Raw genomic sequence first — 113,253 nt, forward strand, 5'->3', positions numbered from 1 at the left:
ATGCCTTCTTCAAGGCGCTGCTGTTCCTGGGCTCCGGCTCGGTCATCCATGCCGTCTCCGACGAGCAGGACATGCGCAAGATGGGTGGCCTGCGGAAGCTCATTCCGAAGACCTACTGGATGATGGTGATCGGCACGCTGGCGCTGACCGGCGTCGGCATTCCGGTGACCGTCATCGGCACCGCCGGCTTCTTCTCCAAGGATGCCATCATCGAGGCTGCCTTTGCCGACCACAATTCGGTCGCCGGCCTCGCTTTTGTCCTGCTGGTCATCGCCGCCTGCTTCACGTCCTTCTACTCCTGGCGGCTGATCTTCATGACCTTCCACGGCGAGCCGCGGGCGAGCCACGACGTCATGCACCATGTCCATGAATCGCCGCCGGTGATGCTGGTGCCGCTGTTCATCCTGGCCGCGGGCGCGCTGTTTGCCGGCGTTATCTTCCATGGTGCCTTCATCGGCGAAGCCTATGCCGAATTCTGGAAGGCCTCGCTGTTCACGCTGCCGGACAACCACATCCTGCACGATATCCACGAATTGCCGCTGTGGGTCGAGCTGGCACCGTTCGTCGCCATGATCATCGGCTTTGCCGTCGCCTGGAAGTTCTACATCCGCTCGCCGGAACTGCCCCGGAGCGTCGCCGCCAACCATCGGCTGCTCTATGCCTTCCTGCTCAACAAATGGTACTTCGACGAGCTCTACGACGTCCTGTTCGTGCGGCCGGCAAAGGCGCTGGGCAGGTTCTTGTGGAAGACCGGCGACGGCACCATCATCGACGGGCTCGGCCCTGACGGCATTTCGGCGCGCGTCGTCGATGTCACCGACCGCGTCGTCAAGCTGCAGACCGGCTATCTCTATCACTATGCCTTCGCCATGCTGATCGGCGTGGCCGCACTCGTCACCTGGATGATGCTCTGATGACCGCCTGGCCAATCCTCTCGCTGGTCACCTTCCTGCCGCTCGTAGGTGTGCTGATGATCCTGTTCATCAGGGATGACAGCCCGAATGCGCGTCGCAACATCCGCGCCATCGCGTTCACGACGACGGCGGCCACCTTCATCATCTCGCTGTTCATCTGGACCGGCTTCGACAATTCGCAGGCCGGCTTCCAGTTCGTCGAGAAGTTTGCCTGGCTGGATTCCGGCATCTCCTACCATATGGGCGTCGACGGCATTTCGATGCTGTTCGTCATCCTGACGACGTTCCTGATGCCGCTCTGCATCCTGGCGTCGTGGGAAGCGATCGACAAGCGCGTCAAGGCCTACATGATCGCCTTCCTGCTCTTGGAAACGCTGATGATCGGCGTGTTCTGCGCGCTCGACATCGTGCTGTTCTACGTCTTCTTCGAGGCCGGCCTGATCCCGATGTTCATCATCATCGGCGTCTGGGGCGGCAAGCGCCGCGTCTATGCCTCGTTCAAGTTCTTCCTCTACACGTTGGCCGGCTCGGTGCTGATGCTGCTCGCCATCATGGCGATGTTCTTCCAGGCGGGCACCACCGACATCCCGACGCTGCTGACCCACAACTTCCCGGCCCACATGCAGACATGGCTATTTCTGGCCTTCTTCGCCTCCTTCGCGGTGAAGATGCCGATGTGGCCGGTGCACACCTGGCTGCCCGACGCCCACGTCGAAGCGCCGACGGCGGGCTCGGTGATCCTGGCCGGCATCCTGTTGAAAATGGGCGGGTACGGCTTCCTGCGCTTTTCCCTGCCGATGTTCCCGCTGGCCTCGGAAATGTTCGCGCCGCTGGTGTTTACGCTGTCGGTCGTCGCCATCATCTACACCTCCCTGGTGGCGCTGATGCAGGAGGACATGAAGAAGCTGATCGCCTATTCCTCCGTCGCGCATATGGGCTTCGTCACCATGGGCATCTTCGCCATGAACCAGGAAGGCGTGCAGGGCGCGATCTTCCAGATGCTGAGCCACGGCCTCGTCTCGGGCGCGCTGTTCCTGTGCGTCGGCGTCATCTACGACCGCATGCACACGCGCGAGATCGACGCCTATGGCGGCTTGGTCAACAACATGCCGAAATACGCCACGGTGTTCCTGATCTTCACCATGGCCAATGTCGGCTTGCCGGGCACGTCAGGCTTCGTCGGCGAGTTCCTGACCATGCTCGGCGTGTTCCGGGTCAACACCTGGGTGGCTTTCTTCGCCGCCACCGGCGTCATCCTGTCGGCGGCCTACGCGCTCTGGCTCTACCGCCGGGTGATCTTCGGCGCGCTGACCAAGGAAAGCCTGAAGGGCCTGCTCGATCTGTCGACGCGCGAGAAGGCGATCATCTACCCGCTGGTCGTGCTAGTCATCTTCTTCGGCGTCTATCCCGCTCCCGTCTTCGATGCCACGGCCCAGTCGGTCAAGGCGCTCGTCACCAATGTCACCGCATCCATCGGCGCCGCGCAGACCGCGGCGGCGAACTGACCAGAGGTTTTGCGAACCATGACGCCGGACCTTTATTCCAGCCTTTCGCTCTCGACGCCGGAGCTGATCCTCGCCATCGGCGCGCTGGCGCTGTTGATGGTCGGCGCCTATTCGCGCGCCAACACTGCCATTCTGGTGACCGGCCTTGCCGTCGCCGTGCTGGTGATCGCAGGCCTATGGCTGATCTTTCCCACGGGGCAGGGGAGCGCCTACGGCAACGCCTTCATCCAGGATCCGTTCTCCCGCTTCATGAAGGTGCTGTCGCTGATCGGTTCGGCGGTGACGCTGGTGATGTCGATGCGCTTCGCCAGGCAGGAGCATTTCGACAAGTTCGAATACCCGGTGCTGATCCTGCTCTGCACGCTCGGTATGATGCTGATGATCTCGGCCAACGGCATGATCGGGCTCTATCTCGGCCTCGAGCTGCAGTCGCTGGCGATTTACGTGCTGGCGGCGATCAATCGCGACAATCTGCGTTCGACCGAGGCCGGTTTGAAGTATTTTGTGCTCGGCGCGCTATCGTCGGGCATGCTGCTTTACGGAATCAGCCTCATTTACGGCTACACCGGCAATGTAGGCTTCCAGGAAATTTCCTCCGCGCTGGGCAGCGGCGAGCGCCAGCTCGGCCTGGTCGTCGGCCTGGTCTTCGTTTTGGCCGGCCTTGCCTTCAAGATTTCCGCGGTGCCGTTCCATATGTGGACGCCCGATGTCTACGAGGGCGCGCCGACGCCGGTCACCGCTTTCCTGGCGGCTGCCCCCAAAATGGCGGCGATGGCGCTGATCGTGCGCGTCACCATGGGCGCCTTCAAGCCGATCGCTTCCGACTGGCAGCAGATCATCGTCTTCATCTCGATCGCCTCGATGGCGCTCGGCTCCTTTGCCGCCATCGGCCAGACCAACATCAAGCGGCTGATGGCGTACTCCTCGATCGGCCATATGGGCTACGCGCTGGTCGGCCTTGCCGCCAACAGCCAGGCCGGCGTGCGCGGCGTCGCCATCTACATGCTGATCTATCTCGTCATGACGCTCGGCACCTTCGCCTTCATCCTCGCCATGCGGCGCAAGGAAGGCAATGTCGAGCAGATCAGCGATCTCGCCGGTCTGTCGTCGACCAACCCGATCATGGCGACGATCCTGACCATCCTGATGTTCTCGCTGGCCGGCATCCCGCCGCTCGCCGGCTTCTGGGGGAAATGGTACGTGTTCCTCGCCGCCATCAACGCCAACCTCTATGCGCTGGCGATCATCGGCGTGCTGGCCTCCGTCGTGGGCGCTTTCTACTATCTGCGTATCATCAAGATCATGTGGTTCGACGAACCGGCCGGCGGCTTCGTTCCGATGGCGGTTGAGCTGCGCCTCGTGCTTGGTGTCTCCGGCGCTTTCGTGCTGTTCTATGTGCTGATCGGCGGTCCGATCGCGACCTACGCCGAAGCCGCCGCCAAGACATTTTTCTGACCGGATGGCATTTCGGCTGGCTCCGACCTCTGAGACGGAAGGGTTCCGGCTCGAGGCGCATGACAGCGTGGGTTCCACCAACACGCTGGCGCTGGACCATGCAAGGGCAGGCGATCCCGGCAAATTGTGGGTCGTTTCCAAGAAGCAGGAAAGCGGCCGTGGCCGCCGCGGCAGGGCCTGGGTATCGCCCGAGGGCAATCTGGCGGCGACATTGCTGGTCATCGCCGGCGGTGAGTTGCGTCTGGCGGCGACGCTGGGCTTCGTCGCCGGCCTGTCGCTGGCCGACGCGCTCGACGCCGTGGTGCCGAAGGGCAGGATCGCTATCGGCCTCGACGGCGCCAGCCAGGGGCAGAACCGCTTCGAGCTGAAATGGCCGAACGATGTGCTGGCCTCCGGCGCCAAGCTGGCCGGCATCCTGCTGGAATCGGCCATTCTCGATGGCGGCCGTTTCGCGGTGGCGGTGGGCATCGGCGTCAATGTGGTGGCGCATCCGCCGGATTTGCCGTATCCGGCGACATCGCTTCAGGCACTGGGCGCGACATGCGACGCCGAAACGCTGTTCTTGGCGCTGTCCGATGCCTGGACCGACAATGCCCGGCTGTGGGACGACGGACGCGGGCTCGACGCCATCCGGCGTCGCTGGCTGGCGCGCGCGGCGGGGCTTGGCGGCGAGGTTGCTGTCAGGATTGACGGGAATGTGGTGCGCGGTACCTTCGAGACCATTGACGCGGACTGCCGTTTCGTGATCCGCGATGATGAGGGGTCGGTCGTGACGGTAGCCGCCGGCGACGTGCATTTCGGCGCCGTCGCGTCGGCAAAGATTTAGGGCTGGTCGCAAGGGCCGGGAAGGGAAATTTGATGGCGAAAGCGCAAAACGCCGAACTCGTCTTCGTGCCGCTCGGCGGCGTCGGCGAGATCGGCATGAACTTCGCCCTTTACGGCTATGGGCCGCCTAGCGCGCGCGAGTGGATCGTCGTCGATGTCGGCGTGACCTTTCCCGACGCGGCGCATCCGGGCGTCGACCTGATCCTGCCCGATACGCGCTTCATCGAGGAGAACCTCGCCGGCCTGCGCGGCATCATCATCACCCATGCGCATGAAGACCATTACGGGGCGCTGCTCGACATCTGGCCAAAGCTGAAGGCGCCGGTGTGGATGACACCGTTCAGCGCCGGCCTGTTGGACGCCAAGCGCCAAGGCGAGCAGGGCGCGCCGAAGAAAATTCCGGTGACGATCTACCGGGCAGGCGAGACATTCACCGTCGGCCCGTTCTCGATCGAGGCCATTCCGGTGGCGCACTCCATCCCTGAGCCGATGTCGCTGGCGATCACCTCGCCGGCTGGTACCGTCATCCATACCGGCGACTGGAAGATCGATCCGGAACCGACGATCGGTCCGAAAACCGACGAGGCGCGGTTTCGCGCCTATGGCGACAAGGGCGTGCTGGCGCTGGTCTGCGATTCCACCAATGCGCTACGCGAAGGCGAATCGCCGTCGGAAGTGGCGGTGGGCGAAGGCCTCAGGGGCGTCATCCAGAGCGCTGTCGGCCGTGTCGCCGTCACTACCTTCTCTTCCAATGTCGGGCGCATCGTCTCGATCGCCAAGGCGGCGCGCGATGCCGGCCGCCAGTGTCTGGTGCTCGGCCGCTCGCTGAAGCGGGTCATCGATGTCGCCGGCGAGCTCGGCTACATGGACGGGCTGCCGGAGTTCATCGCCGAGGAGGATTTCGGCTTCATCCCGCGCGAGAACCTGGTCATCATCTGCACCGGCAGCCAGGGCGAGTCGCTGGCGGCGCTGGCAAAACTTTCGCGCGACGAGATGAAGTCGGTGTCGCTTACGGCCGGCGACACGGTGGTGTTTTCCTCACGCACCATTCCCGGCAACGAGAAGGCGATCCTCGAGATCAAGAACCGCCTCATCGACCTCGGCATCAAGATCATCGAGGACGGCGACGCGCTTGTGCATGTCTCCGGCCATCCCCGCCGCAGCGAATTGCGCAGGATGTATGAATGGGTGCGGCCGCAGATCGGCGTTCCCGTGCACGGCGAAGCCGCGCATCTAGTGGCGCAGGAGTCGCTGATGTCGACGTCGGGCATCGGCCAGGTGGCGCAAGTGCGCGACGGCGACATGCTGCGGCTGGCGCCGGGTCCGGCCACGATCATCGACCAGGTGCCGTTCGGCCGCATCTACAAGGACGGCAGGCTGATCGGCACCGACCAGGCGATGGGCATACGCGACCGGCGCAAGCTATCCTTTGCCGGCCATGTCGCGGTCAATGTCGTGCTCGACGACAAATATGAGCTCGCCGGCGATCCCGATCTGGTCGCCATCGGCGTCGCCGAGGCCGATGCCCGTGGCGAAAACATGGAAGATCTGATGCTCGACGCGGCCGTCGGCGCGGTCGACTCGATCCCTCGCCAGCGCCGCAAGGACCTCGATCTGGTGCAGGAAGCGGTGCGCCGCGCCGGGGGCGGCGCCGCCAACGAAGCCTGGGGCAAGAAGCCGCTGGTGACGGTGTTTGTGACGAGGTGAGGGAATAGGCAGTAGGCGGTAGGCAGTGGAGAAAAATGCGGATGTATCACTACTGCCTGCTGCCTATTCCCTACTCCCTTAACTTGTGGAGCACTTCATGCTGGGACGCCTGAACCATGTAGCACTTGCCGTACCGGACCTGGCCGCGGCGATTGCGGCCTATCGCGATACACTTGGCGCGCGGGTGACTGCGCCGCAGGCTTTGCCCGAGCATGGCGTGACGGTGGTGTTCGTCGATGTCGGCAACACCAAGATCGAACTCCTGGAGCCGCTGGGCGAACGGTCGCCGATCGCGGCCTTTCTGGCGAAGAACCCCTCGGGTGGCATGCATCATGTCTGCTACGAGGTCGACGACATCCTTGTCGCGCGCGATCACCTCAAAGCGAGCGGCGCCCGCGTGCTGGGCGACGGCAATCCCAAAACCGGCGCCCACGGCAAGCCGGTGCTGTTCCTGCATCCCAAGGATTTCTTCGGCACGCTGGTCGAACTGGAGCAGGCATGAGCTGGATTTCGTTTGCCGCGCTGTTCTTCATCACCTGGTGGCTGATGCTGTTCATCGTGCTGCCGTTCAGCGTCAAGACGCAGGATGACGACCATGACGTGACGCTGGGCACGGTTGCGAGCGCGCCGCGCGGACCGCATATGCTGCGCGCCGTGATCCGCACCACTATCGTCACGGCTGTCGTCATGGGGGTTTTCTACAGCCTGACGCACGGGCTGGGCTACAGCCTCGACGAAGTCCCGCACATCATCCCCGAAGCCAGCCAGGCACCGGCTAACTAAACACTTTCCGCCGACAGATCGGCTTGGATGTTTGTGCCTGTTTCGGAGCGCCAAACTCGGGTTTTGGCTCACCAGCTTGCGATGCGCAATCGGCGGCCAGGCATGGCCCACCCGCATTAGAATCACGGCTGGGTATCAGGCTGACGCAAGCTCACGTGATTTGGGAACAGGTTGATCTAACCAGATGATCGGGCAAAAAAAATGCAAGGCACAAGGCCTTGCAATTTAAACGCGTTCCGATCTGTTTTCCGGTTTCCGGCGGCAGCGGTTAACCGCGCCTAGATCGCATCCTCCCAAGACTTTGACCGCGTAGGAGAGCAGATTTTTCTCCACCCTCTCGGTTATCGGGGCACACTAGCCTAACCCTGATGAAATTGTCACGCAGAATTTTGCCCGCAATCGGGCAATCTGTGCTGCAGTGCACAATAGTGCGGCAGGCTTTGCTTGCGAAACGAACAACACCGGGCTGCCGCCTTAATCTGGTCAGGTGTGCCGCGTCGCCCGGACGCGCAAAGCGTGTGTGAGCACTTCGGAGTCAGGTCATCATTTTTGTATCAAAAGCATTATCGTTTTCGGTGCGAAGGTCTTTGGAAGAAGAATCGATTTTTGCGATTTCCGGCCGATGCGGCCGGTCGGGTTTCCATTCCGTCACGAAATAGCTATGAAGCCGGGGCAAACAAGCCAGCCGCGCCGATTCCGGCGCAGCCTCCTCTCTCACGGACCTGTCCATGCGTTTGTCGCAGTTTTTCCTGCCCATCCTGAAAGAAAATCCGCGCGAGGCCGAGATCGTCTCGCACCGGCTGATGCTGCGTGCCGGCATGATCCGCCAGCAGGGGCAGGGCAGCTTTTCCTGGCTGCCGCTGGGCAAGCTGGTGCTCGACAAGGTCTGCCGCATCATCCGCGAGGAGCAGAACCGCGCCGGCGCGCTGGAAATCCTGATGCCGACCATCCAGTCGGCCGATCTGTGGCGCGAAAGCGGCCGCTATGACGACTATGGCAAGGAGATGCTGCGCATCAAGGACCGGCAGGACCGCGACATGCTCTACGGTCCGACCAATGAGGAAGTGGTCACCGAGATCGTGCGCGCCTACGTCAAGTCGTACAAGGATTTGCCGCTCAACCTCTACCACATCCAGTGGAAGTTCCGCGACGAGGTGCGTCCGCGCTTCGGCGTCATGCGTTCACGCGAATTCCTGATGAAGGACGCCTATTCCTTCGACCTCGATTTCGAGGGCGCGAAGGCCGCCTACAACCGCATGTTCGTATCCTATCTCCGAACGTTCACGCGCATGGGGCTGCAGGCCATTCCGATGCGGGCCGACACCGGGCCGATCGGCGGCGATCTCAGCCATGAATTCATCATCCTGGCCGACACCGGCGAGAGCCAGGTCTATTGCGACCGCGAATATCTGTCGCTCCAGGTGCCCGGCGAGAAAACCGACTTCGGCAATGACGGCGAGATCGCCGACATCGTCAAAACGTGGACGACGCCTTACGCCGCCACCGACGAGATGCATGACGAGGCGGCCTGGGACAAGCTTGGCGAAGCCGACCGGGTCTCGGCACGCGGCATCGAGGTCGGCCACATCTTTCATTTCGGCGACAAATATTCCAAGCCCATGGGCGCCAAGGTGACCGGGCCCGACGGCAAGGATCATTTCGTTTCCGGCGGCTCCTACGGTATCGGTCCGTCGCGGCTGGTGGCAGCGATCATCGAGGCCAGCCATGACGATAACGGCATCATCTGGCCGGAAGCGGTGACGCCGTTCGACATCGGCCTGATCAACATGAAGGCCGGCGACGCCGAGTGCGACCGCGTCTGCGGCGAGCTCTACGCCGCCTTCACCAGCGCCGGCAAGGATGTGCTTTACGACGACACCGACCAGCGGCCGGGCGGCAAGTTCGCCACCGCAGACCTGATCGGCCTGCCCTGGCAGGTGATCGTCGGGCCGCGCGGCGTGGCCGCCGGCGAGATCGAGATCAAGAACCGCCGGACCGGCGAGCGCGAGACGCTGCCGGTCGCGGAGGCCAGGAAACGCTTCGGTGCAACCGCATGAGCGAAGCCGCGGCAGCGAAGTCTTCGGTAGCCCAGTCTCCGGTTGGCAAGTCTCCGGTCGCCAAGTCTCCGGTCACCAAGTCTCCGGTCGCCGGCCCGTTCTCCATGTTCGAACGCATGGTCGCCTGGCGTTATTTGCGGTCGCGCCGCAAGGAGACGGTGATCTCGGTCATCGCCTCGATCTCCTTCCTAGGCATCATGCTGGGCGTCGCCACGCTGATCGTCGTCATGGCTGTCATGAACGGGTTTCGAGCCGAACTTCTGACCCGCATCCTCGGCGTCAACGGCCATCTGATCGTGCAGCCGCTGGATTCGCCGCTTGAGGATTATGCGCAGGTCGCAGCCCGCATCAACGGCGTGGCCGGCGTCAAATACGCGATCCCGCTGATCGACGGCCAGGTGCTGGCGCAGGGCAATGTCGGCGGCGGCATGGGCGCGCTGGTGCGCGGTATCAGGGCCGAAGACCTCGGCAAGATCGCCATCGTCGCCCAAAACGTCAAGCAAGGCACGCTTGACGGCTTCGACTCCGGCGAGGGCGTCGCTATCGGCAAGCGCATGGCGGAGAATCTCGGCCTTGTGCTCGGCGACACCATCACGCTGATCTCGCCGGACGGCGATGTGACGCCGATGGGCACGACGCCGCGGCTGAAGGGCTACAAGGTGGCGGCGATCTTCGAGGTCGGCATGTCGGAGTATGACAGCTCCATCGTCTACATGCCGTTTTCCGAAGCGCAGCTCTATTTCAACATGGACGGCAGGGCGCAGACGATCGAGATCTATGTCGACAATCCCGATAATGTCGACGCGCTGAAACCGCTGGTCGATGCGGCGGCGCAACGGCCGATCGACATGGTCGACTGGCGCCAGCGCAACGAGACGTTCTTTTCAGCACTGCAGGTCGAGCGCAACGTCATGTTCATGATCCTGACGCTGATCGTGCTGGTGGCGGCGCTCAACATCATCTCCGGCCTGATCATGCTGGTGAAGGACAAGGGCCACGATATCGCCATCCTGCGCACAATGGGCGCCTCGCGCGGCGCCATCCTGCGCATCTTCCTGATGACGGGCGCTGCGATCGGCGTAACCGGCACGCTCGCCGGCGTGCTGCTCGGGGTGCTCATCTGCACCAACATCGAATCGATCCGCCAGTTCTTCTCCTGGATGACCGGCAAGGTGCTGTTCAATCCGGAACTCTATTTCCTCAGCCAGCTGCCGGCAAAGATGGACCCACGCGAGACCACCTATGTCATCCTGATGGCGCTCGGCCTGTCCTTCCTGGCAACAGTGTTTCCGGCATGGCGCGCCGCACGGCTCGATCCGGTCGAGGCCTTGAGATACGAATGAAGTCCGAGATCATTATCGAGCTGAAGAGCGTCGAGCGGCACTATGTCCAGGGGCCGCGCAAGCTCACCATTTTGAACGGCGCCGACTTTTCGCTGAAGCGCGGCGAGATGGTGGCGCTGGTGGCGCCGTCGGGCACCGGCAAGTCGACGCTGCTCCATACGGCGGGCCTGCTCGAGCGCCCCGACGCCGGTGACGTCATTCTGGCCGGCCGCGCCTGCGGACGGCTCTCCGACGACGAACGCACGGCGATCCGCCGCAACGATGTCGGCTTCGTCTATCAGTTCCATCATCTGCTGCCGGAGTTTTCGGCACTGGAAAACATCATGATGCCGCAGCTGATCAAAGGGCTTTCGCGCAAGGAGGCGTCGGAGCGCGCAGCACAGCTGCTCGACTATATGCAGATCGGCAAGCGCGCGTCGCACCGGCCGTCGGAACTGTCCGGCGGCGAGCAGCAGCGCGTCGCCATTGCCCGCGCGGTCGCCAACGCGCCCTTGCTGCTGCTCGCCGACGAGCCGACCGGCAATCTCGACCCGGTCACCGCGTCCTATGTGTTCGAGGCGCTCGGCGCGCTGGTCAAGCAGTCCGGCCTTGCCGCGCTGATCGCCACCCACAATCACGAACTCGCCTCGCGCATGGACCGGCGGGTGACGCTGGCGGACGGCAAGGTCGTTCCGTTGTAGGCCCCAACTTCGTCATCCTAGCGTCTGCGCCGCGTCGCTGCGCTCCTTGCTCCGCCCTAGGATGACGAATTGATTGGTGCGTCTCGGCCGATCGCAAAGGCATGCGATGCGCCCTGCGTCAGCACTGCCGTCACCCCGTCAACCTTTCCTTAACCCTGCCCAAACCGGCTGTCAGGATTCGTCGGCATGCCGCTTTCCGCTCATTGACTTTCGAACAAAGTTAGAACAAAATACGAACATATCAACAACAGGAGAGAGTTATGAGCGATCTTGTTCAGGACGTCGTTTCGTTGGTGTGCATGAGTGCGTTTCTGGTTTCCATGGCTGTCTGGATCGGCGCCATGTGATGCAACTGCGGTTCGCCGCACTGTTTTAGGCGGGCAGGAAGGCGCTGTGCCGTTAAGCCTTTCTTGCCGCCATGACGCTAGGCTGCCCCGCCAAGACAGGGAGCAAAAACCTCAGGTGTCGCCGATCGTGACGGCCCTTCTCGTGGCCGGTAATCTCGGATTGATTTTCCTTCTGATGACCGCGCCGCTCGGTTTGCGCACGGTGCGGCTGAGCCGCGTGGTTGCCGTGGACCGGCAGCGCCTCTGGCAGGCGCTGTGGCCGCTCGGCAGTGATGCCGGCTGGTCCGGCGAGATACTGAAGGCCCAGCCGCTGGACGGGCAGGGCACGACCCGCATCCTGCTGTCCTGGGAAGGCCGCGACGGCCAGCCGATCGAGCGCGGGTCGCGCTTCGAGGACGTCGTCGAAGGCAGTCGTTTTTCGATGCGGGTCATCGAGGATACCGCGCTCGACGCGTCGTTCTGGAAGGATTTTTATGAGACCACTGAACTCACCTCGGAAGGTGCCGGCACGCGGGTGACGCTCAGCCAGACCGATCGCTATCGCGGCGTCGCCTTCCTGGTGTTCCGCTACTTCGCCATGCGCCGCGAGCTCGGCAAGCTGGAGGTCTGGGCGAGGACCGGACAATATCGCAAGGGCGGCTGGTTCGAGCATCCGCTGAGCCAGGTCGGTTTCGCCGTTCTTTCGGCTTTCATCCTGTGGCCGTTCTTCGGGCTCAATCTCGGCGGCCTGGCGCTGGCCGCGATCCTGACCTCGGTGGTCGCCCTGCATGAGTTCGGCCACATGGCGGCCTTTCGGCTGACCGGTCATCGCAAGGCGCGGATGATTTTTATTCCGCTGCTCGGCGGCCTCGCCATTGGCGGCCGGCCTTATGACAGCCGCTTCGAGGTCGCCTTCGTGGCGCTGATGGGCGCTGGTTTTTCCGCGTTCCTGGTACCGCTGCTGATCGTCGCCAGCGGGCTCGCATCCGGCGAGGGACATCGGCTCGCCGCCGCCCTTCTGGCGACGCTTGCCGGCTTTGCCGCGCTGTTCAACATCGCCAATCTGGTGCCGGTGTGGAAATTCGACGGCGGTCAGGTGCTGCGCCAGATCTGCCCGGGGCCGGTCGCCCTGGCGCTCGCCTCGTTTTCCCTGCTCTCGGCCTTGCTGTGGCTTGGCTGGCTGGCCGGCTTTTCCCAAAGCTTTCTGCTGGTGGCGGGCGCCGTCTTTGCCATCCTCAGCCTGATGACAGTGGGTAGCGGGGTAAAACCGCGCCACGAATTGAAGCCGATCCGCATCTTCGACCGTTTCGCCATGGCCGGCGCGCTGCTGGCCGTCTTCGCCATTCACGGTTTCGGGCTGTTGTGGGCCTCGGCGCGGTTGCTTTGAGCGTTGGTCGAGGCGAGACTCAGCCGGCCTTGCGGACCGGCTCTGCAGAAGTTGACTTCGCTGCCCCGAAAACATCCTCGAAGGCGGATTTCAGCGCCAGGTCGAAATCGGCCATGGTCACGGGCAAGCCGAGGTCGACCAGGCTGGTGACGCCGTGGTCCGGCACGCCGCATGGCACGATGCCGCTGAAATGGCTGAGATCCGGCTCGACATTGACGGCAATGCCATGAAAGCTCACCCAGCGCCGCAGCCGGATGCCGATGGCCGCGATCTTGTCTTCAGCCGGCGAGCCGTCGGGCAGGGACGGGCGCTCGGGCCGCACCACCCAGACGCCGACGCGGTCCTCGCGGCGTTCGCCGCGCACATTGAAGGCGGCAAGCGTGCCGATGATCCACTGCTCGAGCGCGGCGACGAAGGCGCGCACATCCTCACGCCGGCGCTTCAGGTCAAGCATGACATAGGCAACCCGCTGCCCCGGCCCGTGATAGGTGTATTCGCCGCCGCGTCCGGCGGCAAAGACCGGGAAACGGTCGGGGTCGATTAGGTCCTCGATGCGGGCGCTGGTGCCGGCGGTGTAAAGCGGCGGATGCTCGACCAGCCAGACCATCTCGGCGGCTGCACCCGCGCGGATCGCCTCGGCGCGCGCTTCCATCAGGGCCAGCGCATCGGTGTAGCCGGTCAGGCCGGGCTCGATGCGCCATTCGACCGGCGTCGAACCCGGCAAGGGCAGGAACGACGTGGCGATCTGGCTGCGTTCGGTCATGGCTTTTTCGTTTTTCGCGTGATGCACGCCGCTTGGCGAAACCGCCTTGCGCTCTGGGGCCAAATGCATTTGCCCTTCATATGGCGGTATCCGGCTGAAACGTCCAGTTCGCCACGCATTTCGGCCTTCGCGCACGACCCCGAAGATAGGAACGATCTTCGGAAAGGATCATGCGCCAAATCAAAGTGCTGCAGCGTCCTTTGCGCGTCTCACAGGACGCGCGGCGCTGTAGAGGCCGATATGCCAATTCGCGGCGATTATTGCGCGCCGCGCCCTTGTTTCGCCGGAAACGATTTGCTACACGCCGCGAGCCGGTTCGTTCCGGCTCCTACCACGGGCGGTCGTGGCGGAATTGGTAGACGCGCAGCGTTGAGGTCGCTGTGGGGCAACCCGTGGAAGTTCGAGTCTTCTCGACCGCACCATAATTTTTCGGCCATTGAAATCATTGCGGCTTCTCAGGCCGTCGACGCCAAATCATCGCCTTTGGCGCTTGAACCGGCCGCAGCAGAGTTGCAACAAGAGGTCGCAGAGCCGCACGCGAACGCCGCTTGGCTCGCACCGGCCAGCCTCCTGCACCCGAGTCCCCGGCTTTGCCGGTGGCGGGGCAGGGGATGTGGGTGACCTAAGCGGCGCGTCGTTGCGGGAAATGGAGACCCGGACGGGCTCGACGAGGGTCAACGGCCGTCACGACGGTGTGGTGGTGATCGCAGTAGACGCGATCCGGCGACGTCGGCCCGGCACAAAAACGGTAACCACCGGGTACCAACCGGTCTTCGCTCACCGGGAAGCGGCACTGGTTGAGGCCTAGCTGAATGAGGGGGACGTCTCTCGACGCTGGTCTGATATTTTCACGCATGATGGTTTTCAATTTCCTGGTTCATAGCCATTGCCGGCTGACGGCCGCGGTGCGACCCGCCGGAGCGAGCTTCTCTCGTTTTGGAGGGCTGTGGACCACATGTGGTGCTTATCGCACCGTCAAAGAAGCCCGGCGCCCCGCTTCTGCAGCCAAATCGTTTGCGACTTAAGGCCACACCCGCGAGCGCCCGAAGCACCTGTCCGGCCGGGATTTGCCGGCGCGCCGTTGCATAGCCTCAGTCCGTCGCCGCCGATCGCTTGAAGACGATGGTGACCCTGGTTCCCTCGCCGGCACTCGACTTGACGTCGAATTGCGCCTTGGCATTTTCGGTCAGCGACCGCGCGATCAAAGAGCCGAGCTTGCCTGGCCTGGGCCAGGTCTCACCCGTCGGCAGACCGATCCCATCATCGGCGACAGTCACCCGGCAACCATCGCCGCTGACGACGCTGTGCAGCGTGATCGTGCCGCCATCGCGCCCGACGAATGCATGTTTGAGAGCGTTGGTCAGCAACTCATTGACGACCAGGCCTGTCGGCATGGCAACGTTGATGGATACCGGATAGGTATCCACCTTAAGGTCGAGGCGGATACCTTCGACTGCGTGCGACGCCATGACGGCGGACGCGATCTGGCTAAGATACACGCCAAGATCCACCTCATCCTTCTGCTGGTCAGCCGACAATGTCTGGTAGAGGATTGCCAATGCGTCTACCCGGCCGGCAAGCCTTTCGAAACGCTTCTGGTCCGGTTCGGTGGCGTTGCGGGTTTCCATCCGGATCAAAGCGGTGATCATCTGCAGATTGTTTTTCACCCGGTGCTGCAGTTCGCGCAACAGGGTGTCCTTCTCCCGGATGAGCTCCTCCGCGGGTCGCGCGTCCTCGGTCTCACCGTGTGCCGTGACGTCGACAAGCGCCACCAGCCGGAAGCAGAGCTTGCCGTTGTCGTCCTCGATAACGTTGGAATAAACGTCGACGATTGCCGGCTTGTCCTCGCCGCGCTCGAGGCGAAATGTGCCGACGAAATCGGTGTCTTCAACGACAGCCTCGGCGAGCGGCCTGTCCTTCTGCCGATGAAGCCCCCTGCCGGAAAGGGCCGCCCAGTTTTCCCGCGCAAGCTTCGGCGCCTTGAGGTCCGAGAGCTTCTCGAATTCGGGATTGGCGTAGACGACACGTTCCTTCGCGATCAATTCCGAGACGGCGATCGCGATCGGCATCTGATCGAGAAATTTCTTGAACTGGTCGCTTTCCAGCGCGGTGGCGAGGTCAGGCGTATCGAGCAATTGCTCGACAGCGTCAGCCTTATCGGAGTCTGTCATCTCGGCGCCTGCGTGATGCGTGGAAGCCATCAATATCAGGCATGCAATTCACCCGCCATCTCCAATATCGAAGGGATACGACAGCGTCACTACTGGTGCGGGCCGCGTCGCGCAGGGCTCCACCGCCTGCTGCTCACGAGCGAACTGAACAGAAGGCATTTTTCTCAGGGCCGCCGAACTTTGAAAAGAAATGTCTATGGAATTTGTAGAATTACGCTTTGAATGGGATCTCGGTACTGCTCGCCAGCCTTGGCGGCCCTTCGCCTCCTGAGTTGAGATCAGTGCTCTCGTTACCAAGCAAGTCGGCTCCCGATGAGGGAGTTGCTCCGCCGATCGCTATGCGGCGGCAGACGGCGGAGCATTGCCACCAGCCCGCGGCTTTAGAGGAAGAGGTTCCCATGACCAGACTTACCCCCGTAGAGCAGATCATCCCGGTTTCCGATATTATCCCGCTTACCGGACGCGTCGGCGCAGAGATCAGGAACATTCGGCTCTCCGGCGACCTGCCGCAGCAGACGGTCGCGGCGATCAACCAGATCCTGTTGCGGCACAAGGTGGTGTTCTTCCGCGACCAGGCGCATCTCGACGATGCCGGGCAGGAGCGCTTTGCCCAGCGTCTCGGCGACCTCGTCCCGCATCCGACCCAAGGTCCCGTCAAGGGAACGGCGTCCATTCTCGAACTCGATTCCAGCCGTGGCGGCGGTCGCGCCGACCAATGGCATACCGATGTCACCTTCGTCGACGCCTATCCGAAATTCTCCGTTCTTCGCGGCATCGTCATACCGCCGGCCGGCGGCGACACCATCTGGTCGAACACCGCGGCCGCCTATCAGGACCTGCCCGAGCCGTTGAAGCTGCTGGCCGACAATCTCTAGGCGGTGCACAGCAACGCCTACGATTACGCCGCGGTGCGGCCGCGTGCGAGTGCTGCGGAAAAGAAGCACTTCGAGGAAATCTTCACCTCGACGATCTACGAGACCGAGCATCCCGTCGTCCGCGTCCATCCCGAAACAGGCGAGCGCACGCTGCTGCTCGGCAATTTCGTGCAACGGCTGATCGGTCTTTCCAAAAGCGATTCGGCGAAGCTTTACGAGGTTTTCCAGTCCTATGTCACCGCGCCGGAGAACACCGTGCGCTGGCGCTGGAAGGCCGGCGATGTGGCGATCTGGGACAACCGCGCGACGCAGCACTACGCCGTCAACGACTATGGCGACCAGCACCGGGTGGTGCGTCGCGCCACGGTCGACGGCGACGTTCCGGTCAGCGTCGACGGCCGCCGCAGCGCCACCCGCACCAAGGTCGCGAAGCCGGCAGCCGACAAGGCGGCATGAGGCGCGGTCGAACGCGAAGGCCGCTGTTCAGGCGGCCTTCTTCATACGTGACAGCGTCTCTGCAACCACCTCACCAAACGACGACGGCGTCGGCACGATGATCACCCCGGCGTCCTTGAGGATCTCCACCTTTTCCTGCGCGGACTCGCCGAAGGCCGAGATGATGGCGCCGGCGTGGCCCATGCGGCGGCCTTTGGGGGCGGAGAGGCCGGCGATGTAGGCGATGAGCGGCTTCCTCATATTGTCGCGCGCCCAAATGGCCGCTTCGGCTTCCTGCGGTCCGCCGATCTCGCCGATCATCACCACGGCGTCGGTGTCGTCATCCTGTTCGAACAGTTTCAGCATGTCCTTGAAGGACGAGCCGTTGATCGGGTCGCCGCCAATGCCGACGCTGGTCGAGACGCCGATGCCGAGCGACTTCATCTGCGACGCCGCCTCGTAGCCGAGCGTTCCGGAGCGGCCGACAATGCCAACGCGGCCGGGGAGGTAGATGCTGCCGGGCATGATGCCCATCAACGCCTGTCCGGGCGTGATGACGCCGGCGCAGTTCGGCCCGATCAGCCGCATGCGGTCCTCGTAGCGGTAGCGCAGCATGTAGCGCTTGACCTGCATCATGTCCTGCGACGGGATGCCGTCGGTGATGCAGACGCAGAGTTTTATCCCGGCGTCGGCCGCTTCCATGATCGAATCGGCGGCAAAAGGCGGCGGCACGAAGACGATGCTGGCCTCCGCGCGGGTCTCGCGCACCGCGCCCTTGACCGTGTTGAAGACGGGCAGGCCAAGATGCTTCTGGCCGCCTTTGCCGGGCGTAACGCCGCCGACCAGCTTGGTGCCGTAGCGCTTCATGTCCTCGGCATGGAAGCTGCCGATCTTGCCGGTGAACCCCTGGACGATGACGCGGGTGCTGCGGTTGAGCAGGATTGCCATTTTCTCGACCTCCCTAGAGCATGATGCCGAAAAGTGTGAAGCGGTTTTCGGACGACATCATGCTCCATCTGTTTGATTTTAGAGACGGATTCAGATTTCAGGTCGATTCGACCTGAAATCATCCGGCTCTAGGCTGCTTTTTTCTTGGTGGCCGCGCGCCAGGCAGCGACGGCTTTTTCGGCGGCTTCGGCCAGCGTGTCGGCAACGATTACCGCCTCGCCGGAATCGGCCAGGATGCGGCGGCCTTCCTCGGCCTTGGTGCCGGAGAGACGGACCACCAGCGGCACGTTGACGCCGACCTCGCGTATCGCCTTGATGATGCCTTCGGCGACCCAGTCGCAGCGGTTGATGCCGGCGAAGATGTTGACCAGGATGGTCTCGACATTCTTGTCGCCGAGCACGGCGCGGAAGGATTTCGCCACCCGCTCCGGCGAGGCGCCGCCACCGATGTCGAGGAAGTTGGCCGGTTCGCCGCCGGCGATCTTGATCATGTCCATGGTCGCCATGGCGAGCCCTGCGCCATTGATGATGCAGCCGATGTTGCCGTCGAGGCCGACATAGGAGAGGCCACGGTCGCTGGCAAAAGTTTCGCGCGGATCTTCCTGGCTTTTGTCGCGCAGCTCGGAGATTTCCGGCCGGCGGAACAACGCGTTCTCGTCGAACGACATTTTGGCGTCGAGCGCGATCAGATTGCCGTCGCGGGTCACCACCAGCGGATTGATCTCCAGCATCGAGGCGTCGTAGTCGCGGAACACCTGATAGCAGGCGAAGATGGTTTCGGTCGCCTTGCCGATCAGATTGTGGTCGAGGCCGAGCCCGAAGGCGATCTCGCGCGCCTGGAAACGCTGCATGCCGACGCCGGGATCGACCGATGTGCGCAGGATGGAGTTCGGTGCCTTCTCGACGATGTCCTCGATCTCCATGCCGCCGGCAGCGGACGCCACGATCATGACGCGCTCTTCCTTGCGGTCGAGCACGAAGCCGACATAGAGCTCCTGCGCGATATCGACGGCTTCCTCGAGATACAGGCGCGAAATCAGCTTGCCGCGCGGGTCGGTCTGCTGTGTCACCAGCTTGCGGCCGAGCATGCCCTCGGCCGCGCTGGAAATCTCCTCGTCATTGGCGCACAGTTTGATGCCGCCGGCCTTGCCGCGGGCGCCGGAATGCACCTGCGCCTTCAGCACCCATTTGGCGCCGCCGATCTCGCGGGCCCTGTAGGTCGCCTGCTCGGGGCTGTAGGCCAGCCCGCCGCGCGGCACATGCACGCCGTGGCGTGCCAGCAGTTCCTTGGCCTGATATTCGTGGATGTCCATTTTGTCCTCCCTGAACAGTCAATGCGTGGCGACGCGCGGCTCGCTAGAGAATTGGCTGGCCCGTTCGATTGCCTCGTTGACCACCAGAACATTGCGCGCCATGCGTTCCGACGCTGCGTCGATCATCTTGCCGTCGAGTGCGGCCGCTCCCTTGCCCTGCGCCTCCGCCTCCTTCAGCACTTCGAGGATGCGCCGGGCGCGGGTGACCTCTTTTTCCGGTGGAGAGAAGACGTCGTTGGCAAGCGCGATCTGCGAGGGGTGGATCGCCCACTTGCCTTCGATGCCCAGCGCCGCCGCGCGCCTGGCGCCAGCGATGTAGCCCTCCGGATCGGAGAAGTCGCCGAACGGCCCGTCAATGGCGCGCAAGCCATAGGCGCGGCAGGCGACGGTCATGCGCGACAGAGCGAAATGCCACTGATCGCCGGGATAGTCGGGGTTGAGGCCGCCAATGTTGACCGTGCGCGCCTTGCAGCTTGCCGCATAGTCGGCGACGCCGAAATGCATGGCTTCCAGCCGGCCGGGTGTCGCGGCAATCGCCTCGACATTGGCCATGCCGAGCGCGGTCTCGATCAGCGCTTCGAGGCCGACGCGGGTCCTGAAACCCTTTGCCATCTCGATCTGGTTGACCATGGCCTCGACCATGTAGAGGTCGGCCGGCACGCCGACCTTCGGCACCAAAATGGTGTCCAGCCGGTCACCGGCCTGCTCCATGACGTCAACCACGTCGCGGTACATGTAGTGCGTGTCGAGGCCGTTGATGCGCACCGAGACGGTCTTGCCCTTGGCGCGCCAGTCGATGTCGTTGAGCGCCTGGATGATGTTCTTGCGGGCGCGTTCCTTGTCGGGCGGGGCGACCGCATCCTCGATGTCGAGGAAGATGAAGTCGGCGGCGCTGTTGGCCGCCTTGTCGATCATTTCCGGGCTGGAGCCTGGAACCGCCAGCTCGCTGCGCTGCAGCCGTAATTTCTTGAGGTGGTTGATGGTGTGGCTCATTGTCGGCTCCTCAGGCGGCTTCGGCGACCGGCACGGCGGCCGAGGCGCGGAAGTGCTGGATGGCGGCGCCGACGCCGGAGCCGGGCGCCAGCCGTACGCCGCAGTCGAGCAGCGCCATTTCGGCGGCCGAGAGCGAGGCCAGCACCATCACCTCGTTCAGCCAGCCGAGATGGCCGATGCGGAAGACCTTGCCGATCACCTTGTTGAGGCCGCCGCCGAGCGCGGTCTGGTATTTCTGGTAGGCGCGCTTGACCACATCGCCGCTGTCGACGCCGTCCGGCACCAGGATGGCGCTGACGGTGTCGGAGTGCCATTTAGGCGTCTTGGCGCAGAGCTTCAGGCCCCAGGCGTCGACCGCCTTGCGCACGCCTTCGGCGAGGCGATGGTGACGGGCGAAGATGTTTTCCAGCCCTTCCTCGGCGATCAGGTCGAGCGAGGCGCGCAGGCCGCGCAGCAGCTGAGTAGCCGGCGTATAAGGGAAATAGCCGGCGTCGTTGGCGCGGATCATATCTTCGAAGGAGAAGAAGCAGCGGCGGTGGGTGGCGCTCCGCGAGGCCACCAGCGCCTTCTTGCTGACGGAGAGGAAACCGAGGCCGGCGGGCAGCATGAAACCCTTCTGCGAGCCGCTGACCGCGCAATCGACGCCCCATTCCTCCTGGCGAAAGTCGATCGAGCCGATCGACGAGACGCCGTCGACGAAGAGCAAAGCAGGGTGGTTGGCGTCATCGAGCGCGGCGCGGCAGCCGGCGACGTCGCTGGTCACGCCGGTCGCGGTCTCGTTTTGGGTGCAGAAGACTGCCTTGATGCGGTGCGCCTTGTCGGCCCTGAGCCGCTCGGCATAGAGCTCGAGCGGCACGCCGGTTCCCCATTCGCAGTCGATGACATCGACCTCGAAGCCGAGCCGTTCGGCCATGTCGACCCACAGATGCGAGAACTGGCCGAAGCGCGACATCAGCACGCGGTCACCGGGGCTGAGCACATTGGTCATCGCCGCTTCCCAGGCGCCGGTGCCGGAGGAGGGATAGATGAAGACGCGGCCGGTCTCGTTCTTGAACACCGTCTTGATGTCTTCGAACAGCGGTAGCGTGAGATCGGGGAAGGATGCTGCACGCATGTCCTCCATCGGCAGGTTCATCGCCTGGCGGACCTGTTCGGGAATGTTGGTCGGTCCGGGAATGAAAAGATGGGTGAAACCGGCCATGTCGCGAACTCCTCCTGATCCAGCAAAGCGGTGATGGGGAGTTTCGTTTCGACGGCTAATGGCAACAACACCTCAAGAGGTAACATCTTGCCGCGCGCGGGTGGGGGTTGCCTACCCGGGTGACCTACCCGCGGCTCATCGCTTTCCTACCCGAACGGCTGCTTCTGGGTACGCCGCTCGCGCGCATAGAGCGCGACGGCCATCGCCCGGTTGCGGACGTCGAGCTTGTCGTAGAGATTCTTGAGGTGATACTTCACCGTGTTCTCGGAAATCCCCGTACGCGTCGCGATCTGCAAATTGGTCCAGCCGTCGGACAGCACGGCCAGCAGTTCGCGCTCGCGCACGGTGAGCAGCGACAAGGGCGTGTCGTTGACCTTATTGATGTCGATGTAGGGGATGCAGATGCGTCCATGCGCGACGGCCAGGATGGTCTCGAAGATGATCGCTGGATCGTCGAACTGGAAGCAGTAGCCCTGGGCGCCGAGGCGCACGCACTGCTTCAGGATGCCGATGTCGTGGTCGTTGGAAAACACCGCGATGCGCACGCCGAGCTTGCGGCTGTGAACCTCGGCCAGCACATCGGCGCCGTCCATGTCGGCAAGCTTCCACCCGATGATTGCGACGTCGAATTCGCCTTCCGCTGCCAACTCAAGAAAATGCCTGCCGCTTTGCACGCAGGCCAGGAGCTCGAAGCGCCCGTCGCAGTCCAGCATGTCGCGCAGCGCCGATATCACGAGCGGATTGCGTTCGGCCACGACCACGCGCACGCGCCGTTCCTCGATTGCTTTCTGCGTCTGCGACCTGATCTTCAAGGGCTTCCGGCTGTTCTGGTTGTCGCCTGGGCGGGTCCGGCCTTTGCCTGAACCTGCATCATGACAATTCTGCCCCAACCGTGCTGGGGTGCTCTTTCCCCAGCGACATGCGCTGTCGCGCCGCCTGAATCCTGGGCGGCGTCATATCCTGATGAAATCGCTCTCGCCCATATGCAGGGCGGGGCGCATTTCGTTTGATATTACCGTGCGTTGCGCGCTAGACCTGACAGGCACCTTTTCCGAAATTCCCATGGCGGGAGCCGCTGGTGGAACGCCAGGACGACCACACGACCGGCGCCAAAGCCGCTGACGATGCCCACGCCGACATCTATGGCGAGGACGGCGCCGTTCTGTCATCATTCCTCGCCCAGATCGGGGCGGCGATCGCCGATCGCGATACGCTGACGCTGAAGCGCGAAGTCGACGACCTGCACCAGTCGGAACTTGGCGATCTGCTCGAGGCCCTGCACCCCGAACAGCGTCGCGCCCTTGTCGAACTGCTCGGCGCCGACTTCGACTTCTCGTCGCTGACCGAGGTCGACGAGGCGATCCGCCGCGATATCGTCGACAATATGCCCAATGAGCAAATTGCCCAGGGCATGCAGGACCTCGATTCCGACGACGCGGTCTACATTCTCGAAGATCTTGAAAAGGAAGACCAGGACGAGATCCTGTCGCAGCTGCCGTTCACCGAGCGGATCAGGCTGCGCCGCTCGCTCGACTACCCGGAAGAGACCGCCGGCCGCCGCATGCAGACCGAGTTCGTCGCCGTGCCGCCGTTCTGGACCATAGGCCAGACCATCGACTACATGCGCGAAGACAAGAACCTGCCCGAGCGGTTCAGCCAGATCTTCGTCATCGATCCAAGCTTCAAGTTGCTCGGCGCCATCGACCTCGACCAGATCCTGCGCACCAAGCGCACGACCAAGGTCGGAGACGTGATGCACGAGACGAGGCACGCCATTCCGGCCACCATGGACCAGGAAGAGGCGGCGCGGGACTTCGAGCAATACGATCTTCTGTCCGCCGCCGTCGTCGACGAGAACGAGCGGCTGGTCGGCGTGCTGACCATCGACGACGTCGTCGACGTCATCCAGCAGGAGGCCGAGGAAGATCTGCTGCGCATGGGCGGCGTCGGCGACGAAGAGTTGTCCGACAGCATTCTTTCGACCTCGCGCTCGCGCGTTCCCTGGCTGCTGGTCAACCTGTTGACGGCGTTCCTGGCGGCGTCGGTGATCGGCCTGTTCGACCGCACCATCGAGCACATCGTGGCACTGGCCGTGCTGATGCCGATCGTGGCCGGCATGGGCGGCAATGCCGGTTCGCAGACCATGACCGTCACGGTACGCGCGCTGGCGACCAGGGATCTCGACATCTACAATGCCGGCCGCATCATCCGCCGCGAAATGGGCGTGGGTTCCATCAACGGCATCATCTTCGCCGTGCTGATCGGCATCGTCGCGGCCGTCTGGTTCCGCGATGCCAATCTGGGCGGCATCATAGCGGCGGCGATGATCATCAACATGTTCGTGGCAGCCCTTGCCGGTATCCTGATCCCGCTATTGCTCGACCGGTTCAAGATCGATCCGGCGGTGGCGTCGGCGGTTTTCGTCACCACCGTCACCGACGTCGTTGGCTTCTTTGCCTTCCTGGGGCTGGCCACCTGGTGGTTCGCTATCCCTTGAGAAAGAGGCGTTGCGGGCTCAATTGACTTTTACGTAAATGTGGTGCGAGGCTTGCGCGGGGTTTCATGCCGAGTCCGGCTTGGAACGGGGTTGATCGGAATGCGTTGGAAATCCCGGGCGACCGGGCGTTTTCCGATGTTCCGACATTTGGAGCAAAGATGCGGGAATATTATTCGATCACCGAACTGACCCGCGAATTCGACGTGTCGACGCGGACGCTGCGCTTCTACGAGGATGAGGGGCTGGTGCAACCGGTCCGGCGGGGCCGCACAAGGCTGTTTCGCCCATCTGACCGGCATCTGATCCGCCAGATCATGCGCGGGAAACGGCTCGGCTTCTCGATCAACGAGATCCGCGAAATCATCCAGATGTATAAGGAACCGCCCGGCGAGGTCGGTCAACTCAAGCTGATGATCAAGCGCATCGAGGAAAAGCGCGAGGATCTCAGGCAGAAGCGCCGCGATCTCGAGGAGACGCTGGCGGAGCTCGACCAGGCTGAGGAGTCTTGCGTCGAGCGGCTGGTGGAGCTGGGGGTTAATACCTGAGCGGACCGTCGAGCGTTTGCGCGCCCGTCGCAAACGTTCGCGATTAGCGGAGGCCTTCCACACTTCGTCATTCTAGGGCGAAGCAGGAGCGAAGCTCCGTCGCGGAGACCCTAGAATCCATTCCGTGACATCGGTCGTGGAGTGCAGCGGTAGCGAATTCTGGACCATAGCAACGCTCTGGAGTCGCGGCATGGATCCTCGGGTCTGTGCTGCGTCGCTACGCTCCTTGCTCCGCTCGTGGATGACGAAGAAACGGATGCGCCAGCTAATCGCCAAGGTATACACCCCTGCCACGCCGCCTCAGATCCAGCGCCTGACCCGCTTCGCATAGTCGCGGTACTTCTTGCCGAATTTGGCGAACAGCACCTTCTCCTCGCTCTCGATGGCGACCTTCTGCGTTGCAAATGCCGCGATCAAAGCCAGCGGCAGGAACCATACGATCCCCGAGACGAAGGCGACGCCGATCAAAAGCAGCGTGTTGGCCAGATACATCGGGTTGCGCGTCACGCCGAACGGGCCGGACGTCACCAGATGATCCGGCGCGCCATTGGGGTTCATCGTCGTTTTGGCCCCGATCATGGTGCGGATAGCGGTGAACCAGAGGGCTGCGACGGCAAACAGCACCACAAAGCCGGCGGCAAACAAAAGGTCGCCCAAGAGGTCGCCGATCCAGGGCAGGGGATAGAACAGGCCGAGCGCGATGCTGATGGCAATGGCGGCGATGTAGATCAGCGGCGGCCATGGGATCAGCCGTGGTCTCGGTAGATCGGGTTTTGCCAGCCCGGGTTTTGTGAGCTTGTCGGTCATTGTTGCCCTCCCTGCGTCATCGGACTCTCCTCCGTCCTTGCGGTGCAGATGCCGGCGAGTTCACCGAGATGCGCTTTGAACTCCGGGGTCTGGTCGCCATTGTAGAGCCGGTCGAATGCCGCTTCGCTTTGCAGCGTGTCCAGCATGCACACACAATAGCTGGTGCAGAACTCCGTGTCGCGCTGCTGTTCGCAGGATACCTGGCATTCCTTGAGGAAGATCACTTCCCTTGTTTCGACGGGCGCCGGCGCAATCTGCGAGAACAGCCAGACGCAGCCGAACAGCAGCGGCTGGTGAATCAGGTAGAAAGCCAGGCTGTGGCGGCCGATGAAGGTGAGCGGCCTGGTCCAGCTTCCCGATCCCAGCGTGGCCAGCCGCGCCAGCAGGCCGGTGGTGGACGCAAACTTTGCCGCGGCGATGCCGAGAAGCACGGCGCCGAACCAGGGAAACAGCGGCACGTAATCGTTGGAGCGCGGGTTGATCGCCGACAGGCCGACCCACCACAGCGCCGGATGATCGAAGGCTTCGGATCGGAAATAGATCGGCCCGGCGATCACCACCGCCGCCACGACAAGCGTCAGCAAGGACGGCAGCCGCAAGAACAAAAGGCCGAGCAGGCTGGCCAGCGCGATCTGATGCAGGATGCCGAAGAAGATGAAGCTGTCCGGCGTGATGAAGTACGTGACCGCCGATATGGCGGCGGCCGCGACGGCGACCATGGCAAAACGTTTCCAGAAGCCGGTCCAGCGGATCTGCCTGCCATGAGCGAGAAACAGGCTGACGCCGACCAGGAACAGGAAGGTCGAGGCGATGCAGCGCGCATAGATCTTCCACCAGCCGACGGCGGTGAGGCCGGGGTCGGTGTAGTGGAAATTTTCGAGATCCCAGGTGAAGTGGTAGCTCGCCATGGCGATCAGCGCGATACCGCGTACGACATCGATGGCGACGATACGCTTCGGTTGATCTCGCTTCAGTTGATCTCCAGGGGGTGCGGTATGGATGCTCATGGTCTCGCGATCTGATTCAGCCCCAAAGACGACTATCACGGTTGCACCGGACAAAAGAAGGCCGCCCTCTACGCTCCGGGTCGCGCCGTGCGGCTGCATCGGGCGGCGCTTTAGGCCAGAGCCGGAAAGCCTTTGGCCGAATTCGCTTTTTGCCAGGAAGGGGTCGGTTTCCTGTTACCGGCGGAGGAAGCGCCAGCGCAGATTTGGGCTGCGAGCCTGATTTGGGGATCAAATGTCCACCCATGTGCGCCATCCGATCTGGCTGCCAGCCCTGCGTCCGGCGGATGCGCGCACCTTTGCCTCGCTCTATGCGGTCGAATCCTTCGCCCGTGCCACGGTGTCGAGCGTCATCCCGATCCAGGCTTATGAGATTCTGCACAACGAGCAGATCGTCTCGATCCTCTACACCATCGTGGCGCTGCTCGGCCTGTCGGTGACCTTGTTCATGCCGATGCTGATCCGCAGGTTTGACCGGTGCTGGGTCTATACCGCCGGCGCCTGCCTGCTGGCGATGGGCTCGCTGTTCTTCGTCACCCACACGCTTGCCGGGCAACTGGCAGGCATGCTGTGCCGCGTGATGGGGGCGAGCGCCCTGTCGATCACGCTCAACCTCTACATCATGGACCACATCCGCAAGACCGATTTCATGCAGGCCGAATCGCTGCGCATGGCGTGGTCGATGCTGGCCTGGACCGGCGGGCCGACACTCGGCATCTTCCTCTACACACGCTACGGCATCTATGCCGCGCATGGCGCGGTCGCGGTGTTTGCGTTGGCCTTGCTGGCGCTGTTCTGGACCTACAGGCTGGGCGACAACCGGTCGATCCGGCCGGGCAAGACACGGCCGGCCAATCCGCTGGCCAATATCGGCCGCTTCGTAGCACAACCCAGGCTCAGGCTGGCCTGGCTGATCGCCTTCGGCCGCTCCTGCTTCTGGACGACGTTCTTCGTCTACGGGCCGCTGTTCATGGTGATTACCGGCGAGGGCAAGCTTGCCGGCGGCCTGCTGGTTTCGGCCGGCAATGCGCTGTTGTTCATGGCGATCTTCTGGGGCAAAGCGGGAAAACGCTTCGGCGGCCGGCGCACCATGACCTTCGCCTATTTCGCGATGTCGGCGACGCTGCTTGCGGCGGGCGCGGTCGGCACTACCGCGCCGCTGCTTACGGGCTTTTTCCTGCTCTGCGGCGCCTTCTTCACCATCGCGCTCGATGCACTGGGCTCGACCGCCTTCATGCGCTCGGTGCGGTCCTATGAGCGGGCGCAGATGGCCGCGGTCTACCGCACCTATCTCGACTTTTCCGAGCTGACGCCGCCGCTGGTCTATTCGGTGGTGCTGGCGTTTTTCGGCCTCGGCTCGGTGTTCGTGACGCTGGGCATTCTGGCCGCTGTTTGCGGCTTTATCACCTGGCGCTATCTGCCGAAGTCGCTTTAGTCGCCGATCAGGCGGTTGCCTCAAGCGCTGCATGCCGCTCGCGCACCCAGTTGTGGAAGCGGTGCAGATCGTACTCCTCCGGCATCAGCACGCCGGCCGCGTGACGCATGGAGCGCAGGCCTTTCTGGTTGATCTCGCAGATCGCGGCATCCTCCTCCAGCACCTGGGTGCCGAAGGCGACGACATTGTCGATGTCCGTCTCAGCCAGCGCCTCGGGCGCGAACAGCCATTCGGCGGTGAGTTCGGTCTGTTCGGGACCGAGCGGCATCAGTCGCACCGTCCTGACATAATCGACATGGCCGACGATGAACATCGAGGGCAGGCTGGTGGCATAGGTCTGTCCGGCCGCACGCTCGGCTGGCGTCAGGCCCGGGAAGACCGGGCCATGGGCATGTCCGTCGCGCGACCAGGTCTCGGCGCCGGCGCGCAGGCCACCCGAAAACTCCGGTGCGTCATTGTCGGCATGGCGGACCCAGTCGGGGTCGTCGTGCCGGCTCATCAGGCCGCGGCCGTATATCGGCACCAGCCGAGACAGGTCCTTGTGGACGCCTGGGCAATGCAGGCACTCGTTGAAGTTCTCCCAGAAGATTTTCCAGTTGCAGTTCATCACCTTGCGCAGGACATGGCCTGATACCAGCGTTTCCAGCGGCCAGTTGGCGAGGTCGCCGGATGCGGGATCGAAGGAGGTCTCGGCGGAGCCGGCCGTCGCCTGCTGAAGGTTCACAAAGACAAAGCCGCGCCACACCGACAGCGCCACCCGGTAGAGCGGATGATCTGCCTTGTCGAAACCATCTGGCAGCGATTTCGAGGGAACGCGCACGAGATCGCCGCGCAGCGAGTAGGACCAGGCATGGTAGGGGCAAGTGATGAGCCGCGCTTTCAGCCGGCCCTCGCTTTCCTGGCAAAGCTGCGAGCCGCGATGCCGGCAGGTGTTGTGGAAGGCGCGCAACTCGCCGGTGTCGTCGCGCAGCACGACGATTTCCTGCGTGCCGGCGCGGAATGTCCTGAATGCCAAAGGCTGGGCAAGATCGGCCTCGCGGCAGACGAGCAGCCAGCTTTTGTACCAGATGGCCTCGAGATCGCGCTGGTAAGCCTCGCTATCCCAATAGGCCGATGACGGTAGCGTCGGTTCGGCCCGGCTCAGGCCGTTATAGGGGTCGCGCTCGCTCGGGTTGGGATGCATGGCTGGCTTCCTATGAAGCGTCAGCCGACACCCCGGCAAATCGTTTGTCAATCAGAGTGCCGCATTGCCGGTTGCAGGCGCGGCGCATAATCATGTCGTGGACATGGGACATTCGGAATTGGGGGGATTCGGACGTGGCCGCACGACAGATGTCGCTTACGCCGGAGCTGGTCGCGCGCTGCTGGCGCGAGATCAGGGACCCCGGGCCTGATCCGGACGCGATGCATCTCGATGAAGCCGACTATGACGCGCTTCTGGATGAATTGCAGGTCGAACTCCCGGATAGCGAACCGCTATGGCTGTTCGGCTATGGATCGCTGATCTGGAAACCGGAAATAGATTATGTCGAGGACCGCGTTGCGCTGGCGCGCGGCTGGCATCGGTCCTTTTGCATGAACATGACGCGCTGGCGCGGCACCAAGGTCAGCCCCGGCCTGATGATGGCGCTGGACCGTGGCGGACAATGCAAGGGCGTCGCCTTTCGGCTGACCGACAATAACCGGCGCGAGCAGTTGGGCCGGCTTTTCCGGCGCGAAGTCACGCTGAAGCCGACAAGCTACCGGCCGCGCATGCTGAAGCTTGCAAGCGAGGCCGGACCGCTCAGGGCATTGGCCTTCGTGATCAACCGCAACGGCCTGACCTATTCCGGCCCGCTCGACGAAGGCAAGATCGTCGAAAGGCTGGCCACGTCCTGCGGGCACTGGGGATCGGGCGCCGACTATCTCTACAACACGGTGAAAAACCTTGAAGAGCGCGGCATTCACGATCGCCATCTGTGGCGGCTGCAGCGGCTGGTTGCCGAGCGGATCACCGCGTTGAACCCGTAACGCCGCATGGCGCATTCGCGCTGTTGGCCGGCGGAATTTGGTTTGCCGGATGCGGCCGTTTCAGCCTATAGTCATGCATGTCGTCGGTTCCGTTAGGGACCAAGAGGGAATGCGGTGAGGGCTGACTTGTTGCCCAATGCCGTGGCTGCCCCCGCAACTGTGTGCGGTAGTCCTCTCCAAGCCACTGAGGATTTTTCCTCGGGAAGGTGGGGAAGGGCGCTGATCCGCGAGCCAGGAGACCTGCCGGCGACAGGGAACTGACTTCGATGCCCTCGGGTGGAGGGCGAAAGGACAAGATATGAATACCGCTTCCGTCTCCCTCGGCGCATCCGTCTCCTCGCAGTCGCGCTTCATGCAGCTCGTGCTTAGCGCGTTTCTGGGCATTTTCGTCGTCGGCGTTGTCGGTTTCTCGCATATCGATGCGGTCCACAATGCGGCGCACGACTATCGCCATTCGATGGCGTTTCCCTGCCACTGACGAGGATCTGACATCATGAACCTGTTTCGCAACGTCGTGTTCATCGCGGCGATCGCAGGGCTCGTGGCGGGTGTCGCTCTCGCCTGCATGCAGGCCTACGCCACCGTGCCGCTGATCCTCAAGGCGGAGGTCTACGAAAAGGCTGGTGGCGGCCATGAGCATCAGCATGCCGCGGCGCCCGCCGCCAACGCTGCGGACACCGATGCCATGAGCACCGCCGCGCCGGCGGAAAATGCGGTGAGCAGCGCAGCACCGGCTGAAGCAGCCGCGCCGGCGGAGGACGAAGGCTGGGCGCCGGCCGACGGCTTCGAGCGTTTCGCCTTCAGTGTCGTCGCCAATATCGTCACCGGCATCGGCTTCGCGCTGGTCCTGGTGGCGGTTTCCGAGTTCGCCGGCGGCATCGGCAGCTGGCGCCAGGGCGTGTTCTGGGGCTTGGCCGGCTTTGCCGTGTTCACGCTGGCGCCGGGCCTCGGCCTGCCGCCGGAACTGCCGGCAATGCCGGCGGCCGATCTCATACAGCGCCAGATCTGGTGGTGGGCAACGGTGATGGCAACCGCGATCGGTCTTGCCCTTATCACCTTCCGCACGTCGGCGCCCCTGACCGTGCTCGCCGTCGTCCTGATCGTCGCCCCGCATATTGTCGGCGCGCCGCAGCCTGACAGTTTCGTAACGCCGATCCCGGAGGGCCTGCATCATCAGTTCGTGGTGGCGGTGACGCTGACCAATCTGGTGTTCTGGCTGGTGCTCGGCGCAGTTGTCGGCATAGTGCGCGCGCGCTTCACCGGCACCGCGACCAGCCTGCGCGACAGCTTTGCCTGATCGCAGTTTGACCTTCATCATCGGCGGTGCGCGCTCCGGCAAGAGCGCGCATGCCGAAACTTTGGCAACGGCGTTGCCGCCCCCATGGGCCTATATCGCCACCGCGCAAGCCTATGACGGCGAAATGCGCGAGCGCATCGCGCAGCACCGCTCGCGCCGCGGCGAGGGATGGGCGACCATCGATGCCCCGCTTGATCTTGCCGGTGCGCTCGAGGCATTGCCGGACAACCAGCCGGTGCTTGTCGACTGCCTGACGCTTTGGCTAACCAATCATATGCTGGCCGATCATGATCTGGAGGGGGAGTGCCGGCGGCTGGCCGATGTGCTTTCGCGGCCGCGCGGACCGTGGTTCGTGGTCTCCAACGAAGTCGGACAAGGCATCGTGCCCGACAATGCGCTGGCACGCCGGTTCCGCGATGCCGCCGGCCGGCTCAACCAGCAGATCGCGGTCGTAGCTGATATGGTGCTTCTGATGGTGGCGGGGCTGCCGCTCAAGGTGAAATGAGATGACCGATATCGACACAAAAGACGAAGAGCGCCATCGCGCCAAGATGGCCAAGCGCAAGGCGGTGCAGGACGCCGAGGTCGCGGAAAAGACGGTCGAGAAGGGGCTGCTGATCGTCAACACCGGACCCGGCAAGGGCAAGACCACGGCTGCCTTCGGGCTGGCGCTGCGCATGCTCGGCTATGGCAAGCGCGTCGGAATGGTCCAGTTCATCAAGGGCAAATGGCACACCGGCGAGAAGGATGCCTTCGCGGCGTTTGGCGACCGCGTCGTCTGGCACACGATGGGCGAGGGTTTCACCTGGGAGACGCAGGATCTGAAGCGCGACATTAAGGCGGCCGAAGCCGCCTGGGCCAAGGCGCTGGAACTGATCGCCGATCCCTCGATCAGCCTCGTCGTCCTCGATGAGCTCAACATTGCGCTGCGCTACGACTATCTCGATCTCGACAAGGTGGTCGCGGCGCTGAAGGCGCGGCGCGAAGGCCTGCATGTCGTCGTCACCGGCCGCAATGCCAAGCCGGCGCTGGTCGAGGCGGCCGACCTCGTCACCGAGATGGGCGTGACCAAACACCATTTTTCCGCAGGCGTTAAGGCGCAGCAGGGAATCGAGTTTTGAGGGTCTAACTTCGGGAGATGACCGTTGGAACAAGCGGTAATTGTCTATCTTCTTCTGAGCGGCGGTCAGTTCGGGGCGCCGGAAGAGCGGCAATCGGTCCAAGTTCTGGAGGATCGGTTGGAACAAGCTGTTTCGAATGCGCATGTCGGCGAATTTGATGGCGACGAGTTTGGCGAGGGCAAATGCACCCTCTATCTGTACGGGCCAGACGCCGAGAAGCTTTTCCTTGTGATTGAGCCTGTGCTGAAATCCTCGGCAGTGGCCGCCGGCGGTTACGCGATCAAAAGATTTGGCGCGGCGGTGGATTCAAACGCCAAGGAAGTCCGTGTCTCTTGGTGAGTCAGGCGGCGCATCTACTGCGAGATCAAAACATCCAGGTAGATGACGACCGCGGAGAGCAATCCAAACAGCGCGATCAGCAGATAGTCTGCTATCTGGTAAAGTTTCAGCGCCCGCCGGATGTCGGTGCTGTCGGCCTCGCGGCGGCCGCCTTCGCCCATATAGGCGTCCTCGATGATGACGCCGCCATAGCTGCGCGGGCCGGCGAGCGACAGGCCGAGTGCGCCGGCCATTGCCGCTTCCGGCCAGCCGGCATTGGACGAGCGGTGCTTTTTGGCGTCGCGCCGCACTGCTTGCCAGGCGTTGCGGGGATCGGCGCCGTCAACGAGAAAGGCGGCGGCAACGATCAGCAACGCGGTCAGCCGGGACGCCGGCAGGTTGATCCAGTCGTCGAAGAGTGCTGCCGCGCGGCCGAAGGCCTCGTGGTGCGGGGTGCGGTGGCCGATCATCGAATCGGCGGTGTTGGCGGCCTTGTAGGCCACGCCGCCGGCCAGACCGCAGACACCTGTCCAGAAGGCGGGCGCAACGATGCCGTCGGAGAAATTCTCGGCCAGGCTTTCGATGGCGGCGCGGCTGACGCCGGCATGGTCGAGCTTCTCTGGATCGCGACCGACGATGCGCGCAACCGCAATGCGGCCGAGCGCCAGCCCGCCGGTATCCAGCGAATCGGCCACCGCCTCGACATGTTCGGTAAGGCTCTTTTGCGACAGCAGCGACGAGGCCAGGATTGCCGTGATGATCATGCCGGCAGGAAAGACCTGCCAGAGCAGGATTTGCACGATGAAGGCGATTGCCGCCGGCACCAGCACGATCACCAGCAGCGCCTGCACGCCGCGGCGGCGACGCAGCGCGTCGGAATCAGTGTCGCGGTTGAGCCTGAGGTCGAGAAAGGCTATCAGCCTGCCGAACCAGGTGACGGGATGGCCGACGGCACGGAACAGCCAGTCCGGGTAACCCAGGATGCGTTCGATGGCCAGCGACAGGAAAGCGATCAGGATCGACATGAAGCTTTCTGATGGAGCGATTACTGTGGTGGATCACGGTGGATCCCTTGGCCGGGCGAAGGCGCTCTTCCCTCACGCGCCACAACCTTTCGTCGATCTCTCGACAGGTATCAATCCGCACTCCTACCCGCTTTTCGAGCTGCCCGCCACCGCCCTGTCACGATTGCCGGAGGCCGCGCGCCTGTGTGAGCTGGCCAGGGTCGCGGCCGGCGCCTATGGCGCGCCTTCGGCCGAGAATGTGGCGGTCGCCCCGGGCACGCAGATCCTGCTGCCGCGCGTCGCCTCGCTGGTCAGCCCCGGCAAGGCGCTGGTGCTCGGGCCGACCTATGCCGAGCATGCCAGGGCCGCCGCGATTGCCGGCCATGCGGTGGCGGAGGTCGACGATTTCGAGGCGCTTGCGGGAGCCGAAATTGCCATCGTCGTCAATCCCAACAATCCCGACGGGCGCGTCGTGTCGCGGGAGAGGCTGCTTCGGCTTGCCGAGACATTGCGCGCCATAGGCGGTCTGCTGGTCGTCGACGAAGCCTTCATGGATGTCGGCCCGCACGCGGAAAGCCTGGCCGGCGATGTCGGGCGGGGCGGCATCGTCGTGCTGCGCTCGTTTGGCAAGTTCTTCGGTCTCGCCGGCCTGCGGCTCGGCTTCGCACTTTCCGATGCGGTGACGGTCGAAAGGCTTGAAACGCAATTCGGCCCTTGGGCGGTCGCCGGCCCAGCGCTCGAATACGGCATCCGCGCGCTTGCCGACAGCGGCTGGCAGGCCGACATGCGGCGGCGGCTGGCGCAGGATGCGGCGCGGCTCGATGCGCTGCTTTCGCGCTTTGGCGTTGCTGTCGCCGGCGGCACGACGCTGTTTCGCTATCTCCGGCTTGCCGATGCACCGGGGCTGTTTTCGACGCTCGGTGAGCGCGGCATATTGCTCAGGCATTTTTCCGAGCGTCCCCAGGTGCTCCGCGCGGGGCTGCCTGGAAGTCAGGAGGAATGGCAGCGGCTCGAATCGGCGCTTGCCGACTGGCACGCACGGCGCGACGATGGGTCGAAGGAGATCGCGCCATGATCCATATCTGTTCGCTGGCAAAGCTTGAGGAGACGGTGGCCAAAAGCGGCGCCGAGCGCGTGCTGTCGCTGCTCGCTGCCGGCACCGAGGTGACGCGGCCGGCCTCAATCGTGAGGGAAAACCACCTGCATCTGGTCATGCACGACATCGCGGTGGCGCAGGACGGCATGACCATGCCCGGCGAAGGCCATGTGCGCAATCTGCTCGATTTCGCCCGGAAATGGGACCGCGCCAAACCCATGGTCGTCCATTGCTATGCCGGCATCAGCCGCTCGACCGCCTCGGCCTATATCATTGCGGCGGCGCTCGCCCCGAAGCGCGACGAAGTCGAACTTGCGCAGACATTGCGGAAGCTTTCGCCCTCGGCGACACCCAATCCACGGTTGATCGCCGTCGCGGATGCTCTTCTCTCACGACAAGGCCGCATGATCGAAGCGATCGAGGCGATCGGACGCGGCGCCGATGCTTTTGAGGGTACGCCTTTCGTGTTGAAGATCGACGGCTAAGGCGGCCCGCTATGCCAGCCAGTCGGCAAGCTTCGCCTTGCGCACATCCTTCAACAGGGTGATGAAGCCGTCGGCCTGATGCTCCGCCGTCAGTCGGCCTTTCTCGGCCGTGGCAATGCTGGCATCGCCGACCACGCCGTTGGGGTTGAGATCCCCAGCGATCCAGGCGAAAGCGTGCGTTCCGGTGTGGCGCAGCAGCGCAAATTCGGTTTCGGCGCGGGCGACCTTGGAGGCGAAATTGTCGGCCTTGGCCATGTCGACTAACTCCGGGCGAAAATGCAGCATCAACGAGGTCTCGACGTCGCCGCCATGGATGCCATGGCGGTCTTCCAGCTCGGTGTACATGCCGGCGGGGCGGCCGAAGCGCTGCCAGCTGGTCTTCACCGCCAGCATCCTCTCACGCACGCGCAGCTCGCGCGTGACGATGCCCATGATCTCTTCATTGCCGCCATGCGAGTTGACGACGATCAGTTTCCTTACGCCTGCGCGGGCAACGGACAGGCCAAGCTCGGTCCAGGCATCGACCAGGGTGGCCGCCGGCAGGGTGAGCGTGCCCGGCGCCTGCAGATGCTCGTTCGACTTGCCGACCGTTTGGACCGGCAGGATGCGGATGTCGAGATCGCCGGGCAGGCGGGCGATGACCGTCTCCAGCATGCCGTTCATGATCGAGGTATCGGTTGATACAGGCAGATGCGGGCCGTGCTGCTCGATCGCCGCCACCGGCAGCACGGCAATCGTCGCCTCCGGATCGATCGCGGCGTATTCGGTGGTCCGGTAGTCGCCCCACCAAACGCGTCTGTTTGCAACGGTCATGTCATGCCTCTTGACTGTGAGGGAGACCTAGCGCGCCAAACGTCGCCTGTCGATCACCCGGCAGCAATCGCCTCGACCTCGACCTTGAATTCCGGCCGCGCAAAGCCTGACACGATCATCAGCGTCGAGGCGGGCGCGGGGCTGGCAAACAAGCGGTCGCGGACGTCCATATAGGGCCGCAGAAAGGCGCGGTCGGTGACATAGGCGTTGATGCGCACGATGTCGCCTAGCCCCAGCCCGGCTTCAGCCAGAATCGCCGCTATGTTTTGAAAGCAGAGCTCGGCCTGCGCGCCGGCATCCTCGGGGATCTGGTCGTCCGCCGTGATGGCGACCTGACCGGAGCACAGAACCAGCCGCTTGCCTGGCGGCACCTCGACGCCGTGGCTGTAGCGGGCGAAAGGCGGCTTGATCGACTTCGGCGCGAGGTATCTGAACATGGCAATCTCCTGTCTGCGAGACCAGCCTAAGACGTGACCGATAGTACGTTCAAGATGTGGTGCATGGCACAAGGGCGATTGTGGACAGGCGTCCAAAAAATAGGCACGATGCCTCCCGCACAGCATGACCCGTCCGGTGTTGGCAGTGACTGCCGCGCAAGCAGGCGGCCCGGGCGGTGGCATGTGTCTTGCTTCTTGGATCAATGGTGTCGAGCCCGGCGCGTGACGCTCCGGAGCCAACAAAGGGTGGTGTCGATGTACGGAAAACAGAAGATTTCAGCGCTTGCGGTCGCGCTGCTTGGAGCCGGCACGTACGGCGCGGCAGCAAACGAGAAGGTCACCTTCGGCACCAACTGGCTGGCCGAGCCCGAGCATGGCGGCTACTACCAGGCCGTCGCCGACGGCACCTACGCTGCATGTGGCCTCGACGTGACGATTTCGCAGGGAGGTCCGCAGGTCAGCGGGCGGCCGCTGCTGCTGGCCGGCAAGCTCGATTTCTACATGGGCGGCAATCTGCTGTCGGCCTTCGACGCCGTCCAGCAGGGCATCCCGATGCGCGTCGTCGCCGCCGATTTCCAGAAGGACCCTCAGGTCATCATGTCCCACCCGGGGCAGGGGCTGGACAAGTGGGAGGATTTGAAGAACGCCGACCAGTACATTCTCGGCGACGAGGGCGTCCAGACCTTCTTCCAGTGGATGGTCATCGAACTCGGTTTCGATGCCGCCAAGCGCGTGCCCTACACCTACAACACCGCTCCATTCCTGGCCAACAAGAAGTCGATCCAGCAGGGTTACGTCACCTCGGAGCCTTTTGCGGTCAAGAAGGAAGGCGGCTTCGTGCCCAACCAGTTCCTGCTCGCCGACTATGGCTGGGACACCTATTCGACGACGATCGAGGTGATGCAGGACACGATCGACAAGCGGCCGGAGGTGGTCCAGTGCTTCGTCGATGGCTCGGCCAAGGGCTGGTACAACTACCTCTACGGCGACAACAAGGCCGCCAACGAGATGATCAAGAAAGACAACCCCGACATGAGCGACGAGCAGATTGCCTTCTCGATCGAGCAGATGAAGAAGTTCGGCCTGGCCGATTCCGGCGACACCGAAAAGCTCGGCATCGGCGCCATGAACGAAGACCGGATCAAGAGCTTTTATGACAAGATGGTCAAGGCCAAGGTCACGCCCGAGGGCATCGACATCAAGAAGGCCTATACGCTGGCCTTCATCAACAAAGGTGTCGGAATCGAGCTGAAGAAGTAATCGTGAAGCTGGAAAAGATGGCGCAGGCGCCCATGACGGCATCGGGTGAAGGCCCGATGCTGCTGACGCTGCGCCATGTCGGCAAGGTGTTTTCCAATGGCGTGACTGCATTGAGCGACGTCGATCTCGCCATCCGCGAGGGCGATTTTGTCAGCCTGCTCGGGCCGTCCGGCTGCGGCAAGTCGACGGCGTTGAGGCTGATCGCGGGCCTGTCGACGCCGACATCCGGTCAACTCGACTGGGGCGGTTCGATCGACCGCGCCAATATCGGCTTCGTCTTCCAGGAACCGACGCTGCTGCCCTGGGCCGATGTCTTCGACAATGTCTGGTTGCCGCTCAGGCTGAAAGGCGTGTCGCGCGCCAAGGCGGCGCCGGTGGTGACGGAGATGCTGGAGCGGGTGCACCTGACCGGTTTCGAAAACGCCGTGCCGCGCGAGCTTTCCGGCGGCATGAAGATGCGCGTCTCGATCGCACGCGCCATGGTGACGAAGCCGCGCATTCTGTTGATGGACGAGCCGTTCGCGGCACTCGACGAGATCACCCGCTTCAAGCTCAACAACGACCTTCTGGAGCTGTGGCAGGACGAGCGCTTCACCGTCGTCTTCGTCACCCACAGCGTCTTCGAAAGCGTGTTCCTGTCAAACCGCGTCGTCGTCATGGCGGCGCGGCCGGGCCGCGTCCATGCCGAGCTTGCCATCCACGCCTCCTATCCGCGAGACGAGGTTTTCCGCACTTCGCCCGACTATGCCGCGCTCTGCCGCCAGGCCTCGGACATCCTGGTCAACGCCATCAACACATCAGCCGGACCGCACCATGACGGCCATTGACCAGAATGCCGCAACGCTCGACGCGGAAGAGGCGGGCCGCGTACGCCAGGAGCGGCTGGAGCGGATCGGCCGGTGGGTCTTGCCTTTGGCGATCATGATCCTGGCGATCTGGCTGTGGGACCGCATCTGCGTGTGGAACGCGATCCCGCAATATATTCTGCCGCGCCCCGGCGTGGTGCTGTGGACGCTCTATAGCGATGCCGGGCTCCTGTTCTCCGCGCTGCTGGTCACGTTGCGCATAACCTTTCTCAGCCTGCTGCTCGCGGTCGTCGGCGGCGTCGGACTGGCGGTGCTGTTTGCGCAATCGAAATGGGTGGAGATGTCGTTCTTTCCCTTCGCCATCGTGCTGCAGGTAACGCCGATCGTGGCGGTCTTCCCGCTCATCAACATCTATGTGGACAACCAGACGGTGAAGCTTTTGCTTTGCGCCTGGATCGTCGCGTTCTTCCCGATCCTGTCCAACACCACGCTCGGCCTCAATTCGGTCGACCGCAATCTGCGCGACATGTTCAAGCTCAACGGCGCGACGCGCTGGCAGCAATTGCGCTATCTCAGACTGCCGGCGGCCATGCCGTATTTTCTAGGAGGCTTGAAGATCGCCGGCGGTCTGTCGCTGATCGGCGCCGTGGTGGCCGAGTTCGTCGCCGGCGCGCAGGGGCAGTCGTCGGGGCTGGCGTCGCGCATCATCGAGGCCGGCTACCGCCTCAACGCGCCAAGGCTTTTCGCGGCGCTGATCCTGATCTCGCTCACCGGCATATTGATCTTCCTGGTGCTGTCGCTCGTGTCGCATCTCATCCTGCGCCGCTGGCACGAGAGCGCGCTGAAGCATGAGCGGTAGGGGGTTGGGTGACGTGATTGAGATGCTGGCGCGAAACACCCCCCTCTGGCCTGCCGGCCATCTCCCCCTCAAGGGGGGAGATTGGACGTCATCCGGGATTTCGCCAATTATCGACGTTGGAAGACGGGTGCTGTCGGAAAAGCTGCCAATCTCCCCCCTTGAGGGGGAGATGCCCGGCAGGGCAGAGGGGGGCGGTCCTTGATACCGACCTCTGGCTCGTACCATCTCACCAACGTCCGCCTTCACCGGTCGCTGACATCAGGTCTTGCCACCACTTACGATACCGACGGCTTCGCGCTGGCCGACATCGCCGTCGCCGACGGTAAGCTCTCCAGCATCGCCGCGCACAAGAAATCAAAAGCGCCAGCCACCGCCATCGACCTTGCCGGCCGCATCATCCTGCCGTGCTTCGTCGATTGCCACACCCACATCGACAAGGGCCATATCTGGCCGCGCAAACCCAATCCCGACGGCAGTTTCATGGGCGCGCTCAATGCCACCGGCGCCGACCGTGCAGCGCGCTGGAGCGCCGAGGACGTGGCGCGGCGCATGGATTTCTCTTTGCGCTCGGCCTACGCGCACGGCACCAAGGCCTTGCGCACTCATCTCGACAGCGTGCCGCCACAGGAGGAAATCTCCTGGCCGGTGTTCGAAGCGATGCGGGAGAAATGGCGCGGCCGCATCGAATTGCAGGCAGCCTGCCTGCTCGGCATCGAAGGCGTGCGCGACAGAAAGTGGTTCGAGAGGCTGGCCAAGCGTGTGGCTGCGGCCAAGGGCGTGCTCGGCGTCGTCACCTATATGGTGCCGGATCTCGAAGAGCTTCTCGACAAGGTGTTCGCCGAGGCGAACAAGCACGGGCTCGATCTCGATTTCCACGCCGACGAGACCGACGATATCGCGGCGATATCGCTGAAGAAGATCGCCGAGGCGGCACTGTGGAACGGTTTTGAGGGCAACATGCTGGTGGGACATTGCTGCTCGCTGGCGCGCCAGCCGGATCTCGACGTGCTCGACACGCTGGACAAGGTCGCCAAGGCCAAGCTTGCCGTGGTGTCGCTGCCGATGTGCAATCTCTATCTGCAGGACCGGCGCGCCGACCAGACCACGCCTCGCTGGCGCGGCGTGACGCTGCTGCACGAGATGAAGGCGAGGGGCATCCCGGTCGCGGTCGCCTCCGACAACACCCGCGATCCGTTCTATGCCTATGGCGATCTCGACATGCTGGAGGTCTACCGCATGGCGACGCGCATCCTGCATTTCGACCATCCGGTCGGCGACTGGCCGCAGACGGTGGCGGCGACGCCGGCCAAGGTGATGCGGCTCGACGGTGTCGGGACACTGACAGCCGGTGGCAGCGCCGATTTCATCGTCTTCAAAGGGCGGAGCTGGACGGAATTGCTGTCGCGGCCCGAATCGGATCGCATCGTCGTGCGCGACGGCCGAGCGATCGACAGGCAATTGCCCGACTATGCCGAGCTCGACGAACTGATGGTGGAATGATGGATGTTTCGGCGCTCAAACGCGATCTCGACGGGATAAAGCTCGACGACAATCCGGCCATCGTCCAGCAGAAGAGCCGCGACTTCTACTGGTACAGCCCGGTGCTGAAGCAGCAGCTCGACCACGTCACCGGCGACCTGATCGTGACGCCCAGGAACGAGGCCGAACTGATCCGCGTGCTTGCCGCTTGCCACCGTCATGGCGTTCCGGTGACGCCGCGCGGCAGCGGCACCGGCAATTACGGCCAGGCGATGCCGCTGTCGGGCGGCGTGGTTTTGAACCTCGCCGAGATGAACGAGATCAAGGCCATAGCGCCGGGCCGCGTCGTCACCGGGCCGGGCGCGATCCTCGCCGACATCGACAGAGCGACGCGCGCGCATTCCGGGCAGGAACTGCGGCTGTCGCCGTCGACCTACAACACCGCCTCGATCGGCGGCTTCATCGCCGGCGGCTCGGGCGGCGTTGGCTCGATCAATTTCGGCGGTCTGCGTGATTTCGGCAATGTGCTGCGCCTGCGCGTCGTCACTATGGAGGCGGAGCCGAAGGCGCTCGAACTCGCCGGCGAGGACCTGCACAAGGTCACCCACGCCTATGGCACCAACGGCATCATCACCGAGGTCGAGATGCCGCTGACTGCAGCCTATGAATGGATCGACGTGATCGTCGGCTTCGACGCTTTCATGCCGGCAGCCCGCTACGGCAACGCGCTGGCACGCCAGGACGGCATCCTGACCAAGCTGATCACGCCGATCGCCGCGCCCGTGCCGCAGCTCTATTTCAAGCGCCACCAGAAGTTCTTCCGGGACGGGCAAAGCATCTGCGTCGTCATGGTTGCCCGGCATGGGCTAGACGCGTTCCTCGCCTTCACCCGCCGCGCCGGCGGCGAAGTCATCTTCAATGCGGCGACGGCAACGGACGAAGAGAAAAAGGGCCTGCCGCCGGGCTTCGAACTGGCGTGGAACCACACCACGCTCAGGGCACTGCGGGTCGATCCCGCGATCACCTATCTGCAATCGCTCTATCCGTTTCCCAACCAGCTGGCGCTGGTGGAGAAGATGGACGCGATGTTTCCGAACGAGGTCTTTTCGCATCTCGAATTCGTGCGCCTCGACGGCAACATCACCTGCTTCGGCCTGCCGCTGGTGAAATTCACCACCGAGGCGCGGCTCAACGAAATCATCCGGCTGCATGAGGAGAACGGCTGCCCGATCTTCAACCCGCACCGCTACACGCTGGAAGAGGGCGGCATGAAGCAGACGGATGAAATCCAGCTCGCCTTCAAGCGCGAGACCGATCCGCAAGGCCTGCTCAATCCCGGCAAGATGATCGCCTGGGAAAATCCGGATTACGACTATCGCTCGGGCCGGACTTTTTTGTTCAAGGGTTTGCAGAAAGCAGAATGAGCAGAGGTTTGAGCTTGAGCACCCCCCTCTGTCCTGCCGGCACAGGCCCTACGCTGCCGCTTCGGGCGTTCGTCGTTTGGAAAGCCAAGCAATTGGCTTCCCATCGGCTTCGCCGACCACTTCTCACCCCCCGCAAGGGGGGAGATTGGCAGCCTGAACGCCGCGGCCAATCTGACACGCTGACAATTAGTGAAAGCGGTGCGGCAGTCCGATCTCCCCCCTTGCGGGGGAGATGCCCGGCAGGGCAGAGGGGGGTGCCTCGCGCCCACCTCGCAAGCATTTCCCCATGAAAGTCCTCGTCCTCTACGCACACCCGGTGGAGACCAGCTTCAATGCAGGCCTGCACCGCACGATCGTCGAGCGGCTGACGGCCGCCGGCCATGAGGTCGACGATTGCGATCTCTATGCAGAGGATTTCGACCCCAGGCTGACGCGCGGGGAGAGGCTGGATTATCATAACCAACGCAGCCCTGCGGACCCGGCCGCGCCCTATGTCGAGCGGCTGCTCAAGGCCGAGGCGCTGGTGCTGTCATATCCCGTCTGGAACTACGGCTTCCCGGCCATCCTGAAAGGCTTTTTCGACCGCGTGTTTCTGCCCGGCGTGTCGTTCAAATTGGTCGACGGCAAGGCGCAGCCTTCGCTCCACAACATCCGCAAGCTGACCGCCGTCACCACCTATGGCGGCAGCCGCTTCCGCGCCATGCTGATGGGCGATCCGCCACGCAGATTGGTCAAGCGGATGCTGCGCGCGACGATCAGGCCCGGCGCCTCGGTGTCCTACCTCGCTCATTATTCGATGAACCTGTCGACCGACGAGACGCGGGCAGCCTTCATGGCCAAGGTCGCGGCCGGGATGGATGAATTCTGATGCGCGTGCTGGTGGTCTATTGCCATCCGGTGCCCGAAAGCTTTTGCGCCGCCATCAGAGATGCCGCAGTCGATGTGCTGAAGGCACGCGGCTGGGAGGTGCGGCTGCTCGACCTCTATGCGGAGAAATTCGATCCGGTGATGGGCTGCGAAGAGCGACGCGCCTACAATGAGCGGGCGCCGGAGGATCCGGCCCTAAAACCGCATTTCGAGCATCTCGCCTGGGCTGAGGCGATCCTGTTCATCTATCCGACCTGGTGGTACGGGCTGCCGGCCATGCTGAAGGGCTGGCTCGACCGGGTCTGGGCGACCGATGTCGCCTTCAAGCTGGGCAAGGGGCGCATCACGTCGCTGATGACACATGTCACCAGGGTCGGCGTCATTACCACCTGCGGCGCGCCGACCTGGTGGAGCGTCGTCGTCGGCCAGCCCGGCCGCAAGACCTTGCTGCGCGGTATGCGCGCGCTGTGCGCCCGCCGCTGCCGGACGTTTTTCCTGGCGCACTACCTGATGGACGCCTCGACGCCAAGGACGAGGGCGGCGTTTCTGGTGAAAGTGCGGGCGAAGCTGGAGCGGTTTTGAGCTTCTTCACCCTCGCCCTTGTGGGGAGGGTCGCGCAGCAAATGCCGCAAGGCGGCATTTGCGAAGCGGGGTGGGGGGTCTCGTAGGGCGCACCCCCACCCCGGCTCGCAATCGCCGCTTCGCTCCGACTGCGAGCCGACCCTCCCGACAAGGGGGAGGGTAAAAAGGTGCTACATCCTCGTCCGTTCCGCCTTGGGATCGTACATCGGCTTCAGCGATGCTTCCGCCGCAAAACGCTCGCCGGCGATCTCGATCTCGTAGGACGAGGCCAGCACATCCGCCTCGCTCTCGCCCTGGCAGGGCACATAGCCCAGTCCGATCGCGCCGCCGAGATGGTGGCCGTAATTCCCCGATGTGATCGGGCCGACGATCTTGCCGTCGCGCAGGATCGCCTCGTTGTGGAAGAGCAGGGGTTCAGGGTCTTTCAAACGGAACTGCACCAGCCGGCGCGACAGGCCGGCTTCTTTTCTCTTCAGCACCGCATCGCGGCCGATGAACTCGCCCTTGGCGGTTTTGACCGCAAAGCCGAGGCCGGCCTCCAGCACATTGTCCTCGTCGGTGATGTCGTGGCCGAAATGCCGAAACGCCTTTTCGAGGCGACAGGAATCCAGCGTGTGCAGGCCGCAAAGTTTCAGGCCGACATCGCCGCCGGCCTCGTCGATCGCCTCGAAGACATGAGCCGCCTGGTCGGTCGAGACATAAAGTTCCCAGCCGAGTTCGCCGACATAGGTGACGCGGTGGGCACGGGCGAGGCCCATGCCGATCTCGATCTCCTGGAAGGTGCCGAATGGATTGTTGTCGTTGGAGAAATCGTTGGGGCTGACTTTCTGGATCAGCTTTCGCGCATCCGGACCCATCAGGCAGAGCACGGCCTCAGCTGCCGTGACATCGGTGATGACTACGAATTCATCCCCGACATGCCGGCGCAGCCAGGCGAGGTCGCGTTGCAGCGTCGCGCCCGGCACGACGAGGAAGTAGGCGGTCTCAGATAGCCGCGACACCGTGAGGTCGCTTTCGATACCGCCGCGCTGGTTGAGCATCTGGGTGTAGACGATCTTGCCCGGCGCCACGTCCATATCGTTGGCGCACAGCCTTTGCAGGAAGGCACAGGCGTCGCGGCCTTCGACACGGATCTTGCCGAACGAGGTCATGTCGAACAGGCCGACCTTGTTGCGGACCGCCAGGTGCTCCTCGCGCTGGTTGTCGAACCAGTTCTGCCGCTTCCAGGAATAGCGGTATTCGCGCTCCTGCCCCTCTCGCGCAAACCAGTTGGCGCGCTCCCAGCCGGCGACTTCGCCGAACACGGCGCCGCGCGCCTTCAGGTGTTCGTGCAGGGGCGAGCGCCTGACATTTCTGGACGTTGCCATCTGCCGGTAGGGGAAGTGATCCGCATAGAGCAGGCCGAGTGTTTCGGAGACACGCTCCTTGAGATACCTACGGTTCTTCTGGAATGGCTGGGCGCGGCGGATGTCGACTTCCCAGAGGTCGAAGGGCGCTTCGCCGTCATTGATCCACTGCGCCAGCGCCATGCCGGCGCCGCCGGACGAGACGATGCCGATGGAATTGTAGCCGGTCGCCATCCAGTAGCCCGACAGCTCCGGCGCTTCGCCGAGATAGTAGCGGTCGTCGGGGGTAAAGCTTTCGGGGCCGTTGAAGAAGGTGTGAATGCCGGCGGTTGCCAGCATCGGCATGCGGTTGACGCCCATTTCGAGGATCGGCTCGAAATGCTCCATGTCCTCCGGCAACTGGTCGAAGCAGAAATCCTCGCTTATGCCGTCCATGCCCCAGGGCTTGGCCACAGGCTCGAAAGCGCCGAGCATCATCTTGCCGGCATCTTCCTTGTAGTAGGCGCATTCATCGGGAACGCGCAGCACCGGTAGACGACCGAGCCCGGGGATCGGCTCGGTGACGAGATAAAAATGTTCGCAGGCATGCAGCGGGATGGTGACGCCGTTCTGGGCGCCGAGCTCGCGCGCCCACATGCCGGCGCAGTTGACGACGATGTCGGCCTTGATCGTTCCCTGATCCTCGCCTTGCGCCCACGACACGCCGGTGACGCGACCGGCCTTGGTGTGGACCTTGGTGACCTTCACATTCTCGACGACTGTGGCGCCGCGCTGGCGGGCGCCCTTGGCCAGCGCCATGGCGATGTTGGCGGGATCGCACTGGCCGTCGAGTGGCAGATGCACGGCGCCGACCACATCGGACACGTTGATATGCGGGTACATCTCCTTGACTTCACCAGGCGAAATCTCGCGCACATCGACATCGAAGGCGCGGGCGAGCGAGGCCTGCCGGTAAATCTCGTGCTTGCGCTCCTCGGTCAGCGCCACGGTGATCGAGCCGACCTGACGCATGCCGGTGCCGACTTCGGTTTCGGCCTCCAGTTTGACGTAGAGGTCGGCCGAATATTTCGCCAGCCGCGTCATGTTCTGCGAGCCGCGCAGCTGGCCGATCAGGCCGGCGGCGTGCCAGGTCGTCCCCGAGGTCAGCTGCTTGCGTTCCAGCAGCACGATGTCGGTCCAGCCGAGCTTGGCCAGGTGGTAGGCGACCGAACAGCCGGAGACACCGCCGCCGATAATAACCGCGCGGGCCTTGGTGGGAATGCTTCTGGTCATGCGGCCTCGCGGCGATAGCCGGATGCGAAGCGGCGCAGGCGTTTTGCGGCTTCCTGAAGCACCGGTTCCGGTTGGCAAAGGCTGATGCGGATGTGGCCGGCAGCGGCCTTGCCGAAGCTGGAACCCGGCATGACGCCGACACTCTCCTGGTCGAGAAAGGCCCAGGCGAATTTCTCGTCGTCGGGCTCGACGGCGGTGATGTCGAGCATGACATACATGCCGCCCTCCGAGCCGTGCACGCTGATATTGTTCATGCCGCGCACGGCGTCGAGCAGGACGGTGCGGCGCGCCGCATAGCGCTCGGCGATTTCCTTGACGCCATAGCGGTTCTCCAGCGCCTCGGCGCAGGCGATCGAGATGAAGGCCGGCAGGCCGTAGGTCGTCACCAGATTGAGATTGGTCAACAGCGTAATCATCTGCGTCGGGCCGGTCAGCCAGCCCATGCGCCAGCCGGTCATGCCGTGGCTCTTGGACATCGAATTGATGACCAGCGTGCGCTCGGCCATGCCGGGCAGGCCGCGCGGCGAGATGTGCTCGCCGCCGCCGAGCGTCCAGTAGACCTCGTCCGACAGCAGCCAGAGATCGTGCTCGCGGCAGATCTCGGCCAGCTCTTCCAGACGCTCACGCGAATAGACGGCGCCGGTCGGGTTGTTCGGCGTGTTGATCAAAATGGCGCGCGTGTTGGGCTTGAGCGCCGCGCGGATCATCTCGGCGTGCGGCTGGAAACCGTCTTCGGCCGGTGTCTCGACGACGGTGAAGCTGGCGCCGGCGGCGCTGAACGTGTTGGGATAAGTCGCGTAGTAGGGCGCCACCACGATAGCGTGGTCGCCCTGGTCGAGAACGGCCTGCACGGCCGCGTAAAGGGCAGCCTGGCCGCCCGGCGTGGCGATGACTTGGTCAGGTGCCGTCTCGACCCCGGTGCAAGCGGTCGAGGCCGCCGCCATCGCCCTGCGAAGGCGCGGAACGCCGGACAGCGGGGTGTAGTGATGGTTGCTGCCGCGAACCGCCGTCACGCAGGCTTCGATCGTCTGGCTCGGCGTATCGAAATCATGGTCGCCGACCGACAGCATGATGATGTCCTGGCCGGCCTCCTTGCGGGCCCAGGCCTCGGTGTGGACCTCCCAGCCATCCTTGCCCGAAGGCACGATGCCGGAAATGCGCGATGACGGTCTTGGCATCAGGATACTCCCGAGATTTCGTAGCCGGCCTGTTCCAGCTGGTCGCGCAACGCGGCGATGTGGGCAGGGCCGACTTCGCAGCAGCCGCCGACGATGGTGGCGCCAGCGGCGACCCAGCCTAGCGCCTGGTCGGCATAGGCATCCGGATCAAGGTCGTGGCGTGCGTGCAGCACTTCCACCGTTCCGCCATGCTTGAGCGCTTCGACAGAGGTGAAGCCATTGGCATAGGCGCCGACCGGGCCGCCGAGAGCAATCAATTCGGGCAGTGCCGCGGCGATAGCTTCTGGCCGGCAGCAATTCACCAGGCGCGCTGCAACCGTCAGGCCGTCGAGGGCGTCCGCCGCTGCCGCTATTGTTTCGCCGCTGCGCAGCCGCGGCGCGCCGTGATCGGCGAGAGTCCAAGACACCCAGACAGGTTTGCCGCTTTCCGACGCAGCGGTAACGGCCGCACGGCCTTCCTCGGCCGAGGCCATGGTCTCGCACAGGAACAGGTCGACGCCATCGGCCTGCTCGGCGACGATGCGGCGATAGATGTCCAGCGTCTCCTCGAACGATATGGTCAGCGCCGGCGCATAGCTGCCGAACAGCGGTGACAGGCAGCCGGCGATCGCTGCATCGCCTGCCTCGTCGCGTGCCTGTCTTGCCAATTCGATGCCGCGCTTCTGCAAGGGCTTGAAGAGGTCTTCTGCTCCTTCCCGCGCGAGCCGCTCCGGCGTTGCCGAATAGGTGTTGATGGTGATGACGCGAGCGCCGGCCCGGATGAATTCGGCATGCAGGTCACGCACCAGATCCGGCTCGTCGATCAGCACCCTGGCCGACCAGAGCGGCGTCGGCTCGGAGCTGCTGCGGAGGACCAGTTCCTGGCCCATGCCGCCATCGGTGAGAATGACTTTCTTCATGCTCTCAGTCTTTCGTTTTTCGGATCCCACAGCGGCTCGTCTTTCTGCACGACCGCCCTGAAACGATCGCCAAAAATTTCAATCTCGATCGCGGTATCGGGTTCAGCCAGGTCGGCGCGCAGCATGCCGAGCGCGATCGATTTGTCGATGCGATGCCCCCAGCCGCCGGACGTCGTCTCGCCGACGATCTTGCCTTCATGCCAGAGCGTCGACACGGACGGCGCGTCGCAATCGCCTGGGTTTTCGACCACCAGCGTGACGAAGCGCTTCTTCACGCCTTGCTGCTTTTCGTTCTGCAGGGCTGCCTTGCCGCGGAAGTCGGGCTTGTCCCATTTGACGAAGCGCTCGAGCCCGCCCTGCAGGAACGTATAGTCGGTCGACAGGTCGCCCTTCCAGGTCCGGTAGCCCTTTTCGAGGCGCAGCGAATCCAGCGCGTACATGCCGAACGGTTTCAGACCGTGTTTTTGTCCCGCCGTCCAGACGGCGTCGAAGATGGCGGCGGTGTCTCCCACCTTGGTGTGGATTTCCCAGCCGAGTTCGCCGGCGAAGGATACCCGCACCAGCTTCGCCCAGCGGCCGGCGATGGTGGTTTCCTGATGCGTCAGCCAGGGCAGCGAGAGATCCGCGCCACAGACATCGGCCAGGATCCTGCGCGAATTGGGGCCGGCGAGGATTTGCGTCGAATAGTCTTCGGTCCTGTCGGTGAGGGTGAAGGCTGCGTCCTTCGGCAGGCGCGACTTCAGCCATTCGAAATCGTGCCACTGCGCTACCGCCGCGGTGATCAGAGTCATCTGCTCTTCGCCATGGCGCACCACCGACATCTCGGTGACGATGCGGCCTTTGTCGTCGGCGAAATAGGCGAGGCCGATTCGGCCGGGCTTGGGCACCAGGCCGGTGACCTGCAGCGCCAGCCATTCGGCTGCGCCAGGACCTTCGAGGTTGAAGCGCGAGAAGCCGGGCAGGTCCAGAATGCCGGCGGCGTCGCGCACCGCCAGGCATTCTTCGCGCACGCGGTGCTGCCACGGCCCGTCGCGGCGGAAGGTGAGTGTTGCTTCTTCCGACGTGTCGTCACCGGGTTGCGCATACCAGGTGGCACGCTCCCAGCCATTATAGGCGTCGAACTGGGCGCCGAGCGCCTTGATGCGATCGTGGATCGGCGACAGCTTGCGGTCGCGCCCGGCCGGCCAGGCATGCCGCGGAAACTGGATGGCGTATTCGTTGCCGTAGATCTCCATGCCCTTGGCGACGCTATAGTCGGGGGCGGCCGCAAAGCTGGTGAAGCGGCGCGGATCGCAGGACCACATGTCCCATTCGGTCTGGCCCTCGGTGATCCACTCGGCCAGCACCTTGCCGGCGCCGCCGCCCTGGGCGATGCCGAAGGTGAAGACACAGGCCTCGAACGCGTTGGGAACGCCGGGCATCGGACCGATCAGCGGATTGCCGTCCGGCGCGTAAGGGATCGGCCCGTTGATCACCTTGGACAGGCCGGCAGTGCCCAGGATCGGCACGCGGGCTACGGCATCGGCAAGGTAGTGCTCGAGACGGTCGAGATCGTCAGGGAAGAGCTGGAAGGAAAAGTCCTCCGGCATCGGGTCGTTGTGGGTTGCCCAATGCGCGCGGCAATTGCGCTCATAGGGACCGAGATTCATGCCGTTCTTTTCCTGGCGCAGATAGTAGGAGGTGTCGACGTCGCGCAGCAGCGGCAGCTTCTTGCCCTGCTCCTTCGACCACGCCACCAGTTCGGGTATCTCCTCGAACAAGATGTACTGATGGCTCATCACCATCATCGGGACGTCGCGGCCGAACATTTTGCCGACTTCGGCGGCACGGTAGCCGGCGGCATTGACGACGATCTCGCAACGGATCTCGCCTTGCGGCGTCTCGACAACCCATTCGTCGTTGTCGCGACGCACACCTGACACCGGACAGAAGCGGACGATCTTGGCGCCCATGTCGCGCGCACCCTTGGCCAGTGCCTGCGTCAGCTGCGCGGGGTCGATGTCGCCGTCGTTTGGATCGTAGAGCGCACCTTTGAGGTCATGCGTCTCGATGAAGGGATAGCGGCGCTTGATCTCGTCGGGGCCGACAATGTCGATGTCCATGCCCTGGTAGCGGCCCATGCCCTTGGCGCGCTGGAACTCCTGCATGCGCTCCTTGGTGTGGGCGAGCCGCAGCGAGCCGGTAACGTGGTAGTTCATGGGATAGTCGACGGCATCAGCCAAGCCGCGATAGAGCTCGGTCGAATAGCGCTGCATGTTCATCAGCGACCAGGACGACGAGAAGGTCGGCACATTGCCGGCGGCATGCCAGGTCGAGCCCGATGTCAGCTCGTTCTTTTCAAGCAGCACGCAATCGGTCCAGCCCGCCTTGCAAAGGTGGTAGAGCGAGGAGGTGCCGACGACACCGCCTCCGATGATCACCACGCGTGCCGTGGTCGGCAAACCGGCCATATTCTTCTCCCAAACCTGAAGCGCGCTGCGCTTCTATCTTTTTGCTTGATGCATGTCGTTTCCCAAACCGCTGCACACTTTGGGCGACATGCATTCAATAAACAGGCGGCGAAACCACCCAGATGACCACGGCCGGCTCGCTGCCGGGATTGCGCCAGCGGTACGGCTTGCGCTCGAAGCGGAAAGAATCGCCTTCGCCGAGCCGGTGCCAGACGCCGGCTATCTCGATCTCGAAAATGCCAGAGGCGATGTAGCCGGCTTCCTCGGTCGGCCGCAGCTGCTCGCTCTTCATCTCGGCGCCCGGCGCGAAGATCGAACGCACCATCTCGAAACTACCGCCGAGATCGGGCGACAGAAGCTCCTCCACTAGGCCGGATTCGCTTGTGCCAAGCGTGCGCCGGCTGCCGGCGCGCACGATGACGCCGCGCTCCTTCTCGATAGGCACGTCGTGGCTGAAGAACAGGCTGAGCGGCACGCCGAATAAATCGGCGAAGGCCCTGAGGTCGCCGAGCGAAGGAATCGACAGGCCGCGCTCGACCTGGCTGACCCAGCCGACAGAGCGGCCAAGCTTCAGCGCGATCTCAGCCAGCGTCAGCCCACGCGCCTTGCGCAGCGCACGGATGTCGCTCGCCAGCAGGCGCTCGTCAGGTCCCTGCAATGTTTTGGGGATAGCTGGGGGCAAAACGCTCACTTGATGAAAATCTGGAAATGAATTTCATGAGAGCTCATGTCCGTGAAAAAATCAAGCGAATTTTCATAGACACACAAGATTTGCTTGCGCCATTTTGGAGGTTCATGCAAAGGCTCTGCACGAGCGGCGGGTGTGGGAATGCGGGTCGGCGACCAAGGATTGAAATCTGCGCAAGGTCTTTTCCGATAGCCGGTTCGGCTTTCGAAGTGTGCGCAAAGGGACGGCCCATGCTGGAAAAAAATGGCCTGGCAGCGCATAACGCGGCTGTTGTCGACGAGGCGATCATCTCGCGCCGTTCAGTGCGCGCCTTCCTGCCCGACATGGTCGATGACGAGACGATCCGAGCCATTCTTGGCGTCGCCGCGCGCGCGCCTTCGGGCACCAATATGCAGCCCTGGCGGGTCTATGTCGTCAAGGGCGAGGTCAAGCAGCAGATCACCGATGCCATCCTGAATTCCGGTATCCGCGCCGAAAAGGCCGATTGGGACGAGTATCGCTATTACCCCACCCAGTTCTTCGAGCCGTATCTCACCCGCCGCCGCGCCAACGGTTTCGGGCTCTATGGGGCACTCGGCATCGGCCGCCGCGAGGTCGACAAGATGCGCGCCCAGCACGACCGCAACTTCGTCTTCTTCGACGCGCCGGTCGGCATGATCTTCACCATCGACCGGCGGCTGAACCAAGGCTCGTGGATCGACTACGGAATGTTCCTGCAGAACATCATGGTGGCGGCGCGAGGCAGGGGCCTGCACACCTGCCCGCAGGCCGCCTTCGCGCCCTATCACCGGCAGATCCGGCAGGTGCTCAACATCCCCGACGAGGAGATCGTCGTCTGCGGCATGGCGCTAGGCCTCGAGGACACCTCCAAGCCCGAAAACAACTTCCGCACCGACCGCGTGCCGCTGGAAGAGTGGGTGACGTTCAGCGAATAGGGCTCGGCTAACGGCGCCTTATTCCACGTTCATCTGCGCGCCATGGCCGCTGACATGGGCGCCATCCTGCGGTGTCAGTCTGAGATAGGCGATCAGCGCGCACAACGTGATGACGCCCTCGACCACGAACAGGATGCGGAAATCGTTGGTCACCGCCGGCCTGCCGCCAGCCAGGAACGACAACAGCGCCGCCGCCAGGCCGACGCTGATCGCCACCCCCAACTGCCACAGTATGTAGTAGAGCGCGCTGAAGCGGGCGAGCTGGTCGGGCGCGATGTCGGAATAGGCGAGATTGCCGGTCGAAGCCCACTGCGCCGAGCGCAGAACGCCGAAGGCAAAGATATAGACGAGCACGATCCAGACCGGCGTTGTCGCGTCAATCAAGGCGAAGCCCGCTACCATGGCAGCAACGATCGGCGTGTTGACGACCAGCACGCGGCGAAAGCCGAAACGGTTGAGCAGGCGCGGCATGAAGACACGCATGATCAGCGAGCCGATTGCGGCGACGAAAGTCAGCGATCCCGCCTGCACCGCGCTCATGTCGAAGCCGAGCTGGAACATCAGCGGCAAAAGGAAAACGACCGAGCTCAGGCCGATCGTGTCCAGCCCACCACCGGTGAGGAATGAGATGCGAAAGGTGCGGATGTGCAGGAGTTTCAGGTCAAGCAAGGGGTTGCGGGCGCGCAGGCAGTAGAAGGAGGCAAGCGTCAGGATGACGATCGCCAGCGCCAGCTCGGCCGCGATCATGCTGCCGGCAGCGTCTTTGGCCGCAAGCGAATCCATGCCGAAGACCAGCAGGACCATGCCGCCGCCGACCAGCAGGAAGCCCGGAAAATCGAACTGCGTGCGCACCGGTTTGGTAACCGTCGGAAACAGCGAGGCGGCAAGAACGGCCGCCGCCAGCGCGAACGGCACGTTGATGAAGAAGATCCAGCGCCATGAAATGTAAGTCGTCAGCGCGCCGCCGACGAGCGGGCCGACCAGCGGTCCGGACTGGCCGGCCAGTGAGATATACATGTTGATTTTCAGCGTGCGGCTGCGCGGGAAGGTCGACAGGATGACGACCTGGCCGAGCGTCCCCATCAAGGCGCCGCCGAAGCCTTGCAGCGCGCGGGCGCCGACCAGCGTCCAGATGTCGTTGGACAATCCGCACAGCGCCGATGACGCGGCGAACACCAGCAAGGCGAAGCAGTAAACGTTGCGCAGGCCGAAGCGGTCGGCGGCCCAGCCGCCGAGCGGCATCGAGATGATCAGGCTGGCGACATAGACGGTGATCAACAGACCGAGCTGGCTCGGCGGCCGGCCGAGGCTGTCGCTGATGCCGGGCAGGGCGGTGACCACGACATTCTGGTCGAGGCTGGTCATGAACACGCCGCAGGCAACCGTCAGCGGCAGCAGGAGCAAGGCTCTGGCCGACACATCGGCGCGATCCGTGGCGCCGGCGGATAGTTCTGCGGTCATGGGGATGTTCGAACCAATCGACGATGCCGACTATGAGACGGGATCTTTTTAATCCCCTGGGCCGGTTGGGCCACGTTCCCCACCATGGGCTTCCATTGGAGCATTCTCTAGCGGCAGAACCGGCTGGCCTTGAGGCCAGAACGGCTGTCGGCCCTACTGAACCTCGTAGCCGACCTCCTCGCTGGCATGGCAGAGCGCCTTCCAGAACGAGCGGGCGAAGGAGCGGAAGACATAGATGTCGAACTGGTCGGCGCCGGTGCGCTGGATCTGCGCAAAGACGTCGTGATGGGTAGTCGAACGGCCGGAGCCCATAGGGAAGGCGGGCAGCGCAAAGTCGATGGCGAAGAATTTCGCCAGCACCCATTCGGCCTTAGGGCCGGCGATGCGGATAGCGGTGCGGCCATGCGACAGGTCGGTGATCGTGCCGATTGCCGGGGTTACGTCCCCGGCAAAACGCGCCGCCAGGCCCTCGGCATCGTCGACGACCGTGAATTTTCCAGGCGCGAAACCGAACACGGCCTTGCCGAACTTGGCAAGACCGCCGCCGGCACCGTCGGGCAAAGCGAGCCCGGTGACCTTGCCGATCGCCTCGATCAGCTGCTTTTCCGCGCCCGGCCATGCGGCCAGTTGCAGGATCGAGCCTGGCCTGATTTCGGTCAGGATGACATCGACGCCATGCTCGAAAATGCCGTGCGAACCCCGATGGAACACGGGCTCAAGCGGCGAGAGGCGCTCGGGTGATTGGCGTTCGGTTGATTGGCGCTCAGCCATGCATGCGGCTCCCGTCCGGGTCGTAGAAATGGTTGGAGACGATTTCGACCGGCCCGAACCGCTTGCGCAGCGGATCGGAGACAAACGCGCGGGTGCCATGGCGCGCCTTGCCGCCTTCGACCAGGGCCAGCGCGATGTGCTTGCCCAGCGCCGGCGAATAGCAGCAGGCGGTGATGTGGCCGATGGAATCGTGCGGATTGGCTTCGTCCAGCTCCTCGACGATGTGGGCGCCGCCATTGAACGGCCGGTTGTCGAGCGAGACCAGGCCGACCAGCTGCAGCCGCTCGGGCGCGATCAGGCCTTCGCGGTCCATCATCGCCGAGCCGATGAACGGCTTCTTCTTCGACAGCATCCAGTCGAGATGCAGGTCCCGCGCCGTGGTGCGCCCGTCGATCTCCGCGCCGGTGACATGGCCCTTTTCGATGCGCATCGTGCCCAACGCCTCCAGCCCGTAGGTGACTAGGCCGAACGGCTTGCCGGCTTCGACAAGGGCTTGCCAGACATGGGTGCCGTAGCCGGCGCCGCAATAGACCTCGAAGGCCATTTCTCCGGAGAAGGACAGCCGGCAAATCATCACCGGCACGCCTGATATCTCGCCGCGCACGATGCCCATGAAGGGCAGGGCTGTGTTGTCGACCGCAGTGCCGGTGACACAGGCGGCGAGGATGGCCCGCGCCTTCGGCCCGCCGATGGCCGCGCCAGCCCATTCGTCGGTTACCGAGGTGACATGCACTTTGAGTTCCGGCCAGATGACGTCGAGGAAATATTCCAGATGCTGCATCACCTTGCCGGCATTGGCCGTGGTGGTCGTCATCAGGAAGTCCTGTTCGCCGACCCGCCATGTGGTGCCGTCGTCGAAGGCCAGGCCATCCTCGCGCAGCATCAGGCCGTAGCGGGCCTTGCCGACGGGGAGGGTGGAAAACATGTTGGTGTAGACGCGGTCGAGGAATTCGCCGGCATCCGGCCCCTGAACGGCGATCTTGCCCAGCGTCGAAACGTCGACGATGCCGGCACTTTCGCGCGTCGCCCTGGCTTCACGGACATAGGCCTGTTCGACCGTCTCGCCGGCAAGGCCGTAGATCATTGGTCGATACCAGAGGCCAGCGGAATACATCGTTGCGCCATTGGCGAGGTGCCAGTCATGCATGGGCGTCAGGCGCTCGGGTTTCAGATCGCCGAAGCGTTCGGCGGCAAGCGAGCCGATCGACACCGCGGAATAGGGCGGGCGGAAGCGCGTCGTTCCGACTTCGGAGATCGGTTTGCCCAACGCCTCGGCCATGATGGCGAGGCCCGGAACGTTGGAGTTCTTGCCCTGGTCGGTCGCCATGCCGAGCGTGGTGTAGCGCTTCAGATGCTCGACGGAGACAAAACCTTCGCGATGCGCCAGCCGCACGTCTTCGGCAGTCACGTCATGCTGGAAGTCGACGAAGCTTTTTCCCTTGGCTTTGATCTCGAACACCGGCGCCGGATCGGGGTTTCCCGGGGCTGCTTCGACATCCGGCAAGGCTGCCGGCGCAGCCGCTCCGCCCGCGGCGGACAGGCCGGCTGCACGGCCCTCGGCAAGGGCTTCGAGCGTGGAAAAGCTGCCGTTGAAGGCGCCCGCACCAATCCATTGCTGATTTGGCCAGCGCTGTTGCGTCGGTTTTGGCGGCAGGAAGGCCTGGCGGGCAGGGTTCCATTCGGCTCTGGCACCGGCCTGGCTGGCGAGATGGATGGTCGGCGACCAGCCGCCCGACATCAGCAGGCAATTGGCATGGATGCTGCGGGCATCACCGCTGAGCGTGCCCGAGTTCATGTCGAAGCGCTGCACCTTGAGGCCGGAGAGCGCCTTGCCGCCCTCGGTGGCGACCACGGCATGGCCGGAGAGGATTTCGGCTTCGGCCTCGGTGGCGAGGCTGCGCATCTCGGCCGAAAGCTCGGGGCGCACGTCGATGATGGCGACAATAGCCGCGCCCGCCTTCCTCAGCGCCAGCGCCGAGCGATAGGCGCTGTCATTGTTGGTGAACAGCGCGACCCTGTCGCCGGGCAGCACGCCATAATCACTAACATAGCGCTCGGCGGCATGCGCCAGCATGACGCCCGGCCGGTCATTGCCGGGGAACACAAGCGGCCGCTCGAAAGAGCCGGTGGCCAGCACCACCGTTTTGGCGCGGATCGCCCAGTAGCGATGGCGAGGCTCGCCCTTGCCGGGCGTCTCCTTATGGTCGGTGACGCGCTCGAGTGCCGCCAGCGTGTTGCCGTCGTAATAGCCCCACACCGTGGTGCGCGGCAGCAGGCGGACCGTGTCATGGCCTTCGAGTTGGCTGACGGTGCGCGCCGCCCAGTCGGCGGCCGGCGCGCCGTCGATGGCCTCGCCGGACCAGTTGGCCGAGCCGCCGAAACGCGGCTCGAGTTCGGCCAGGATGACCCGCGCGCCCTGGTCGGCAGCGGCCTTGGCGGCCGACAGGCCGGCCGGGCCGGAGCCGACCACCAGCACGTCGCAAAACGCGTTCATGCGCTCGTAGCGCGAGGTGTCGGCGGCAATACCGGCGCGGCCCAGGCCGGCGGCGCGGCGGATGAAATGCTCGCAGAACATCCAGAAGTGGGTGCCTTTCAAGGGGCCGAAGACAGGGCCCATGAAGGTCTTGTAGTAGAAGCCGGCGGCCAGGATCTTGCCGCCGAGCTGGTTGACGGCGTTGATGTCCCAGGCGAGCGAGGGAAAGCGGTTCTGGCTGACGGCCATCAGCCCGTCATAGATCTCGACCATGGTTGCGGCGATGTTGGGCTCGCGCACTTCGCCGCGCAGCACCGTGACCAGCGCGTTCGGCTCCTCGACGCCGGCCGAGAGCAGGCCGCGCGGGCGGTGGTATTTGAACGAGCGGCCGAAAAGCGTCACGCCGTTGGCAAGCAGTGCCGAGGCCAGCGTGTCGCCGGCATGGCCGGTGTAGAGCGTGCCGTCGAAGGTGAAGCGGATGGTGCGCATGCGGTCGACGCGGCCGCCGGTCTCGGTGCGGCGCGGGCTCACGACTTCCCTCCGGCCTTGTGCCGGGCGGCGGCATTATGGTCGCCGCGCGCAAAACCGGTGCCGGAAATCTCATGCGTGACCGTGTTGCGCACCATCCTCAGATGGGTGCGGCAGCCGCCGGAATGCTGCCAGATCTCATTGTGGTCGCCGGCCGGGTTCAGGCGGTCGTAGACATAGGCGTTCCAGGCGTCGAGGTCCTGCGAGTTGGGCTGCGGGCGCTCGCGGTTGCCATCGCCCTGATAGGTGAACTCGATGACGTCGCGCGGGCCGCAATAGGGACAAGTGATAAGCATTTGTTTGAACCCTAATGCAGCCGGGGCGTTGCGCCCTGGCCCTTGTCGTCGATCACCAGGCCGCGATAAAAACGGTCGAGCGTGAACGGCGCGTTGAGCGCGTGCGGCTCGTTCTTGGCGATGGTGTATGCAAAGCACCAGCCCGAGGCCGGCGTCGCCTTGAAGCCGCCATAGCACCAGCCGCAATTGAGATACATGCCCGGCAGCGGGCCGGTGGTGATGATCGGCGAACCGTCCATCGACATGTCGCAGACGCCGCCCCAGGAGCGCAGCATGCGTACACGCGCAAGGCCGGGAAACAGCGCCAGCATCTCGCTCATCACCTCGTCGACGATGGGCAGATTACCGCGCTGGGCGTAGCTGTTGTAGCCGTCGATATCGCCGCCATAGACAAGGCCGCCCTTGTCGGACTGCGACATATAGAAATGGCCCATGCCGAAGGTCAGGACCGTGTTGCAGAACGGTTTCAGCGACTCTGTCACGAAGGCCTGCAGCACATGGCTCTCGATCGGCATCCTGTCGATGCCGGCAAGCTGCATCACCCGTCCGGTGCTGCCGGCAACGGCCACGGCAACTTTCTTGCCGCGGATCTCTCCGCGCGTCGTCTGCACGCCGGTGATGCGGTCGCCGTCGCGCAGGAAGCCGGTGACCTCGCAATTCTCGACGATGTCGACGCCGCGTCGGTCGGCGCCGCGGGCATAGCCCCAGGCAACCGCATCGTGACGGGCGGTGCCGGCGCGCGGCTGCATCAGGCCGCCGACGATGGGAAAGCGCGCGGAGGCCGACATGTCCAGCGCCGGGACCAGGCGCGCGATCTCGGCGGTGCTCATCAGCTCGGCATCGACGCCGAGATGGCGCATGGCGTTGCCGCGCCTGGCCAAGTCGTCGAACTGGGCCGGCGTGTGAGCCAGGTTCAGGCAGCCGCGCTGCGAGAACATGACGTTGTAGTTGAGGTCGTGCGACAGGTTCTCCCACATCTTCATCGAATGTTCGTAGAAGCGGGTGTTGGACGGCAAAAGGTAGTTGGAGCGCACCGCCGTGGTGTTGCGGCCGACATTGCCGGAACCCAGCCAGCCCTTTTCCAGCACCGCGACATTGTTGATGCCGTGCTCCTTGGCCAGATAATAGGCCGTCGACAGGCCATGACCGCCGCCACCGATGATGATGACATCATAGGAGGCCTTGGGCTCGGGCTTGCGCCAGGCCGGCTTCCAGTCCTTGTTTCCCTTGAGCGCGTTCGCGAGAAGCGAAAGGGCTGAATATTCCGCCATTCTTCATGTCATCCCTAGAGCATGATGCCGAAAAGTGTGAAGCGGTTTTCGGACGACATCATGCTCTATATCTTTAATTTCTAGAGCCGGATGATTTCAGGTCCAACAGACCTGAAGCCATCCGGCTCGGGTGCGATGCGGCAGACTATAGAGCAGGCGGCGGGCGCAAAGCCAAGATTGCGCCATGGCTTTTCGACTGGCCGACTCCCGCAAGGCGCCCAACTGCGATGACTTCGCCACGACTTGCCCCACGGGATGAGCGTCTCTATCAAGGACCGCTTTAGAAGCGGCCTTGCCGCCCTTTGAGTCGCCACCATTATGCTTTTTCGCTTCTTTCGCCTGATCCTGGTCCTCGCGCTCGTTGCCTTGGCGCCGCATTCGTTCGGCGCGATGGCGCAGGGGCTGGGCCAGGCGCCTGCCGGGCTGGTCGCCGACCAGCAGAAAATCCTGCAGGGTTTGACGACGAAAACCGACGCTCTGGAGAAGAAAGTCCAGGAGGACGGCGTCGACGACACCACCCTCGTCGAGATCCGCCTGCAGCTGGAAGAGCTGTCGCGCGCTGCGCTGAACAGCGCGCTGGCGTTCCGGTCCCGGCTGGGGGAGATCAATTCGAGGCTTGAGCAGCTTGGTGCGCCCCCGGCTGCCGGACAGCCGCCTGAACCGGATATCGTGACCGGCGAGCGCCAGGCGCTGGCGTCGGAAAAGGCGGAGATCAACGCCGTCATCGCCGGCGCGCAGAACCTGTCGATCCGCATCAATGCGCTGATCGAGAAGATCGGCAATATGCGCAGCGAGCTGTTTCGCAGCGGCCTAACCAAGCGCTATGTGCTGTCCGATGCACTGAGCCCGCAGGTGTTTTCCGACGCAAGGGACGAATACGCCAACTTCTACAGGGCGGTGTCATCGTGGCTGAGCTTTGCCTTCAAGTTCAAGTTCCAGGCGATGCTCGCGGCGACCCTCATGGCGCTTGCGTTGGCCGTGGTGCTTCTGGTCGGCGGGCGCCGCCTGTTTGGGCGCATCTTCGAGCCCGACGCGTCGGTTGAAGATCCGACATATCTCAGTCGCCTGTCGGTGGCGTTCTGGTCGACTTTGCTGCCGACGCTGGCGGTCAGCGCCTTCCTCGCCTCGACGGTGTTCCTGTACAATTATTACAATGTGCTGCGCGGCGACATAGGCGTGTTCCTCAACGCGCTGGCAGCCGTCATCGCCATAGTGTTCTGTGTCAACCGCCTGACCAATGCGGCGCTGTCGCCTAGCATGCCGAACTGGCGCCTGATCCAGGTCGAGACCGGCCCGGCGCGTTGGCTGGTGCGGCTGACGACGGCCATGGCAGTCGTCATCGGCATCAACAATTTCCTGTCGATCGTCAACGACAAGATGGGCTCGCCCCTGTCGCTGACGGTGGCCAGGAGTTTTGTCGCCACCGTGATCGTCGGGGTCATCCTGATCCTGATGGCGCTGCTGAAGCCTTACAAGGACGCCGACGGGCGCTGGCGCCGCTGGCCGGCCTGGCTGCGCTACACCTGTGTCGCGCTCGGCCTGTTCACGATTGCGGCGGCGCTGTTCGGCTATATCGGTCTTGCCATCTTCGTCTCGTTGCAGGTCGTGGTCACCGGCACCATCCTGCTTACCGCCTATATCGGCTTCCTGTCGGCGCGCGAGATCGGCGAGGAGGGTGGTTTCGCCGGCACCTCGATTGGGCGCTGGCTGAAGACCAATTCCAGCTATGAGGACACCGCGCTCGACCAGCTCGGCCTCGTCGTCAGCGTCGCCATCAACCTGATGATCGTGCTGGTGTTCCTGCCGCTGATCCTGTTGATGTGGGGCTTCCAGCCCGGCGATATCCAGGCCTGGGGCTATAAATTGGCGACAGGCGTCACCGTCGGTTCGGTGACGATTTCGGTCACCGGCATCCTCACCGGCATCGTCGTCTTCATCATCGGCTATTTCCTGACCCGCTGGTTCCAGGGCTGGCTCGACGGCTCGGTAATGGCGCGCGGCAAGGTCGATACCGGCGTGCGCAACTCGATCCGGCTGGCGGTCGGCTATGCCGGCGTCGCGCTCGCTGGGCTCGTCGGCATCTCGGCGGCGGGCATCGATCTCTCCAACCTGGCGCTTGTTGCCGGCGCACTTTCGCTGGGTATCGGCTTTGGCCTGCAGAATGTCGTGTCCAACTTCGTGTCCGGCCTGATCCTGCTCGCCGAGCGGCCGTTCAAGGTCGGCGACTGGATCGTCGCCGGCGACACATCAGGCACGGTCAAGAAGATCAGCGTGCGCGCCACCGAAATCGAGACCTTCCAGCGGCAATCGGTGATCCTGCCCAATTCGAATCTCATCAACAACGCCGTCGGCAACTGGACGCACCGCAACAAGCTCGGACGTGTGGAGATCAAGGTCGGGGTCGCCTATGGCAGCGACGTCAAGCGGGTACACGCGGTCCTGCTTGAGATTGCGCGCGGCCATGCGCTGGTGCTGAAGAACCCGGAACCCTTCGTGCTGTTCACCAATTTCGGGCCGGCAGCACTCGAGTTCGAGATCCGCGTGTTCCTGGCCGATGTGCTGAACGGCGCCATCGTTCAGAACGATATCCGCTTTGCCGTTCTCGATGCTTTTGACGCCGAGCACATAGAAATCCCCTCGACGCCGCGCGCCGAGGTCAAGGTCAAGAAGACCGACGCATGGCCGATCGACGACGACAAGATCGAGGTCGAGTTCGCCGAGAAGGAGCAGGCGGAGGCCAGAGCCGCCGCCAAGGCGAAGCGGCTGGCCAAAACTGGTCGCAAGGCCCGCAAACCCGATCCCAGCTAAGGCCCCAAGCTCCTCCCAAACCAATTGCGGCATGAATGCGGCATTCAGTTGCGGTTCAGCTTGCATCTCATATAAGCTCACATGCAAAGGCGAGAATGCCTTGCGAAATGCAACAGAGGCGGTGTGGAAACACCGATATTGCAAAATGTGGAAGTCGCTCGTCGTCGCCATCGCTCTTACCGCAGCGAGTGGCTCGGCCTTTGCCGCCAGCGCGGTCAACAAGGATGCTGAGACCCGTACGCTGATCGTGACGGAAGGCGGCGGCAAGACGGAGCTGGCGTTGGCCGCCGGCGAAACCGTGGAATTCTGCCCGAACGGCTGTTTCGTCACCTTGCCCAATGGTGACCTCGAGGCCCTGACCGGCTCGGAAACGGTCGAAATCTCGGGTGGCGTTGCCCGCATCAAGTAAGTCGGCAAGCAGATGTAGTAGAGGCCGGGCAATGCCCGGCCTTTTATTGTCCGCGGTAGCGATTGCTTAACAATGACGCGGGAAATATCGTGACGCCTACCGGCTGCAACCGTGCGTTTTAACGTTCACTACGCCGTTCCGCCGCTATACCGATGCGAAGACGCCGAAGCACGGCGCAACGGTTATGAATAGGGCAGAACGGATATGGATGCGCGGTCGGACAAGAACGCAATCCCGCTTGCGGTCGACCTCGACGGCACGCTGATTGCGACCGATCTTCTTTGGGAAGGCCTGTTCATCCTGCTCAAGAAGAATCCGCTCTATGTTTTCCTGGTTCCATTCTGGCTGGCCGCCGGCCCGGCGCGGCTGAAACAAGCGATTGCCGACCGCATCGACATCGATCCGGCCTCGCTGCCCTATCGCGAAGCGCTGCTGCAGCGGCTGCGCGCCGACCATCGCGACGGACGCAAGATCGTGCTGGCGACCGGTACGCCACGCAAGTTCGCCGAGACAATCGCCGCGCATCTGGGCGTCTTCGACTATGTGCTGGCGACCGACGGTCCCCACAACATGACCTCGGGCCGCAAGCGCGACGCGCTCATCGCCGCCTATGGCGACGGCGGTTTCGACTATGCCGGCAACAGCCGGCACGACCTCAAGGTTTTCGGAGCCGCACGCAACGCCATTGTCGTGGCGCCCGACCGCCATGCGAAGCGCTGGCAGGCCGCGCATAGCGCCGAAAGGATGCCGGCGCCGAAAAGGACATTGAAGACATTCGTCAAGATGCTGCGCGTGCATCAGTGGCTGAAGAATTCGCTGATCGCGGTGCCGATGGTGCTGTCGCATGAATACTTCAACATCAACATGATCTGGCAATGCCTGCTGGCGTTCGTCTCCTTCAGCGCCGTGGCTTCCGCCATCTACATTCTCAACGATTTCTTCGACCTTGCGCTCGACCGCAAGCATCCGACCAAACGCAACCGGCCTTTCGCCAGCGGCGCTTTGTCGATCCCGTTCGGTCTCGGCGCGATGGCGGTGCTGCTGGCGATCGGCATTGCCGCCGGGCTTCTGTTGCCGATCGAGTTCCTGGGCGTGCTCGCCGGCTATCTGGTGGTGACCACAGCCTATTCGCTGTCGTTCAAGCGCATGCTCCTGGCCGACGTACTGACGCTGGCGGGGCTATACACTGTGCGTGTGCTGGCAGGTGCTGCGGCGACCGGGGTCGAAGTCTCGTTCTGGCTGCTCGCCTTCTCGATTTTCTTCTTCCTGTCGCTGGCGCTGGTGAAGCGCTATGTCGAACTGCGCACCACAGCCATTCCGGTGGGCGAGCGCATTGCCGGTCGCGGCTACCGCATCGAAGATCAGGAGATCGTCGCCCAGGCAGGAATGGCGTCGGCCTTCTCCTCGGCGCTGGTGCTGGCGCTCTACATGGACAGCGTCGCGGTACGCGAACTCTATCCGCATCCCTGGCTGGTCTGGCCGCTGGCGCCGATCGTGCTGTATTTGACCATGCGGGTCTGGATCCTGGCGCGCCGCAACGAGATGAATGATGATCCGGTCATCTTCATCATTCGCGACTGGCGAAGCCAGATCGTCGTGGTGATCGGCGCCGCCCTTCTGGTCGCGGGAGGCTGGTAGGGCATGGCCGGCGAACGGTACCGGAGTTTTGGCCTCGCCACGCCGGCCGCAAAGCGAGCCATCGCGGCCGACGATGCCATCGCGCTGATGCGAAGCGGCAAGGCGACAAAGAACGCTCTGCTCGCCTATGGCAATGGCCGCTCCTACGGTGATTCCTGCCAGAACGGGCCAGGTGCGGTCGTGGACATGCGGCCGCTGAACCGCATCGGCGCCTTCAATGCCGAGACCGGCCTGCTCGAGGCGGAGGCCGGCGTGTTCCTCTCCGATATCATTGCGCACACTGCACCTTACGGTTTCTTTCCGACTGTCGTCCCAGGCACCCAGTTCGTCACCCTTGGCGGCGCGATCGCCAATGACGTCCATGGCAAGAACCATCACCGGCGCGGCACCTTTGGCTGCCATGTCGAGTCGTTCACGCTGCTGCGCTCGGACGGGCGGACCTACACCTGCTCGGCAACCGACAATGCAAGGCTGTTTGCGGCGACGATCGGCGGCATGGGGCTGACCGGCCTGATCCTGTCGGCCTCGATCCGGCTGATGCGGGTGCATTCGCTCGATATCGCCGAGAAGGTAACGCGGTTTGCCGATCTCGGCGAATTCTTCGAACTGGCCGAGGCCGCCGACCAGGCCAATGAATATGCCGTCGCCTGGATCGACCAGCTTGCCGGCGGCCATGGCCGCGGGCGCGGCCTGTTGTTGACAGGCAATCATGCCGAGTATGGCTCGCATGCGGCGTCTCGCGCCGGCTCCCGTTTTTCAGTGCCGTTCCAGCCGCCGTTCAATGTGCTCAACCGGCCGTTCCTCACCGCCTTCAACGCCGCCTATCGGTGGAAGAAGGGGCGCTCGCCGGGGCCGAGCCAAACCGGCTACCAGGGCTTTTTCTTTCCGCTTGATGGTGTCGGCGACTGGAATCGGCTGTATGGCCCGAAAGGTCTCTACCAGCACCAGAGCTTGGTGCCGGAAAATGTCGCGCGCCAGACCGTGCCGGCGCTGCTCGAGGCGGCGCGACGGGCCGGGCAGGGCTCTTTCCTCACCGTGTTGAAGCGCTTCGGCTCGATCCGCTCGCCGGGGCTGCTGTCTTTTCCGCGGCCAGGCTTCACGTTGACGCTGGATTTCCCCAATCGCGGCGACAGGACGCTGGCCCTGCTCAGCGAACTCGACGGCATCACGGTCGCGGCCGGCGGCGCGGTCAACCCGTACAAGGATGCGCGCATGGGCGCTGATACTTTCGCGGCCTCCTTCCCGAATTGGCAGCGGCTTGAAGCGCTGCGCGACCCGGCGTTCGTGTCCAGTTTCTGGCTGCGGACGGCGAAAAAGCTCAACGTCCGGCCAGGGCGTGTCGAGGCAGCTGAATAGGTACAATCCGAATAAGTCATGGTGAATAGATCGTAATTTCCGTGGTTTACTCAAAGCATTGTCGTGACTTCATGAAATGTTTGCAGGTTCGTAATACGACCGTTGCGAGTGGCGGGTGCAAAATATGAAATACATCGTCTTCATTCTGTTCACGGTCATGACCAATGCCGCCGCGCAGCTGATGCTGAAGCAAGGCATGATGTCACTCGGGCCGATTTCGTTCGAAGGCACCAATCCGCTGTTGAGGCTGTTGCAGGTCGTTTTCAGCCCATGGGTGTTTCTCGGCCTGTGCACCTTCGTCATCTCGATGGCTTCGCATCTCTATGTGCTGTCCAAGGTCGAGCTCAGCTTTGCGTATCCGTTCCTCAGCCTTGCCTATGTCGCGGTTGCGATCTTCGCCTATTTCATCTTCCGCGAGGACCTCAATGCCTGGCGCATTGCCGGCATCGCCTTCATCTGCGTCGGCACCGTGCTGATCGCGCAAAGCGGTCGAGACTTGGGCGGGCGCGGGCATGACGACCAAACCGCTTCCATCATCCCCAACAAGACCAGCGAGATCGTTCGATGAGACATGTTATTTTCGGCGGCGACGGCTTCGTCGGCCGTCATCTTGCCCCGAAGCTTGTGGCCGATGGTGAAGAGGTTGTCGTTGCCGACATCGTCAAGAGCGACCTGGCGCACTATCGCAACGTTCGCTTCGTCACCTGCGATGTCACGGATACGGCCTCGGTGGCCAACATCGGATTGAAGGCCGACGACATGGTCTACAACCTGTCGGCCAAAATGCTGTCGCCGATCCAGGTGCGGGCCAAGCGTCACGACTTCTTCTTTCCGGTGAATCTCCACGGCACCGAACACATCATGCAGGCGATGGACAAGGCCGGCGCGTCCAAGCTCGTCCACTACACCACGGACATGATCTACGGCCACACGGTCACCCAGCCGATGACCGAGGAGCACCCGGTCGCGCCGCTCGGCGAATATGGCTGGTCGAAGCAGAAGACCGAGGAGCTCGCCGCGGCAATGGCGCAAGCGCGGCATGTCGATCTCGCTTTTTCGACCGCGGCTGATCATCGGTCCCGGCCGGCTCGGGATCCTGGAAAAGCTGTTCAAACTGATCGACTGGAATTTTCCTGTGCCGATGATCGGCTCGGGCAAGAACCCCTATCAGTTCATCTCGGTGTTCGATTGCGCGGAAGCTGCCCGCGCGGCCTGGAAGGCAGGCGTGCCCAACCAGGCCTATAATCTGGGCTCCCTCAATCCGCCGCCGGTGAAGAAATTGCTGGGCGACCTGATCAAGCATGCCGGCTCGAAATCGCTGCTGATCCCGACGCCGGGCTGGGCGGTCAAGCGCACCCTCGACCTGCTCGATCTCATGAACATGCCGATCATGGATCCCGAACAATATCTGATCGCCGATGAGGAGTGCGTGCTCGACGTATCCAAGGCCGAGCGCCAGCTCGGCTGGGTGCCGCAATATCGCGACGAGGACATGCTGATCGCCGCCTACAGCGAATACCGCGCCAAGAAAGACGGGCTTGCCGTCACCGCAAATCATGTCCCCGCCGAATAGGTGGGACGACCAGGAGAACTCCGAAATGACCGTCATGGCCAAGCCTGAGCAGACGAACGCGCGCACCATGGTCGGCGCGCCGGCGTTGTCGCCTACCGCCATCGCCAAGCCCGACCTGATCAGCGTCGAGCAGGCGAAGGCGATGGATGTTGCGCGCATGACCGACTTGTTCAAGGCGCATCTCAATCCGGGCCAGCTGCATTTCATGAAGCTGCTCGGCTTCCACAAGATCAAGATCGAGCGTGCCGAAGGCATGTTCTACATCGACCAGAACGGCCGCAAGATTCTCGACTTCTTCGGCGGCTTCGGTTCGCTGGCCTTCGGCCACAACCATCCGCGCATCCTGGAGGCCCGGCGCAAATTCCAGGAGGAGAAGCGCCAGGAAATCGCCATCGCCTTCATGTCGCAATATGCATCGGCCCTTGCGCACAACATCGCCAAATGCTCGCCCGGCGATCTCGACATGGTGTTTCTGGGCTCGTCGGGTTCGGAAGCGATGGAAGCGGCGGTGAAGCTCGCCGAGCGCGCCGCCGGGCCTAAGAGGCCAAAAATCGTCTATGCCGAGAATTCCTTCCACGGCAAGACCAAGGGCGTGCTCGGCATTACCGATGGCCAGCTCTACCGCGCGGACTTCAAGATGGCTGAGAACACCGTTCGCATTCCGTTCGCCGATATCGAAGCGGTCGAGCGGCTGTTCCGCTCCGACCCGGAGGTCGGCGTCATCGTGCTTGAGACAATCCAGGGCGGCGGCGGCATCATCCAGGCGCCGGCCAAATACTGGCAGAAATTGCGCGTGCTCTGCGACCAGTATGGCGTGCTGTGGGTGGCGGACGAAGTGCAGTGCGGCTATGGCCGTTCGGGACGCTTCTATGCCTTCGAGCATTATGGCGTCGTGCCCGATGTGACGGCGCTGGCGAAATCGCTCGGCGCCGGCAAGGCGGCGGTCGGCGCGATGATCGCCCGGCGCGAGGTCTATATGAAGGCCTATGGCACGCCGAAGACGGCGATGATCCATGCCATGGCCACCTTTGGCGGCATGGGCGAGGCCTGCGTCACCGCGATCGAGGGCATCAACGTGCTCTATGATGAGGGGCTGATCGACAACGCCGCCACTACCGGCGACTATCTGCTGCAGCGCCTGCAGGCGCTGAAGGAGAAGTACCCGAAGATCATCAAGGATGTGCGCGGCAAAGGCTTTATGGTCGGGCTCGAGTTCCACGACTTCTCGCAGACCTTGCCGATGGTGCTGCGTCCGATCGTCAGCGTCCTCGACGACAAGCTGAAGGGCTCGCTGTCGGGCTTCGTCGGCGCGCTGTTGCTGCGCGACTATGACGTGCTCGTCGCCTTCACCGAATACAACCGCAACGTCATCCGTCTCGAGCCGCCGCTGATCTGCCAGCGCGAGCATGTCGACCATTTCGTCGATGCCTTCGATAGCCTGCTGTCGCGCGGCATCGTGGGGATCGTGAAGGATTTCGTCAAAAGCCAGGTCCGTTAAAGAAGTCCGTTGAGCGAAGTCCCGAGTCCGACAATGCTGAGCAAGTCTCCCGCCCCGCAAAACACACTCGACCGGCTGACCGCGGCCGCTCTGGCGTGGGGCGAGGGGACTTATGCGCGATGGGCCGCGCCAATCGGCGCGATCGCGTTTTCGCTCTATATCCTGCTGACGGCGTTTACCGCCTGGACGATGCCCGATGCCAATTGGGACATGCTGCCTTATCTCACAATCGCCGAGGAGGGCGCTTACCCAGATGCCCAGGCGCTGCATGACTATGCCTACAGGACGGTCCAGGCCGGCGTTTCGGCCGCCGACTACAAGGCGCTGACAGACGATGGCGGCGGCTTCCGCAGCCATATGGCGCAAAATGCCGCCGACTTTCACTCGCTGCTTGGCATGTACCGGATCAAGTTTCTCTATGCCGAGATGCTGTCGACGATGAGTTCGGTGATGTCGCCGGTCGAGGCGATGCGGGTGCTGCAGGTGGTCTCGGTGCTGCTGTTCGGGATGATCACGCTGCTGTGGCTGCGAACCGAAGGCGCGCTTGCGCTGGCGCCTGTGGTCGGCGCGGTGCTGATCATGGCCGATTTCGGCGATGCCGCACGCGCCTCGACCCCGGATCTGTTGTGCTCGGCGCTGTTCCTCGGCGGGCTGCTTGCCTATGTGCGCGGCCGCGAGGCAGCGACCGCTGTCCTGCTTTTCCTGGCCTTCATGGCGCGGCCGGACAACATCGTGTTCCTGGCCATTTTCGCCGTGCTGCTGCTGGTCTTCCGGCAGCGGGCGTGGGGCGCGCTGGCCGGCTTTGCCGCGTCCTTCGTCGCCTATTTCGCGATTTCGCACTGGGCCCAGCATCCCGGCTGGTGGCCGCATCTGTGGTTCTCCAGCATCGAGCAGCACTACAATATGGATGGCTTCGAGCCGCCGTTCTCGGTTGGCGCCTATCTCAAGGCGTTTGCCGCATCCTTCATTCGCGCTATCAGCATCAACAGCTGGGTCGGGGTCTCGGTTCTGGCGCTGGCCGCGTGGTTTGCGCTCGGCCGCGCCGGCTTCCGGCTCGATCGCCGCGCCGGCATCCTGCTTGCAGCACTGGTGCTCGGCGTGCTGGCGAAATTCACCGTCTTTCCGATCCACGACACCCGCATCTACTTCCCGAACCTTCTGCCGCCCTACCTTTTGCTTGTCGGCCCGATCATGGCGCTGTGGGCGTCGGCAAGCCTGAATGGAAGGCGGCCCATCGCCTTGCAGGCCATACCTGGAGATAAGCCATGAGTTCCATTTCCGGCCTGGCGCGCATCGCCCTTTCGCTCGGCCTGCCCGCTGGTCTGCTGGATCGCGGGCCGGCGTTGCGCGGCACGAAATTCCTGGCCAAGGCTGCACTGAAGGCGCGGTTCAGCAGCGGGCAACCCTTCCAGATGGTCAATGTCGGCGCTTGCGACGGCGCGCTGTTCGACGACGTCACGCCGTGGCTGCACCGCATTCCGCGGGCGCGGGCCGTGCTGGTCGAGCCGATCCCGTACAATCAGAAGCGGTTGCGCGCCAACTATCCCGACACGGAACGCTTCGTCATCGAGCCGGTCGCGGTGACAAAAATCAAAGGCACGATCACCGTCCACACTTTCGATGCCGCGGCACTCGAGGCCGGCACGCTGCCGATCGAGTTCATCGGCTGCTCGTCGGTCACCGACACCAATCTGATGTCGGGCAAGAATGCCTGGGGCGAGGCCGACGTAAATTTCAACAAGTTCGCGCCGCACCTGAGGGATATCGAGGTGCCGTCGGACACGCTGCAGACGCTGCTCGACCGGAACGGCATCACGCATATCGACGCCTTCCTGGTCGATTGCGAAGGCGCCGACTGGATCGTCTTCGAACAGCTCGATCTCAAGCGCTATCGTCCGGGCATGATCAAGGTCGAGGTCGGCGCGCTGCCGGCTGCCGAAATCGGCCAGGTCGTGGTCAAGCTGAAGACATCAGGCTACCAGGTCGGCTTCCAGGCCGAGGACATCTGGGCCTTCGCCTGAGATAGATCGCCACTGGCGGCACGCCCGGTCGCCGGGTCGCGTCGCATCTGCGACGTGTCGCAAACAGGCGGTAGCTCCATCCACGTCCTCTGCATATTGTGCGCCATTCGAACGGGCGCGGACACGCCCGCTTTATCCCCTTGGAGTCGCGGCAATGGCAGAGTTTCCGAAACAGGCGAAGGTCGTCATCGTCGGCCTGGGTGGCATTGTCGGCGCATCGATCGCCCATCATCTGATCGAACGCGGCTGGACCGACATTGTCGGCATCGACAAGTCGGGCATCCCGACCGACATCGGCTCGACCGCGCACGCCTCGGACTTCTGCTACACCACCAGCCATGATTTCCTGTCCTGCTGGACGACGCTCTACTCCATCGATTTCTACGAAAAGATAGGCCATTACGCCCGCATCGGCGGCCTTGAAGTGGCGCGTGTCGGTGACGACAGCCGCATGGACGAGATCAAGCGCAAGATCGCCTCGGCCAAATCCTTCGGCACCCGCGCCCGGCTGATCGAACCGGCCGAGATCAAGGAAAAATTCCCGCTGATCGAAGAGTCCATGGTGCAGGGCGGCCTGTGGGATCCGGACGCCGGCCTGGTCATCCCGCGCTCGCAGACCGTCGCCGGCAAGCTGGTCGACCAGGCGGAAGCTACGGGGAAACTCAAATCCTTCGCCAACACGCCCGCCAAATCTCTCATCGTCGAGGAAGGCCGCATCAAGGGCGTCGTCACCGACCGCGGCACGATCATGGCCGATTATGTCATCGTCTGCGCCGGCATCTGGGGCCGGCTGATCGCCGAGATGGTCGGCGAAGACCTGCCGGTCATGCCGATCGACCATCCGCTGACCTTCTTCGGGCCTTACAATCAATTCGCCGGCACCGGCAAGGAGATCGGCTGGCCGCTGCTGCGCGACCAAGGCAATTCGGCCTATATGCGCGACACCGGCGATCCCAAGACCGCCGAAGGCGGCCAGATCGAATGGGGTTACTACGAAGAGACCAATCCGCGTCTTTGCCATCCGCGCGATTTGCTGGAAAAGGATCAGGCGCGGCTGTCGCCGTCGCAGCGCGATCTCGACATGGAGCAGATCCTGGCGCCGCTGGAGCGCGCCATGGAACTGACGCCGATCCTGGGCGAACTCGGCTACAACGAAAGCCATTCCTTCAACGGCCTGTTGCAGGTGACCGCCGATGGCGGCCCGTCCATGGGCGAGAGCCAGAAGGTGAGGGGCCTCTGGTACGCCGTCGCCATCTGGGTCAAGGACGGCCCCGGCATGGGCAAGCTGATCGCCGACTGGATGACGGACGGCCGCACGGAAATCGACCATCACGCCATCGACTATGCGCGCTTCTATCCGCACCAGACGAAAGAGCAGTTCATCTGGGATCGCTGCACCGAGACGGCGATGAAGGTCTACAATCCGGCGGTGCATCCGCGCGAGCCGTTCTCCAAAGGCCGCAACATCCGCCGCTCGCCGTTCTGGGAGCGCGAGAAGGAGCTTGGCGGTTACTTCATGGAGCTGGGCGGTTGGGAGCGCGCGCATGGCTATGCCGCCAACGAGCATCTGCTGGAGAAGTATGGCAACCGGGTTCCCATACGTGAGAACGAGTGGGACAATCGCCATTTCTGGCGGGTGTCCAATGCCGAGCACCTGGCGATGAGCGAGGATTGCGGCATCGTCAACCTCTCGCATTTCTCGATGTACGACATCGAAGGGCCGGATCATGTCGCGCTGCTGGAGTGGCTGTGCGCGGCCAAGATTGGTGGCGACAACAATATCGGCAAGGGTATCTACACCCACTTCCTCGACGAGGAAGGCATGGTGCGCGCCGATTTCACCGTCATCCGCATGGCCGACCGCTGCCGGCTGATCGACGGCGCCGACGCCGGCCCGCGCGACTTCCGCTACATGCAGCGCACCGCGCAGGACAAAGGCTTTGACGTCACCATCACCGACGTGACGGAAAAATATGTCACCATCGGCATCTGGGGACCGAACGCGCGGGCGACGCTGCGGAAAGTGGTCGAAAGTCCGGATGGTCTCTCGCTCGAGAACTTCCCGTTCGCGGCGATCAAGCCGGTCAGGATCGGCGGCAAGGACGTCACCGCCTTCCGCATCTCTTATGTCGGCGAGCAGGGCTGGGAACTGCATATGCGTTACGAAGACGGCCTGGCCGTTTGGGACGCGCTGCGCTCGACCGGGGTCATGCCGTTCGGCGTCGAGACCTATGCCAACACCCGGCGCATGGAAAAGAGCCTGCGCCTGCAGAACGCCGACCTGTTGACCGAGTACAATCTGCTCGAGGCCGACCTTGCCCGACCGAAGGTCAAGGAGAACGATTTCTGCGGCAAGGCAAAACATGTCGAATACCGCGCCCGCGAACACCAGCCGGCGATCCTGTGCACGCTGGTGATGACGGAAAACGTCGATTCGAAGGGTGTTGCCCGCTATCCCGTCGGCACCATGCCGGTGATGGATCCGAAGACCGGCGAAACCCTTGTCGACGAACTCGGCCGCCGCTCCTTCACCACGTCGATGGCCTATGGCCCGACCATCGGCAAGAACATCGGCCTCGCCTATCTGCCCTGGGCCCATGCCCAGGAGGGCCGCAAGTTCGCCATCGAATATTTCGGCGAGACCTACCCGGTCGAGGTGGCTGCCGTCGGCTACAAGCCGCTCTACGATCCGGAGAATTTGAAACCGCGGAGTTGAGCGTCATAGGTTCCAACCAACACATCGAAAAGCCCGGCACCTCTCCGGGCTTTTTGCTTTGTCAGCAGCCGGTTTTCGCTTACCTTCGGGCATGTCTGCTTTTTCTTGCGCACGACATTTCCTTTCAGGCAGCGCCGCGCTGGCGCTGGGGCTCTGGCTGGTGCCGCCGGTTCAAGCCGCCGAGCCGGTCGACGTCGAGCTGGTGCTGGCCGTCGACGTGTCGCTGTCGATGTCGCCGGGCGAACTCGAAATCCAGCGTCACGGCTATGCGGCGGCGCTGACGCACGACAATGTGCTGCAGGCTATCGCCGATGGCGCCTACGGCAAGGTCGCCGTCACCTATGTCGAATGGGCGGGAGCGACCACGCAGCAGGTCGTCGTGCCGTGGACGGTGATCGCCAGCCGGGCCGATGCCGAGCGGGTGGCCGCGCAGCTTTCCGCCCATCCGCCGGCCAGCGCCCGGCGCACCTCGATTTCCGGCGCGCTGGAATTCGGCAGCGATCTGTTCGCCGAAAGCGGTTTTCAGGGGACAAAGCGCGTCATCGATATTTCCGGCGACGGCCCCAACAACCAGGGCGCGCCCGTCGACATCACCCGCGACGCGGTGGTCAAGCAAGGCATCATCATCAACGGCCTGCCGCTGATGACGCGCGGCGGGTTCGGCGGCGCCTATGACGTCAACAATCTCGACCGCTACTACAGCGACTGCGTCATCGGCGGTCCCGGATCCTTCATGATCCCGGTCAATGACTGGACGCAGTTTCCCGAAGCGATCCGCCGCAAGCTGGTGCTGGAGCTGGCCGGCGCCGCTTCGCCGCAACGGGCGAGCGAGGAGGCCGGGCATCCGCTGGTGGTGCTGGCGCAGGACCGGCCGACCGACTGCCAGGTCGGCGAAAAGATGTGGCGCGACCGCAGCTGGATGTTCGATGCGCGTTAGCGTGCGCATCATCACGCTGCCGTGAAGGGCCGGCTTCATTGACAAGCCCATGGGCGTCTGTGACACAATTCGACATCCGAAAAAACAAGGGGAACCGACATGAACAAGACCATCGTCGCTGCCGCGGCATTGGCGCTTGCGGCTGCAATATCCGTGCCGGCCGAGGCTGCCACATCGGTCACCATCGGCATCAGCGGATGGACCGGCTTTGCGCCGCTGACGCTCGCCAAGCAGGCCGGCATCTTCGAGAAGCATGGCCTCGACGTGACCCTGAAGAAGGTGCCGCAGGCCAGCCGGCCGCTCGCCATCGCCAGCGGCGACCTGCAATGCGCCGCCACCACGGTCGAGACCTGGCTGGTGTGGAACGCCTCAGGGGTGACCACCAAGCAGATCTTCCAGCTCGACAAATCCTATGGCGCCGACGGCATTGTCGTGCGCAACGACATCAAGACCGTCGCCGACCTCAAGGGCAAGAATGTCGCGTCCTCGGCGCCGGGCACGTCGCCCTATTTCATGCTGGCCTGGGTGCTGAACAAGAACGGCCTGTCGACCAAGGATGTGACCGTCGTCAACCTGGAACCGGATGCGGCGGCGCAAGCCTTCCTGGCCGGCCAGAACGATGCGGCGGTCACCTATGAGCCGTTCATCTCGGCGGTGCGCGACAAGTCCGATCAGGGCCACATATTGGCGACCACGCTCGACTACCCGATGGTGCTCGACACGGTCGGCTGCACGCCTGAATTCCTCACCGCCAATCCCGACGCCGCCAAGGCGCTGGCCGACAGCTATTTCGAAGCGCTCGACCTGATCAAGAGCGATCCGCAGAGATCCTACGAGATCATGGGCGCCGACGTGAAGCAGTCTGCGAAAGAATTCGAGGATTCGGCGAAATACCTGAAATGGGCCGACAAGGCGGAAAACAAGCAGTTCTTCACCAAGGAATTCCAGGACTTTTCCAAGACCGCCGGCGAGCTTCTGCTGCAGATGGGGTTGATCAAGGAAGCGCCAGACGTTGCCACGCTGGCCGACACCAGCGCGGTGGCGAACTGACAGGCCTCGCCTTTGACCATTGTGCGGCGGCGCCTAGGGCCGTCGCTCTCTCCTGGACAAGTGATGATTTGACGATGCGGACGATCTGAAGATGCGCCCCTTGCATCCGGTGTCGCCGGGCATTCGAACCGTGCTTGGCATTTCCTTCTTCGTGCTGTTCGTCGCCTTCTGGGCGTGGATCACGCTTGGCGGCCACGTCAACCGCATCTTCCTCGCCGACCCGCTGTCGATGCTGCGGGATGGTTGGCGGCTGCTGGTCGAGGACCGCTTCTGGCTCGACATATTGATCACCATCTGGCGGGTCTTCGGCGGGTTCCTGCTGGCGTCGATCGTCGCCGTGCCGATCGGCATCGCCATGGGCGCCTGGAAACCAATAGAGGCGTTTCTGGAGCCGTTCGTCTCCTTCGCCCGCTACCTCCCGGCTTCGGCCTTCATTCCGCTGCTCATCCTGTGGGCCGGCATTGGCGAGCTGGAAAAGCTGCTGGTCATCTTCGTCGGCTCGGTGTTCCAGATCATCCTGATCGTCGCGGTCAAGGTGGGCTCGACGCGGCGCGACCTGGTCGAGGCGGCCTATACGCTGGGCTCGACCAACAGCGGTATCGTCAAACGGGTCATCATGCCGGCCAATGCGCCCGAGATTGCCGAGACGCTGCGGCTGGTGCTCGGCTGGGCCTGGACCTATGTCATCGTCGCCGAGCTGATCGGTTCGTCCTCAGGCATCGGCTACATGATCATCAACAGCCAGTCGCGGCTGGCGACAGGGCAGATCATCTTCGGCATCATCGTCATCGGGCTGATCGGACTGTTGTCCGACTTCGCCTTCAAGGCGTTCAATCGCTGGCTCTTTCCCTGGAGCCTGGCATGAGCAAGTTGCTTATCGAAGGCGTCTCGCGAACCTTCGCCGGCGTGCGCGGCGGGCAGCCGGTCAAGGCGCTGATGCCGGTCGACCTTGCGGTCGCGGCCAACGACTTCATCACCATTCTGGGGCCGTCCGGCTGCGGGAAGTCGACGCTGCTCAGGATCGTTGCCGGACTGGAAGCGCCGAGCGAAGGCCGTGTGCTGCTTGACGGCAACGCGGTGACGCAGCCGGGACCGGATCGCGGCATGGTGTTCCAGTCCTACACGCTGTTTCCGTGGCTGACGGTGGCGCAGAATATCGCCTTCGGCCTGCGCGAACGCGGCATGGCCGAAAAGGAGCGAGACGGGATCGTCGCTTCCTATGTCGACCTCGTCGGGCTCAAGGGCTTCGAGAACCATTGGCCAAAGCAGCTGTCCGGCGGCATGCAGCAGCGCACGGCGATCGCCCGGGCGCTGGCCAACGACCCCGAAATCCTGTTGCTGGACGAGCCGTTCGGTGCGCTCGACAACCAGACGCGCGGACTGATGCAGGAACTGCTGCTCGGCATCTGGGAGCGGCGCAAGAAGACGGTGCTGTTCGTCACCCACGACATCGAGGAGGCGATCTTCATCGCTTCGCGGGTGATCGTGATGAGCGCGCGGCCAGGCCGCATCAAGTCGGATGTCGCCATCGACCTGCCGCATCCACGCCACTACACGCTGAAGACCAGCCCGGAATTCTCAGGCCTGAAGGCGCGGCTGACCGAGGATATCCGCGTCGAGGCGATGCGCACAGTACAGGCGCAGCCCGCCGAAGCCTGAGTGCGTTTTCGGATCAGGCCGCCAGCAATTGCTTGCGGTCGACGCGCTCCTGCTGCGGCGAGCGGGCATAGAGCTCGCGGTAGCATTTGGAGAAATGCGACGCCGAGACGAAGCCGCAGGCGACCGCCACTTCGACCACCGGCATCGACGACTGGATCAAAAGGTGTCGCGCGCGGTCGAGGCGGATTTCCAGGTAGTAGCGGGCAGGGGACCTGCCCATCTCGGTGCGGAACAGCCGCTCGATCTGGCGGCGCGACAGGTCGACGTGGTCGGCGATTTCGATCAGCGACAGCGGCTCGGAGAGGTTGCCTTCCATCAGTTCGATGATGGTCAGCACCTTGGAATTCTGCACGCCGAGGCGGGCGCGCAGCGGCAGGCGCTGGCGGTCGGTCGGGCTGCGCACGCGGTCGGTCAGCACCTGCTCGCACACGCGGTTGACCAGATTGTCGTCGAAATCGTCGCCGATCAGCTTGAGCATCATGTCGAGGGCGGCGGTGCCGCCGGCGCAGGTGTAGATGTTCTGGTCGATCTCGAAGAGGTCGGCAAAGACGTTGGCCTTGGGAAAGGCCTCGGAAAAGCCCGGCAGGTTTTCCCAATGGATGGCGCAGCGCTTGTTGGAGAGCAGGCCCGCGGCGGCAAGGATATGCGCGCCGGTGCACAGGCCACCGACGGCGACGCCTCTGTTGTATTCCTCGCGCAGCCAGGCGAAGGCCGACCTGTTCTGGTAGCGCTCGACATTCATGCCGCTGCAGACGATGGCCATGTTCGGCCGATCCGGCCCGGCCATTTTCTTGCGCTCTTCCTCGAGCGAGGTGTTGACGGCGCATTCGACGCCGTTGGAGGCGCGCACCGGCTTGCCGTCGATGCTGGCGAGGCGCCAGCGATAGGCCTCATAGCCGAGCATGCGGTTGGCCGAGCGCAGCGGGTCGAGCGCCGTCGCAAAGGCGATCATGGTGAAGTCCGGGACAAGGAAGAATACAAACGATCGCTTGATCGGATGCTTTACGGCGTTCAAGGGAACCTCACGCGGCCATGGCGCGAACAGGATGTCGCGAACAGCACAGCGACATCAGGAAAAACCATTCCTGTCAATCGGCTAGGGGGCTAAGCGGAAACTATATTTGCGACATGGGTCGCAAATGAGCAATCGTCCGGGATGACAGGCACGGGCTGCCGACGGATTGGGCATGGTGGCGGCGGCATAGGTGCCAAAAATGAGAAACGCCGCTTCGGTCAAGCCGAAGCGGCGCTGTTATCGACTATCGGCAGCGGCAGGGAAGCGCTGAGCGCTAGCCGTTATCTCAGGCAACGAAACCGAGGCGCACCGCATTCATGGCACCGGTCTGGCCGGGCATGGTATTGGCAAGGCGCTGGCGCTCGAGAGCGGTCGTCAGGTTCATTTCGCGGCGGGCAAAGAGGCGGGCAAAAAGCTTCATCATCATCTCCTATCGGTTGCTCAGACGGGTCGCCTTCGCTTGATGGAGTGGGGCAGCTCGTTTGCTGACGGTGATATAGGCCTGCGTGAGCAGAAACTAAATCGCAAATGCGAAGCGCTTGAATGGAAATGCGACATCGTTTGCGACATTATTGGGCATGCTGCCCAAAATTTACGATTACTTACAGTGTGTTACCGGCGACATTGAGGCGCCATGCAAGTGACGCATATGCGCCATGCAGCGGCGACACGGCTCTGAAAATCATTTGAGTGCAAATAAGTTGGAGAAAGCCTGCAGGGCCAATAGAGAAGGCCTGCCGGGCTGGTCTGCGCGGCAGGCCTTCAGCACAAGGTACACAATGGTTTACTTTGCTCCAGCCCAGGATCCGACGCCGTGGCGTGCACCGGTCTTGGTGTCGGCAGCTTCAGGCCAGCCGATATCCTTCTGCAGTTCGATCGGCAGCGAGCGGATCGCACGTTCGGTCTGGAAGCGGGCGCGGGCCGCGCTCAATTCGGTCGCAAGCCGACCGATGGATGACAGGATAGACATTTCATTCTCCTTTGGTTGTGGCACGTCCCGCATGAACGCGTTCCGTCGCCTGGATATTCCGCATCGAGTGCAATTCCGTGTCAGGAGCGTTGGAGCCATGGCACGTCCTGCCTTCGATGGAGTTGACTATCCTCCCAATCTGATGTTCAATCAAACGAAATGGAATGATGCTTCACATCAGAAAAATTGAAGGTCGATCCCGATGAACGCCCCACTCAATCATCCGCTGCCGCTGCTCGATCTCGACGTTTTGCGCACCTTCGTGGCCATTGCAGAGACCGGCAGTTTCACCACGGCGGCCAATGCGGTGTTCCGCACGCCGTCGGCGGTCTCCATGCAGATCAAGAAGCTCGAGGACATTCTCGGGCGCTCTGTTTTCGCGCGGGATGCGCGCTCGGTGACGCTGACCACGGATGGCGAGATGCTGCTCGGTTATGCCCGCCGGCTGTTGTCGATCAACCGCGAGGTGGTGTCGAAGTTCATCATCCCCGAGATCGTCGGCGTGGTGCGGCTCGGCTCGCCGGACGACTATGGCGAGCGCGTGTTGCCGCATGTGCTGAAGCGTTTCGCGCAGTCGCATCCGTCGATTGCCGTCGACGTCACCATCGACCAGAGCAGCAATCTGCGCCGCCGCATGGACGACCGGGCGCTCGACATCACGCTGCTGACCAATTCCTACAAGACCAGCGCACTTGGCGCCGAGGTGCTGCTCACCGAGCCGATCGTCTGGGCCGGCGCCAAGGGCGGCAGCGCGCATCTGCGCGAGCCTTTGCCGGTGTCGCTGTGGGAAGAGGGCTGCGCCTGGCGGGCCGGCGCGCTCGATGCGCTGAGCCGTGAAGGCCGCAATTACCGCATCGCCTATATGAGCGCCCACACGGCAGGCCAGCGCGCCGCCATCATGTCGGATCTCGCGGTTGCACCGTTGCCGAAGTCGTTCCTGGGCAACGACATGGTCGAGCTTTGCCCGAAGGACGGCATGCCCGATATCGGCACCTACAATCTGGCGATGGTGGTGTCGCCGGATGCCAGCGCGCCGGTCAAGGCCGTCGCCGACCATATCCGTGCGACGTTCGAGCTTTTCCGCGAAACCGGCAAGTTCTAGAGCGGTTCACCGTTTCACGGAAACGGCGAGCCGCTCTAACTCCTTGTTTTGACTCAATTCCCAAGGGAAAGCGCTACACGCTTTCCCGGGAAAACCGTTTTACACTTTTCCTGGAATTGCTCTGCTATTCCGCTGCTTGGGCGGGGCGCGCCGCGAGAGCGGGTCGCGCCGTGCGCCGCGCAGTTGCGCGCCGCTTGGTGGGCTCACCTTCAAGGAAGGTGACGATGCTGTCCCTGGCGCGACGCGCCTCCGGCATCTCGATCAGCGGCCAGACGTGGAACATGCCTTCCTCGTAGACGACCTCGACGTCGACGCCGGCAGCGCGCGCCTTTTTGGCGAAGATCAGATTGTCGGGGCTGAGCAGGTCGTGCGAGCCGGTCAGAAGCAGGGTCTTCGGCAGCACCGAGAGGTCGCCATAGAGCGGGCTGATGTGCCAGTCGCTGCGATCGATGCCGGCACTGTACATGCGGATCGCTTCCAGCCCGCCGGAAATGCCGAGCCACGGATCGTTGCGTTCCGCCTCGAACACTTCGGGGTTGGACAGCGACATGTCGAGGCCGGGTGAAATCAGCACGTGGCGCGACGGCAAGGGCAGGCCTTCCTCAGCCGCCATCATGGTCAGCACGACGGCCATGTTGCCGCCCGCGGAATCACCCATGAAGACGATGTCTTCAGCGTCGGTCTCATCCAGCATCTGCCGGTAGACGTCGCCGACCATGCCGAACATGGCGTGGAAATCATGCTCCGGCGCGATGGGATAGATCGGCACGGTGATTCCGAAACCCAAGCGCTCGGCCATCTCGGCGATCAACCCCCAATGATAGGATGTGATCTGGAAGACATAGGCGCCGCCATGCATGTAGAGGATGCGCCTGCGTTCGCCGGCCTTCGGCGCGATCTCGTAGACAGGGAAGCCATCGACGCTGCGCTCGGTGATATCGAGCCGCTCCCGCAGCAATGCCGGGGGATGATGATCCTCGGTCTTGCGCGCATAGGCGATCCAGCGCTGCAGGTTTTCCGGGCTGGCAAATGCCTTCTTGCGGCTGTGCCGGAGGATGAAGGAAACGAGGTGGCTTTTGAAACTGGGCATTCGAATACACAAGCTCGGCAGCAGCCGACTAAGAGAATTCCCCACTATCTCGAAGATCGTACCTCCAGCCGAAATGTCAAGATTCTGGCCCAAGCTAACACGGTTGTTTGATCAGCCACGTCCGCGGTTCTGCGCAGCGCGGCTCAGCGCCGGGGCAGCAGCGCGGCGCGCAGCTTGATGTCGGTCGCAGCCGGGACCATGCGGCGGCCCCGGCGCTTGGTCAGCAATTTGCACTTGTCGGCGAAGGTCATCAGCGGCCCGAGCCCAGGATCAGACGCGACAGGTTGGTCTGGGCGTCGATGCGCGGCGACACGGGCCAGCCGATGTCCTTCTGGATTTCGGGTGGCAGGTTGTTCATGGCGCGCACGGCCTGTGCATTCTTCATGGCCGCACGAAAACGGCCCAGGGTCTCGAACATCTCTATTCTCCTTTGGAGCGTTGTGGCGGCGGAATAGTCCGGTCCGCCATTCGATGTCCGTTAAATGCTTCACGTCTGTATCGGACGGATTGCGCCAAAACAGCGTTTCGGTTTCCAGATCGGTGCGATCTGGAAACATTTGCATACAAATGAAATTGGGCGAATTGGCGGCCTTCGTAAGGCGGCTTATTCCCGGCTGCGCCTGGCGGCATGGCCTTCGCGCGAACGCCGGCGCGGGGCGGCGTCGCCGGCGACGCCATCCTCGCTGACGGTCTTGCGTGGCGGCAATTTCACCGCCGCCGACAGTTTCGGGAACGGATCGACCTTGTTGGGAAGCGCCATGGCGTAGACGAAATGCTCCTGGAATTTCGGCTCCAGTGCGGTCTCGATCTTCTCGATGTGGCTGACCGTGTCCTCGATCTCGCGGCGATAGCCGCGATTGAGCAGGGCCATGCGCGCACCGGCGCCGGCGGCGTTGCCGACGGCCGAGACCTTGTCGAGGTCGCAATCCGGGATCAGGCCGAGCACCATGGCGTATTTCGGATCGATGAACGAGCCGAAGGCGCCGGCGAAATGGATGCGGTCGACGTGTTCGGTGTTCTGCTTTTCCATCAGAAGCTTGGTGCCGGCATAGAGCGCCGCCTTGGCAAGCTGGATGGCGCGCACGTCGGTCTGGGTGATGGTGATCTTGGGTTCACCTTCCTTCAAGACATAAGAAAAGGTGCGGCCGTTGACCGTGACGCGCGGCGACCGCTCGGCCAGCGACCCGTCGATCACTCCATCCTCGGTGATGATGCCGGCGAGGTACATTTCGGCCACGATCTCGATGATGCCGGAGCCGCAAATGCCGGTGACGCCGGTCGCCTGCACGCTATCGAGGAAGCCGGGATCGTCGGACCAGAGTTCAGAGCCGATGACGCGGTATTTCGGCTCCAGCGTATCGGGGTCGATGCGCACGCGCTCGATTGCGCCGGGGGCGGCACGTTGGCCGCCGGAGATTTCGGCGCCCTCGAAGGCCGGGCCGGTAGGCGAGGAGGCTGCGACCACCCGCTTGCGGTTGCCAAGCACGATCTCGGCATTGGTGCCGACGTCGACGATCAGCATCATCTCGTCCTGGCGGTGCGGGCCTTCCGACAGCGTCACCGCCGCCGCATCGGCGCCGACATGGCCGGCAATACAGGGCAGCATATAGAGGCGGGCGCCCTGGTTGAGCTTCAGGCCGATATCGGAGGCTTTGATGCGCACCGCGCCCGAGACGGCGAGCGCGAAGGGCGCGCCGCCGAGTTCGGTCGGATCGATGCCGAGGAACAGATGGTGCATGATCGGATTGCCGACAAAGACGCTGTCCAGAATGTCGTTGCGCTGGACGTTGCCTTCGGCGCAGACCTTGTCGACGAGGCCCGAGATCGCCTCGCGCACGGCGACCGTCATGCCTTCGCGGCCATCCGGGTTCATCATCACATAGGAGACGCGGCTCATCAGATCCTCGCCGAAGCGGATCTGCGGGTTGGAGGTGCCTGACGAGGCGGCGACGCGGCCCGACAGCAACGACACCAGATGCATGGCGATGGTGGTCGAGCCGATATCGCAGGCCAGGCCATAGGCCTCGTTCTTGAGGCCGGGCCACAGTGCGATCACGCGGGCGATGTCGCTTTCGGCATCCTTGTGGATGGCGGCGGTCGCGGTCCAGTTACCCTTGCGCAGTATGCCTTGCACCTGCGGCATCAGGTAGAAATCGAATTCGAGGTTTTTAAAGCCCCAATCCTTCATCAAGGCGATCTTGAGGCGGTCGAGATCGCCCAGCGGCTTGTGCATGTCGGGCTCTTCGATCTCGACATAGCACATGCGGATTGCCGCATCGCGGGCGATGACGCGCGTGTCGGCATCCTTGCGGATGGTCTGGGCGTTGATGACCGTGTCCTGCGGCACGTCGATGACGAGGTCGCCGAGAATCTGCGCCGAGCAGGACAGGCGGCGCCGCTCGGGCAGGCCGCGGACGCGCTCATAGCGCTCTTCCTTGGCGCCCTTGGGCGAGATGTGGTCGTTAGACGAGACGATCTTGTGCTTGGCGAAATTGCCTTCCTGCACTTCGATCTGGCAGCGACCGCAGGTGGCGCGGCCACCGCAGACGCTCTCGACATAGACGCCGAGCTGACGCGCGGCATCGAGCACCGGTGTGCCGACGGGAAACCGCCCACGTTTGCCTGACGGCATGAACAGCACGAGCGGATCAGTAATGTTTGCAGGCGAGTTCACGATTGCGCGCTTATCCCCTGGCCATGCGGGCTTCACGGCCGCCGCGACGGCGACCGCCATTGCCGCCGCCTTCGCCCGGAGCGTTAACGGCGGTGGGCGCTGCGACCGCCTGGCCGCCTTCGGCCGGTTTGTAATCCTTGTAGGTGCGGATCCAGTTGGTGCAGTTCTCGTCGGTGCCGTTGAGCACATTGGCGCCGCGCACGGCTTCCATTTCCTGCGGGCGCACCGGGTTCATGATAGCGCTCGTCATACCGGCGCCGATCACCATCGGGATGAAGGCAGCGTTGATGCCGTGGCGGTGCGGCAGGCCGAACGAAATGTTGGACAGGCCGCAAGTGGTGTTGACCTTGAGCTCTTCGCGCAGACGGCGCAGCAACGCGAAGACCTGGCGGCCGGCATCGCCGAGCGCGCCGATCGGCATCACCAGCGGGTCAACGACGACGTCATGCGCCGGAATGCCGAAATCGGCGCAGCGCTGCACGATCTTCTTGGCGACGGCGAAGCGCACATCCGGATCCATCGAAATGCCGGTCTCGTCGTTGGAGATCGCGACGACCGGAACATTGTACTTCTTGACCAGCGGCAGGATGGCTTCGAGCTTTTCCTCTTCGCCGGTCACGGAGTTGACCAGCGGGCGGCCCTTGGCGACCTTGAGCGCTGCCTCGATGGCGGCGGTGACCGACGAGTCGATCGACAGCGGCAGGTCGACCAGGCCCTGGACGATCTCCAGCGTCTGCACCAGCAGGCCGGGTTCGGTTTCGTTCGGATTAACGGAGGTGACGCCGGCATTGACGTCGAGCATGGTGGCGCCGCAGGCGGCCTGTTCCAGCGCATCCTTGATGACGGTCTCGAAATTGCCGGCGATCATCTCGGCGGCCAGCTTCTTGCGGCCGGTCGGGTTGATGCGCTCGCCGATGACGCAGAAAGGCTGGTCGAAGCCGATGATGATCTCTCGTGTCGCCGAGGCGACGATGGTCCGGGTCATGAAGTCTCTCCGCCTGATATAAAGATTTCTTTATATCGTTGTCTGGTTTCATTCAAGCGAATGGCTGGCCGTCCGCGCTGTCAGTGCGCGGTCTTCACCATATCCACCTGCGTTTCGGTAATGTCGTCGTGCAGTATGCTCTCGAGCCGGTCGGCGACCATCTGATCGTCGTGGCGGATCTCGCGTTTCCATGGCTGGCGGCCTTTCAGCACGCCCGATTCATCGACGATCTCGGCGACATATTCCTCCTGGCGGTAGGCCATCACATGGATGCCGGAGACACCAGGAATTTCCTTCACCTCGTTGATGATGTCGGTGCAGAGCTGCTTGCCTTCCTTCTTCTGGTCCTGCGCACCTTCCAGCCGCTTGATGATCTCGTCCGGAATATGGATGCCGGGCACGTTGGAGCGGATCCATTTGGCCGTCTTGGCCGAAGCCAGCGGGCCGACGCCGCACAGGATGAAAACTTTTTCCGTATGCCCCAAGTCCCGCGCCCTCTGCATGAAGGTTCTGAACATCGGCACGTCGAAGCAGTATTGCGTCTGCACGAACTGCGCGCCGGCGGCGATCTTTTTGCCGAGATGGATCGGGCGGAAATCGAAGGGTGGCGCGAAGGGGTTGACGGCGGCGCCGAGGAAAATTTGCGGCGGCGTCGTCAACTTGCGGCCGGACAGGAACTTGCCGTTGTCGCGCATGATGCGGCAGGTTTCCAGCAACGACATGGAATCGAGGTCGAAGACAGGCTTGGCGCCGGGCTGGTCGCCGGCCTGGACGCCGTCGCCGGTGAGGCACAGCATGTTGGCGACCCCCATGGCGGCACCGCCCAGCACGTCGCCCTGGATGGCGATGCGGTTCCTGTCGCGGCAGGCGATCTGCATGATCGGCGCGTAGCCCATGCGGGTGAGCAGCGCGCAAATGCCGACCGACGACATGTGGCAGTTGGCGCCGGAGGCATCGACGGCATTGATGGCGTCGACCCAGCCGTCGAAGATTTTCGCGCGGTTATAGACGTCTTCGGGATCGGCGCTGTCGGGCGGGTTGAGCTCGGTGGTGACCGCGAATTCGCCGCGCCGCAGCACACGCTCCAGCCGGCCACGCGAGGAGTGGCCGGGCAGCGGATCGAGCGGCAGATGGATGCCGGCCGGGTTTTCATCGCGCTGGCGGCCGATCACGCGGCCGCTCCAGTGTTGGCTTTGGCCGCTGCTTCACGGGCCGCTGCCGACTGGGCCGTCACCCGCAGCCAGGCCGAGGTTTCGCGCAGCGACTGGTCGACCGGCTTCTGCACGGTCAGGATCCTGTCGCCATGCTCCATGTTCCGCGAGCCTTCCCAGGCCTTGACCCAGACGCAAGGCATATCGGGCTCGACCTCGCAATTGCCGTTGGCGCGCACACCGCCGCAAGGGCCGTTGCGCAGCTGCTTGGGGCAGTTCATCGGGCACGACATGCCGGTCGAGGACAGGATGCACTGGCCGCACATGCGGCAGTCGAACATGAAGCCCTTGACGCGCCTTTCGACAAACTTGATCGGCGCCTCGACGCGCCCATAGCCGAGGCCTTTCCAAAGCGGATGAAGAAGCAGGAACATGTCGGCGAACCTGGAGTAGAACCATTCGAGCAATCGCGAGTGCCGGATGGACCACAGCCTGATGGTAACCCTTGGCCCCTCTTTGGCAGGAGTGGTTTCAGACATTTTCTTTCCCGCCCGCCTTGACCAGAGCGACCAGCCGCTCGCGGTCGTATTTCGCGTCGATGTCGCTGAATGCCTTCTCGACCTCGGCTTCGAGGTCGTCGCCGACCGGGATTGGATCGGCCTTGCGCCATTCGGCGAGGTAATCGTCGGTGCCGCCGGCGCCGGTGCGCATGGCGCACATATCGATCGCCTCGGTGAAGCGCAGCGGCAGTTCGCGCTTGGCGTTCTGCCGGCCCTTCTTGACGATGACCTGGGCGGGGATGTCGCGCCAATAGACGACAATCAGATCGGCCATGAATTCTCTCACTCCCTGTAGAGCGCCGTGCGTCCATGAGGGAAACGACGTTCCACCACTTTATCCAGCTGGTGTGAGCATTGCCGGATGCGCAGTGGGGCTGCTTGTTATGGGACGACGCGCGCGCATTCAAAAGCGACGCTATTGAGAGTCGCAAAAAGAAAGGCGAGATTCCGAGGGAAGGCTGGCTACCAAACCCGCTTGGTCAGGCCGGTCCAGAGATAGAACCAGATCGTCGGGTGGTACCATTGTTTCGAGGGCAGGTCCGGCTTGATCGTGGCCAACTTTCCGTCCAAGGCACCGCGGACCGCCTCGACGCAGATGTCACGCGAGAACGCCGCCTGGCGCAACGCATAGCTCGAAATAGTGTCGCCGGGCTCCGGCTTGCCGCGCGCCTGTTTCAACACGCCGCCGGTGTCGGCGCCGGCGGGGGCCCGCAGGACGGGGGGGGGGGAATTGTGGGGGTCGCCGCAGGCCAGCGCCCAGTAGCCGCCATTCATGCCGCGGTATTTGGGCGCGATGCCGGCGTGGTAGTTGAGCACCGGGCAGGGCATTTGCGCCAGCGTCTGCCGGGACAAGAGCCGGCAGCCGGCGAGCAGCACCACGCCCGGGCGGATGTCGGCGATCGCCTGCAGGCAATCGGCTGCGTTGGCGGAGGAGACGTGGATGATCTTTTGTCCCGGCTTCGGCTCGGTCTCAAGCTTCTGATCGGCGATGAGCCGCTCTGCGTGGCCAGCGAAGAAGCGCTTGCCGAGCCTCGTCAACACCATCGTGCCGAGTTGACCGATGGCCGAAAACCAGCCCTGGCGGCGCGCGCGGCCGAGCAGCAATTGCTTTTTGGATTCAGGGCTTTCGAGGATGACGCTGACAGGGTCGAGCTGGTCGGCGATGGCGTTGACGATGGCCCAGATGTGCGGCCCGCCTTCGGTGATGATGACGATCGCAGCACTTTTTTCAACCGCTGATGCCATGGCGCGCTTTCTTGCCGGCGCGCAACCATTTGCCGTGCGCTGCCCGGCTCAATTCTGTGCCGGGCGAGGTTAAATCTTGATGACCGCCCGGCCAGCGAGAGACCAACGGATCAGCGCTTGAACTCGATGATGTCGAGTTTCGATTCGTAGTAGGGCGCCGGGAATTCGATGCGCCATTCATTGGCGCTGGTGCGGAAGGCATAGCCGACCTGGTCGCTTTCCGGGCCGCTGCCATAGGGTTTTGGCTTGTTGTCATTGACATAGCCGGAGCCGAGATAGATCGCGCGTTTTTCGCCATCGTCGAAGAAACGGCCCTTGGTGCGTTGCGAGCCGCTGACCTTTTCCAGCTGCCAGCCGGAGCCATCGTCCGTGACCTTGCACTTGAACCAGCCATAGATGACCAGCGGGCCGGTCAGGCCCACCTTGATGGTTCGGCATTGCCAGTTGCCGCTCAGGTCCTTGTCGGAAAAGGCCACTATCGGCTTTGCCAGCAGCGCGTCGAGTTGGCTGACCTCAGCCGGGTCTCCCGCTTTTGCCTCGGCCAGCGCCGCCTTGCGGGTCTCGCCATATTTGTCGAGGCGAACCTTGTCGGCAGGCGTGATGATCTTCTGCACCTCGCCGTCGGCGCGAGCGGGCAAGACGAGGCAGAGGAGGCCAAGGGCGGCGAGCAGGACGCGAGGGGTCATCGGTGGTATCCATGTTGGCGCGGCTGGAGCAGCCGATTCTATCTTCCAGTGCACACTTACCCATTCGCGGCGGCCTGTCATCCGTGCTTAAACAGCGGTATGTTCCGCGGGAGGTGCGCGTGGGGGTTACAATCCATTTTGAGGGACAACTGCGCGGAGAGGAACAATATGTTGCGCTGTTGCAGGAAGTTGAAGCGCTTGCCATCGCTCGAGACTGGCGATTTCGACCGATAGACGAGGCCGAAATGGTTCTCAACCGGGTCATCGACGAACGCAGCGTTGACTATATCGGCCCGGTCTTGGGGATAGAATGCCTGCCGCATCCCAAGTCGGATCGCCTAAGGTTCGAGTTCGACAGGGACCTCTTCATGCAGCAATATTGCAAGACGCAGTTTGCGGGGTCGGAGGCGCATATCGAGATCATCGAGTTGCTTCGCAAAGTTGCTCCTTTTTTCGACAAGTTCGACGTCTTCGATGAAGGCGAGTACTGGGAACTGGGCGACCGCACAATTCTGCAGGTCAATCTCGACACAGTCGACGCTCTGCTTGCAGAGGCTTTGCGCAAGGATCCAACTGCAAGAGGGCCGATCCGGTTAGACAACGGCCGCGTTGTCGATTTCGTGTCGGATCCGCAACCGGAGAGCAAATAATCCGAAGTCGGGCGCCTAACGCACTTCTTCTGGATGTGCCGCCACCCGCGCCAATTCAGTCGTCAGGTCGCCATAGCCGGTCGAGCGGCGCTCATAGGCGAGGCCAAGCATCTTCGCGGCCTTCTCGGCGACCTTGTCGAGTTCCGGATCGTCGGTCTGGGCGATGTAGATCAGCTTTTGGTAGTTGCCGAAATAGTCCTTGATCAGTTCCGGGTGCTTGTCGAGGCCGAGCGGCTTCATGAAGAAGGCGTCGAACTGGCGGCACAGGAAATCGGTCATGTAGAACGACATCATGTCGTCGTCGGCGACCTTCGCATAGGCGTCCATGCCCTGGTAGAAGGCAAAGCAATGCGGCCCGGCCATGCGCTCGACGCCGTGCTTCTCCAGGACCCGGTCGAGCATGCCGCCGGTACCGCAATCGGCATAGCCAACGAAGATGTTGCTATAGCCTTCCGCCTTGGCCTTTTCGATCGCCTTGTCCATCGCCGGTGCGATGCGGTCGGGGTAGAAATGGAACTCCGCCGGCAGGCAGGTCAGGTCAAGATGGTCGAGCTTGAGCTGCTCCTTGACGGCCAAAACTTCGCGCGCAATCATTCCACAGGCGATGACCAGCAGCCTGTCGTCTTGATTCGGTTTCGTTTTTTGCATTCTGGCCATGGAACCCGGTCGAAGCGGCCTTCGTTGCTGTGGGGCGAATCTATCGAGAGAGGGATAAACCGTCCATGAAACTGTTACGCGTTGCGCCGATTGCAATCCTTGCCTGCATCCTGGCGCTTACGGCCTGTGCCAACACCGTCCGTGGCGTCGGCCGGGATATCAAATCGACTGCGAAAGCCGTCGACGACACCGTCACCAAACCCTGACGCAGCCATCCGTTCCAATAGCTGGAACAAAAAAGCCGCGCTGCAAGGCGCGGCTTTCGATTGTGGGCCAGACGCCTTGCAGAACAGATCAGGCTGAAGCGCGCACGTTATGCTTGCGCTTCATGAAGTCCTTGGCGGTCTCGACCGCCACAGCCGCGTCGCGGCAATAGGCATCGGCGCCGACGGCCTTGCCGAATTCCTCGTTGAGCGGCGCGCCGCCGACCAGGACGACATAGTCGTCGCGGATGCCCTTTTCCTTCATCGTGTCGATGACGACCTTCATGTAGGGCATGGTCGTGGTCAAAAGCGCCGACATGCCGATAATGTCGGGCTGGTGCTGCTCGATGGCGTCGAGGTATTTTTCCACCGCATTGTTGATGCCGAGATCGATGACGTCGAAGCCGGCACCTTCCATCATCATGCCGACGAGGTTCTTGCCGATGTCGTGGATGTCGCCCTTGACGGTGCCGATCACCATCTTGCCCTGCTTCGGCGCGCCGGTGGCGGCCAGCAGCGGGCGCAGGATGAACATGCCGGCCTTCATGGCGTTGGCCGACAGCAGCACCTCGGGAACGAACAGGATGCCGTCGCGAAAGTCCTCGCCGACGATGCGCATGCCTTCGACCAGAGCTTCGGTCAGCACCTTGTAGGGCACCCAGCCGCGCTCGAGCAGGATGTTGGTGCCTTCCTCGATCTCTTCCTTCAGCCCGTCATAGAGATCGTCGTGCATCTGCTGCACCAACTCGTCGTCGGAAAGCTCGGAGAGGATGATCTCGTCGTCGGCCATTTTTCTCGGGCTCCTTGCCGCGCGGATGCGATCACGGCGGCTTAAAATAATCGCGTCAATACCTAACCCGGCGGGGGCAGGTATCCATAGCTGATTTGCGACTTCCCGCAAAAGGAAAGCGACCGCAAATCTATTGGAATTCTTGTCGATTTTGCGACAGGCGTTGGCGCTGGCGGGCCGTTTCGAATAGGGTGCATGGCTACGATCCGGGCGAGAAGCCGCCATACGCGGCCGCAAACGGTTTTTAGGGAAAAAACGATCATGAGTGAAAACGCGTCAGTCGACCAGGAAGCGTCCAATGCGCGACGTGGACGTGCTGCCAGCGGCGGTGCGGCTGCAAGGCGGGCGGCGCGCTCGGGCGGCGGACCGGGCACCCAGCTCACCTATATCAAGCGCAAGATCAACATCTATGAGGTCCTCAACGAGGAAGGCCTGGCGATTATCGAAAACAACACCGATACGGTGCTGGAAGAGATCGGCATCATCTTTCGCGACGACGCCGAGGCGCTGCAGCTTTGGAAAGAGGCGGGCGCCGACGTCAAGGGCGAGCGCGTGCATTTTCCCAAGGGCCTCTGCCGCTCGCTGCTGAAGACCGCGCCGCCCATCTACACCCAGCATGCGCGCAACGCCGAGCGTTCGGTGCAGATCGGCGGCAACGCCACGGTCTTCGCGCCGGTCTATGGTCCGCCCTTCGTGCGCGATCTCGACGGTGTCAGGCGCTACGCGACGATCGAGGATTTCCGGAATTTCGTGAAGCTCGCCTATATGGCGCCGTCGATCCACCATTCGGGCGGCACGGTGTGCGAGCCGGTCGATGTGCCGGTCAACAAACGCCACCTCGACATGATCTACAGCCACATCAAATATTCGGACAAACCGTTCATGGGTTCGGTGACGGCGCCGGAGCGGGCCGAAGACACCGTCGCCATGGCCAAGATCGTGTTCGGCGACGATTTCGTCGAAAACAACACCGTGCTGACCAGCCTGATCAACGCCAATTCGCCGATGGTGTTCGACGAAACCATGCTGGGCGCGCTGAAAGTCTATTCGCGCCACAACCAGGCTTGCATCGTCACGCCGTTCATCCTAGCCGGCGCGATGAGCCCGGTGACCGTTGCCGGCACGCTGACGCAGGTTCTGGCAGAGGTGCTGGCCGGCGCCTCTTTCACGCAGTTGATCCGTCCCGGCGCGCCGGTGCTGTTCGGCACCTTCGCCTCGTCGATCTCCATGCAGTCTGGTGCGCCGACCTTTGGCACGCCGGAGCCGTCGCTGGTTTCCTACGGCGCCGCACAGCTTGCACGCCGCCTCGGCCTGCCGTTCCGCACCGGCGGCTCGCTCTGCGCCTCCAAGGTTCCGGATGCGCAGGCCGCCTATGAGAGCGCCAACACGCTCAACTCGACCATTCTTGCCGGCACCAATTTCGTCCTGCATTCGGCCGGCTGGCTCGAAGGCGGACTGGCGTCCTGCTACGAAAAATTCATGATGGACATCGACCAGCTCGGCATGACGCAAAAGTTTTCCGAAGGCGTCGACCTCTCGGAAAACGGCCAGGCGATGGACGCCATCCGCCAGGTCGGCCCGGGCAGCCACTATCTCGGCTGCGACCACACCCAGGCCAATTTCCAGACCGCCTTCTACCGCTCCAGCATCGCCGACAACAATTCCTACGAGCAATGGCTGGCCGAGGGCGAGAAGACAGCGCCGCAGCGCGCCAACGAACTCGCCCGCCGCTGGCTGGAGACCTATGAGGCGCCGTATCTCGATCCGGGCATCGACGACGGGCTGAAGGACTACATCGCGACGAAGAAGGCGTCGATGGCTGACGCCTTCACCTGAAAGGAGCCCGAGTCAGGCGGGGCTAAAGTCGCCAACATCATCCACAAGGAAGTCTGGCGGAGCGCTTTCTCCGACCCGGACAAGAAGGGATGATTGCGCGGCGCCGGGCTGACGAGATAGCGGCCGCGCTTTCCGCTGACGGCCTCATCCTGCGCGGTGGCTTCAATTTCGCAACAAGCGAAACGCCGCCGCATGGCCCTTCAGTTGCCCCCGCCAAATCCGTGCTGTTGGTCGGGCAGGCGGGAGCGGCACCCTGGCCGCATTTCCTGCGCTGGCGCGACCGGCAACCGCAAACCATTGCTAATCCGCTCGACACATGGTCGCGCGAAGTGATCGGTGCGGTGGCGGAGAAATTCGGCGCGCGCGCCGTTTCGCCTTCGGACAGACCTTATCTGCCGTTCCAGCAATGGGCGATGCGAGCGGAGGGGCTGAGACCGTCGCCGCTGGGCATCCTGATGCATCCGCAGTACGGGCTCTGGCATGCCTATCGCGGCGCGTTGCTGTTCGAGGATGAGATCGCGCTTCCTGAACGTCGCGAAGCGATTCACCTTTGCGACGCCTGTGTCGCAAAACCTTGCCTGAAATCCTGTCCGGTCGATGCCTATTCCGCGGATGGTTTCGCTCATCAGGCTTGCCTGGCGCATGTGCGGGGATCGAAGGGCGAACCATGCCGCGGCGGCGGCTGCCTCGACCGCAACGCCTGTCCGTATGGCACGGCCCATCGCTATCCGCCTGAGGTTCAGGCCTTTCACATGACGGCGTTTGCCGGCCTGTAGCCGGGTCGAAAGCCCGCACAAAGTGTTGAACGGGATTGTCAGGGAACGGCTTGCCCTGACAATGCCTGCTTATATGTATCACACGACAATCAACCGGGCGCGCCATGGCGAAGCAGGACATTGAGATAAAAACCGAGGACGGCGTAGCGAAAGTGGGGCTGTTCCGTTCGGCGACCGCTTCCCCGTCCAGGGCCGGTGTCATTCTCTATATGGACGCCTTCGGTCCGCGACCGGCGCTCGACGCAATGGCGGAGCGGCTGGCAGGCGAGGGCTATGCGGTGCTGGTGCCGGATCTTTTCTATCGCAAAGCACCTTACGGGCCGTTCGAGCCCAAGACCGCTTTCGTCGTGGAGGAGACCAAGGTCGCGCTGACGGCGTTGGTCCACGGCACGACACAGGACATGACCATCCGCGACAGCAGGGCGTTCCTCGACACGCTTACCGCTGAAGGTGTCACCGGACCGGTCGGTGTCGTCGGTTACTGCATGGGCGGGGCGCGGGCTTTGAATGCGGCTGCAACCTATCCCGATCGCATCGTGGCAGCGGCGAGCTTCCATGGCGGCAATCTGGCCAGCGATGCCGCCGACAGCCCGCACCGCAAGGCCGCAATGATCAAGGCGCGCGTCTATGCCGGGACATCGGGCGTCGACCGCAGCTTTCCGCCGGAGCAGTCGGCGCGGCTGGTCGAGGCGCTGCGCGTGGCGGAGGTCGACCACGCCATCGAAAACTATGCCGGCATGGCGCATGGCTGGTGCGTGTCGGACCACAGCGTCTTCAACGCGGCCGGCGCCGAACGTCATTGGAAGCGACTGACGACGCTGTTCGCCGAGACGCTGATCTAACGAGGCGTTGCCTGAAGTCGCAACGAACGGGTAGAGACTGCACGATTGGCGCGGCCTGTTAAAACAGCGCCAGTCGAGCGGGAACGAACAGCCTGATGCAATCCTATGATGTCGTGGTGATCGGCGCCGGTGCGGCCGGAATGATGTGCGCCATCGAGGCGGGCAAGCGCGGCCGCTCGGTCCTGGTGCTCGATCACGCGACAAAGCCCGGCGAGAAGATCCGCATCTCCGGCGGCGGCCGCTGCAACTTCACCAACATCCATGCGAGCCCGAAGAATTTCATCTCGGGCAATCCGCATTTCTGCATTTCGGCGCTCAGCCGCTACACGCAGCGCGATTTCATCGGGCTCGTCGAACGCCACGGCGTCGCCTATCACGAGAAGACGCTGGGACAGCTGTTTTGCGATGGCTCGGCGCGGCTGATCATCGACATGCTGGTCTCCGAAATGCAGGATGGGGGCGTGGAACTTGCGCTGTCGACCGAGGTGAGGAACGTCAGCAAGGCCGCGGACGGTTTTGTGCTGACGCTCTCCACTCGCAGCGTCGCCTGCAATTCGCTGGTCGTGGCTTGCGGGGGCAAGTCGATCCCCAAAATGGGCGCGTCCGGTTTCGGCTACGAGCTTGCTGCGCAATTCGGCCTTGCGGTGGTGGAAACACGGCCGGCGCTGGTGCCGCTTACCTTCGACGCAAGAACGCTGGAGCGGCTGGCGCCCTTGGCCGGCAATGCCGTCGATGCCGAAGTCGCCTGCGGCAAGACGCGGTTTTCAGAAGCGATGCTGTTTACGCATCGCGGCTTGAGCGGGCCATCCATCCTGCAAATATCGTCCTACTGGCGCGAGGGCGACGAGATCCGCATCGCCATGCTGCCGGGGATGGATGTGGCGGAACTGCTTCGCGCCGCCCGGCGCGTCAACGGCAGGCAAGCGGTGCAGACGGTGCTGGCAAACCATTTGCCGAAGCGCCTTGCGCAAGCGGTCGCCGAGCGTAGCGGGATCGATGGCAATCTCGCCGATTTGACAGACCTGCAAATGAAAACCGTCGAAGCCGCCGTCAACGACTGGCGCATCAAGCCGGCCGGCTCCGAGGGCTACCGCACGGCGGAAGTGACGCTTGGCGGTGTCGATACCAACGGGCTCGATCAGAAGACGATGCAGGCGAAATCCGTGCCGGGGCTGTTTTTCATCGGCGAAGTCGTCGATGTCACGGGCTGGCTGGGCGGCTATAATTTTCAGTGGGCTTGGTCGTCCGGCTGGGCCTCGGGCCAGGTGTGCTGATATTCAGGTGAGGCCGGCCTGCAAACGACGGCTTTCTGTGCTTCCGGTGCTCGCGTACCAAAAGTACGCTCCGCTCCGGTTCTCGAAATCCATCGTTTTCGGCTCGGCCTGACCTGAATCTCAGCGCACCTGTTGCGCGTGCATCCGTCGCCTCGGAAAAAAATCTTTCCATAACCCCAAGGATTGGCCATTAGCCTTCGTCCAACAGGCAAATGATGGCGATGATGCTGGATGAAAGCGAAGCCTCCGACGCCGAATTGATCGGGCGGGCGAAGGGCGGAGACAGGGGCGCCTTCGGCAAATTGCTGGAGCGGCACTACGACTTCGTCTATCGCGCCGCCTATCGCTGGTGCGGAAAGAAGGCCGATGCCGAAGACATCGCCCAGGAGGTCTGTGTCCGTCTCGGCAAGGCGATCCGCGACTACCGCGGCGGCGGCGCGTTCACGACATGGCTCTATTCCGTGACGTTGAACGCGGCGCGCGACATGATGCGCAAGACCACGCGCGAAAACGTCAAGAGCGAGGCTTTCGGCGCCTACAGCATGATATCGGGAGAGGCCCCGGCCGAACCTGAAGATCCCACTGAGGCGCTCTGGGCAGCGGTGCGGCAATTGCCGGACAAGCAGCGCGATGCAGTACTTCTGGTCTATGGCGAAGGTTTGAGCCATGCGGCCGCCGCCGAGGCGATGGCAATCTCGGAGACGACGGTTTCCTGGCACATCCATGAAGCGAAGAAACGGCTGAAGACGTTGATTCGTTCAGCCGGGGAAGTGTGACCATGGTCGACGACAACGAACTCAACAGGCTGCGCGACGCAGCAGTACCGGCGCCGGGCGAAAGCGCGAAGGCACGCGCCTTCGAAGCCGCCATGAGCGCCTATGATCAGGAAAATATTTCTGCCGTCACCCAAGGATCGGTCGGCGGGCTTCGTCTCACAGAGCGAGCACAAAAGCTCTGGAGCGAGATCATGCAAAAGAAACTCATCGCCACGCCAGCCATTGCCGGGCTCGTCGCCCTGCCGATCGCCGGATACGCCACCTTCCACATACTGAGGGAACAGCCGTTGCCGTTCGGCGGCGACGAGAAGATCACCGAAACGCTGGCCGACAAGCCGGCGATCAACGCGCCGGTAAAAGAAAAGCAGGCGCCTGAAGGCGACAAGAAGGCCGACGCCGATGTGCGAAGCCGCGACACCACTACGCCGCTTACGCCACCCGCGCCGCCGAAGCCCGAATCGACCGTTGCTGTCGCCCCGGCGCAGCAGGATGCGCTGGGGCGCGGCGTGTTGGCCGAGCCTGCGCCAGTTGAGAGCCGCGAGTTTTCGCTTGACGGCACCGCTGCCCCGGCCGGCGGCGCGCGGGTCGACCGCATGGCCGGCGCGACCGAATCCAAGTACTTGGCACAGCCTTCGACGATGCCGGCCGACCAGATTGCGCCGCAGGAGCCAAACCGCGACCGCGTCGAGGATTTCAAGACCAATCCGGTGCATGCAGCCCTTCAGGATCCGGTCTCGACCTTCTCGATCGACGTCGACACGGCTTCCTATTCCTTCGTCCGCGGCTCGCTGAAGCAGGGCTACCTGCCGCAGGCCGATACGGTCCGCGTCGAGGAGATGGTCAATTACTTCCCCTATGACTGGAAGGGTCCGGACTCGGCTTCGACGCCGTTCAACTCGACCGTCAGCGTCATGCCGACGCCGTGGAACGGGCACACCAAGCTGATGCACGTCGCCATCAAGGGCTTCGACATCAAGCCGGTCGAGCAGCCCAAGGCCAATCTGGTGTTCCTGATCGACGTCTCGGGTTCGATGGACGAGCCTGACAAGCTGCCGCTGCTCAAGTCGGCTTTCCGGCTGCTGGTCAGCAAGCTCAAGGCGGACGACACCATCTCGATCGTCACCTATGCCGGTGACGCCGGCACCGTGCTGATGCCGACCAAGGTTACCGAGAAGGACAAGATCCTCAACGCCATCGACAATCTGTCGCCCGGCGGCTCGACGGCCGGCGAGGCGGGCATCAAGGAAGCCTACAGGCTTGCCCAGCAGTCCTTCGTCAAGGACGGCATCAACCGTGTGATGCTGGCCACGGACGGCGACTTCAATGTCGGCCAGACCGATGACGACGATCTGAAGCGGCTGATCGAGCAGGAGCGCAAGACCGGCGTGTTCCTGTCGGTATTCGGCTTCGGCCGCGGCAATCTGAACGACCAGATGATGCAGACCATCGCCCAGAACGGCAACGGCACCGCCGCCTATATCGACACGCTGGCCGAGGCCGAGAAGGTTCTGGTCGAGGATGCCTCCTCGACGCTGTTCACCATCGCCAAGGACGTCAAGATCCAGGTCGAGTTCAATCCGGACAAGGTCTCGGAGTACCGGCTGATCGGCTATGAAACCCGCGCCTTGAACCGCGAGGACTTCAACAATGACCGCGTCGATGCCGGCGATATCGGCTCCGGTCATTCGGTGACCGCCATCTACGAGATCACGCCGAAGGGCAGCGGCGGCGAGCAGATGGATCCGCTGCGCTACGGCCAGGCAACGGTCAACAATGGCGGCGTCGCCAATGCCGACGAATATGCCTTTGTGAAAATCCGCTACAAGCTGCCGAACGAAGACGTCTCGAAGCTGATCACCACGCCGGTGACCTCGGCCAACGAGGTCGCGTCCTTCGACCAGGCCAGCACCGACCAGCGTTTCTCCGTCGCTGTCGCCGCCTTCGGCCAGAAGCTGCGCGACGAGGATGCGACCGCGAAGTTCGGCTACGACAAGATCATGGAGATTGCCACCGCCGCCCGAGGAGCCGACCCGTTTGGGTACAGGTCCGAGTTCCTTTCGCTTGTGCGCCTTGCCTCGGCGCTGGGCGGTAACCGGTAGTGGCAATAACGCCGGTTCCTTTCAGACGGGGGTCGTTCTGATACGGGGAACCGGCTACGGGCGGGTGAGGCAGGCCGGCGGGGGAAACCCTGCCGGCCTTTTTTCGGATCGATTGATCCGAAGCGCACAGATGATCCGCCTGATAGTTAAATTGCGCGGCTTTTCCGGAACGTCATCGCAATGCCCTGCTATTATTGCACGGGGTCGGGACTGGGCTTGGGGAGCCGGGAATTGCAGATCATGAACATTGGAAACACGACTCCGGCGGTGAGACACACGCAGGCGTCGGGAACGCTGTCGCCAGAATCCAGGCGCATCATGGATGACGTCGACGCAGCCCGGAATACCGCAAAGTCGGCGCTGACCAATGACCGCTTTCGCGTCATGCTGGAGCAGATCGGCAATCCGCAGTCGTCGGGTGACCTGGTGACGATGAGCGGCAACGCCAACGGCACCGCCCCGGATTTCAAGACGGCGCTATCGCGTTACGCTGAAAACAGCGAATAAGTTCGATATCAGGCGCGGCTGCGGCGGCGTTCGCGGCGGGCTTCGCTGGTCTCGGCGGTGTTTTCCGTTGCCACCTTGTTGCGCATCGGACCGATGCGCTCGACGATCCCCGCGACGGTCGGGCGTTCGGATTTGGTGTGCGCGTCGAGCGCCTTGCGCATGGCGGCAAGGTGCTGGAACGAGGTGCCGCAGCAGCCGCCGATGATCTTCGCGCCGCCATCCACCGCCAGCCGGACATAGTCGGCCATCAGCTCCGGCGTGCCGGAATAATGGATCTCGGTGCCACGAAATTCGGGAATGCCGCAATTGCCCTTGACGATCACCGTCGCTTCCGGCTTCGCCTCGGTCATGTCGAGCAGCGAGGCCAGGATGTCGGAGGCGCCGACACCGCAATTGGCGCCGACACCGAGCGGTGTCTCTGAAAGTCCGTCGACGACGCCGTGGATATCCCTGGGCAGCAGGCCCATCATGGTGCGGCCGGCAGTGTCGAACGAACCGGTATAGGTGTAGGGCAGGCCGACGCGGATGGCGGCCTCCGCCGCGGCGCGGATTTCGTCCGGCGCAGACATGGTCTCGATCCAGGCGACTTCGGCGCCGCCTTCCTTGAGACCCTCGATCTGCTCGGCAAAAGCCTCGACTGCTTCGTCATAGGTCATGGCGCCGAGCGGCACCAGCAACTCGCCGGTCGGACCGACCGAGCCGGCGACGATGACTTTCCTGTCGGCCTTGTCGGCGACCGCGCGGGCAATCTCGGCGGCGCGCTTGTTCAGCGCATGCACGCGGTCCTGCGCATGATGCAGCTTCAGCCGGTGGCGGGTGCCGCCGAACGAGTTGGTGAGGATGATATCGGCGCCGGCGTCGACGAAATTCTGGTGCAGGCTGGTGATGGTGTCGGGCGCTGCCTCGTTCAGCAACTCCGGCGCTTCGCCGGCCTCCAGACCCATGGCGAACAGATTGGTGCCGGTGGCGCCATCGGCGAGCAGCACGCCCTTTTCGGCCAGCAGAGCATCGATGGGATTGTTCGCGGTCATCGGATCGACTTTCAGTATTTGAATGGAATAAGGATATAAAGAAGTCTTTATGTCCAGTCAATGTGTTTGCGACCGGCAATTGCCGGGCGGCGCACCTTTCCGGGGCGTTGGGGATCAGGCAGAACCCGATGGAAATGACGCGCCGGCCAGATTGCGCGCGTAGGCGGCGGCCTCATGCGGGTTGATGTCGGCGGCGCGGATCAGATTGTCGAAATGCTGGGTCAGCGCTTGGACCGGCTGGGTGGCGTTCAGCACGACATACATGTCGCCGACATATATGGCGGCGCGATAAGGGCCGAAGATGGTCAGCGGGATGGAATAGCGCATGCGGCCGTCATAGAGGAACAGGCGGAAGGTGGGGTAGAGATCGTCAAGCAGCGTCGCCATATGGGCAAGCTGCTGCCGGCGGTCAGCCTCGGGAAAGCGGTCCCAGACGCCCAGGCCGCGGGCGAAAATCTCCAGCGTGTGGCGCGGCATGCAGACCTCCATGTCGGTCTCAGGGCGCCGGTTGTACTCGATGCGGTACTGCGTCTCGCTCGCCTGAGCGAGGCGGCTGCGGTTGGTGATGTTGGCTTCGTAGTCGACCAGCTGGCGTGTGCGCAGGAGGTCGGGAATGCCGGCCGGCACATAGCGGATCTTGGTGCCTGCGGCCTCGGCGAACCATTTGGCGAGCAGCGTGCGGTCGAAGCCGTCGGGCGCCTCTTCGATCTCCAGGCTTTCGCGGATTTCGCCGGTGACGCCTTCGTCCTGGGAGAGGCCGAGGAGCCAGTCCAGCGAGATCTTGAATTCGGCGGCGATGTTGAGCAGCGTTTCGGCGCGCGGCAGGCGCGTCGAGGCGCCGGACATCAGTTGCGACAGCGCCGACCGATCGATGCCGACTGCTGACGCGAAGGCCGACTGGTTGAGGTCGGACCGTGTCAGGAGCAGCTTCAGACGCTCCCGAAAGATTGCCGACAGGTCCCGTTTGTCCACTGTTCGTTCTCCGCGCTCACTTAGGAAAAATTTGCGCCATAGCCGTCGAATCAGCACTCCAGGCGTAAATGAATCCCTAGGGTTGTTTACAATGTGTAACATCTGCGGTCAAAAATGCGCAAATGCAACATTTTGTACACTTTGTCTCGTTGAGTGGAATCGCTTCTCCTGACACTATGTTGTCAGGAACCAATTGGGGTTTCGGCGGCTGAGGGACAGTGGTCGATAGCATGACAGGCAAGAGCATCAAGCGACGCAACGCAGCAGCCATCGAGTGGCCGACCGTGGTTCTCGCTTTCTTCTGTTACGGAATGTGGCTCGCTGCCGGGCTCCTGCTCTGGCCCTCTTATCCGATCCTGGCACTTCTTCTCCTCGGCTTCATCCTGGCCTTGCAGTCGTCGATCATGCACGAAGTGCTGCATGGCCATCCGACGCGCAGCGCGCTCATCAACGAAGCCTTCGTCTTCCTGCCGATCGGCCTGGTCTGGCCGTTCCGTCGCTTCAAGACGCTTCATTTGCGCCACCACGCCGACGAGCGCCTGACCGATCCGCTCGACGATCCCGAGAGCTATTACCAGGCGCTGTGGATGCATGACGATCTGCCGCCGACGATGAAATTCCTGCTCAAGATAAACAACACCATGGCCGGCCGTTTCTTCCTCGGCCCTTGGCTGTCCTGCATCGGTTTCTTCGTCGACGACGCCAGGCATGTGATTGCCGGCGACAAGGTGATCGGCAAGGCATGGCTGCTGCATGCGATCGGCCTCGCCATCGTAGTGCCGATCGTGCAGTTCGGCTTCGGCATTCCCGTATGGCTCTACATTCTGGTGCCGGTCTGGCTCGGCCAGTCGCTGATCGCGGTCCGGACTTTCGCCGAACATCAGTGGTGCGAGCACCCTGAAGGACGCACGGTGATCATCGAGCGCTCGCCGCTGTCGTTCCTGTTCCTCAACAACAATCTGCACTTCGTTCACCACAAGACCCCGACCGTTGCCTGGTACAGGCTTCCAAAACTGTTTGCCGACCGCCGCGACGAGTGGCTGCGGATGAACAATGGCTACGCCTATCCGAACTATTTCGCACTGATCAAGGCCTACGCATTCAAGGCCAAGGAGCCGATCGTGCACCCGGTGCTGCGCCGCCAGCCCGAGCCGGGCAGGGCGTTCAAGCCGCGCATCAGGGCGCGCAGCATCAGCGGGCTTGGCAGCGCGCCGGTTCCGGCCGAGCCGCCGAAGGAATAATCCCCGGACATCCCGGTGTCGGCCAATTCTGATTGAACGCCGCGTTTTTGCGATCCTTTCCCGAGCCATGATGATTGAGTGTCGGCATGAGTGAATTGATTGCGGCATTGCCGATGTACGACTGGCCCGAAGTGCGCGGCGAGGTCGACGCGCAATGGGCAGCGTTGCGCGAGGCTTTTCGGCACAAGGGCATCGATGCGCCGCAGACAATCGTGCGCCGCAGTGGCGACCTGCCGCCGGTGCCGGGCGGTATCCGGGACGCCGAGGGCAAGCTAATCGCGCCCGATCCGGCGACACTGCCGCCGAACGAACTCGACCATCACCAGCTTTGGCTGCATCCGGCGCTGCTGTTCGCGCAGACCTGCTGGGGGCCGATGGAACTCGGCCTGAACAAGCATGTGCAGGTGGTCGGCCAGCCGAGCTACGACGCTTACGAAGGCGGCCAGGGCGAACTCTATTCCAGCGCGCTGGTGATGCGCACAGGCGAGGGATCGGAAGTTCGCTCGCCCGCGGATGGCAAAGCCTTGCTGCCGCTCGATCTGATGCGTGGCAAGCGTTTTACCTACAACAGCCTCGATTCGATGTCGGGCATCATCGCGCTGACGCGCGATCTGCAGGCCGCCGGCGAAAGCCTGGATATCTTTTCCTCGCGCAGCGAAAGCGGTGGCCATCGCGGCTCGATCGTCGCGGTCGCCGAGGGCAAGGCGGATATAGCTGCCATCGACTGTGAGAGCTGGGCGCTGGCGCAGCGTTTCGAACCTGCGGCAAACGCCGTGAAGGTCGTCGGCTGGACGGCAAGGCGCAAAGGCCTGCCCTACATCACCGCCAGGACGACGCCGGAAAGGACGCTCAAGGCTCTGCGCGAGGCGCTTGCCGGATCAGCCGAGCAGCCTCGCATCCAGCTTGTAGGTTGAAAGCTGCTCGTTACCGGTCTCGGTGATCAGGATCTGTTCCTCGATCTTGACGCCCTCATGGCCGCCGAGACGGCCGATATAGCTTTCCACGCACAGGACCATTCCCGGCTCCAGCACGCCGTCGGGCGTGTCCGGCGTCCAGTCGCTTGCATGCGGCAGGGTTGGATACTCGTCGGCGAGGCCGACGCCGTGATAGAGCACGCCGTAGCGCGCCGGGAAGCAATCTCCCGGCGGCACCACCGAGCGTTCGACCAGGTCGCGGAAGGATATGCCGGGCTGCATCAATTGCGTGTTGTGGGCGATCTGGTCGGCGGCGATGTGGAAGAGGTCCCGTTGCTCGTTCGATGGTCTCGCATCGCCGCAAAGCCAGGTGCGTGAGAGATCGGCGCAGAAGCCGTAGGGGCCGATCAGGTCGGTGTCGAAGGCGACGAGGTCGCCTGCTTCGATCACCCGCGATGAGCATTCCTGGAACCACGGATTGGTGCGCGGTCCCGAGGCAAGCAGCCGGGTTTCGATCCATTCGCCGCCGCGCGCAATGTTGCCGCGGTGGAGTTCGGCCCACAATTCGTTTTCGGAAATGCCCGGCGTTAGCGCCTTCTCCATTTCACCCATCGCCGCTTCGCAAGCGACGATTGCGCGGCGCATGGCGAGGATCTCGTCCGGCGATTTGATCAGCCGCGCATTTTCCATCACCGCTTCGCCATTGCCGATCGAAATGCCGAGGCGGGCGAGTTCCTCGACGCCTTCCGGGTTGATGTGGTCGACCGCAATGCGGCTGTTGCCGCCGCCATGCTCCTTGACCAGATCGGCGATGCCGGCCGCCCATCGGCGGACTTTGTGCTCGGTCAGCTCGCCGCCATAGAGATACATCCACGACACTGCCGGCCGCACCTCGTCGACGACGCCGGAATGATCGGACAGATGCTCGCAAGAGAAATAGTCGAACAGCACCACGGGTCCCTCAGTGGCGACGAAGCAGTGGCGGGTCGGATTGTGCGCGACCCACAGCTGCATGTTGGTCGAATCGGTGGCGTAGCGGATGTTGACGGGGTCGTAGAGCAGCGCGCCGGCGTAGTTTCGGCGCCTCAGTTCGGCGCGGAGGCGCTCGAGCCGGTATTTGCGCATCGCGGCAAGATCGGGCGCGGCGATGCCTGCCGCTTGCCATTCGGCTTCAGCCAGCGCGCCATAGCCCAGCACATGCTGGTTCAGCGACGCCGCCTTCTGGCGCGATGTTTCGCGCAAGGCTTCGACCGAGCCGGGCTCGAACGGCATGATCTTGCGATGACGACCGAACCCTTGTTTCTCCACCCGACGCCTCCCTGCCGACTTACTGTGGCGCTGCGCCCGCGGCCGCTTTCTTCAGCCGCGTGACCGTCAGCGTGCGGGTGGGCGGCTCGCTGTCGAACAGCATCGGAACGACCAACTGCTGCGGCGAGCCGTCAGCGACATAGCCGGCCTCGCTCAAGGCCCGCAGGATGCCCTCGGGAGGTTCCTTGTCATTGGCCATCACGAGCACCGCCGGCTCGATCAGCAAATGGCCGAAGTCCGGCATCTCGTCGTCGAGCACGACCAGATCGGGATCGACAAGACGCAGATTTCCCACCCAGTGCCAGCTCGATATCGCCGTGCGAACCGGACCGTTTGCCGTCAGCTGGCCATAGAGCGACTGGTAGTCGACACGCACGATGCTGCCGCGGCTGTCGCCGCCATTGAGGTGCGTGTACCAGGTCACCGGCAGCACGAGGATGGCAAGCGTTGCGCCGACAAAGACGACGACGTCCTGCACCTTCCTTCCCTTGTCGCCTCTGGCATCCATCCGCAAGGCCAGCGCGACCGGCAGCAACACAAGGATGGGAAGCATCCAGCGATCGCGAAATTGCGTCGTCCCGCTCGCCAGGACGAGCACGATGGTCATCGCCAGGGCAAAAGCGATGGTGCGCCACACCAGTTTCTCGGTCCATGGCGCCGGTTGCAGCGCGGGCGCCGGCTTTTTCCATGCGATGAGCAAAGCCGCGACGAATATGCCGGCCGGCAACACGGCGAAATACAGGATAGCCTTGCCCAGTCCGCGCATTCCGTAGAATGCGGTTTGTATGGCGCTTTCTCCTCTGCCCATGCCGAAGCCGCCGCTGTGCGACAGCAACTGGTCGGTGTAGGTCAGGTTCCAGTAGAGCGTCGGCAGGCAAAGCAGCACCGCCACGACAAGGCTGATCGAAAACCGGCGGTTGAGCATGACGCCGCGCGTTTCGCGCAGCGACAGGGTGGACAGCATCAGCGCGCCGAGAAAGATCGCGTTGTTGTATTTCGACAGGATGGCGGCGGCCATCGCCACGCCAAACAGCACATAGGTGGCCAGCGAACGCCGCTGCACCAGTTCAACGAGCGCAAGAAACAGCACCACTGAAAAACAGAAAGCGGCGATCGAGTGGGTGAGGGCGTGCTGCATCTCCCACACCATCTGCGGAAACAAAAGCAGGCCGAACATAGCGGCGGCGCCGGCTCGGCTCGAATAGCCGAGACGGCGGACAGCGGCGAAAACCGATGCCAGCGCTAGTCCGATCAGGACGTACTTAACGATCTTGAGCGCGAGGATATTCGTTCCGACCACGGAGGCGACCAGGCGGGCAAGCCATGTGTAAAGCGGTGGCTGCGACCCGCCATAGCCGGCCCAGAAATAGCGCATGTACATCAGCTGTTCGGAATCGTCGACGCCGACGCCGGTTCCGACGATATGGGACGACAGCGTCATCACCACGATCTGGACCAGGCAGTAGGGCGCGAGACAGAAGAGGGCGGCGTTGAAGGGACCGACCTTGCCGTTGCAGAGCCAGTCCGTCCATTTCTCTAGATAGCGCAAGGGAATCGTCTTCTCATCGGGGGAAAATGCCTGCGGCCAACTTCCGAAGGCCCCTTACACGATCTCACGCTCCCTGTCGCCTTTTCAGGTCCGCATCTTCTCGCCGCTGGGGTCGAAGGGCGCCTCGACATTGATACGCGCCGGACGCCGGTGGCCGAGGATCTCGATCTCGAACAGTCCGGCACTTTCGTCCTCGGCGAGTGCCGCCGGCACATAGCCCTGCGCCATCGACTTCTGCACATAGTGCGCATAACCGCCCGAGGTGACCCAGCCGACCACGCGCCAGTCGCCGTCGACGATGCCGCGCACGGCGGAAGCGCCTTCGGCAGCCTTTGAGCCACGCACTTCCTTGCCTGCCGTATCGAAGCGTGGCGCGCCATAGCCATGCGGCTTTTCCACCGTGCCATAGTCCTTGCCGACCTTGGCCCAGATCGGCTCGTCGCCCATGACATCGGCGTCGGCCGCATCGACGATAAAGGAAACGCGGCGCAGTTTCGGCCCTTCCGCCTGTTCCTTGGCGGCGGCCTCGCGGCCGATGAAGTCGTTCTTCTCCAGCTTGATGAAGCGGTCCATCGCGCCTTCGAACGGCCCGTAGATCGGGCGCAGCTCGCGGTACCAGGTCGGGAAGTTCTTCTCCAGGCGCATGGAGAGCAAAGCGCGCATGCCGAAATCGACGAGGCCGAACTCCTCGCCGGCGTCCTTGATCGCCTTGTAGACCAGGCGCTCATAGGCCGGCGCCATCCAGATTTCATAGCCGAGATCGCCGGTATAGGTGATGCGGTTGACCATGCAGGGCGCGCCGCCGACCGCCATTTCGCGGAAATCCATGAAGCGAAACGCCTTGGTCGAGATGTCGACATCGACCAGCTTCTGCAAGAGGTCGCGCGATTTCGGCCCGGCGATCGACAGGCCGACGAGCGTCTGATCGAAGCGGTGGATGCGCACCGAACCATCCTTCGGCAGGTGCTTCTCGAACCAGCGCATGTGGTATTTCTGCGCGGCGGACGAGCCCCAGATCATAAATCTGTCGTCGCCTGCCTTGGCGATGGTGAAGTCGCCGATCAGCTTGCCGAACTCGTTGATCATCGGCGTCAGCACGATGCGGCCGATCTTCGGCATGCGGTTGGTCATCAGCCGGTTGAGGAAATCCTCAGCCGCAGGTCCCGACACTTCGTATTTGGCGAAGTTGGCGATTTCGGTGACGCCGACGCGTTCGCGCGTGGCGCGCACTTCCTCGCCGATAGGACCGAAATCGTTTGAGCGGTGGAAGGAGACGACGTCCTTCGGCTCCTTGCCCTTCGGCGCGAACCACAGCGGGGTCTCCAGGCCCCAGCTATCGCCCATGACGGCGTTGTTGGCGAGCATCGTGTCATAGAGCGGCGTCGTCTGCGCCGGACGCGCAGCCGGCAGCTCTTCATTGGGGAAGCGGATGGAGAAGCGGCGCGAATAGTTTTCGCGCACCTTTGCGTTGGTGTAGCGCAGGCCGGCCCACTCGCCGAAGCGGGCGACATCCATGCCCCAGACGTCGAAGCCGGGATCGCCATGCACCATCCAGTTGGACAGCGCGAGGCCGACGCCGCCGCCCTGGCTGAAGCCGGCCATGACGGCGCAGGCGCACCAGAAATTGGTCAGACCCTGCACCGGCCCGACCAGCGGATTTCCGTCGAGCGCGAAGGTGAAGGGGCCGTTGATGATCTGCTTGATGCCGGCTTTCTCGATGCCGGGGAAATGCTTGAAGCCGATCTCCAGCGACGGCGCGATGCGGTCGAGGTCGGGCGGCAGCAGTTCATGGCCGAAATCCCACGGCGTGTTGACCGGCGACCATGGCTTGCAGGCCTTTTCATAGGTGCCGAGCAGGATGCCGTTGCGCTCTTGTCGGGTGTAGATCTCGCCCTTGAAGTCGAGCACGCCGATCATCTCGCGGCCGGTCGATTTGTTGAACTCTTCGACCTCGGGCATCGGCTCGGTGAGCAGGTACATGTGCTCCATGGCCAGCACCGGCAGTTCGACGCCGACCATGCGGCCGATCTCGCGCGCCCACAGGCCGCCGCAGTTGACGACATGCTCGGCGTGGACGGTGCCCTGTTCGGTGACGACGTTCCAGGTGCCGTCAACTTCCTGCGTCAGTTCGACGACGCGGTTGCGCAGCACGATCTCGGCGCCCAGCTTCTTGGCCGCCTTGGAGTAGGCGATCGTCGTGCCGGAGGGATCGAGATGGCCTTCGACCGGATCCCACATGGCGCCGACGAAATTGGTCTCGTCCATCAGCGGGAACATCGCCTTGGCTTCGGAGGGCGTGATCAGCTCGGTGTCCATGCCGAGATAGCGGCCCTTGGCGTGGGCCAGGCGCAGAAAATCCATGCGCTCGGGCGTATCGGCCATCATCACGCCGCCGGTCAGATGCAGCGAGCAGGACTGGCCGGAGATTTCCTCGATCTCCTTGTAGAGCTGCACCGTATAGGCCTGCAGCTTGGCGACGTTGGGATCGCCGTTCAGCGTGTGGAAGCCGCCGGCTGCGTGCCAGGACGAGCCGGAGGTGAGCTCGGAACGCTCGATCAGCATGATGTCGGTCCAGCCGGCCTTGGCCAGGTGATAGAGCACCGAGCAGCCAACGACGCCGCCGCCAATGACAACCGCTTTTACATGAGATTTCATGAGAGATAGGTCCGTTTTTGCGTAAATTGAATCAGGTGTGTCGGTTGGCAGGATGCCGCCAGTTGCTTGCCGATCAAAAATCGGTCGGCGCGCCGCCTTCGGCCGTGCGCTTTTCGACGAAGTCGTTGAGCTCTTCGCGGATCGCCGGGTCCATATAAGGTTCCTCGTAGGATGCCAGCCGCTCCTTCCAGACCTTGTTGGCCTTTTCCAGCGCGGTCGGCGATCCGGCTTCGGCCCAGGTCTCGAAATTGCGCCAGTCGGAGAGGATGGGCGAGTAGAAGGCTGTCTTGTAGCGGTCCTGCGTGTGCTGGGTGCCGAAGAAATGGCCGCCGGGGCCGACCGACTGGATGGCGTCGAAGCCGAGCGCTTCGTCGGACAGGTCGAGCGGGGTGAGGAACTCGGCCACCATCTGCAACAGGTCGATGTCCAGGATGGTCTTCTCGTAGGAACAGCGCAGGCCACCTTCGAGCCAGCCGGCGCCGTGCATCATCAGATTGCCGCCGCCCTGGATGGCGCCCCACAGCGAGAACACGCTTTCATAGGCTGCCTGCGCGTCGACCGTGTTGGCGGCGCAGGTATTGGAGGTGCGGTAGGGGATCTTGTAACGGCGGGCAAGCTGGCCGCCGACAAGCTGCGCCTTCATATATTCAGGCGTGCCGAAGGCCGGCGAGCCTGACTTCATGTCGACATTCGAGGTGAAGCCGCCATAGCCAACCGGCGCGCCCTTTCTCACCATCTGGGCAAAGGCGATGCCGGACAGCGCCTCGGCATTTTGCTGCACCAGCGCACCGGCGATGGTCACCGGCGCCATCGCGCCGGACAGGGTGAAGGGCGTGATGACGACGACCTGACCCTTGCTCGACATCTGGATGATGCCTTCCATCATCGGCACATCCAGTTTCAGCGGCGAATTGGTGTTGATGATGGTGAAGACGGACGGCTCTTCGAGCATCTGCTCATGGCTGATGCCGCGGGCGATCCTGGCGATCTCGATGCCGTCGACATTGCGCTCCTTGCCGAGCGAATAGATGTGGAACACCTTGTCGGTCAGCGTGGCGAGGTCGCGGATGCATTCGAGGTGGCGCACGGAAGGATGGATGTCGGTCGGCTCGACCGGATAACCGCCGGTGCAGTTCAGGATGTTGTGCATCTGCGCCAGGCGCAGGAAGTTGCGGTAGTCCTGCTGGTTGCCCGGACGGCGGCCGCGATCGAGGTCGGAGCAGTTCGGTGCCGACGCCATCATCGACAGGATCACATTGTTGCCGCCGAAGCGCACATTGTGCGCCGGGTTGCGGGCATGGAGCGTGAATTCCGACGGGCAGTTGGAGATGAGATCGAGGATCATGTCGCTGTCGAAGCGCACGCGCTCGCTGCCCTCGCGGACATCAGCGCCATTTTCCTTCATGATGCGGCGCGCTTCGTCATGCAGCACGTCGACGCCTATTTCCCTCAAGACGCGCAGCGAGGCGAGGTGGATCGATTCCAGCTCGTCGTCCGAGATCAGCTTGGTCGGCGTCAGCGGATTTCTCAGTTGTCGAAAAGCCGGCTGTTCGAAGGCGGCCGAGCCGCCGGCGCGCTTGCCCGCACGGCCACCGCGACGGGCACGGTCGGCTGCCAAAGGCGGTTCGGCTGGATGCAGGGCGGCGGTCATGATGGTCCTCGTACGATGCTGGTAGCGGGCGGCATAATGGACCGGCGGCTGTCCGGCCATTGCGGAGGCGGCGACCACTAGGACGAGGGAAGCGACATGCCCGAACGGCAGTCCGATAGCTGACAACCTTGCCGGGGATTGGCGGACAGGACGCGCCCACTGCGGCTCTTGGCGCAAGGGGATTTCAGGCGCGGCCCTTCCTTTCCCTAAATCGAACCGCTAGCTCAATGGTTTGCCGCTGGATGGGCCGGCAATTCATGTGGAAGGCATCATGGCTGCGACCGGTTCGAGCGATGGCGAAGCGGGGACGCAATGGGCGGCGCTTGCCGGCGTAACTGCCGCCCTCGCGATGTTCGGTGCGGCGCAAGGGCTGAGCTCGCCGCTGTTTACGCTGCTGATGCAGAAGCAAGGCATGTCGCCGGCGCTGATCGGCTTGTCGGCAGCGATGATGCCGCTTGGTCTGATCCTTTCGGCCTCGTTCGTGCCGGCAGCCATTCGGCTGGTCGGCGCGCGCAACCTGGCTGTGGGTTGCTCATTGATTGGGGCGCTGTGCTTCCTCGGCATCGGCTACCTGCAGGACTGGGTGGGCTGGTTCGTCATCCGCTTCACCATCGGTATCGTCATCAACCCGCTCTATATACTGGGCGAAGTATGGGCGCTGTCGCTGGCGCCGCCGTCGCGCCGCGGCAGAGTGATGGGGGCATTCAACACCGTGCTGGGCGCTGGCTATGCTGCGGGGCCTTTGGTCCTGACCGCGGTAGGGATATCGGGCTGGGTTCCTTTCCTGGTCGGCATGGCCGGCTTCATCCTGTGCGCCGCGATCCTTCGTGCTCTTTCGTCAAGCCTCGCCGGCTTCGAGGATGACGGCCAATTGCCCGGCGGCTTTTTCGGTTTCGCCAGGCTGGCGCCGGCGCTGTTGTTTGCCGTGCTGGTTTCAGCGGCGGTCCAGCAGGGCACCTACGCTTTGATGCCGGTCTTCGGTGCTGCCTATGGCTTGCCCGAAAGGACGCTGGCGGCCCTGGTGATGGCACTGTCGCTGGGAAACATCTTCCTGCAAATCCCGCTCGGCCTGCTGGCCGAGCGTTTCGGCGGGCGGGCGATGATCATCTTCTGTGCGTTGGCGACAACGGCCTGCGCGGTTTTGCTGCCGTTCCTGATCACGACGCCGGCGATCTGGCTCGTCCTTCTCGTCATGGGCGCGGTCGGCTATGGCGTCTACACCATGGCGCTGGTGGAGCTCGGCAGCCGCTTCAGGGGAACCGTGCTGGTCGCCGGCAACGCCGCCTTCGCATTGATGTGGGGCGCCGGCGGCATTGTCGGCCCGCCTGGCGCCGGTGCCTTGATGCAGACCATCGGTCCGCTCGGTCTGCCGGTGGTGATCGCCGGCCTCGACGCGCTGCTGGTGAGCTTCGCGCTCTATCGATCGTTCAAGCGCCAAAACTCCTGACAGGCCCAAAAGCTCCTGACAGGCCCAAACTCATGACAGGCCTTGTCTGGAGCAAACGGTTTTTCGCGGGGCGGGGCTTACCCGCGTCGGACAGAAAAGCTAGTCCTGAACCTGGTTTAGGTGCCAATGATGAACCTGGCGGAAGCTGACAACGAGAAGATGCAGTGGGCGGCGATCAGCGGCGTGATCGCGACCGTCTCGGTGTTCGCCATCGCGCAAGGCCTGTCCTATCCGCTGCTGAGCTTCATCCTGCAACGCCAAGGCGTTTCGCCGGCCATCATCGGGCTCTCGGCGGCAATGACGCCGATCGGCTTCATTGTCTCGTCGCCGCTGATCCCGGCACTGGCGCGCCGGTTCGGGGCAGGGCGCACCGCGCTTACCTGCGCGGCGCTTTCGGCTATTGTGCTTGCGCTGATCGGCTGGACGCAGAATGTCTATCTCTGGTTTCCGCTGCGCTTCTTGATCGGGGTGGTGACCAATCCACTCTATGTCTTGAGCGAAATCTGGGTCATTGCACTGGCGCCGCCATCGCGCCGCGGTCGCGTCATGGGTGTCTATTCAACCATCATCTCGGCCGGCTTCGCTGCCGGGCCGCTCTGCCTGCTCGCTGTCGGCACCGTGGGATGGCCGCCATTCCTGGTGGGGATCGCCGCCTTCATCTTCTGCGGCGCCTGCCTGGGGCTGGTGCTGCCGCGACTGCCGAAGGTCGACGAAGCCGGGCACAGGGTTTCGGTCATGGGCTTCATGCCCCTGGCATGGCTACTGCTGTCGGCGGTGGTCGTTGCCGCCGGTTTCGAACAGGGCGTGCTGGCGCTGCTGCCGGTCTACGGCACGCATTATGGCATCGCGGAAGCGCGCATGTCGGCGCTGCTGTCGGTGATGATCGCAGGCAATATCGCCATGCAGGTGCCGCTCGGCTTGCTGGCGGAACGGCTGACGGCGCGGCTGGTGCGATTCGTCTGCGTCGTGGTGACGGTGCTGGGCTGCGTGCTGCTGCCGCTGCTGATCGAGACGCCGTTGATCTGGCCTTGCGTCTTTATCTGGGGCGCGGTCTCCTATGGCATCTACACCATGTCGATCATCGAACTCGGCGAGCGCTTTACCGGCTCGGCGCTGGTCGCCGGCAATGCCGCCTTCTCCCTGATGTGGGGCATCGGCGGCATCGTGGTGCCGTCGCTGGCGGGTGGCGTCATGGATGTGATCGGCGCCTCCGGCCTGCCGATCACGCTGGGCACGATTTGTCTGGCACTGGCTGTGGCCACGGTCCTGCGCCGGCGGATGGTTTGAGGCCGCATTCCCCCGATGACCTGACGTACCATCTTGAATAAAACCGCTTGCAACGCGATGTAGGCAGGGCTGCCCGCCACTAGCCTGGAGACCATGCGTGACCCAATCGACGACAAAACGCCAGACGGATGCCACCGCGGAGGACAAGTTCCTCTGGTTGGAGGACCGGACCAGCAAGGAATCGCTCGACTGGGTGCATCGCCGGAACGAGATCACCATGGCCGAACTGCAGGGCGATCCGTCCTACCAG

The 113,253-nt window shown here is 63.3% G+C and carries 103 protein-coding genes, 1 tRNA gene, 2 pseudogenes and 1 riboswitch (2 of these 107 cut by a window edge); of the genes and pseudogenes, 61 read left to right on the forward strand and 45 right to left on the reverse strand.

Going from position 1 to position 113,253, the window contains the following annotated elements; all coding sequences use genetic code 11:
• The 7 genes from nuoL to NKJ77_RS12705 all read left to right on the forward strand — a co-directional run.
• On the forward strand, positions 1-914 hold the end of the coding sequence (nuoL, locus tag NKJ77_RS12675) for an NADH-quinone oxidoreductase subunit L (RefSeq protein WP_023830506.1). Its footprint begins 1,060 nt before the window's first position; the window shows 914 of its 1,974 coding nt (coding positions 1,061-1,974); its start codon lies off the left edge, out of view; its stop codon occupies positions 912-914.
• Positions 914-2,419, forward strand: coding sequence for an NADH-quinone oxidoreductase subunit M (locus tag NKJ77_RS12680; protein WP_023690959.1), 1,506 nt, complete (start codon positions 914-916; stop codon positions 2,417-2,419). Before nuoL ends, NKJ77_RS12680 begins: the two co-directional genes overlap by 1 nt.
• Before the next feature lie 18 nt (positions 2,420-2,437).
• Positions 2,438-3,874 carry an NADH-quinone oxidoreductase subunit NuoN gene (nuoN, locus tag NKJ77_RS12685; RefSeq protein ID WP_023830508.1) on the forward strand — a complete coding sequence of 479 codons (1,437 nt, stop codon included), beginning with the start codon at positions 2,438-2,440 and terminating at the stop codon, positions 3,872-3,874.
• Positions 3,875-3,878: 4 nt separating this feature from the next.
• Entirely contained in the window at positions 3,879-4,700 is an 822-nt protein-coding gene (locus tag NKJ77_RS12690; RefSeq protein ID WP_352535284.1) for a biotin--[acetyl-CoA-carboxylase] ligase, read from the forward strand.
• 32 nt (positions 4,701-4,732) lie between these two features.
• Complete coding sequence (locus NKJ77_RS12695; protein ID WP_352535285.1) at positions 4,733-6,406, forward strand: ribonuclease J; 1,674 nt, start codon at positions 4,733-4,735, stop codon at positions 6,404-6,406.
• A 97-nt stretch (positions 6,407-6,503) separates the two neighbouring features.
• Positions 6,504-6,908 carry a methylmalonyl-CoA epimerase gene (gene mce / locus NKJ77_RS12700; RefSeq protein WP_023739140.1) on the forward strand — a complete coding sequence of 135 codons (405 nt, stop codon included), beginning with the start codon at positions 6,504-6,506 and terminating at the stop codon, positions 6,906-6,908.
• Entirely contained in the window at positions 6,905-7,189 is a 285-nt protein-coding gene (locus NKJ77_RS12705; protein ID WP_023823104.1) for a DUF1467 family protein, read from the forward strand. The genes mce and NKJ77_RS12705 overlap by 4 nt, the downstream gene beginning before the upstream one ends.
• 535 nt (positions 7,190-7,724) lie before the next feature.
• Here NKJ77_RS12705 and NKJ77_RS12710 read toward each other — a convergent pair.
• On the reverse strand, positions 7,725-7,919 hold the full coding sequence (locus tag NKJ77_RS12710; RefSeq protein ID WP_023830509.1) for a hypothetical protein: 195 nt from the start codon (positions 7,917-7,919) through the stop codon (positions 7,725-7,727).
• On the opposite strand from NKJ77_RS12710, the gene proS reads away from it, so the two are divergent.
• The 4 genes from proS to NKJ77_RS12730 all read left to right on the forward strand — a co-directional run bounded on the left by proS (position 7,918) and on the right by NKJ77_RS12730 (position 12,982).
• Positions 7,918-9,246, forward strand: coding sequence for a proline--tRNA ligase (proS, locus tag NKJ77_RS12715; protein ID WP_023670802.1), 1,329 nt, complete (start codon positions 7,918-7,920; stop codon positions 9,244-9,246). The two genes, NKJ77_RS12710 and proS, sit on opposite strands and share 2 nt — an antisense overlap.
• A gap of 104 nt (positions 9,247-9,350) precedes the next feature.
• On the forward strand, positions 9,351-10,589 hold the full coding sequence (locus NKJ77_RS12720) for a lipoprotein-releasing ABC transporter permease subunit (RefSeq protein ID WP_031194713.1): 1,239 nt from the start codon (positions 9,351-9,353) through the stop codon (positions 10,587-10,589).
• Positions 10,586-11,269, forward strand: coding sequence for an ABC transporter ATP-binding protein (locus NKJ77_RS12725; RefSeq protein ID WP_023685211.1), 684 nt, complete (start codon positions 10,586-10,588; stop codon positions 11,267-11,269). The genes NKJ77_RS12720 and NKJ77_RS12725 overlap by 4 nt, the downstream gene beginning before the upstream one ends.
• A gap of 462 nt (positions 11,270-11,731) precedes the next feature.
• The gene (locus NKJ77_RS12730; RefSeq protein WP_352535286.1) at positions 11,732-12,982 is read left to right on the forward strand and encodes a site-2 protease family protein; all 1,251 of its coding nucleotides are present in this window, start codon (positions 11,732-11,734) and stop codon (positions 12,980-12,982) included.
• A gap of 19 nt (positions 12,983-13,001) precedes the next feature.
• On the opposite strand, the gene lipB is transcribed toward NKJ77_RS12730, so the two are convergent.
• On the reverse strand, positions 13,002-13,745 hold the full coding sequence (lipB, locus tag NKJ77_RS12735) for a lipoyl(octanoyl) transferase LipB (protein ID WP_352535287.1): 744 nt from the start codon (positions 13,743-13,745) through the stop codon (positions 13,002-13,004).
• Positions 13,746-14,082: 337 nt separating this feature from the next.
• Between lipB and NKJ77_RS12740 the strand changes: the two genes are divergently transcribed.
• Positions 14,083-14,167 (forward strand) — tRNA-Leu (locus NKJ77_RS12740).
• 200 nt (positions 14,168-14,367) lie between these two features.
• Here NKJ77_RS12740 and NKJ77_RS12745 read toward each other — a convergent pair.
• Together NKJ77_RS12745 and NKJ77_RS12750 are read right to left on the reverse strand one after the other, a co-directional pair.
• Entirely contained in the window at positions 14,368-14,601 is a 234-nt protein-coding gene (locus NKJ77_RS12745) for a GcrA family cell cycle regulator (protein WP_081727347.1), read from the reverse strand.
• A 235-nt stretch (positions 14,602-14,836) separates the two neighbouring features.
• Positions 14,837-15,916, reverse strand: a complete 1,080-nt coding sequence (locus tag NKJ77_RS12750) for a sensor histidine kinase (protein ID WP_023685214.1) — start codon at positions 15,914-15,916, stop codon at positions 14,837-14,839.
• A 398-nt stretch (positions 15,917-16,314) separates the two neighbouring features.
• On the opposite strand from NKJ77_RS12750, the pseudogene NKJ77_RS12755 reads away from it, so the two are divergent.
• Positions 16,315-17,247: pseudogene (locus NKJ77_RS12755) on the forward strand (TauD/TfdA dioxygenase family protein).
• A gap of 27 nt (positions 17,248-17,274) precedes the next feature.
• On the opposite strand, the gene sucD reads toward NKJ77_RS12755, so the two are convergent.
• The 5 genes from sucD to NKJ77_RS12780 all read right to left on the reverse strand — a co-directional run bounded on the left by sucD (position 17,275) and on the right by NKJ77_RS12780 (position 22,493).
• Complete coding sequence (sucD, locus tag NKJ77_RS12760; RefSeq protein WP_023712719.1) at positions 17,275-18,174, reverse strand: succinate--CoA ligase subunit alpha; 900 nt, start codon at positions 18,172-18,174, stop codon at positions 17,275-17,277.
• A gap of 128 nt (positions 18,175-18,302) precedes the next feature.
• Positions 18,303-19,487 (reverse strand): malate--CoA ligase subunit beta, encoded by a 1,185-nt coding sequence (locus NKJ77_RS12765; RefSeq protein ID WP_023712720.1) that lies wholly within the window; start codon positions 19,485-19,487, stop codon positions 18,303-18,305.
• Between the two features lie 18 nt (positions 19,488-19,505).
• Complete coding sequence (locus tag NKJ77_RS12770; protein ID WP_023670793.1) at positions 19,506-20,480, reverse strand: HpcH/HpaI aldolase/citrate lyase family protein; 975 nt, start codon at positions 20,478-20,480, stop codon at positions 19,506-19,508.
• Between the two features lie 10 nt (positions 20,481-20,490).
• Positions 20,491-21,681 (reverse strand): aminotransferase class V-fold PLP-dependent enzyme, encoded by a 1,191-nt coding sequence (locus NKJ77_RS12775; RefSeq protein ID WP_023731220.1) that lies wholly within the window; start codon positions 21,679-21,681, stop codon positions 20,491-20,493.
• 146 nt (positions 21,682-21,827) lie between these two features.
• Complete coding sequence (locus NKJ77_RS12780; RefSeq protein WP_023670791.1) at positions 21,828-22,493, reverse strand: response regulator transcription factor; 666 nt, start codon at positions 22,491-22,493, stop codon at positions 21,828-21,830.
• A 266-nt stretch (positions 22,494-22,759) separates the two neighbouring features.
• Here NKJ77_RS12780 and mgtE point away from each other — a divergent pair, with 266 nt between their 5' ends.
• Both mgtE and NKJ77_RS12790 read left to right on the forward strand, forming a co-directional pair.
• Positions 22,760-24,178, forward strand: coding sequence for a magnesium transporter (gene mgtE / locus NKJ77_RS12785; RefSeq protein ID WP_023670790.1), 1,419 nt, complete (start codon positions 22,760-22,762; stop codon positions 24,176-24,178).
• Positions 24,179-24,336: 158 nt separating this feature from the next.
• Entirely contained in the window at positions 24,337-24,723 is a 387-nt protein-coding gene (locus tag NKJ77_RS12790; RefSeq protein WP_006203215.1) for a MerR family transcriptional regulator, read from the forward strand.
• Between the two features lie 300 nt (positions 24,724-25,023).
• Here NKJ77_RS12790 and NKJ77_RS12795 read toward each other — a convergent pair whose 3' ends face one another.
• Positions 25,024-25,530 (reverse strand): methyltransferase family protein, encoded by a 507-nt coding sequence (locus NKJ77_RS12795; protein ID WP_352535288.1) that lies wholly within the window; start codon positions 25,528-25,530, stop codon positions 25,024-25,026.
• On the reverse strand, positions 25,527-26,537 hold the full coding sequence (locus tag NKJ77_RS12800; RefSeq protein WP_352535289.1) for an acetyltransferase domain-containing protein: 1,011 nt from the start codon (positions 26,535-26,537) through the stop codon (positions 25,527-25,529). Before NKJ77_RS12800 ends, NKJ77_RS12795 begins: the two co-directional genes overlap by 4 nt.
• 232 nt (positions 26,538-26,769) lie before the next feature.
• On the opposite strand from NKJ77_RS12800, the gene NKJ77_RS12805 reads away from it, so the two are divergent.
• Positions 26,770-27,969 (forward strand): MFS transporter, encoded by a 1,200-nt coding sequence (locus tag NKJ77_RS12805; protein WP_352535290.1) that lies wholly within the window; start codon positions 26,770-26,772, stop codon positions 27,967-27,969.
• 7 nt (positions 27,970-27,976) lie between these two features.
• On the opposite strand, the gene NKJ77_RS12810 is transcribed toward NKJ77_RS12805, so the two are convergent.
• Positions 27,977-29,152, reverse strand: a complete 1,176-nt coding sequence (locus NKJ77_RS12810; RefSeq protein WP_352535291.1) for an aromatic ring-hydroxylating oxygenase subunit alpha — start codon at positions 29,150-29,152, stop codon at positions 27,977-27,979.
• A 134-nt stretch (positions 29,153-29,286) separates the two neighbouring features.
• Here NKJ77_RS12810 and NKJ77_RS12815 point away from each other — a divergent pair, with 134 nt between their 5' ends.
• The 6 genes from NKJ77_RS12815 (at position 29,287) to NKJ77_RS12840 (ending at position 32,736) form a co-directional block, all read left to right on the forward strand.
• Positions 29,287-29,979: a gamma-glutamylcyclotransferase gene (locus NKJ77_RS12815; RefSeq protein WP_031199063.1), complete on the forward strand. Its 693-nt coding sequence runs from the start codon at positions 29,287-29,289 to the stop codon at positions 29,977-29,979.
• Between the two features lie 67 nt (positions 29,980-30,046).
• Positions 30,047-30,241: riboswitch (cobalamin riboswitch) on the forward strand.
• A gap of 36 nt (positions 30,242-30,277) precedes the next feature.
• Positions 30,278-30,457: a CbtB domain-containing protein gene (locus NKJ77_RS12820; protein ID WP_023670784.1), complete on the forward strand. Its 180-nt coding sequence runs from the start codon at positions 30,278-30,280 to the stop codon at positions 30,455-30,457.
• A gap of 15 nt (positions 30,458-30,472) precedes the next feature.
• On the forward strand, positions 30,473-31,276 hold the full coding sequence (locus tag NKJ77_RS12825; protein WP_352535292.1) for a CbtA family protein: 804 nt from the start codon (positions 30,473-30,475) through the stop codon (positions 31,274-31,276).
• Positions 31,269-31,781 carry a bifunctional adenosylcobinamide kinase/adenosylcobinamide-phosphate guanylyltransferase gene (cobU, locus tag NKJ77_RS12830; protein ID WP_023731213.1) on the forward strand — a complete coding sequence of 171 codons (513 nt, stop codon included), beginning with the start codon at positions 31,269-31,271 and terminating at the stop codon, positions 31,779-31,781. The genes NKJ77_RS12825 and cobU overlap by 8 nt, the downstream gene beginning before the upstream one ends.
• Before the next feature lies 1 nt (position 31,782).
• Complete coding sequence (gene cobO / locus NKJ77_RS12835; protein WP_023829408.1) at positions 31,783-32,397, forward strand: cob(I)yrinic acid a,c-diamide adenosyltransferase; 615 nt, start codon at positions 31,783-31,785, stop codon at positions 32,395-32,397.
• Positions 32,398-32,421: 24 nt separating this feature from the next.
• On the forward strand, positions 32,422-32,736 hold the full coding sequence (locus NKJ77_RS12840) for a hypothetical protein (RefSeq protein ID WP_023670780.1): 315 nt from the start codon (positions 32,422-32,424) through the stop codon (positions 32,734-32,736).
• A gap of 14 nt (positions 32,737-32,750) precedes the next feature.
• Here the strand turns inward: NKJ77_RS12840 and cbiB are convergent, their stop codons facing one another.
• Complete coding sequence (gene cbiB / locus NKJ77_RS12845) at positions 32,751-33,740, reverse strand: adenosylcobinamide-phosphate synthase CbiB (RefSeq protein ID WP_352535293.1); 990 nt, start codon at positions 33,738-33,740, stop codon at positions 32,751-32,753.
• Here cbiB and cobD point away from each other — a divergent pair.
• Both cobD and NKJ77_RS12855 read left to right on the forward strand, forming a co-directional pair.
• Positions 33,739-34,794: a threonine-phosphate decarboxylase CobD gene (cobD, locus tag NKJ77_RS12850; protein ID WP_023753455.1), complete on the forward strand. Its 1,056-nt coding sequence runs from the start codon at positions 33,739-33,741 to the stop codon at positions 34,792-34,794. The two genes, cbiB and cobD, sit on opposite strands and share 2 nt — an antisense overlap.
• A complete protein-coding gene (locus tag NKJ77_RS12855) occupies positions 34,791-35,300 on the forward strand; it encodes a tyrosine phosphatase family protein (protein WP_023753454.1) in 510 nt (169 codons plus the stop codon). The genes cobD and NKJ77_RS12855 overlap by 4 nt, the downstream gene beginning before the upstream one ends.
• 9 nt (positions 35,301-35,309) lie before the next feature.
• On the opposite strand, the gene NKJ77_RS12860 is transcribed toward NKJ77_RS12855, so the two are convergent.
• Complete coding sequence (locus NKJ77_RS12860; RefSeq protein ID WP_023670776.1) at positions 35,310-36,113, reverse strand: creatininase family protein; 804 nt, start codon at positions 36,111-36,113, stop codon at positions 35,310-35,312.
• 53 nt (positions 36,114-36,166) lie between these two features.
• Positions 36,167-36,550 (reverse strand): RidA family protein, encoded by a 384-nt coding sequence (locus NKJ77_RS12865; protein WP_023670775.1) that lies wholly within the window; start codon positions 36,548-36,550, stop codon positions 36,167-36,169.
• 255 nt (positions 36,551-36,805) lie between these two features.
• Between NKJ77_RS12865 and NKJ77_RS12870 the strand changes: the two genes are divergently transcribed.
• The 7 genes from NKJ77_RS12870 to NKJ77_RS12900 all read left to right on the forward strand — a co-directional run bounded on the left by NKJ77_RS12870 (position 36,806) and on the right by NKJ77_RS12900 (position 43,827).
• Complete coding sequence (locus NKJ77_RS12870) at positions 36,806-37,810, forward strand: ABC transporter substrate-binding protein (RefSeq protein ID WP_352535294.1); 1,005 nt, start codon at positions 36,806-36,808, stop codon at positions 37,808-37,810.
• Between the two features lie 2 nt (positions 37,811-37,812).
• The gene (locus NKJ77_RS12875) at positions 37,813-38,637 is read left to right on the forward strand and encodes an ABC transporter ATP-binding protein (RefSeq protein ID WP_023733788.1); all 825 of its coding nucleotides are present in this window, start codon (positions 37,813-37,815) and stop codon (positions 38,635-38,637) included.
• Positions 38,624-39,475 (forward strand): ABC transporter permease, encoded by an 852-nt coding sequence (locus NKJ77_RS12880; RefSeq protein WP_023690276.1) that lies wholly within the window; start codon positions 38,624-38,626, stop codon positions 39,473-39,475. Before NKJ77_RS12875 ends, NKJ77_RS12880 begins: the two co-directional genes overlap by 14 nt.
• 198 nt (positions 39,476-39,673) lie before the next feature.
• The gene (locus tag NKJ77_RS12885; protein ID WP_352535295.1) at positions 39,674-40,975 is read left to right on the forward strand and encodes a cytosine deaminase; all 1,302 of its coding nucleotides are present in this window, start codon (positions 39,674-39,676) and stop codon (positions 40,973-40,975) included.
• Positions 40,975-42,378 (forward strand): FAD-binding oxidoreductase, encoded by a 1,404-nt coding sequence (locus tag NKJ77_RS12890; RefSeq protein WP_031247077.1) that lies wholly within the window; start codon positions 40,975-40,977, stop codon positions 42,376-42,378. Before NKJ77_RS12885 ends, NKJ77_RS12890 begins: the two co-directional genes overlap by 1 nt.
• 286 nt (positions 42,379-42,664) lie before the next feature.
• A complete protein-coding gene (locus tag NKJ77_RS12895; protein WP_023700354.1) occupies positions 42,665-43,246 on the forward strand; it encodes an NAD(P)H-dependent oxidoreductase in 582 nt (193 codons plus the stop codon).
• Positions 43,246-43,827 (forward strand): NAD(P)H-dependent oxidoreductase, encoded by a 582-nt coding sequence (locus NKJ77_RS12900; RefSeq protein ID WP_023690990.1) that lies wholly within the window; start codon positions 43,246-43,248, stop codon positions 43,825-43,827. The genes NKJ77_RS12895 and NKJ77_RS12900 overlap by 1 nt, the downstream gene beginning before the upstream one ends.
• Positions 43,828-43,997: 170 nt before the next feature.
• Here NKJ77_RS12900 and NKJ77_RS12905 read toward each other — a convergent pair whose 3' ends face one another.
• The 5 genes from NKJ77_RS12905 to NKJ77_RS12925 all read right to left on the reverse strand — a co-directional run bounded on the left by NKJ77_RS12905 (position 43,998) and on the right by NKJ77_RS12925 (position 51,609).
• The gene (locus tag NKJ77_RS12905) at positions 43,998-46,445 is read right to left on the reverse strand and encodes a GcvT family protein (RefSeq protein ID WP_023830520.1); all 2,448 of its coding nucleotides are present in this window, start codon (positions 46,443-46,445) and stop codon (positions 43,998-44,000) included.
• Complete coding sequence (locus NKJ77_RS12910) at positions 46,442-47,623, reverse strand: pyridoxal phosphate-dependent aminotransferase (protein ID WP_023830521.1); 1,182 nt, start codon at positions 47,621-47,623, stop codon at positions 46,442-46,444. The genes NKJ77_RS12905 and NKJ77_RS12910 overlap by 4 nt, the downstream gene beginning before the upstream one ends.
• Positions 47,623-48,522 carry a homocysteine S-methyltransferase family protein gene (locus NKJ77_RS12915; protein WP_023830522.1) on the reverse strand — a complete coding sequence of 300 codons (900 nt, stop codon included), beginning with the start codon at positions 48,520-48,522 and terminating at the stop codon, positions 47,623-47,625. The genes NKJ77_RS12910 and NKJ77_RS12915 overlap by 1 nt, the downstream gene beginning before the upstream one ends.
• Positions 48,519-50,972, reverse strand: a complete 2,454-nt coding sequence (locus tag NKJ77_RS12920; RefSeq protein ID WP_023830523.1) for a GcvT family protein — start codon at positions 50,970-50,972, stop codon at positions 48,519-48,521. The genes NKJ77_RS12915 and NKJ77_RS12920 overlap by 4 nt, the downstream gene beginning before the upstream one ends.
• A 94-nt stretch (positions 50,973-51,066) precedes the next feature.
• A complete protein-coding gene (locus NKJ77_RS12925; RefSeq protein ID WP_023714342.1) occupies positions 51,067-51,609 on the reverse strand; it encodes a helix-turn-helix domain-containing protein in 543 nt (180 codons plus the stop codon).
• 281 nt (positions 51,610-51,890) lie between these two features.
• On the opposite strand from NKJ77_RS12925, the gene NKJ77_RS12930 reads away from it, so the two are divergent.
• Entirely contained in the window at positions 51,891-52,595 is a 705-nt protein-coding gene (locus NKJ77_RS12930) for a nitroreductase (RefSeq protein ID WP_023830525.1), read from the forward strand.
• An 18-nt stretch (positions 52,596-52,613) separates the two neighbouring features.
• Here the strand turns inward: NKJ77_RS12930 and NKJ77_RS12935 are convergent, their stop codons facing one another.
• The 5 genes from NKJ77_RS12935 to NKJ77_RS12955 form a co-directional block, all read right to left on the reverse strand.
• Positions 52,614-54,056, reverse strand: a complete 1,443-nt coding sequence (locus NKJ77_RS12935) for an MFS transporter (RefSeq protein WP_023830526.1) — start codon at positions 54,054-54,056, stop codon at positions 52,614-52,616.
• A gap of 153 nt (positions 54,057-54,209) precedes the next feature.
• On the reverse strand, positions 54,210-54,827 hold the full coding sequence (gene soxG, locus NKJ77_RS12940) for a sarcosine oxidase subunit gamma family protein (protein ID WP_050589843.1): 618 nt from the start codon (positions 54,825-54,827) through the stop codon (positions 54,210-54,212).
• On the reverse strand, positions 54,820-57,831 hold the full coding sequence (locus NKJ77_RS12945; RefSeq protein WP_352535296.1) for a sarcosine oxidase subunit alpha: 3,012 nt from the start codon (positions 57,829-57,831) through the stop codon (positions 54,820-54,822). The genes soxG and NKJ77_RS12945 overlap by 8 nt, the downstream gene beginning before the upstream one ends.
• On the reverse strand, positions 57,828-58,124 hold the full coding sequence (locus NKJ77_RS12950; RefSeq protein WP_023830528.1) for a sarcosine oxidase subunit delta: 297 nt from the start codon (positions 58,122-58,124) through the stop codon (positions 57,828-57,830). Before NKJ77_RS12950 ends, NKJ77_RS12945 begins: the two co-directional genes overlap by 4 nt.
• An 11-nt stretch (positions 58,125-58,135) precedes the next feature.
• On the reverse strand, positions 58,136-59,395 hold the full coding sequence (locus tag NKJ77_RS12955; RefSeq protein WP_023830529.1) for a sarcosine oxidase subunit beta family protein: 1,260 nt from the start codon (positions 59,393-59,395) through the stop codon (positions 58,136-58,138).
• A 318-nt stretch (positions 59,396-59,713) separates the two neighbouring features.
• On the opposite strand from NKJ77_RS12955, the gene NKJ77_RS12960 reads away from it, so the two are divergent.
• The 14 genes and pseudogenes from NKJ77_RS12960 (at position 59,714) to NKJ77_RS13025 (ending at position 77,060) form a co-directional block, all read left to right on the forward strand.
• Entirely contained in the window at positions 59,714-62,203 is a 2,490-nt protein-coding gene (locus NKJ77_RS12960) for a mechanosensitive ion channel family protein (protein ID WP_023830530.1), read from the forward strand.
• Between the two features lie 145 nt (positions 62,204-62,348).
• Positions 62,349-62,612, forward strand: a complete 264-nt coding sequence (locus tag NKJ77_RS12965) for a hypothetical protein (protein ID WP_023670370.1) — start codon at positions 62,349-62,351, stop codon at positions 62,610-62,612.
• Positions 62,613-62,816: 204 nt separating this feature from the next.
• Positions 62,817-64,250 (forward strand): UbiA family prenyltransferase, encoded by a 1,434-nt coding sequence (locus NKJ77_RS12970; RefSeq protein ID WP_023699267.1) that lies wholly within the window; start codon positions 62,817-62,819, stop codon positions 64,248-64,250.
• Positions 64,251-64,253: 3 nt separating this feature from the next.
• Complete coding sequence (locus tag NKJ77_RS12975; protein WP_023706098.1) at positions 64,254-65,606, forward strand: FAD-binding oxidoreductase; 1,353 nt, start codon at positions 64,254-64,256, stop codon at positions 65,604-65,606.
• A 124-nt stretch (positions 65,607-65,730) separates the two neighbouring features.
• A complete protein-coding gene (locus NKJ77_RS12980) occupies positions 65,731-66,174 on the forward strand; it encodes an EamA family transporter (RefSeq protein WP_023700340.1) in 444 nt (147 codons plus the stop codon).
• Positions 66,171-67,179: pseudogene (locus NKJ77_RS12985) on the forward strand (NAD-dependent epimerase/dehydratase family protein). Before NKJ77_RS12980 ends, NKJ77_RS12985 begins: the two are co-directional and overlap by 4 nt.
• A gap of 67 nt (positions 67,180-67,246) precedes the next feature.
• Complete coding sequence (locus NKJ77_RS12990) at positions 67,247-68,677, forward strand: aspartate aminotransferase family protein (RefSeq protein WP_245259874.1); 1,431 nt, start codon at positions 67,247-67,249, stop codon at positions 68,675-68,677.
• Between the two features lie 33 nt (positions 68,678-68,710).
• Entirely contained in the window at positions 68,711-69,946 is a 1,236-nt protein-coding gene (locus NKJ77_RS12995) for a hypothetical protein (protein WP_352535297.1), read from the forward strand.
• Positions 69,943-70,698 carry an FkbM family methyltransferase gene (locus tag NKJ77_RS13000; protein WP_023744702.1) on the forward strand — a complete coding sequence of 252 codons (756 nt, stop codon included), beginning with the start codon at positions 69,943-69,945 and terminating at the stop codon, positions 70,696-70,698. The genes NKJ77_RS12995 and NKJ77_RS13000 overlap by 4 nt, the downstream gene beginning before the upstream one ends.
• Positions 70,699-70,852: 154 nt before the next feature.
• On the forward strand, positions 70,853-73,414 hold the full coding sequence (locus tag NKJ77_RS13005; RefSeq protein ID WP_352535298.1) for a GcvT family protein: 2,562 nt from the start codon (positions 70,853-70,855) through the stop codon (positions 73,412-73,414).
• Between the two features lie 91 nt (positions 73,415-73,505).
• Entirely contained in the window at positions 73,506-74,351 is an 846-nt protein-coding gene (locus NKJ77_RS13010; protein ID WP_023730686.1) for a DUF1194 domain-containing protein, read from the forward strand.
• 99 nt (positions 74,352-74,450) lie between these two features.
• Positions 74,451-75,401, forward strand: coding sequence for an ABC transporter substrate-binding protein (locus tag NKJ77_RS13015; RefSeq protein ID WP_023825777.1), 951 nt, complete (start codon positions 74,451-74,453; stop codon positions 75,399-75,401).
• Positions 75,402-75,492: 91 nt separating this feature from the next.
• A complete protein-coding gene (locus NKJ77_RS13020; RefSeq protein WP_023688107.1) occupies positions 75,493-76,266 on the forward strand; it encodes an ABC transporter permease in 774 nt (257 codons plus the stop codon).
• Positions 76,263-77,060 carry an ABC transporter ATP-binding protein gene (locus NKJ77_RS13025; protein ID WP_352535299.1) on the forward strand — a complete coding sequence of 266 codons (798 nt, stop codon included), beginning with the start codon at positions 76,263-76,265 and terminating at the stop codon, positions 77,058-77,060. Before NKJ77_RS13020 ends, NKJ77_RS13025 begins: the two co-directional genes overlap by 4 nt.
• Before the next feature lie 13 nt (positions 77,061-77,073).
• On the opposite strand, the gene NKJ77_RS13030 is transcribed toward NKJ77_RS13025, so the two are convergent.
• The 3 genes from NKJ77_RS13030 to NKJ77_RS13040 all read right to left on the reverse strand — a co-directional run bounded on the left by NKJ77_RS13030 (position 77,074) and on the right by NKJ77_RS13040 (position 79,045).
• Positions 77,074-78,012, reverse strand: coding sequence for a GlxA family transcriptional regulator (locus NKJ77_RS13030; RefSeq protein WP_348524244.1), 939 nt, complete (start codon positions 78,010-78,012; stop codon positions 77,074-77,076).
• 349 nt (positions 78,013-78,361) lie between these two features.
• Positions 78,362-78,496, reverse strand: coding sequence for a hypothetical protein (locus NKJ77_RS13035; protein WP_023681787.1), 135 nt, complete (start codon positions 78,494-78,496; stop codon positions 78,362-78,364).
• Positions 78,497-78,859: 363 nt separating this feature from the next.
• Complete coding sequence (locus NKJ77_RS13040; RefSeq protein ID WP_023681786.1) at positions 78,860-79,045, reverse strand: hypothetical protein; 186 nt, start codon at positions 79,043-79,045, stop codon at positions 78,860-78,862.
• Between the two features lie 202 nt (positions 79,046-79,247).
• Between NKJ77_RS13040 and NKJ77_RS13045 the strand changes: the two genes are divergently transcribed.
• Positions 79,248-80,147, forward strand: a complete 900-nt coding sequence (locus NKJ77_RS13045; protein WP_023670389.1) for a LysR substrate-binding domain-containing protein — start codon at positions 79,248-79,250, stop codon at positions 80,145-80,147.
• A 124-nt stretch (positions 80,148-80,271) separates the two neighbouring features.
• Here NKJ77_RS13045 and NKJ77_RS13050 read toward each other — a convergent pair whose 3' ends face one another.
• The 9 genes from NKJ77_RS13050 to NKJ77_RS13090 form a co-directional block, all read right to left on the reverse strand.
• Positions 80,272-81,237, reverse strand: a complete 966-nt coding sequence (locus NKJ77_RS13050) for an alpha/beta hydrolase (RefSeq protein WP_352535300.1) — start codon at positions 81,235-81,237, stop codon at positions 80,272-80,274.
• A gap of 250 nt (positions 81,238-81,487) precedes the next feature.
• Positions 81,488-81,655, reverse strand: a complete 168-nt coding sequence (locus NKJ77_RS13055; RefSeq protein WP_196813564.1) for a hypothetical protein — start codon at positions 81,653-81,655, stop codon at positions 81,488-81,490.
• Between the two features lie 186 nt (positions 81,656-81,841).
• Positions 81,842-83,971: an ASKHA domain-containing protein gene (locus NKJ77_RS13060; protein WP_352535301.1), complete on the reverse strand. Its 2,130-nt coding sequence runs from the start codon at positions 83,969-83,971 to the stop codon at positions 81,842-81,844.
• Positions 83,922-84,896 carry a methyltetrahydrofolate cobalamin methyltransferase gene (locus NKJ77_RS13065; protein ID WP_023670394.1) on the reverse strand — a complete coding sequence of 325 codons (975 nt, stop codon included), beginning with the start codon at positions 84,894-84,896 and terminating at the stop codon, positions 83,922-83,924. Before NKJ77_RS13065 ends, NKJ77_RS13060 begins: the two co-directional genes overlap by 50 nt.
• Before the next feature lie 80 nt (positions 84,897-84,976).
• Positions 84,977-86,068 (reverse strand): methylenetetrahydrofolate reductase, encoded by a 1,092-nt coding sequence (locus tag NKJ77_RS13070; protein ID WP_023670395.1) that lies wholly within the window; start codon positions 86,066-86,068, stop codon positions 84,977-84,979.
• On the reverse strand, positions 86,065-86,586 hold the full coding sequence (locus NKJ77_RS13075; protein ID WP_352535302.1) for a methylenetetrahydrofolate reductase C-terminal domain-containing protein: 522 nt from the start codon (positions 86,584-86,586) through the stop codon (positions 86,065-86,067). The genes NKJ77_RS13070 and NKJ77_RS13075 overlap by 4 nt, the downstream gene beginning before the upstream one ends.
• A complete protein-coding gene (locus NKJ77_RS13080) occupies positions 86,579-86,881 on the reverse strand; it encodes a virulence factor (protein WP_023670397.1) in 303 nt (100 codons plus the stop codon). Before NKJ77_RS13080 ends, NKJ77_RS13075 begins: the two co-directional genes overlap by 8 nt.
• 188 nt (positions 86,882-87,069) lie before the next feature.
• The gene (locus NKJ77_RS13085; RefSeq protein WP_352535303.1) at positions 87,070-87,852 is read right to left on the reverse strand and encodes a formyl transferase; all 783 of its coding nucleotides are present in this window, start codon (positions 87,850-87,852) and stop codon (positions 87,070-87,072) included.
• Between the two features lie 110 nt (positions 87,853-87,962).
• Positions 87,963-88,538, reverse strand: a complete 576-nt coding sequence (locus NKJ77_RS13090) for a DUF4893 domain-containing protein (RefSeq protein ID WP_023700325.1) — start codon at positions 88,536-88,538, stop codon at positions 87,963-87,965.
• An 11-nt stretch (positions 88,539-88,549) separates the two neighbouring features.
• Between NKJ77_RS13090 and NKJ77_RS13095 the strand changes: the two genes are divergently transcribed.
• A complete protein-coding gene (locus tag NKJ77_RS13095) occupies positions 88,550-89,188 on the forward strand; it encodes a hypothetical protein (protein WP_023739090.1) in 639 nt (212 codons plus the stop codon).
• A 15-nt stretch (positions 89,189-89,203) separates the two neighbouring features.
• Here the strand turns inward: NKJ77_RS13095 and NKJ77_RS13100 are convergent, their stop codons facing one another.
• Complete coding sequence (locus tag NKJ77_RS13100) at positions 89,204-89,845, reverse strand: DUF1638 domain-containing protein (RefSeq protein ID WP_023688116.1); 642 nt, start codon at positions 89,843-89,845, stop codon at positions 89,204-89,206.
• Positions 89,846-89,910: 65 nt separating this feature from the next.
• On the opposite strand from NKJ77_RS13100, the gene NKJ77_RS13105 reads away from it, so the two are divergent.
• Positions 89,911-90,051, forward strand: a complete 141-nt coding sequence (locus NKJ77_RS13105; RefSeq protein ID WP_023688117.1) for an entericidin A/B family lipoprotein — start codon at positions 89,911-89,913, stop codon at positions 90,049-90,051.
• A gap of 88 nt (positions 90,052-90,139) precedes the next feature.
• Here NKJ77_RS13105 and NKJ77_RS13110 read toward each other — a convergent pair whose 3' ends face one another.
• A complete protein-coding gene (locus NKJ77_RS13110; RefSeq protein ID WP_023688118.1) occupies positions 90,140-90,838 on the reverse strand; it encodes a cobalamin B12-binding domain-containing protein in 699 nt (232 codons plus the stop codon).
• Positions 90,839-91,099: 261 nt separating this feature from the next.
• Here NKJ77_RS13110 and NKJ77_RS13115 point away from each other — a divergent pair, with 261 nt between their 5' ends.
• The 7 genes from NKJ77_RS13115 to NKJ77_RS13145 all read left to right on the forward strand — a co-directional run bounded on the left by NKJ77_RS13115 (position 91,100) and on the right by NKJ77_RS13145 (position 98,948).
• Entirely contained in the window at positions 91,100-92,674 is a 1,575-nt protein-coding gene (locus tag NKJ77_RS13115) for a trimethylamine methyltransferase family protein (RefSeq protein ID WP_023670403.1), read from the forward strand.
• Positions 92,675-92,763: 89 nt separating this feature from the next.
• Positions 92,764-93,450, forward strand: a complete 687-nt coding sequence (locus tag NKJ77_RS13120; RefSeq protein ID WP_023830542.1) for a hypothetical protein — start codon at positions 92,764-92,766, stop codon at positions 93,448-93,450.
• A 104-nt stretch (positions 93,451-93,554) separates the two neighbouring features.
• Positions 93,555-94,292: a dienelactone hydrolase family protein gene (locus NKJ77_RS13125; protein WP_023830543.1), complete on the forward strand. Its 738-nt coding sequence runs from the start codon at positions 93,555-93,557 to the stop codon at positions 94,290-94,292.
• Between the two features lie 95 nt (positions 94,293-94,387).
• Entirely contained in the window at positions 94,388-95,566 is a 1,179-nt protein-coding gene (locus NKJ77_RS13130; RefSeq protein WP_023830544.1) for a BaiN/RdsA family NAD(P)/FAD-dependent oxidoreductase, read from the forward strand.
• A gap of 215 nt (positions 95,567-95,781) precedes the next feature.
• Positions 95,782-96,342, forward strand: coding sequence for an RNA polymerase sigma factor (locus NKJ77_RS13135; RefSeq protein WP_023830545.1), 561 nt, complete (start codon positions 95,782-95,784; stop codon positions 96,340-96,342).
• Between the two features lie 2 nt (positions 96,343-96,344).
• On the forward strand, positions 96,345-98,441 hold the full coding sequence (locus tag NKJ77_RS13140) for a vWA domain-containing protein (RefSeq protein ID WP_023830546.1): 2,097 nt from the start codon (positions 96,345-96,347) through the stop codon (positions 98,439-98,441).
• Positions 98,442-98,681: 240 nt separating this feature from the next.
• Positions 98,682-98,948, forward strand: a complete 267-nt coding sequence (locus tag NKJ77_RS13145; protein ID WP_031194729.1) for a hypothetical protein — start codon at positions 98,682-98,684, stop codon at positions 98,946-98,948.
• An 8-nt stretch (positions 98,949-98,956) separates the two neighbouring features.
• Here the strand turns inward: NKJ77_RS13145 and bmt are convergent, their stop codons facing one another.
• Positions 98,957-99,979 carry a betaine--homocysteine S-methyltransferase gene (bmt, locus tag NKJ77_RS13150; RefSeq protein ID WP_023830548.1) on the reverse strand — a complete coding sequence of 341 codons (1,023 nt, stop codon included), beginning with the start codon at positions 99,977-99,979 and terminating at the stop codon, positions 98,957-98,959.
• Between the two features lie 114 nt (positions 99,980-100,093).
• Complete coding sequence (locus tag NKJ77_RS13155; RefSeq protein WP_023681768.1) at positions 100,094-100,951, reverse strand: helix-turn-helix domain-containing protein; 858 nt, start codon at positions 100,949-100,951, stop codon at positions 100,094-100,096.
• Between the two features lie 230 nt (positions 100,952-101,181).
• Here NKJ77_RS13155 and NKJ77_RS13160 point away from each other — a divergent pair, with 230 nt between their 5' ends.
• Entirely contained in the window at positions 101,182-102,192 is a 1,011-nt protein-coding gene (locus NKJ77_RS13160; RefSeq protein WP_027050294.1) for a fatty acid desaturase, read from the forward strand.
• Positions 102,193-102,278: 86 nt separating this feature from the next.
• A complete protein-coding gene (locus NKJ77_RS13165; protein ID WP_023830549.1) occupies positions 102,279-103,106 on the forward strand; it encodes a phosphate/phosphite/phosphonate ABC transporter substrate-binding protein in 828 nt (275 codons plus the stop codon).
• Here the strand turns inward: NKJ77_RS13165 and NKJ77_RS13170 are convergent.
• The 4 genes from NKJ77_RS13170 to NKJ77_RS13185 form a co-directional block, all read right to left on the reverse strand.
• On the reverse strand, positions 103,071-104,378 hold the full coding sequence (locus NKJ77_RS13170) for a M24 family metallopeptidase (protein ID WP_023830550.1): 1,308 nt from the start codon (positions 104,376-104,378) through the stop codon (positions 103,071-103,073). The two genes, NKJ77_RS13165 and NKJ77_RS13170, sit on opposite strands and share 36 nt — an antisense overlap.
• Before the next feature lie 55 nt (positions 104,379-104,433).
• A complete protein-coding gene (locus NKJ77_RS13175; RefSeq protein ID WP_023830551.1) occupies positions 104,434-105,963 on the reverse strand; it encodes an ArnT family glycosyltransferase in 1,530 nt (509 codons plus the stop codon).
• Between the two features lie 84 nt (positions 105,964-106,047).
• Entirely contained in the window at positions 106,048-108,618 is a 2,571-nt protein-coding gene (locus NKJ77_RS13180; RefSeq protein ID WP_023830552.1) for a GcvT family protein, read from the reverse strand.
• Positions 108,619-108,691: 73 nt separating this feature from the next.
• The gene (locus NKJ77_RS13185; protein ID WP_023830553.1) at positions 108,692-110,269 is read right to left on the reverse strand and encodes a trimethylamine methyltransferase family protein; all 1,578 of its coding nucleotides are present in this window, start codon (positions 110,267-110,269) and stop codon (positions 108,692-108,694) included.
• A 271-nt stretch (positions 110,270-110,540) separates the two neighbouring features.
• Between NKJ77_RS13185 and NKJ77_RS13190 the strand changes: the two genes are divergently transcribed.
• The 3 genes from NKJ77_RS13190 to NKJ77_RS13200 form a co-directional block, all read left to right on the forward strand.
• Positions 110,541-111,716, forward strand: a complete 1,176-nt coding sequence (locus NKJ77_RS13190; protein WP_023830554.1) for an MFS transporter — start codon at positions 110,541-110,543, stop codon at positions 111,714-111,716.
• A gap of 129 nt (positions 111,717-111,845) precedes the next feature.
• Positions 111,846-113,003 (forward strand): MFS transporter, encoded by a 1,158-nt coding sequence (locus tag NKJ77_RS13195; protein WP_023830555.1) that lies wholly within the window; start codon positions 111,846-111,848, stop codon positions 113,001-113,003.
• Positions 113,004-113,100: 97 nt separating this feature from the next.
• A protein-coding gene (locus NKJ77_RS13200; RefSeq protein WP_023830556.1) for a prolyl oligopeptidase family serine peptidase crosses the window boundary here: on the forward strand, positions 113,101-113,253 show its start. It continues 1,917 nt past the right edge of the window; 153 of the gene's 2,070 nt are visible here — the first part of the coding sequence; the start codon lies at positions 113,101-113,103; the stop codon falls past the right edge of the window.

The sequence above is a fragment of the Mesorhizobium sp. M0052 genome (assembly GCF_040323255.1).
Taxonomy (GTDB): domain Bacteria; phylum Pseudomonadota; class Alphaproteobacteria; order Rhizobiales; family Rhizobiaceae; genus Mesorhizobium.

Excerpts from the sequence above, each read along its gene's own strand:
- NKJ77_RS12990 (WP_245259874.1), top strand. The coding sequence starts at position 67,247 with ATGGTCGGCGCGCCGGCGTTGTCGCCTACCGCCATCGCCAAGCCCGAC.
- NKJ77_RS13085 (WP_352535303.1), bottom strand. The coding sequence starts at position 87,852 with ATGGCATCAGCGGTTGAAAAAAGTGCTGCGATCGTCATCATCACCGAA.
- NKJ77_RS13185 (WP_023830553.1), bottom strand. The coding sequence starts at position 110,269 with ATGACCGCCGCCCTGCATCCAGCCGAACCGCCTTTGGCAGCCGACCGT.
- NKJ77_RS12745 (WP_081727347.1), bottom strand. The coding sequence starts at position 14,601 with ATGCGTGAAAATATCAGACCAGCGTCGAGAGACGTCCCCCTCATTCAG.
- NKJ77_RS13090 (WP_023700325.1), bottom strand. The coding sequence starts at position 88,538 with ATGACCCCTCGCGTCCTGCTCGCCGCCCTTGGCCTCCTCTGCCTCGTC.
- soxG (WP_050589843.1), bottom strand. The coding sequence starts at position 54,827 with ATGGCTGAGCGCCAATCAACCGAACGCCAATCACCCGAGCGCCTCTCG.
- NKJ77_RS12995 (WP_352535297.1), top strand. The coding sequence starts at position 68,711 with ATGCTGAGCAAGTCTCCCGCCCCGCAAAACACACTCGACCGGCTGACC.
- NKJ77_RS12750 (WP_023685214.1), bottom strand. The coding sequence starts at position 15,916 with ATGACAGACTCCGATAAGGCTGACGCTGTCGAGCAATTGCTCGATACG.
- NKJ77_RS12860 (WP_023670776.1), bottom strand. The coding sequence starts at position 36,113 with ATGACCGTTGCAAACAGACGCGTTTGGTGGGGCGACTACCGGACCACC.
- NKJ77_RS13030 (WP_348524244.1), bottom strand. The coding sequence starts at position 78,012 with ATGATCGCCTTTGCGACGGCGCTCGACCCGCTGCGCTCGGCCAACCGC.
- bmt (WP_023830548.1), bottom strand. The coding sequence starts at position 99,979 with ATGACCGCGAACAATCCCATCGATGCTCTGCTGGCCGAAAAGGGCGTG.
- NKJ77_RS12870 (WP_352535294.1), top strand. The coding sequence starts at position 36,806 with ATGTACGGAAAACAGAAGATTTCAGCGCTTGCGGTCGCGCTGCTTGGA.
- NKJ77_RS13000 (WP_023744702.1), top strand. The coding sequence starts at position 69,943 with ATGAGTTCCATTTCCGGCCTGGCGCGCATCGCCCTTTCGCTCGGCCTG.
- NKJ77_RS12690 (WP_352535284.1), top strand. The coding sequence starts at position 3,879 with ATGGCATTTCGGCTGGCTCCGACCTCTGAGACGGAAGGGTTCCGGCTC.
- NKJ77_RS12695 (WP_352535285.1), top strand. The coding sequence starts at position 4,733 with ATGGCGAAAGCGCAAAACGCCGAACTCGTCTTCGTGCCGCTCGGCGGC.
- NKJ77_RS13180 (WP_023830552.1), bottom strand. The coding sequence starts at position 108,618 with ATGAAATCTCATGTAAAAGCGGTTGTCATTGGCGGCGGCGTCGTTGGC.
- NKJ77_RS12865 (WP_023670775.1), bottom strand. The coding sequence starts at position 36,550 with ATGTTCAGATACCTCGCGCCGAAGTCGATCAAGCCGCCTTTCGCCCGC.
- NKJ77_RS12705 (WP_023823104.1), top strand. The coding sequence starts at position 6,905 with ATGAGCTGGATTTCGTTTGCCGCGCTGTTCTTCATCACCTGGTGGCTG.
- NKJ77_RS13115 (WP_023670403.1), top strand. The coding sequence starts at position 91,100 with ATGAGTGAAAACGCGTCAGTCGACCAGGAAGCGTCCAATGCGCGACGT.
- NKJ77_RS12825 (WP_352535292.1), top strand. The coding sequence starts at position 30,473 with ATGAACCTGTTTCGCAACGTCGTGTTCATCGCGGCGATCGCAGGGCTC.
- NKJ77_RS13140 (WP_023830546.1), top strand. The coding sequence starts at position 96,345 with ATGGTCGACGACAACGAACTCAACAGGCTGCGCGACGCAGCAGTACCG.
- NKJ77_RS12820 (WP_023670784.1), top strand. The coding sequence starts at position 30,278 with ATGAATACCGCTTCCGTCTCCCTCGGCGCATCCGTCTCCTCGCAGTCG.
- NKJ77_RS12895 (WP_023700354.1), top strand. The coding sequence starts at position 42,665 with ATGAAAGTCCTCGTCCTCTACGCACACCCGGTGGAGACCAGCTTCAAT.
- NKJ77_RS12770 (WP_023670793.1), bottom strand. The coding sequence starts at position 20,480 with ATGAGCCACACCATCAACCACCTCAAGAAATTACGGCTGCAGCGCAGC.
- NKJ77_RS12915 (WP_023830522.1), bottom strand. The coding sequence starts at position 48,522 with ATGAAGAAAGTCATTCTCACCGATGGCGGCATGGGCCAGGAACTGGTC.
- NKJ77_RS13010 (WP_023730686.1), top strand. The coding sequence starts at position 73,506 with ATGTCTGCTTTTTCTTGCGCACGACATTTCCTTTCAGGCAGCGCCGCG.
- NKJ77_RS12910 (WP_023830521.1), bottom strand. The coding sequence starts at position 47,623 with ATGCCAAGACCGTCATCGCGCATTTCCGGCATCGTGCCTTCGGGCAAG.
- NKJ77_RS12775 (WP_023731220.1), bottom strand. The coding sequence starts at position 21,681 with ATGGCCGGTTTCACCCATCTTTTCATTCCCGGACCGACCAACATTCCC.
- NKJ77_RS13080 (WP_023670397.1), bottom strand. The coding sequence starts at position 86,881 with ATGGCCGATCTGATTGTCGTCTATTGGCGCGACATCCCCGCCCAGGTC.
- cobD (WP_023753455.1), top strand. The coding sequence starts at position 33,739 with ATGAAGCTTTCTGATGGAGCGATTACTGTGGTGGATCACGGTGGATCC.
- NKJ77_RS13135 (WP_023830545.1), top strand. The coding sequence starts at position 95,782 with ATGGCGATGATGCTGGATGAAAGCGAAGCCTCCGACGCCGAATTGATC.
- NKJ77_RS12980 (WP_023700340.1), top strand. The coding sequence starts at position 65,731 with ATGAAATACATCGTCTTCATTCTGTTCACGGTCATGACCAATGCCGCC.
- cbiB (WP_352535293.1), bottom strand. The coding sequence starts at position 33,740 with ATGTCGATCCTGATCGCTTTCCTGTCGCTGGCCATCGAACGCATCCTG.
- NKJ77_RS13035 (WP_023681787.1), bottom strand. The coding sequence starts at position 78,496 with ATGAAGCTTTTTGCCCGCCTCTTTGCCCGCCGCGAAATGAACCTGACG.
- NKJ77_RS13025 (WP_352535299.1), top strand. The coding sequence starts at position 76,263 with ATGAGCAAGTTGCTTATCGAAGGCGTCTCGCGAACCTTCGCCGGCGTG.
- NKJ77_RS12765 (WP_023712720.1), bottom strand. The coding sequence starts at position 19,487 with ATGGACATCCACGAATATCAGGCCAAGGAACTGCTGGCACGCCACGGC.
- NKJ77_RS12890 (WP_031247077.1), top strand. The coding sequence starts at position 40,975 with ATGGATGTTTCGGCGCTCAAACGCGATCTCGACGGGATAAAGCTCGAC.
- NKJ77_RS13015 (WP_023825777.1), top strand. The coding sequence starts at position 74,451 with ATGAACAAGACCATCGTCGCTGCCGCGGCATTGGCGCTTGCGGCTGCA.
- NKJ77_RS12805 (WP_352535290.1), top strand. The coding sequence starts at position 26,770 with ATGTCCACCCATGTGCGCCATCCGATCTGGCTGCCAGCCCTGCGTCCG.
- proS (WP_023670802.1), top strand. The coding sequence starts at position 7,918 with ATGCGTTTGTCGCAGTTTTTCCTGCCCATCCTGAAAGAAAATCCGCGC.
- NKJ77_RS12795 (WP_352535288.1), bottom strand. The coding sequence starts at position 25,530 with ATGACCGACAAGCTCACAAAACCCGGGCTGGCAAAACCCGATCTACCG.
- NKJ77_RS13075 (WP_352535302.1), bottom strand. The coding sequence starts at position 86,586 with ATGTCTGAAACCACTCCTGCCAAAGAGGGGCCAAGGGTTACCATCAGG.
- nuoN (WP_023830508.1), top strand. The coding sequence starts at position 2,438 with ATGACGCCGGACCTTTATTCCAGCCTTTCGCTCTCGACGCCGGAGCTG.
- sucD (WP_023712719.1), bottom strand. The coding sequence starts at position 18,174 with ATGGCAATCCTGCTCAACCGCAGCACCCGCGTCATCGTCCAGGGGTTC.
- NKJ77_RS13065 (WP_023670394.1), bottom strand. The coding sequence starts at position 84,896 with ATGACCCGGACCATCGTCGCCTCGGCGACACGAGAGATCATCATCGGC.
- NKJ77_RS13045 (WP_023670389.1), top strand. The coding sequence starts at position 79,248 with ATGAACGCCCCACTCAATCATCCGCTGCCGCTGCTCGATCTCGACGTT.
- NKJ77_RS12920 (WP_023830523.1), bottom strand. The coding sequence starts at position 50,972 with ATGGCCGGTTTGCCGACCACGGCACGCGTGGTGATCATCGGAGGCGGT.
- NKJ77_RS13105 (WP_023688117.1), top strand. The coding sequence starts at position 89,911 with ATGAAACTGTTACGCGTTGCGCCGATTGCAATCCTTGCCTGCATCCTG.
- NKJ77_RS12710 (WP_023830509.1), bottom strand. The coding sequence starts at position 7,919 with ATGGACAGGTCCGTGAGAGAGGAGGCTGCGCCGGAATCGGCGCGGCTG.
- NKJ77_RS13190 (WP_023830554.1), top strand. The coding sequence starts at position 110,541 with ATGGCTGCGACCGGTTCGAGCGATGGCGAAGCGGGGACGCAATGGGCG.
- NKJ77_RS12970 (WP_023699267.1), top strand. The coding sequence starts at position 62,817 with ATGGATGCGCGGTCGGACAAGAACGCAATCCCGCTTGCGGTCGACCTC.
- mce (WP_023739140.1), top strand. The coding sequence starts at position 6,504 with ATGCTGGGACGCCTGAACCATGTAGCACTTGCCGTACCGGACCTGGCC.
- NKJ77_RS12905 (WP_023830520.1), bottom strand. The coding sequence starts at position 46,445 with ATGACCAGAAGCATTCCCACCAAGGCCCGCGCGGTTATTATCGGCGGC.
- lipB (WP_352535287.1), bottom strand. The coding sequence starts at position 13,745 with ATGACCGAACGCAGCCAGATCGCCACGTCGTTCCTGCCCTTGCCGGGT.
- NKJ77_RS13040 (WP_023681786.1), bottom strand. The coding sequence starts at position 79,045 with ATGTCTATCCTGTCATCCATCGGTCGGCTTGCGACCGAATTGAGCGCG.
- NKJ77_RS12810 (WP_352535291.1), bottom strand. The coding sequence starts at position 29,152 with ATGCATCCCAACCCGAGCGAGCGCGACCCCTATAACGGCCTGAGCCGG.
- NKJ77_RS13095 (WP_023739090.1), top strand. The coding sequence starts at position 88,550 with ATGTTGGCGCGGCTGGAGCAGCCGATTCTATCTTCCAGTGCACACTTA.
- NKJ77_RS12855 (WP_023753454.1), top strand. The coding sequence starts at position 34,791 with ATGATCCATATCTGTTCGCTGGCAAAGCTTGAGGAGACGGTGGCCAAA.
- NKJ77_RS13125 (WP_023830543.1), top strand. The coding sequence starts at position 93,555 with ATGGCGAAGCAGGACATTGAGATAAAAACCGAGGACGGCGTAGCGAAA.
- NKJ77_RS13005 (WP_352535298.1), top strand. The coding sequence starts at position 70,853 with ATGGCAGAGTTTCCGAAACAGGCGAAGGTCGTCATCGTCGGCCTGGGT.
- NKJ77_RS13050 (WP_352535300.1), bottom strand. The coding sequence starts at position 81,237 with ATGCCCAGTTTCAAAAGCCACCTCGTTTCCTTCATCCTCCGGCACAGC.
- NKJ77_RS13060 (WP_352535301.1), bottom strand. The coding sequence starts at position 83,971 with ATGGCGGTCGCCGTCGCGGCGGCCGTGAAGCCCGCATGGCCAGGGGAT.
- NKJ77_RS13165 (WP_023830549.1), top strand. The coding sequence starts at position 102,279 with ATGAGTGAATTGATTGCGGCATTGCCGATGTACGACTGGCCCGAAGTG.
- NKJ77_RS12880 (WP_023690276.1), top strand. The coding sequence starts at position 38,624 with ATGACGGCCATTGACCAGAATGCCGCAACGCTCGACGCGGAAGAGGCG.
- NKJ77_RS13130 (WP_023830544.1), top strand. The coding sequence starts at position 94,388 with ATGCAATCCTATGATGTCGTGGTGATCGGCGCCGGTGCGGCCGGAATG.
- NKJ77_RS13120 (WP_023830542.1), top strand. The coding sequence starts at position 92,764 with ATGATTGCGCGGCGCCGGGCTGACGAGATAGCGGCCGCGCTTTCCGCT.
- NKJ77_RS13160 (WP_027050294.1), top strand. The coding sequence starts at position 101,182 with ATGACAGGCAAGAGCATCAAGCGACGCAACGCAGCAGCCATCGAGTGG.
- NKJ77_RS13170 (WP_023830550.1), bottom strand. The coding sequence starts at position 104,378 with ATGCCGTTCGAGCCCGGCTCGGTCGAAGCCTTGCGCGAAACATCGCGC.
- NKJ77_RS12930 (WP_023830525.1), top strand. The coding sequence starts at position 51,891 with ATGCTGGAAAAAAATGGCCTGGCAGCGCATAACGCGGCTGTTGTCGAC.
- NKJ77_RS12950 (WP_023830528.1), bottom strand. The coding sequence starts at position 58,124 with ATGCTTATCACTTGTCCCTATTGCGGCCCGCGCGACGTCATCGAGTTC.
- NKJ77_RS12975 (WP_023706098.1), top strand. The coding sequence starts at position 64,254 with ATGGCCGGCGAACGGTACCGGAGTTTTGGCCTCGCCACGCCGGCCGCA.
- NKJ77_RS12960 (WP_023830530.1), top strand. The coding sequence starts at position 59,714 with ATGCTTTTTCGCTTCTTTCGCCTGATCCTGGTCCTCGCGCTCGTTGCC.
- NKJ77_RS12800 (WP_352535289.1), bottom strand. The coding sequence starts at position 26,537 with ATGAGCATCCATACCGCACCCCCTGGAGATCAACTGAAGCGAGATCAA.
- NKJ77_RS13195 (WP_023830555.1), top strand. The coding sequence starts at position 111,846 with ATGAACCTGGCGGAAGCTGACAACGAGAAGATGCAGTGGGCGGCGATC.
- NKJ77_RS12965 (WP_023670370.1), top strand. The coding sequence starts at position 62,349 with ATGTGGAAGTCGCTCGTCGTCGCCATCGCTCTTACCGCAGCGAGTGGC.
- NKJ77_RS12935 (WP_023830526.1), bottom strand. The coding sequence starts at position 54,056 with ATGACCGCAGAACTATCCGCCGGCGCCACGGATCGCGCCGATGTGTCG.
- NKJ77_RS13145 (WP_031194729.1), top strand. The coding sequence starts at position 98,682 with ATGAACATTGGAAACACGACTCCGGCGGTGAGACACACGCAGGCGTCG.
- NKJ77_RS12720 (WP_031194713.1), top strand. The coding sequence starts at position 9,351 with ATGTTCGAACGCATGGTCGCCTGGCGTTATTTGCGGTCGCGCCGCAAG.
- NKJ77_RS12725 (WP_023685211.1), top strand. The coding sequence starts at position 10,586 with ATGAAGTCCGAGATCATTATCGAGCTGAAGAGCGTCGAGCGGCACTAT.
- NKJ77_RS12900 (WP_023690990.1), top strand. The coding sequence starts at position 43,246 with ATGCGCGTGCTGGTGGTCTATTGCCATCCGGTGCCCGAAAGCTTTTGC.
- NKJ77_RS12790 (WP_006203215.1), top strand. The coding sequence starts at position 24,337 with ATGCGGGAATATTATTCGATCACCGAACTGACCCGCGAATTCGACGTG.
- NKJ77_RS12955 (WP_023830529.1), bottom strand. The coding sequence starts at position 59,395 with ATGGCGGAATATTCAGCCCTTTCGCTTCTCGCGAACGCGCTCAAGGGA.
- NKJ77_RS13110 (WP_023688118.1), bottom strand. The coding sequence starts at position 90,838 with ATGGCCGACGACGAGATCATCCTCTCCGAGCTTTCCGACGACGAGTTG.
- NKJ77_RS13020 (WP_023688107.1), top strand. The coding sequence starts at position 75,493 with ATGCGCCCCTTGCATCCGGTGTCGCCGGGCATTCGAACCGTGCTTGGC.
- NKJ77_RS12680 (WP_023690959.1), top strand. The coding sequence starts at position 914 with ATGACCGCCTGGCCAATCCTCTCGCTGGTCACCTTCCTGCCGCTCGTA.
- cobO (WP_023829408.1), top strand. The coding sequence starts at position 31,783 with ATGACCGATATCGACACAAAAGACGAAGAGCGCCATCGCGCCAAGATG.
- NKJ77_RS13100 (WP_023688116.1), bottom strand. The coding sequence starts at position 89,845 with ATGGCCAGAATGCAAAAAACGAAACCGAATCAAGACGACAGGCTGCTG.
- NKJ77_RS13055 (WP_196813564.1), bottom strand. The coding sequence starts at position 81,655 with ATGTTCGAGACCCTGGGCCGTTTTCGTGCGGCCATGAAGAATGCACAG.